Raw genomic sequence first — 115,343 nt, forward strand, 5'->3', positions numbered from 1 at the left:
CATTTGAAAGTGTTATTACTTTTATTGCTCGCCCACTTGCAAGAATAATTTCTTTTTCTTGTATTTCGTTAGCCATTTTATATTTGACTTTCGAACGCTACATTTTTTGCAGCATAGCAAAATAAATCTATTCTTTTTTGATTTACTTTACTATACTGCAAAATGCAGTATTTTTAGTCTTATTCCTCCTCATTTGAATTAATCAAGCGATGGCTGATATCTGCTGTCGCACCATAGATATCTTTCCAAATTCCATAAATTGTATTATATTTTTTTACATGATCAGGTTTTGGTAAAAAAGTTGCTTCTTTGTAATGAACAAAAACTTTTGTCACTTCTTCTAACGTAGTGTAAAGCCCACAACCATATGCTGCAATCATGCACGCTCCAAGTCCTGGTCCTTGCTCTACTGTCAAGCGGACCATTTCACAATTAAAAATATCCGCTTGCATCTGCATAATATCAGGATTTTGAGCACCACCACCCACAGAAATAAGTTTTTGAAATTTCTTTCCTTTTGTCTTTTCCATCATATCTTTAGAATCTCTAAGAGAAAATGTAATGCCCTCTAATACACTTCTTGAAAAATGTTTCAGTTGATGATGTGCAGAAATCCCTAAAAAACTTCCCCGAATATTGGAATCAAAATGTGGCGTACGTTCTCCAACAATATAAGGTGTAAATAACAAGCCGTTACTTCCAGGTTCTACCGTATAGACATCTGCTAATAACTCATTAAATGTCAATCCTTTCCCAAAAGTTTCTTTAAACCAATTTAATGAATTTCCAGCAGCTAGAGTGACACCCATAGAGTAGTATTTTCCTGGAATGGTATGATTGAAGAAGTGGAGTTTCCCCTTATAATCCGCAATTTTTGGCTCATAACTGGAAACAACACCAGAGGTTCCCATAGATATTAATCCCATATCTTCATTGATAAGACCGACACCCAGAGCTGCAGCAGCGTTGTCTGCTCCTCCTGCAAATATCTTGACATCAGTGTTGATCTTAAATCTTGCTTTTAATTCTTCTTTTAGAACACCAATTTGATCTGTAGATTCCACCAAATCTGGAAGGATACTTCTGTCAACACCAAAAGCATCTGCAATTTCCTTTGACCACCTATGATTTTCAATATCTAATAAAAGTGTCCCTGCAGCATCTGAGTATTCGGTGTGACTCTTTCCTGTTAACCAGAGTCCAAGATAATCTTTAGGGAGCATAATTTGTGCTACTTTTTTCCATATCTCTGGCTCATTTTCTTGTAGCCAAAGAATTTTAGGTAGCGTAAATCCTTCTAACGCGATGTTTTTTGTGATTTCTAACAGGCGATCTCCCAAACGTTCTGTGATTTCTTGACATTGTTTTGTTGTCCGAACATCATTCCATAAAATAGCTGGATAAATAGGGGTATTGTTTTTATCCAAAACAACGAGCGAATGCATTTGTCCCGAAAAACTAATTCCAATCAGCTCATCTCCAAAGTCTGCAACATCAACACTTAAGCCGGTCAAAACATTCTCTAAAGCAACCACCCAATATTCTGGTCTTTGCTCTGAAAATCCCTGCTTGGGTGTATCGATAGGGTACGTTGCAGATTTAGTTTTAATGACCTCTCCTTTTTCATTCATCAAAATCCCTTTAAGACTTGATGTTCCGAGATCTATTCCTAGTACATAGGGCATGTTTTACTCCTTTTTTCAGTTTGTTAACAAAATAAACTTCTGGATTTACTTTGTTAACAAACTGAATTTTTTCATTCAGTTTGTTAACACTCCGTTTTAAACGAGATAATCGTTCAATACTGATTTAACGTATTCAAGATGGTTAGATTTAAGTTCTACTTTTCCACCTTCTTCAAGTGCATGATCTGCAAGACTTGTAAGCGTGGCAGATCCATCAAGGATTGATTTTCCAAGATCAGTATTGTGGAAGCTTTCATAACGTTTTTCCACAATTCCTTCAAGATAATGATCTTCAATCATTGCTGCTGCTCCTTTGAGGGCCCGTGCATAAGTATCCATTCCTGCGATATGGGCAAGAATAAGATCTTCCATTTCAAATGACGTCCGACGAACTTTAGCATCAAAGTTAATTCCTCCAGGATTCAAACCTCCATTTTTGAGGATTTGATACATGGCAAGTGTAATATCCACAACAAGTGTTGGAAATTCATCTGTATCCCATCCAAGAAGATAATCTCCTTGGTTAGCATCAATTGATCCAAGTGCATTGTATGTCCGTGCGACATTCAATTCATGTTCGAAGGTATGTCCTGCAAGCCAAGCGTGGTTTGTTTCAAGATTAAGTTTAAAGTAGTCTGTCAAGTCATATTTTTGCAAGAAAGCCATTGCAGTTGCAGCGTCAAAATCATACTGATGTTTCATTGGTTCTTTTGGTTTTGGTTCGATCAAGAATACTGGAAGGTGGTTAATCGACTTAGCATAGTCAACCGCCAAATGGAAGAACCGCCCCATATTATCCAACTCAAATCCCATGTCTGTGTTTAAGAGTGATTCGTAACCCTCACGTCCTCCCCAGAAAACATAGTTTTTCCCGTTTAATTTTTTACTGATATCTAATCCCTTGCGGATTTGTGCAGCAGCACAAGCATAAACTTCTGCCGAATTCGTTGTTGATGCACCATTCATATAACGTGGATTTGAGAACATATTTGCAGTGTTCCAAAGAAGTTTAATCCCTGTTTCATCCATTTTTTCTTTGATGTGGTCTGTGATTTCATCAAGATTGGCATAAAATTCTTTTAGTGAATTTCCTTCAGGAGCAATATCCACATCATGGAAGCAGAAGTATTCCATTCCCAATTTTTGCATGATTTCAAAGAAAGCATCAACACGGTGATGTGCGATTTCCATTGGATCCGATGCATCAGTTGAAAAATCACGAATCATCGTTGGTGTTCCAAAAGGATCTGAACCATCCATTGTAATCGTGTGCCAGAAAGCAAGGGCAAAATGAAGTTGTTCTTTCATTGTTTTTCCTAATACTACTTCTTCTGGGTTGTAATGACGGAAAGCAAACATGTTTTTCGTAGTTGTTCCCTCAAATTTTACTGTAGGGATGTTGTCAAAATAAGCCATTGTTAAGCTCCTTCTTTTGTTATATTTTTAATTTATTTCCATTATTCCGATCATTATATTAATATTGTAACTTCTATATATATATATATATATATATTGATTTTATTTACAAACGTGATATAATGATTACGGAGGATAGACATGAACAACGAATTAGAAACTATTCAGCATTATAAAATGAATAATTTAAATTTTTTATTGGTAGATATTTTATACAGAAAACCTCATTTACATTTTGAAATTGAGCTAGCTTTTGTATTGGAAGGTACAGGAATTGTTAGAACTGAAGATAAAGCGTATGATATTCGAGCTGGTCAAGCTATTGTTTTTAATAGCTGCCAAGTTCATGAGTTTTCCTCTGATTCATCATTAAAGCTTCTCATCTTACAATTTAATACTTCTATTTTTGAGCTTATCTTTCCTCAACTAAATGAAATTTATTTTGAAAGTAACCCCTTCAATCTTATTGATAATCAAACAATGTTTTCTTTTATCATGCAAGCTGCATTGACTTATTTTGATGAAACAACACTTTCTCCACTTTTAATTCATGGTTATGTTTCATTATCATTAGATCAGTTGATACATCTCTGTGATTTTAAAACATTGAATACTGCTCAGCAAAACAAACAAATCGACTTACAAGAACGCATTGAAAGAATCACTAAATACATTCATGAAAATTATACAGAAAAAATCTATTTAGATGATTTAGCTAGTCGTGAAGGTTTCTCACGGACCTATTTCAGTCATTTTTTCAAAAATAATTTTGGTGTGACTTTCAAAGAATATCTTGATTATCTCAGATGTGAAAAAGCTCGCGTCCTCTTAATTTCAACCAATGAAAATTTATTGAATATTTCCTATGCTTGTGGTTTTTCTGATATTCGAACATTGAATAACTCATTTAAAAAAATTTATGGTTCTTCACCCCGTGAATATCGGAAAAACACGATGAGTTCGACAAATGATTTAAATATATCTTTCAATCCTGATCTTACAGATAATCAAACTTTTTATGATGCAAATCAAAGTTATCATTATCTCAAAAAATATCAGGATGAACACGCTAGCGATTAACTATCATTTATCTCACATCATTATGATAACGTTTTCTCATTTTTCTTTCATTCTGTTTATTTACATTTTTTAGTGTAATGATTGCGATAGAAAGTCATGAGGGATTCTCAATTCTTCAAAAATATACTTTACACATTCTTCTTTTCAAAGCGAAGCACATTCCATGATGCTTTTTCTAAAATTGACTCTAAACGTCCACCATCCTGCTTAAATTTTTTGCTCTTTTTTGGGAAAACACTCTGAGTTACCGAAGAGTTCGTTGCTTTTAAATCTGGACCTGTCACGATAATATGCTCTTTGATAAAATATCCTTCCATACCACGGAGATCTACTTCAAAGCACACATTATCTTCAAGATTTCTATTTACAGCAAAAATAGTAAGTTCCTCGTTCTCTTCATTCCAAACAGCTACCGACTCAACGTCTGTCACTGCATCGTGGTTTTCTGTTTTATGTTTTGTAGAAGTTAAAACTGGCTGTAATACTACTCCTCTACCAAAGCGAGAAGTATGCATAAAAGGATAAAAGGTAGTTTATTTCCACACCTTACCTCCATTTGCATCACTCATAATAGGAGCAATGACATTAACAAGTTGAGCCATACAAGCCATTTTAATACGATTCGCATTTTTCAGTATTGTGATCAACATCAATCCCACTAGCAAAGCGTCTTCAAGAGTATATACATCTTCCAACAGTTGTGGAGCAACTTGCCATGGATTATTTTTTTGGGTACTTTCATCCGCTTCTTTTGAATGAAACCAAAATACCAAGAAATATCTGATGATATTAGAAGTCAAATTGTTTCACACCACTATCAGATTGGAAAGATGATTCCGACAGAGTTACAATTACAAAAAACCTATCAAGTCAGTCGTCATACTGTGCGCGAAGCTATTTCCATTCTTGTTAATGAAGGTTATTTGAAGCGCGAAAAAGGCTCTGGAACTTATGTTTTAAAAAAAGAAGAACATCAAAATGATGCTTCCTCTTTTCGTGAACAAAAAACAATTGGAGTGATTACGACTTATATTTCAGATTATATTTTCCCTTCAATCATTCGTGGGATTGAAAAAGTCCTGAGCACAGAAGGTTATTCACTCTTATTGGCTAGTACTAATAATGATTATTTACAAGAAAAAGAATGTTTGGAGAAAATGATTGAATTTGGTGTTGATGGGTTAATTGTTGAACCAACTAAAAGTAACCAATACAATCCTAATTTGGCCACTTATGTTAATTTAAGGGAACATAATATTCCCGTATTAATGATCAATGCGACTTACGAAGAAATCAATACTCCTTTTATTTGTGTTGATGATGTAGAAACAGGTTTTGTAGCAACGCAAGAATTAATTGAGAACCACCATCAAAATTTACTATTAATTACAAAAATTGATGATTTACAGGGAAAATATCGGATGAAGGGATTTATAAAGGCGTGCGAAAATAACAAAATAAAAATCACTTCAGATTCTATCATTACTTTTACGACTGAAAACATGTCGAGCATTTATGAAGATGTTCTTGAAAAACTAAACGATCATCCTGAAATCACTGGGATCGTTTGTTACAATGATAAATTAGCAAGTTCCTTAATCAAAAAGTTATTGGAAAATGGGAAGCAGATTCCAGAACAGTATTCCATTGTGGGAAATGATGACTCTACTTTAAGTATTATTGGCGGTGTTAGTCTCACAACCACAGTACATCCAAAAGAAAACTTAGGAATTGATGCAGCGAAGTGGATTGTTTCAACTATTGAGACAGGAGTCAATCAAGATAATATTTTGTATCACCCTACACTTGTCAAACGTGAATCTGTAAAAAAATTGTAGAAAAATGGCATCAAGTGATTTAGGATTTGGGACAGTTTCACAAATTTTTAGCTGATTTCCTAGTATTAATGAGCGATTTAAAAGTATGGATTGAGATTTTGAAAAAACATGAATCTGGTAATACCAAGAATTTTCAAAATTATGATAAACCTTTCGACGCTGTTCACTTATGCTATGCCCCTAAAATATCCTATCCAGTGCAAAGAGCAATTTCACCTCGAATTTTTTGCAAACGATCAAAACAAAAAGGACTTGTCATAAATCAAAACAAGTCCTTTTTGTATTCACTCTGAATCTCCGAAGCGTAGAGATTTTCTTTAATTTATAGGTCTTTTTGGCCGTGTTTATAGTCTTGGTTTATAGAAATTTCGGTTTCCTAGGGGCCAGATTCTTGGGCTGAATTCGCCTGGTTCGAGTGTGTTGATTGCTGTTGACATCATCATCATGGTGGCATCCATCATGTCGATTTGGTGAATGATTTCTGCTTCCATAATTTGTGGGCGGATGGGGCTTCCGTATTCGAGCTCGCCATGATGGCTTAGAAGGCAGTGACGCAATAAAATAAGGTCTTCATTGTCATCGTCAAATCCTAGTTCAACGGCGATTTTACTGACTTCTTCGTCAATCAAGACGATATGTCCAAGTAAATTTCCTCTGAGGGTGTAGGTTGTGTTTTCTGTTCCTGAAAATTCAAGACATTTCGCCATGTCGTGGAGAAGACATCCCGAAAGCATCAAACTTAAATTGAGTTGAGGATAAACGTCGCAGATTTGTTCTGCTAATTTTAGCATGGTTGTCGTGTGGTAAGCTAGTCCGCCTTCAAATGCGTGATGGTTTGTTTTTGCTGCTGGAAAGGTGTAAAACTCATGGTCAAATTTTTTTAAGATGGCGCGTACGATTCGATTCCATGTGGGATTTTCAATTTTGAATACGATCGATTGTACGTATTCTCGAAGTTCTTTTTCATTCATCGGTGATTTTTCTTTAAAATCTTTGGGATGATGAGGTTCGTTATCGTTTGCTAGGCGCATTTGAATTTTATTGACTTGTGGCATTCCATTATAGAGTTCTTTTTGAGCTTTCATAAAAACGACACGACCAGCTCTGAATTGTTCAACTGCTTTGGGATTTGCATCCCAAACATTTCCATTGATGGTTCCTGAACGGTCTTGAAAACTAAGGGCTAAATATTCTTTGCCTGCTCGTGTTTGTCTTAATTCAACCGATTTGATGAGATAATATCCTTCAAACGTTTGATTGATTTGTAGATTTTGGATCAGTGTCATTTTGTACCTCCAGAGCATTGCTCAATTAGTCATTTTCGTCTTCTTCATTGAACCCTAGAAGGCTTTTACTTGCTTGATCATCGATACTGTCAATGTTTCGTAATTGGCGATTCATGACGTTCGTTCGTGTGGTAATCAAGGTATTGATTTCTTTTTCAGATTGTTGCAGACGTTCGTGAACTTTCTTGAGTGATTTTTCAAATTTGCCAAATTCTGTCTTGACAGCGCCTAAAAGCTCGTAAACTTCTGATGATTTTTGCTCGATTTGTAGTGTTTTAAATCCCATTTGTAAACTGTTTAGCACTGCGGTCATTGTGGTTGGACCTGTGACATTGACTTTATAATCTCTTGAAATTTGCTCGTAAAGTTCGGGATTATTGACCACTTCCATGAATAATCCTTCTGTCGGGAGAAACATGATCGCAAAATCAGTTGTTTTTGGAGGGGTAATGTATTTTTCCGAAATGGATTTGGCTTGCGCTTTGACGGCAGTGAACAGTGCTTTTCTTGTGGTTTCAATTGTTTTGGTGTCGCTGCCTTCGAGTGCGGTTTGAAGGCGTTGATAATCTTCCATTGGAAATTTCGAGTCGATCGGAAGAAGAACTTCTCCGTCTGCTGTTTTTCCTGGCATCACGACGGCATAATCGACTGCATTATTGCCTGCAATATTGACTTGCTCGCGATATTGGCTGCTGGTGAAAATTTGTTCTAAAATTCTTCCCAGTTGAATTTCGCCAACGATTCCACGTGTTTTGACACCTGTCATGACTTTTTGGAGACTATCCACATCGCTTGCGAGCGTGCGCATCTCACCGAGTCCTTCTTCTACATTTTTCAAATGTAGCGTCACCTGCTCAAAGCTCTGTGAAATTCTTCTGTTAAGTGTTTCTTGTAGCTTTTCATCCACTGTTTCTTGGATTTGCGTGAGTTTTTTATCATTATTTTCTTGTAATTCTCTAAATTTATGATCAAACTTATTCGTGATGGCTTCTGTCAGTACTGACAGATTTTCTGTGAGTTTCTCAGTAGTCTGGGTCAATCCTGATGAGATTTGGGTAAGTTTGTGTTCATTTGATTCTTGCAAATCCTTGAATTGATGATCAAATTTTGCATTGATATTTTCTGTCAGTACTGACAGCGTTTGATTCATGTCATTACTGACAGAACGAAGGTTGCTAGACGATTCTTGGCGATTCTGTCCGAGTTGTTGATTCATGTCTTGACGTAATTCAGAGAGCATTTGATTTAGATGATTGAGTTGGTTGGTCGTACTTTGCTGGCCTGTTTTTTTGAAAAAATTGGCTAACCCTAATCCGATAATGAGAATTAGGAGGATAATAATGATAATTTCCACATTTTACCTCTGTTGTGTATTAAAACTTTCTAATTTTTAATGAGTTTTGGTACTGTTTTTCTAATGACATCGCAAGGCGCTACTGGATTACTGTTCGATGAATGGTGGATTTTTTCCAATACCAAACGCTAAGGAATCAGATCATCTTGTGATCTCACGTTTTTTATTTTAATTTATTTTTTAATTTTTTGATATTTTCTTCGATATTCCCGTTAAAGACAAAACTTCCAGCTACAAAAATATTGGCCCCTGCTCTTTTGGCAGATGTGATGGTTTCATCTGTGATTCCACCGTCCACTTCAATTTCAAAATGAAGTGATTTTTCTGTGCGAAGAGCATCTAACATGCTGACTTTTTCAATGGTTTCTGGAAGAAACTTTTGACCACCAAATCCTGGATTAACGGTCATGACCAAAACCATATCAACAAGCGATAATACTGGTTTTATGAGTTCAACTGACGTTCCTGGATTGATGACGGCCGCAGCTTTCATTCCTGCATTCTTAATTTGTTGGAGTGTGCCATGGAGATGTGGTGTGGATTCGACGTGAATCGACATGCTGTTTGCCCCTGCTTTTTTTAGTGGTAAAATGTATTTTTCAGGATGCTCAACCATCATGTGACAATCAAAAAAAAGAGTCGTATGTGGTCGAAGTGCAGCAACAACACCAGCACCAAAAGTTAAGTTATCTACAAAGTGACCATCCATAATGTCAATGTGGAGGACATCCGCACCTGCAGCTTCTAATTTTTGGACATCACGTTCAAAATTTCCAAAATCTGCTGATAGGATTGACGGTGCAATTTTATTTTTCATAACTTCTCCATTCGTATCGTTTATGATATTGATTTTATTTTTTTACTCTAAAAAAGGCTTTATTTACTGATATGACTGAAAATATGGTCAGAATAATCAATGCTATAAATAAAATCACTTGTAAGAGTGGAGGAATTTGAGGTTTAAAGAAGATCAAAATCCCCCATAAGAGTACGGTCATTAAAAAGCTGAATTCTTTAAACACAAGACTTTCTTTACCCTTGTTTTTTTCTTTTTTTGGCATAAATTTCCCTCGTTTTATTGATTTCGCTGAGGAGTTGTAGGTAGTTGTCGTATCTACTTTGTAAGATCTGATGCGTCTCAACAGCTTTTTTTACAGCACATTCTGGTTCGTGTGTGTGTGTACATTCTCGAAATTTGCAGCCGTGGCTGATTTGCGCAAGCTCTAAAAATGCCTGATTGAGTGCTTGTGGGGTGTCAATTTCATAGTCTAAACTTGAAAATCCAGGAGTATCTGCAATGAGTCCGTGTGCGACAGGATAAAGCTCGACGTGACGTGTGGTGTGTCTGCCACGACCGAGTTTTTCTGATATTTCACCTGTTTCAAGTTTCATTTCTGGAGCAATTTTATTTAATAACGTGGTTTTTCCAACTCCCGTTTGGCCCATGAATACGGTTACTGTTTCATTGAATTGGCTTAACAGTTCGTTTTTTTCAAAACATACGACGTAACCTATTTTCTCATAATTTTCTTTTACTTCTCTAATTTCATCTAAATTTTCTAATAAATCAAGTTTTGAGATGTAAATAATGGGACTGATTTTTTTATGTTCTAAGAATGCAAGAAAACGATCAAGTAAATTCAAACTAAAATTGGGATTCACCGTGCTCATCACGATCACGGCTTGGTCAATATTTGAAATGGATGGGCGAATCAGCTGATTCTTACGTTCTTTAATTTCTAGGATGTAACCTTCTGAATTTTCTTGTGTCGAAAAGTCAACAAAATCGCCAACAACTGGTTTCATGCCTTTTTTTCTAAAATTCCCACGTGCTCTTGTCTGATAGATCACTCCATCAGAAGCGACATTATAAAAACCTGCTAGAGATTTCACGATGCGTCCATTTTTTATCATGATTCAATTATACCAAAAAAAGGCTTCACTGTAAGCCTTTTTCTGTTTTTCACGTGATTTTTTATTAATTAAGAACTTTTATTTGAAGCGTTTTTACACCCCAAGCAGAAGCTTGCGCTGTTGTAGGGAGGTGAACATCAATGTGATTTCCTTTGATGGCGCCACCTGTGTCTCCAGCAATCGCAATGCCATAGCCTGGAACTTCAAGGAGTGAGCCTAGTGGAATGACACTTGGATCAACTGCGATACACATCGGATTCGTTCTTAAATCGATTCCCATTGCAGTGGTTGTTCCGACTTCTTGCCATGAATAGGCGGTGGCAAGTACAGTCAATACACGCGATCCCGTAACGGGTGTTTGTGTTTGTGGTTGTGGCTGTGGTTGATTAGATGAAGTGGGTTGATTTTGTGAAGAAGGTGCAGCGTTTGAAGTGTTTGCTGCTTGATCAGCGTGATCCGTCGTTGCGGCTGCTGCTTGGGAGGCTTTTGCTGCTTGGGCTATTTTTTCTTCACGTTGCGCTTGCTCAGCGGCAGCTTGAGCTTGCATTTTTTCTAACAATTGTTTATTATTACTAATCTTACTTTGTAAACCAGAGATATCTCCTTGAAGACTTTGTACCTGTGTTTGATAATTTTTTTCCTTGCTGAGCAGCTCTTGATGCGTGGCAACCAACTTGATTCTCATGTTTTCTAGTGAACGTTTGGTGTCTTGAAGCGTGATGACTTGGTCGCTTTCTGCCGTCATCACGATATTAAGATTTGTCAGTTTTTGGATCATGCTGGTCAAACTTTTTGAGGAGGTAATAATGTCCACAATGGAGAGTGCTGTCCCACCACTTGATTGAATGGAACGCATTTGTTCAGAAATCGAGCGATTGAGATTTATCTCGTCTTTTTGGGCTTGTGTGATTTTTGCTTCCAAAGTCTTGATGTCTTCTTGACTTTTTTTCACAGCAGTTTGTGAGGCATTCGCTTTGCCATAGAGTGCATTGACTTGCGAAAGCTCTGTGTTTAATTGCGATTGAAAGGATGCGATTTGTGCGTTGACATCTCCTTGAGCTTGCGCTGATGTATCAGCACTGATGGGATTTCCAATAAAAATGAATCCTGCCACTCCTGAAATCAAAGCGAGCAGAATCATTTTTTTACGCATTAAATTTCTATTCTTCATATTACGTTATTTTAACATAAATCTGCTCTTTTTGCGTTACATTACAATTAAAATTATATCAATGAAATATTAAATATTTCATTTTCATGAATATTTACTGTACGATTTCGATTAAAAATTTCTGTCAGTACTGACAGAAATTTTTTGTTTCATTAACGGATTTCTGCATTTAATTTTTCAATCAAATGAGTGGTAATTTTTGCCATGGCATTTGTGATTTCGTCATCAGTCATGCTTTGTTCTGCGGTTTGGAATGTCAAAGTATAAGCCATTGATTTTTTGTGTGCAGGGAGATTGATGCCTTGATAGACGTCAAATAACTCAACTTTAGTCAATGTTTTGACACGGCTGTCAGTAATGACAGAAATAACATCCGCATTTGTAAGTTTTGCGTCGAGTAACATGGCAATATCACGCGTGACAGCTTGTACTTTTGGAATTTCCTTGAAAATTGTTTGTGCTGGTTTTAATTCAAGCATCGCTTGTAAATCAAGTGCTGCCACGTAAGTTTCAGAAATGTCATATTTTTTAGCGGTTGCTGGGTGGATTTGTCCAACAAATCCAATATGGTGGCCATTAGCAGCAATGACTGCAGTGCGTCCAGGATGCATGCTTGGCATCTCAGAAGTCGCTGTGAACGTGAGGTCTTCATATCCTGAAAGTATATTTTCAACAATTCCTTTCACATGAAAGAAATCGACTGGAGTTGCTTTGTGACTGTATGAAGCATCAACAACATTACCAGAAATTGCCAAAGCAAGGTTTGGCACTTCTATGGGACGTCCATCTTGCGCTGTACTTGGAAGAAAGATATTTCCGACTTCGTAAATCGCAACGTTTGAGATTTTACGGTTTTGATTGTAATTGATAATGTCAAGAAGTCCAGGAATCATGTTCACGCGCAAGGTTTGACGTTCTTCTGTCATTGGCATCAAAAGTGAGGTCGTAGGGAAATTTTTCTCAGCAATCATTTCCGTTGCTTTTTCTTTTGTCACTAATGAATATCCGATCACTTCTGAAAGACCATTCGCTTCAGCACTCGTACGCACCTTGCGGCGCAGTTTTTGGAGTGGTGTCAACTCACCAGCTTCATCTCCTAAAGGAAGCGTGCTTGGTAAATTATCATAGCCATAAATTCGAGCCACTTCTTCTACAAGATCTGCTTCAATGCTAATGTCCCAACGCCGTGATGGAATTTCAACAACGAATTTTTCACCCGCTTCAATCGTAACACCAAATCCAAGCTGAACAAAGATTTTTTCAACCGTATCAAGATTCAAGTTTGTCCCTAAAGCAGCATTCACACGACTTAATGTAATGCTTGTGACGACTTTTTTAGGCTGATAGTCACTACTTTCAACAACACCTTGCAACACCGCTCCACCTGCAAGTTCTGCAATCATCGCAGCAGCGAAATCAAGCGCTTCGGTAACTAATCCTTCATTAACGCCCTTTTCAAATCGGCTGGATGCTTCGCTACGTAAGGCAAATTTTTGAGATGTTTTACGGATGGAAGTTCCATTAAATAAAGCGGCTTCGAGTGCGACCGTTGTCGTTTCGTTTGTAATTTCACTATCAGCACCGCCCATCACACCTGCAAGCGCAACAGGGACACCATTTGAGGTAATGACAAGATCATCCGCCGTCAAATCGCGTTCAATATGATCAAGCGTCGTTAATTTTTCACCGTCCTGTGCTGTACGAACAAGGATTTCATCACTTCCAAAACGATCAAAATCAAAGCTGTGAAGTGGTTGTCCATAATACATCAAGATAAAATTCGTGACATCCACAACATTATTAATCGGACGTACTCCCGCATTCATCAAGCGCGTTTGCAACCACAATGGACTTGGTGCAATTTTTACGCCCTCAATCACACGAATCTTGTACGTTGGAACTTTGTCAGTACTGACAGAAACACTGATTTTCTCACTGGTTCTTTTTTGAATTTCTGTCAGTTCTTTTGTTGGAAAATGGACAGGAAGTCCATAAATTGCGCCGACTTCATACGCAACACCACGCATCGAAAGAGCATCCGCACGGTTTGGTGTGATTGATAATTCAATGATTTCGTCATCCATATCAAGATAAGAGAAAATCGAATCACCAACGGTTGCGTCCGCTGGCATTTCAAAAATCCCCTCCTCATGTTTCATTGGATTAATTTTTTCATCAACTCCAAGCTCATCAAGCGCACAAAGCATTCCGAGAGATTCAACACCACGAATTTTACCTTTTTTGATTTTATAATTGTCCGCAATGCGAGCACCCACAAGTGCCACAATTACTTTCATCCCCACACGAACATTTGGCGCCCCGCAAACAATTTGTAATGCTTCATCAGCCCCAACATTAACTTGTGTGATATGCAAATGTGTTTCAGGAATAGCTTCACTTGATAAAATTTCTCCCACAACAAGTTTTGACAACCCTTCCTGTGGACTTGTCACTCCTTCAACTTCAATGCCTGTTGTTGACATCTTGTATTCCAAATCAGCTGGTGTCGCTGTAAGCTCTGGAACAAGTTCTTTTAACCATTTATAACTTACTAACATATTATTTTTCCTTTTTAAGCTTTCACTTCTATCTTGTTTTTTAACCGATCACATTCATGTCATTTTCCAAATTGTTCCAAGAACCGTACATCGCCTTGATAGAATCCACGAATATCATTGATTCCATAACGGAGCATCGCAATACGTTCTTGACCAAGCCCGAAAGCAAAACCAGAATAAACAGAAGCATCTAAACCAGACATTTCAAGGACATTGGGATGGACCATACCTGCACCAAGAATTTCAATCCAGCCTGTATGTTTGCAGACGTTACATCCTTTTCCGCCACATTTGAAACACGAAATATCAACTTCAACAGAAGGTTCAGTAAATGGGAAATAGCTTGGACGCCAGCGGAGTTCACGGTCTTGACCAAACATTTTTTTCATGACCAAATCAAGCGTTCCTTTAAGATCTGCCATTGTGATATTTTTATCGACAACCAACCCTTCAATTTGATGGAATTGGTGGCTGTGTGTCGCATCATCTGTATCACGACGATAGACACGACCAGGAGCAATCATACGAAGACCACCTTTTGAGAAATCATGCGCATCCATGGTACGTGCTTGCATTGGACTTGTGTGGGTCCGAAGTAATGTCTCATTAGTGATATAAAAAGTATCTTGCATGTCACGCGCGGGATGATCTTTAGGGAGGTTCATGCGTTCAAAATTGTAATGATCTGTCTCAACTTCGTAACCATCCACAACTTCATAGCCCATGCCAAGAAATATTTCTTCAATCTCATCTTGCGTTTGAGTCAAGATATGACGGCTTCCTTTTTTCACAGCATTTCCTGGTAATGTCACATCGAGTGACTCTTTTTTGAGTGCGGCATTCATGGCAAGCGTTTCAAGTTCTTGTTTTTTAGCGTCAAAAGCCACTCCAAATTTATCACGAAATGCGTTAGCGAGCCCACCAATTGCAGGACGTTCTTCTTGACTTAACGACTTCATTCCTTTAAGGATTTCCGTGAGTTCTCCTTTTTTCCCAAGGACGACTGTACGCAACTCATTTAGTGCTTTTTCGTCCGTTGCTTCTTTTAAGGCCTTGAGCGCACGTTGACGTAAGGTTTCAATGTTTTCTTCTAAAGACATAATTTCTCCTCTTTTATTTGGATTAGAAATGAAAAAAGCACCGACTTTTTTCACTCCTTAAAGGAGCGGAAAAACCGCGGTACCATCCTATTTTATCACTTAATTTTTTCTATTTAATTTTACATAAGGTGAACTTCAGTCCTCTTTTGCCCGTGCAACTTTCAGTCGGTGATTGCACTCCCTTTTGACAAGCTAAAAACTTACTCTTCTTATGTTTCATCTTTCATTTTATCACTTTTTTGAGGTTTGTCAATGATGAGCGTTTTCTTTTGGAAATAAAGTCGAGGATTTTAAAACGCTTGCGATTGCTCGTGTGGTTCGAGTGACATTTTCTTTACCGGAACGCAGTGCTTCATTGAGCGATTGTGCCTTTTCTAGGATACCAAAAATCGCAGTGATGCCCTCATCATAAAGTACATCACTTCCCTCACCGATAAATCCTGCAAGCGCAAAACATGGTTTCTTGTACTGTTGAGCAATTTTTGAGACGCCATAAGGCACTTTGCCAAATTTTGTTTGAGCATCAATCCCGCCTTCTCCTGTAAAAACAAAATCTGTCGTTTTGATTTTTTCGTCTAATGCCAAAAGTCCTGTGACGAGATCAACGCCCCGCACCATTTTTGCTGGGGTAAATGCGAGAAGTCCTGCGCCTAAACCACCTGCTGCGCCTGCTCCCGCCTGATTTTTCACTGAAATTTTGCAATCTTTTTGAATCCTGTTTGCATAATGCGCAAGTGCTTCATCAAGCACTGTAACCATTTGAGGCGTCGCACCTTTTTGCGGGCCAAAGACAAAAGATGCGCCGTTTGGTCCACAAAGTGGATTAGACACATCGCTTGCAATCAAAAACTCGACTGTTTTGATCCGAGGATCAAGCGTCGCAAGCGCTATTTTTTCAAGTGATTTCAATGCGCCACCACCAAGCTTAAGGGGCAGATGATTCGCATCCAATAATTGAACCCCAAGCGCCTGTGCCATACCAGCACCTCCGTCATTTGTCGCACTTCCACCGAGTGCCATCACGATTTTTTTGACCCCTAAATCAAGCGCCGCTTTTATCAGCTGGCCCGTCCCGTAAGTCGTCGTCACTAAGGGATTTCTTTGATCAGGCGGAAGTTTTTCAAGTCCACTTGCTTGCGCCATCTCGATCACGGCTGTTTTTTGATCGCCTAAAAGTCCAAAACTCGCACTGACTTCTTGATCGGGTAAGGGACCTGTGACGTTGAGGGTGATTTTTCTGCCCTGTGTGGCCTCAATCAGCGTCTCCATCGTTCCTTCGCCACCGTCAGCCATGGGGACTTTGATGATTTGAGCTGTTGGAAAAACCGCTCGTATGCCTTTTTCCATCGCACCGCACACTTCTTTTGCGCTCATGCTTTCTTTGAAAGAATCTGGAGCGAGTACAAATTTTGGTGTCATTTTATGCTTCCTTCCTATTTTTTTAGTATTTTTATGGTCTCTCTTTATTTTAAAATAAATGAACCCTAAAAGCGAGAATATGAGTGTGATCATTAGCTATTTTTTGTCACTGAGAGTCAAAAAAATTTCTGTCAGTACTGACAGAAATTTTTTAGCGGGCCTCTTATCCCCAAACGGATTCTAAGACATTCGTTTGTTCACGTCCTGGGCCGACAGAGAACGTTGAAATTCGAACACCGACAAGTTCCCCAACACGACGGACATAATTTCGTGCTGCTTCTGGAAGTTCTTCAAGTGTCCGCATCCCTGTGATGTCCTGCGTCCATCCTGGTAATTCTTCATAGACAGGACGACACTCAGCTAATTCTTTAAGACTTGCTGGATAGTGACTAATGCGCTCTCCATTCGCTTTTTCATAAGCCACACAAATCTTAACGGTATCAAGCCCTGTCAGCACATCAATGGAGTTCAAACTGAGATTTGTCAGTCCTGACACACGTTTAGAGTGGCGCATTACAACGCTGTCAAACCATCCCACACGTCGAGGACGTCCTGTCGTTGTTCCATATTCGTGCCCAACTTCACGAATTTGATGCCCCACTTCATCAAAAAGCTCCGTTGGAAAAGGACCATCTCCAACACGTGAAGTATAAGCTTTACAAACACCAACAACCGTACTAATTTTTGATGGGCCAACACCAGAACCAATTGTCACTCCTCCTGCAACAGGATTAGAAGACGTCACAAAAGGATACGTGCCTTGATCAATATCCAACATGACCCCTTGTGCGCCTTCAAAAAGGACACGTTGTCCATTATCGAGTGCTTCATTTAAAATCACTGAAGTATCACAGACATATTTTTTAAGCGCTTGACCATATTCATAGTAAGGTTCAAAAATCTCATCAAATTCGATGGGCTCAGAATCATACATTTTTACGAATTCACGATTTTTACTCTCGAGATTCGCACGCAGGCGCTCCTCAAAGATTTCTTTATCCAGTAAATCTGCGATGCGGATGCCAACACGTGCTGCTTTGTCCATGTATGCAGGACCAATTCCTTTAATTGTTGTCCCGATTTTATTTTCCCCTTTTGCTTCTTCTTGGAGAAAATCTAATTTTTTATGATAAGGCAAAATCACATGCGCCCGATCTGAAATTCTTAGATTTTCGGTTGTGACTCCATTTTTGTGCAGATAGTCTAATTCTTCAATCAAGGATTTAGGATTAACGACCACTCCATTTCCGATAACAGATGTTTTTTCTGGAAAGAAAATTCCTGATGGAATCAAATGCAATTTATATTTTTTTCCTTCAATAACAACGGTGTGACCTGCATTATCTCCGCCTTGATAACGCGCGATGACTTCTGCATTATTACTGAGAAAATCGGTGATTTTCCCCTTTCCTTCATCTCCCCACTGTGTTCCGACAACGACTACTGATGGCATCATATTCTCCTTTTTGGACAGTTTGTCCATTCTAAAATATTTTGCACACTCTGTCAGTACTGACACATCTTTAGCGCTGACAGCTGGCATTTTTGTCAGTACTGACAAAAGCTCCTCTTGCACGTTATTTCTATTTTATCAAATTTTATTCCACTTGATAAGCTGATTTTCAATGGATGTCATAAAAATCTTTTTATCGTTCGGAAATAGCACTCATTTTGATCTATATTAGTGAAAAATCGTTAAAAAAAATCTTATTTTTACTAAAATAAGAATCTGGTGCGTGGTTTTTTTATCATAAAACTTTTTCTTTCATAAAAAGCTTCCTGCAATCATCAGTGCAGTTAATCCTGCAACGAGATAGATTCCTTGGCGTGACGTTTTTTCTTTTAATGTCACACTGGAAACTAAAATTCCATAAAGTGATGTCATGTTTAAAAAAATCCATCCTAAAGCAGCCATTTTATCTGCAGTCACTAATACAAAGGTGAAGTGCGTAACAATGGTTAAAAATGCCCGTAACAAGTAAAGCAAGGTATTCTTTTTTGTAAAGGTCCATTTCTTATTTTTCCACGAGCGTTGATAAACAAAAAACATAATCAATGAAATGATAAATCGTAAACTTAATGTTGCCAGTGTAAAAGCAATAATCGTCCGAAAATTTTGATGAAAATGACGTGTAAGTAGTGGATTTCCAAATGCTTGAGCCACTAATAAAGGAACGATAAGAAAAATTCCAAATAAATATTTTTTGAAATCCGTTCTTTTTCTCAACCAAACCATCACAATCAACGTAGAAATCACTGCTAGAATATACGTTCTGATTGAAAAAGTTCCTGTTGCTAAAAAAACAGCAATAGGAATGAAAAAGTCCGCAATTTTTGCTGATATGACGGATTCAAAAACAGTCATATTTCGATATAATGCTGAAAAGCCAATCGCTACAAACTGTGCTAAAGCTGCATAGATAAGGACTCTCCAATCAAAAATCATCTTCCAAAAGGGAAAATAAATCGCAAGCGCAATAATTAAAAACATACTAAATAAATTGTTAAAAAGATTGACTTGAAGCACTGAGTTTTTCTGAATCCCAATCTGATAACGATCAATGACGATTGTTACTCCTCGTGAAAGAGCAGAAAGTATCGCTAAAAAAACGACCCAAAATAAAGTTAATGCCATCCGAATTCCCCTTTTTAAATGAACTGTCTCTTTTTAAATAAAGCCAATATTTTTGAATGCGTCAACAAAATGATTTGAGACAGCCTTTACACTTGATATTTTCCATTTATATTTGTATTATATATATTATCAGAATTCTCGTCAACACACTTTTAAAAATAAAATCGCAGATTTGAGAAAAAGGAGAAATTTATGGATACTTCTTATGGAGAAACAGAAAAAAGACTTAGGATTTCTAGAAATGTTGAAGCTAAAGAGATGGCAAGTGACGTCATTTCTTATCAACAAATTATGAAATTTGAAAAAGGTCAAACGATGATTAGTGCGGATAAATTGATCTATCTTCTTGAATTTCTTAATGTTTCGATGGATGAATTTGAATACGCAAGGCACTTAATCTTAGGGGATTCCGACATCTTTTTTAATCAAAAAATTGAAACAGCCTTTCGCCATAAAGATCAAGCAAAACTAAGAACGCTCCTCAAAATAACCAAAGAGCAAATCAAGAAAACACCAAATAACCGCCATTTTCTTATTCATATGATTGAAATCAAATCTGCACTTTTAAAACTCAATGCTCATCTAAAAATTCCAAAAAATGAAATTCAGAAACTTTATCATTACCTTTCAAAAATAAAGGAATGGGCACAATCTGATGTTATACTTTTTTTAAACTGCATTAATCTTTTTGATGACATTCAACTCATCACACTTGTTCATCGGATGATTTATCCTGATACTCACGACATTCTTTCTACTCATACACAAACTCAAATCAATCTCGCCCTCTTAAAAGTCATTAGTATTTTTACGAAAAGAAATGATTTTTCTCATATCCGAGAATTATTTTTATATTTAGATGAGCACATTCACTCTGATATTAATACCTCTGAACGTGCGTTACTCGCTTATCACAAAGCACTTTTTAATTATTGTCAAGAACCAAATGCCAATCATTTGGAAAAATTAAAACAATTTATTTCTGCTTTCGAATTGATCGGATGTTTCGATATTGCAAATGATTTGGATCGAGAAATTACATATTATCATGCTTATTTTTCGATCTAAAAATAATTTTAAAAAAGTTGAGCACACCAGTACTTTTTGATAAAATAAGAGCATGGATAAAATCATTAAATCAATGTCTAAAAATGGACACTTTCGGGCCTTTGTATTGGATGCAACTCAAACGGTTCGTGAAGCACAAAAGCGGCATCATACCTGGCCAACTTCAACAGTAGCACTTGGACGGACACTCATTGCAGCACAAATTTTAGGTGCAAATGAAAAAGGCGATGAAAAAATTACCGTCAAGGTCCTCGGCGACGGTGCGCTTGGTGCGATTGTGGCGGTTTCCGACAGCAAAGGAAATGTCAAAGGTTATGTCAAAAATAAAGAACTGGATTATAAAAAAGGATCAACTGGTGAGGTTTTAGTGGCTCCATTTGTTGGAAATGGCTTTTTTGTCGTCATCAAGGATTTGGGATTAAAGCAGCCATACTCTGGAAAAGTAGATTTGATTACTGGTGAAATCGGAGAAGATTTGGCTTGGTATTTTCTAAGCTCTGAACAAACGCCTTCTTCTGTTGGACTCAATGTTTTGCTTGATGAATCAGAAGACACAGTCAAAGTTGCTGGAGGGTTCATGCTTCAAGCAATGCCAGATGCACTTGAGGATGAGATTACACAGATTGAAAAAAATATCAAAGCAATGCCATCCATTGCGACGTTGTTAACATCAACGGATGCACTGTCTCAAATGTTACACGCGATTTATGGTGATCTGCCGTTCACCCTTCTTTCACAAAGTCCACTTTCCTTTTCATGTGATTGTTCAAAAGAACGTTTTCGTGACGGGATTCGTACACTTGGTGCACAAGCCATTACTGAAATGATTGAAGAAGACCATGGCGCTGAGGTGATTTGCCAATTTTGCAATCGCAAATATGAGTTTTCACAAGAGGAACTCCATGCACTGATTTTGAAGTGATAAGCGTATTTTTGTGTTCTGTCAGTACTGACAGAATACTTTTTTTATTTTTAAAAGCTCAAAAATCAAAAAATGACGTGAAACATGCTAAAATAGAAACTATGACTATGGAAAATCGCTACAATGCACCTTTTAAAATTGGTGACATTAACATACAAAATAAAATCGTCCTTGCCCCGATGGCAGGCATTAACAATAAAGCGTTTTTGAAAACCGCAAAAGAATTCGGAGCTGGGCTGGTTGTGACTGAGATGATTTCCGATAAAGGAATCGAACATCGCAACGAAAAAACGCTCGGAATGATGGACTTTGAAGGTGTGCCACATCCACTTTCCATGCAGATTTTTGGCGGTGAAATTGACACTTTAGTTGAAGCAGCTAAATTTGTAGAAAAAAATACAGTCGCAGACATTATTGACATTAATATGGGATGTCCTGTCCCAAAAGTAACGAAAAATGAAGCAGGTTCTCGACTTTTACTCGATCCAGATAAAGTCTATGATGTTGTAAATGCGGTCAGTAACGCCATTTCAAAGCCATTGACAGTCAAGATTCGTCTGGGCTGGGACAATGATCATCTTTTTTGTGTTGAAAATGCTAAAGCAATTCAAGCAGCCGGTGGAGCTGCTGTTGCCATGCACACCCGCACAAAAGCACAGCAATATACAGGAAACGCACAGGACAATTGGCACTGGCTGTCCAGATTGACAGAGGCCGTACACATTCCTGTTATCGGCAATGGCGATGTCAAAACACCAGAGGATGCCAAAAAAATGATTGATGAAACAGGAGTCTCTGCTGTAATGATGGGGCGTGCAGCACTTGGAAATCCATGGATTTTACATCGTACTGAACATTTTTTACGCACGGGTGAGTTGCTAAGTGAGCCACCGGTCGCAGAAAAAATGGAAATCGCAAAACTCCATTTGGCACGATTGGTCGAACTCAAAGGGGATGAGATTGCTTCGCGTGAATTTCGTCAGCACGCAGCTTATTATCTCAAAGGTGCAAAACGTGCCAGTAAGATTAAACTTGCAATCAACTCCTCTCAATCACAAGCTGAAATCGTAGCGATCATTGACGAATTCGTCGCAACCTATCCTGTTTAACTCCTTTTATTTCTGTCAGTACTGACAGAAATGAAAAATTAAAAAACTGAGCACAATGCTCAGTTTTTTCTAATGAAATGAAGCTAATCACTCTTTTTTTAATGAAGATTTTTCAGTTTTACACCACTTTATTTTTTCTCTTATTTATCTTGTCAGTGCTGACAGATCTGTTTTGGCACGTGAAAGACGTTCGCTTTCAAGCTGTCCGACGGATTTGACTCCTTCGACCTGATTTCCATTTGCATTGACTGCTGTTCTGATATTTTCAAGCTGTCGGATGGTGCGATCGAGCTGAATTAAATTTTGCATATCATAATCAAAAGTATAGTTACTGATTTCTCGCTTCGCTTTTTTTAGATGAATGATTGCTTTTTCAATTTCTTCTGTAGCTTTTGTTGTACGCATGAGTTCTCCTTTTCTTTTGTCAATGGCTTTGTTTTCATTATAACGCAATTCTACACTTTATGCACGCTTTTTTCTCAAAAAAAAACAGTCTCAAAGACTATTTTTTTAGTTCTCTAAATCGACTTTTCGGATAAGAAAAATCACCAATCACTTCATGCACATTGATAATAGAGGCAAAGGCATTGGGATCCACATGTGCTAACCCTTGTCTTAATTCCTGAATTTCGCTTGGATTAAGCACCACATAAATGACTTCTTTTTGATTTCCTGAATAAGCACCTTCTCCATGAAGATACGTCGCACTTCTTCCAAACTCATGAATGATCATGTTTGAAACTTCTTTATGTTTATCCGTAATGATCAACATTCCTTTTACAGTATATCCACCCGATTGAACAATGCCAACCACTTGAGCAGCGACAAAGCTTGCAATCAACGTGTACATCATCTGTTCAAGATTAATATAAGACAGTGATAACGTCAAAACAATCGCATCAAAAACAAAGAATGTTTTCCCAACAGCAATTCCTCTTTTGACTTGAAAAAGTTTGGCAATAATATCAGCGCCACCTGTCGTCCCACCATATCTAAAGACAAGTCCAATCCCCGTTCCTGCAAATAATCCCGCAAGTAAAGCTGCAACTAATAAATCATGATGAATGTTCAGTGTGAACGGAATTCTTTGAAAAATAAACATCCAAATGGATAAAGAACTAATCCCCCAAATCGTATAAAAGAACGTTCTTCTTCCCAAAAAACGATAACCAATAAATAAAAGTGGAATATTCAAAATCATGTTTGAATAAGAGGGATCAATCTGGAGCAAAAAATGGAGCATTAATGATACCCCAGAAACACCGCCCTCAGCCAGATGATTTGCCATATTAAATTCCACAAAACCAAACGCATAGAGTGCTGTACCCAGTGCAATGACTAGAAAGTTTTTAACATGTAAACTCAGTTTTTTCATCGTATTCCTTTTCTAAATTTCAATGATGATTTTTGATCATCATCCCCTCATTAATCATCCACTTCCTCGAATTTTCCAAGCACGCGCACATTTTCTGAAATCGAAACAAACGCATGAGGATCGTATTTTGCAATGACGTGTTTAAAATCTTGATATTCATACATCGTGATGACCGAAAATAAAACCGTTCTTTTTTGATGCGTGAATCCACCTTCAGAATTATTTAAAATGGTCACCCCATGATTAAATTTCTCAAACAATTTTTGTACCAGCAAATCTGGATTTTGAGTGACAATCATTACTTGAAGCCGTTTTTGACGCGTAAAAATCGCATCTTGAACCCGCGAATTGACAAAAATCGCAATGATAGAATAGAGCATGTATTCCCAACCAAATAAAGCACCAGCGATGAATACGATGACCCCATTAACAATAAAACTCAATGTTCCAACCGTACGTCCATTTTTTTTTCGCATGTAAAGACTAACAATGTCCGTCCCACCAGAAGAAATCCCTGATTTCATCGCATTTCCAACACCAAATCCCATGATTGCCCCACCAAAAACAGCATTGATTACAGGTTCATTGGTCAGTGTTGTCACAGGAATAAAGTGAATGAAAACAGAGCTCATCACAATCGTGATTAGTGTATAAATCGTGAATTGCTTTCCAATTCCGCGCCAGGCCAGTGCGATCAATGGCACATTGACCAAAATCAACGTCACTGAAATCGGCAAAATATTATGTCCTGTTACACGTACAATTAATTCTGAAACAACCTGTGCCAACCCTGTCGCACCAGAAGCGTACACATGACCAGGTTGATAGAAAAAGTTCAATGCAAATGAGGAGAACACTGCATAAACTACTGCCGCTGAAAATTTGTTCGCCAGTTTTTCAGCACCGATAGACTTTAAAAGATGATAAATTCCTAATTGATTTAAGAATTTTCCAAGATATTTATTTATTTTCGTCTGCAAGTTTAATACTCAATTCTTCTAGCTGTTTTTCAGCGACGCTAGATGGCGCTTGTGTCATCGGATCCGTTGCTTTATTATTTTTTGGAAAAGCAATGACTTCACGAATATTATCCTTTTTCGCAAGTAACATCACAAAACGATCGAGTCCAATTGCTAATCCTCCGTGTGGGGGGAATCCATAATCCAATGCTTCAAGTAAAAATCCAAATTGTTCTTGAGCTGATTCAAGACTAAAACCAAGTGCTTCAAGCATTGTTTCTTGCAACTCGCGTGTGTTAATTCTCAAAGAACCTCCACCCAATTCATAACCATTAAGGACAATATCATATGCGTGTGCGCGAACTTTTTGTAAGTCAGAAGCTTCAAAACTTCCATCAGCACTTAAAAATTCTCGCGTTTCAATAGTCGGTAAAGTAAACGGATGATGAGCGGACATATAACGCCCTTCTTCATCAGACCACTCAAACATTGGCCAATCAATCACCCAAAGAAAATTAAATTTCCGATAATCAATCAATCCCAACTCACGTGCTAAAGTTTGACGCAACGCCCCTAAAGCAGCATTCGCAACCGTTAATCGATCGGCAACAAATAAAACTAAATCATTTTCTTCAAGCGCTAATTTTTCTGTCAGTGCTGACGAGATTTCTGTCAAGAATTTAGAAACGCCACCTGTCAGCACCCCATTTTCAAATTTCGTCCATGCAAGTCCCTTAGCTCCATTTTGCTTGGCTTGTTCTGTCAGTTTATCGATGCCTTTACGTGAATATTTTTTTGCAGCATTTTTGACCACTAAAGCTTTAACGACAGGTGCTTCTTCAAAGACTTTAAACCCTGATTTTTTTGTCAGTACTGACAGATCTTGTAAACACATCTCGTAGCGTGTGTCTGGCTTATCAGACCCATAAAAATTCATCGCATCATCATATTTCATTCGTGGAAAAGGTAACGTGACATCGATTCCTTTCACCTCTTTCATGACTTTTGCAATCAATCCTTCAGTTAATGTTTGAATTTCTTCTTCATCCAAAAACGACGTTTCTAAATCGACTTGTGTAAATTCTGGTTGACGATCCCCACGCAAATCCTCATCTCGAAAACACTTTACAATTTGATAATACCGATCAAGCCCAGCCGTCATCAAAAGTTGTTTCATCAATTGTGGCGATTGAGGAAGTGCATAAAATTCCCCTTTATTCACCCGTGAAGGGACCAAATAATCGCGTGCTCCTTCCGGTGTTGATTTGTTCAAAAATGGTGTTTCAACATCAATAAACCCTGCCCCATCCAAGTATTCACGAATTGCATGTGTCGTCGCATGACGCATTCGAATATTTTTAAGCATTTCAGGACGACGTAAATCAAGATACCGATACTTCATCCGTGTATCATCAGAAACTTCCACATCATCTTTGATTTCAAAAGGAGTTGTTTTTGATGTCGATAAAATCGTGATGTCCTGCGCATCAATTTCAATGCTTCCTGTTTTCATTTTCTCATTTTTACTGGCACGTTCAATGACTTTTCCAGTCACTTCAACCACAAATTCGTTCCTAATTTTGTCTGCTGCCTGTGCCACGCGCTCACTTGCCTCATCTGGATTAATCACAACTTGGACAATTCCTTCACGATCGCGTAAATCAATAAAAACTAATCCTCCAAGATTACGTCGCTTTGCGACCCATCCTTTGAGTGTAACGATTTGTCCAATATATTCTTGCGTGATATTTCCTGCATAATTTGTTCGTTTCATTTTTTATCTCTTTTTATTCTTTTCTTCATTTTTAAGCGGCTCGTTTTTTTCTCACTGCTTTTAAAATTCTTCCTCTACATAAAGGGCTTCAAAAACAGGAGCAAATCCATCGTAAATTGCACTCAACGTTGTCTTCACTTCTTTTCTGGTCTTATTGTGTTTTACTGTTACATTCCCAGTTGAGACCTCTTCTTCTCCAAGCACAATAATAAGATCCGCGTTCATCTTCTCAGCAGTTTTAAATTGTGCTGGTAATTTACGATTTGAAAAATCACGTTCCACTTTAAAAGCTTGTTCGCGTAAACGCTCAACCAATCGACTTGCTTCAAGATTAGCTTCTTCTCCCATTACGGCAACATAAACGTCTAATCCATCCTCTTGCATAAAGTCAATTTCTTGCGCTTGTGCAACCATCAGGAGTCGCTCAATTCCAAGTCCAAAACCAAAAGCGGGCGTTTCAGGACCATCAAAATACTCCACTAAGCGATCATACCGTCCCCCACCACAGACTGTCAATTCCTTTTGATCAATCGTTACGACAAATTCAAAAATCGTATCGTTATAATAATCAAGTCCACGGACCATATTTTTATCCACGACATAATCTATCTCAAGTTTTTCAAGTAACCGTTTGACTTGAGCAAAATAGTGCTCTGAAGCTTGCGTGAGATGATCCAAAATTGAGGGTGCATTTTTGACAATCTCAATATCCTCAGGTTCTTTAGAATCCAAGACCCGTAACGGATTTTCGTGCAATCGACGCTGACTGTCCTGTGAGAGTTTTGACTCAAACGGTGTTAAATAATCAATCAAAGCCTCACGATATGCTTTTCTACTTTCCAAATCCCCTAAAGTATTCAGATGTAAGGAAATCCCAGAAACCCCCAATTGGCGGAAATAACTGTCTGCCATCGCAATTACTTCAACATCCACTGCTGGATTTTTAACGCCTAAACACTCCACACCAAATTGATGAAATTCTCGTAAGCGCCCTGACTGAGGTTGTTCATAGCGAAACATCGCTGCATCATACCAGAGTTTTACAGGCTTTAACACTTCTGGAGCGTAAAGTTTATTTTCAATATAAGCACGTACCGCAGAAGCCGTTCCTTCTGGACGTAGTGCAATGTGACGTCCCCCTTTATCCATAAAATCGTACATTTCTTTTGTCACAATATCACTCGTCTCACCCGTTGCTCGACTAAATAATTCATAGGATTCAAACAGTGGTGTACGAATTTCTTTAAAATTGTAATCACTAAAAACAGCACGTGCCATTTCTTCAAGATATTGCCATTTTGCTGAATCAATAGGCAAAACATCAGCTGTCCCTTTGGGTTTTTGTAATTTCATTAGATTTCCTTTCTGATCAATAAAACGTAATACTTTCTATAATTAAGGATGGTTTAAAAAAGCACCCTAAAGCTAAAAGCCTTAGGGCGCCAATGAACGCTGTACCACCTAAATTCGCTCTGTCAACAGAGCCTTTGATTAGCGATAACGGAGCCACCGATTCATGTCACGTTTCATTTTGCGAATTTGCACCATCATCGCTCTCTATACTTTTATTTTAACGTAAATCTCTGATTAAATCAAGAAAAAATGGATCAAAAAAGTCGTTTTTTCGACTTTTTATTTTTTCTTTTTAAGATTTAAAATTCCCATTTCACTTTCGCATTTTTGAAATAATCATACCCAGAATAGATCGTGAAAATTAGACAAATATACAGTAAAATCGTTCCCAAATAAATCGGATCTCCGATTAAGAGAAAAATAATTGAAAGCATTTGTGTAAACGTCTTGATTTTTCCTGGCATGGCTGCTGCGAGCACCGTTCCTCCTTGCTCCACTAAGAGCAAACGCAAGCCTGTCACTGCAAGTTCACGACAAACAATAATGGCAACAACCCAAGCTGGTGCAAGGTTTAAGGTGACAAGCATCACAAAAGCTACCATCGTCAACATCTTATCTGCTAAAGGATCTGCAAATTTCCCAAAATTTGAAACTACTTTCCACTTTCTTGCCAAGTGACCATCCAACCAATCGGTAAAGGAAGCGACAGCAAAAATAAGCGCTGCAATTATCCAACTCAGGAATGTTGCACCAATTTTTTCGCCGTGAGGCAAATAAAGAACGATTAAAAAAAGTGGAATCATGAAAATCCGTGCCATCGTTAATTGATTTGGTAATTTTTTTTTCATTTTGAATTTCCTTTTGTTTATTTATTTTATTGATGCGTATCCGCTGGCGTACTTTGCCCTGTTGTCGCTTGAATGGTCAGATTAATCGTGTAGGGTCCCATTTGATTTGTAAACTTTGATAGATCCACTGATTTATCGTTGATGGTCATCGCTAGATTAGAGCGTCGGCCAAGCGTAATCATTGATGTGGTCGCATCGCTTGCAAGTGTCGCTGTCACTTGCTCATGATCAGGAGTAATCGTAACCCCCGAAGTATCCATATCGGAATTCCGAACTAAGGTCCAGACATTGGATTGATCGTTTCCTGTAAAAACCACTTTGACTGGTGTTTTAGCATTCGTCAATGTCACATTCATGGTATTATTTGAGCTGCTGGTAATGGCTAAATCCTCGCTCGGCGCACTACTACTTGGCGCTGTACTCTGACTGGGTACAGCTTGAGTGGAACGATTTGTTTTTTTATGCGTTGATGAGGTTGAATAAGCATAATTAGATTGTAAAAAGGAAGGCGTCTGTGGTTTATTAAGGAGTACTGCAAGAAAGACAGCGACCATGATTAAAATAGCGCCTCCTGTAAGGGCAATGATTGGAAGATAATAATGCCAGTCTTTGATGGTCTCTTCTTCTTCAGGCTCCACACGCTCACTTGGTTTTACAAAACGATAGGTTTCTTGAAAATCAGCCTTATCTTCTACAGTGATTCCTTTTCCTTCTTCGTATGCTTCAATGATTTTATCCGCATTTAAACCTAATTTTTCAGCATATTGTTTGAGATAAGCCTTCACATAAAATTCACCTGGAAGTGCTTTGTAATCATCTGTTTCTAAGGCTACGATGTATAATTTTTGTATTTTAGTAAATGTTTCTGCTTCTGTGAGTCCAAGTCCGAGTTCTGTTCGTCTTTCTTTTAGGACGCGTCCGATTGTTTTTATTGACACCATGTCCCCCTTTCACTTTTGTGCTGCACATGGATTTTTTATTATTACTGTTCAGATTTTTTTAACGTATCGTTTTTTATTTTTAATTCATTTCAGAGGATTGAGAAAGGATGGTATATTCTACGACTTTCATCTCTGCAATGAATGAATCAACATGTTTTGAGATGATTTCAAGCGTCAACTCAGAAAGAATTTCTGGAAGATCAAAGAAATTGATCTCATCATACCGTTCTGTCGAAAATTGATTTGCGATGTATTCTAATGAGTTGAGTGCGCTAAAATATTCTCCTAACATGTCACGTTTCAATAATTCGAGATGCGCAGCATTAAAATCACTATCTATTTTATAACTTTTTATCGCTTCTTGCAAAGTTTCACTCAATTTTTTTGGATTTTTTGTATCTCCAGTGATTGAAAAGAAATGAAAGCGTTTATCCAGATCAAAACTAAAACCAAACGTATCATCAATCTCGTGTGCATTATATAATGTCTCATAGCGCTTGCTTGTTCTTCCAATAATCAAATCTAAAAAGAGCGAAAGTGAGAGTTTATAACGCATCAAAGTCCGTGAATCTGTAGCAAGACGATCATCTCCTCTCAATCCTAAAGCGAGTTTTGGCATCGCGACATCAAGTGTTTTTGTTGCTCCTGATTTAACTTTCGTTTGCTCAAGCGCCATCCGCTCAATCGGTTCTTTTTTTGTATAATGCTTTTGAGCTTGATTGTTTCTCACAAAATCATCCATTTTTGAAACATCAAATGGTCCTGTCAAAAATAAGGTCATGTTTGAGGGATGATAAAAAATTTCATAGTTTTGATACAGATCTTCTGCTGTGATTGCATTGATGGATTCTGGGGTGCCCGCAATGTCTTGTGCAAGGGGGGTATCTGGGTACATGTGACTCAATAATCCTGCAAAAAGTTGCCAATCGCTATCATCTTGATACATTTGGATTTCTTGTTGGATGATGCCTTGTTCTTTTTCGACATTTTCTTTTGTAAAATAAGGGTCTTGAACAAAATCAAGTAATAATTCCGTACACTCAAAACTATTTTCACGCGTCGAAAATAAATAGGATGTTCGTGAAAAACTGGTGAAAGCATTCGTTTGAGCACCTAATGCACCAAATTTGTACATGACATCTCCCTCTTTTTTTTCAAAAAGTTTGTGTTCTAAAAAGTGGGCAATGCCTTCTTGAAAATGACTCATTTTTTTTGATCCTGGTGCAATAAAGCGTGTATCTAAAGAGCCAAAATTGGTAGTAAATAAGCCATAGGTCCGATTGTAGTCTGCTTTGGGGAGGTAATAAACGGTTAATCCGTTTTCAAGTGTGGAGTGAAATAATCGCTCTCCTGCTTGGGGATAGTTTTGTTCTTTCATTTTTTGCTTCTCTTTTTTTAGTCTTGGTTGAGCACTAAGGACTGCCCTTGCATGAAATATAACGTTTGATAGGTCAAACTTTGAGCAACTTCTTGAATACTTTTTTTGCTGACGTGCTGAAGTGCAGTGATAAAATCCTCAAGTTCCATCTGTCGGCTAGGGATGAGTGCTTTTACAAATTCAAGTTCGATCGTGTTTGATGGAGAATCTTGTCCGATATAGTAACTGTTGCGAAGCATGGTTTTGGTTTGCTCTAATTCTTGATCTGAAAAATCACCGTTTTTGATGGCGTTAAGTTGCTCAAAAATGAGTGCTTTTGTTCTTTCAAGATTTTGTGCATCAATGCCTGCAGAGATTTTAAAAAAGTTGGAAAATGAATCAAAGGTCGATGAAATGGAGTATGCTAAACTTTCTTTTTCTCGGACATTAGCAAAAAGTTTGGAGTGTGAAAAACCACCTAAAAGGCCATTCATCACTTGTAAGCTGAGGTAGTTTTTATCGCCATAAGTGACAGGAAGATGAAATCCGAGTTGCAAGAGCGATTGGGCAACTTCTTTTTTTTCAATCACTTCAATGGGCTTTTCTCTAATTTCTTGTTGATAAAAGACATCTGGATTGCTTTTTCGATCGGCTAAAGGATAAGTGTCAAACGCGGCTTTGATTTGCGCTTCATCGATATCTCCTAAAACAAAGCAATCAATGGCGTTGTTTGTGAGCATTTCTTGATAGTAGTGATAGACGGATGCTGCGGTTTCTTTTTTTAATAAATCCACTGTAGCAATGCTTGGAAGTGCTTGATTTTTGTCTGTGAAAAATAGTTTTGAAAGTTGTTTACTTGCAAAATAAGAACGATCATCATTCATCGCTTCGAGGTAGTGGATGAGATTGATTTGTTCTCTTTTAAAAACATCAGGATTAAACGCTTCTGAAGTAATATCTGGTTGAAATAGCGCTGTTTTGATGAATTGAAGTGCATCTAACACCGTATTTTCGTTGACGTAGTGTGGATTTACGACGCTCATACTGAGGGTTAAGAGGTGTTGATTGCCTTTTTTGGAAACTCCTGTTGTAAATGACGCACCATACATTTTAGAAAGTTGAAGTGAAAATGCACGTCCTGTAGGATAAACTTGATTCGTTGATTCGAGCATATTCGAGATTAAAACGCGCTTTGCGAGGTGATCTTGTTGAATTTTTTCTCGAAAACGAATCATGATTTTTACGGTTTTAAATTTTGTTGCTTTGATGATGTGAAGGGACACCCCTTTGGCGCATAAATAGCTGGTCACTTTTTTTCACTTTCATAATTTTTTTGAGTTCATTTTTGACAAAATCGTTTGAATATCCTTTAACGACTGCCATTTTTTTTACTCTTTTGATGGTAAGTACTATTATATCAAATTATCGGAAAAATACATGCACGATTCTATCAAAATTGTGTTAAAATTGGATTATGCAAAACTATATTTTATTTGAAGAATACATTACTTTGGGAAAATTGCTCAAAGAATTAGGACTGATTGCTACTGGCGGTCAAGCAAAAGCTTTTTTAGCAGCGCACGAGGGAGATGTTTTTTATAACCATACTCCTGAAACTCGGCGGGGTAAAAAATGCTGGGAGGGAGATCTCCTTGAAATTCCATCTCTTGATGTGGCAGTCACATTTTGCCTTGCCTCCAAGGAAGAGATGGCTGAGCACGTGGCACAAAAGGAAGAAAAAATGCGGGTGGCTGCTTTAGTAAAAAAAATGAACGAAGAAAATAAAGCTTCAAAACCAGCAAAAAAAGTGGCCCCACGATTTCCTGGTCGGCGTTGAGTTTTAGAATTTTGAGGAACGATTATGAAATTGAATCAGATTCAACTGACAAATTTTAGAAATTATGAGCAGTTGTCCCTTGATTTTCATCCGCAACTCAATCTTTTTTTGGGGGAAAATGCGCAAGGGAAGACGAATATTCTTGAGGCGATTTATTTTTTAGCGTTGACACGCTCTCATCGAACGAGTCACGATAAGGAATTAATTCGATGGTCTGAGTCGGAACTGCGTGTTTCTGGAGTGGTTGAAAAAAATGAGGGACGTGTGCCACTTGAAGTCACTTTAAATTCAAAAGGGCGGATCGCAAAAGCGAATCATTTGAAAGAAAATCGTTTGGCAGATTATATTGGTCAGTTAAATTTGATTATGTTTGCGCCTGAAAATTTGGATTTAGTTAAGGGTGCGCCAAGTGTGAGACGACGTTTTATGGACATGGAATTGGGGCAAATTCGTCCGGTTTATTTGTATGATAGTGTGCGTTATAATCGTGCTTTAAAGGAGCGTAATGCGTATTTAAAATTTGATGCAAGTAAGATTGATCCACAACTTTTGGCGGTATTAGATGAGCAGTTAGTGATACATGGGGAAAAATTGATTGCTGAGCGCGCGACCTTTATCGAAAAATTAGGGACTTACGCGCAAGCGGTTCATGCGCAATTGACTCATGGTAAAGAAAGATTAACGCTGATTTATGAGAAAAATGTGAAAAATGACTTTCTGTCAGCGCTGACAGAGCGGCATGAATTGGATCGTTTTCGACATCAGACCAGTGTCGGCCCGCACAGAGATGATTTAACGTTTGTCATTAATGACAGAAATGTGGCGGACTTTGGATCGCAAGGACAGCAACGGACGGTTGCATTGTCAGTGAAGTTAGCAGAGATTGATTTGATTTTTGAGGAGACGGGAGAATACCCGATCTTACTTTTAGATGATGTCATGAGTGAGCTTGATCATACGCGTCAGCTGGATTTGATTCAGACGAGTCTTGGAAAAACGCAGACTTTTATTACGACGACATCGCTTGAACATCTCAAAAATATGCCGCATGATCTTGCACGCTTTACCGTTGAGAGAGGAAAAATTTCTAAAAATGATTGAAAATGAAATGCACGCGCAACTTTTGAGCACACTTGGCAGTGATGCGACGGAATTTTTAGCGTTAACATCTCAAGGACGCGCAGGGATTATTCCTCAGATCTCGATACTTGTAGCGCATGAACGTAGCATTCGTGCGCAACTTCAGACACTTCAACATCAGCTTGATTTTCTACTTTCGAAAAAACAATCCTGCTATGACGAACTACAAAAGCACTCAAAAAATGATGAATTTTGAGTGCTTTTGTTTTGAAAAAATGGGGGAGTTACTCATTTTTGAGCCGCAAAAGTTGCAGGTGTGTTTTTTCATTGATCGCATCGATGGCTTCATAAAACGCATCCATCAAAGATTGAGCCTGCAATTGAAGTACAAAATCAGCAGAGGACTGTTTTGGATGTTCATCAGCGCTGACAAAAGTTAATCCAGAATTTGGACATATTTTTTCTAGCCGCTGACAAAGTGTTGTTGCTTGCTCAGCACTGACAAGCACCGTTTGAGCGAAAAAGGGGTGAAAAGCAGGGATGATCTGATCCCAATACTGATGCGGTGCCTGACGGATTTTTGTTGCAGAAATCGGGATAGCCGTGCGATCTGAGATTTTTACGTGATACTTGTTTTCATTTTTGGGAAATCGTTTTTCAAGTTCCACAACATATTCAGGCTCTCCAACGTAAAAAGTCGCAAGAAACGGGCCATTATCCAGCGCATCAATCAACTGAAACAACCGTGCACTCCATTCATTCCACCCATTTGGCATGGGCGGAAGATCATTTTCGTCTAATTTTCTCACATGAATATGAGGTTCATCTGAGAAAAAATCTGTCAGTACTGACAGACGCTGATCGAGTGGCAAATGAATTTTATCTCCGCGATCATTGTCATAGCCTGATACGACAAGGAGTACTTCGTCATTTTCAAACGCTGACTTATAAACTTGATGCAGGTGTCCAATGTGCATCGGAGCAAATGTTCCAAAATAAATTCCAATTTTTTTCATTTTTTCTTCTTTTCTTATTTTTATCTCACTACTATTTAACCATAAATATCAAAAAAAATCTGTCAGTACTGACAGAAATTAGTTTAAGCACGTGCGCGAACAGTTTTTGTTTCGCCCGTTTTTTGATCGTATAAATTTATTAATCCTGCACCAGATTTTCGGATCATATCACCTACGCTCACTGCAAATGGCACGTCAATATGAAGCAGCTCCATTGGATTTTTCGCACGATCAATGCGCTCATCGGTTTGTGCAAGTCGAAGATTGTGGATCACTGTGTCCACATGCCGAAATCCTGGACCGTAAAATTCAATCGTGTCCCCTTCCATGATGACATTGCGTTGGCGAATGGTTGCGACCATCGTTGCAGCATCGAAATCAACAACTTCTCCTACAAATTTATATTCTGGAATTTTGCGTCGTGCACCAAAAAGTTGCTTATGCTCGTCAGGAATGCCATAATAAAATCCTGTGTCCAGCTCACGTTGTGCGACTTTCCACAGCTCGTCAACTAAGGCAGGTTTAATGGCTTCAAACGTTTCTTTACTTTCCAGATAGGCATCAACCGCTTTTTTATACGTCATCGCAACCGTAGAAACATAATGAATGGATTTCATGCGACCTTCAATTTTTAGTGAATTGACCCCATTTTCAATCAAATCAGGAATATGATCAATCATGCTCATATCAACAGCCGACATCGAAAAAGCTTCAGGAATTTCTCCTGTGATGGAGTGACGTTCGCTTCCATAAGGCAAATCATAAAGATCGTATTTCCAACGACAAGATTGTGAACACCCGCCACGATTCGCATCTCGTAAACTCATATAGTTGGACAATACACAACGACCAGAATACGAAATGCACATTGCGCCATGGACAAAAGCTTCGATTTCTACAGCAGTGTGTTTGCGGATTTCAGAAAGCTCCTCCATTGACACTTCACGCGCCAAAACGACTCGCTCAAGCCCGAGGCGTCGCCAAAATTCAAGCGTTTCAAAATTCGTCGCACTCGCTTGGGTTGACAGATGAATCGCCAAGCCCGGTGCCTCACTGGCTGCAATCGCAATCAAGGCTGGATCAGAGACGATCACTGCTGAAATTCCGATGTCTCGCAGCTTTCTAAACCACGCACCAGCACCATTTTCATTTCCCTCGTGCGTTACCATATTTGCAGCCACATAGATTTTGGCGTGGTGGGCGTTGGCAAAAGCCACACCTTCAGCCATTTCTTCAAATGAGAAGTTTCCAGCACGCGAGCGCAAGCCATAAGCTTGTCCTCCAATATAAACCGCATCCGCACCATATTGAATCGCAACTTTTAGCTTCTCTAAAGTACCAGCAGGTGCAAGCACCTCTGGACGTGTCAATTTTTTTTGCATTTGATATTCCTTCTATTTTCAAGATAGTAAGTATTTTGAAAGGGTTAGAATGTTGTTGATGAAACATTCTCTAGTTAAATCCCCATGCACTGAATTTAACAACCAAAACTTGTTCTCTATTTATTTTACAGGATTTTTCCTTCTTTTCCCATTGTCCTCTTAGTCAAACACATTTGACATTTCAAGACCTTCTTTAATGTTTCTCTTTTTCAGACGCATAAAAAAAGTGAACTCTTCCAAAAGTTTGGAGCGTCCCATCGGCATGAAGCATCACACAAGCATCATTTTCAAGGCCAATAATGTCGTGCGTTTGTGCCATCACTTTCGTATTTTCGATCCGTTTTTCATCCGCCTCAAAATGAGGATCACAACTCAGATCACAAATCCCCAATGCAGGATAGAAAAATGAGTGTGGAATTTCCTCATCTGCAGAGTAAAAGGCGTGCTTAGCAAGTGCCATTGCCCCTGCTGACAATCCAATGAACACACCTGTAAAATCCTGCAACAGCGCATCATAGCCTTCATTTTTCAAAAATTCAAGCAAAAACAATGGATCTCCGCCCATTAAATAAATCACGTCCGCATGGCGTATTTTTTCCTGCGCTTTTTGAGGTGAAACGCGACTGTCCAACAAGAAAAAGTCCTCAATTCCCGTTGAGGCAAATTGATCTTTCACACTCAAGCTCTCTTTTGTCCCATAAAATGCCGCATCAGTTTTGACAGCATTACGACTTGCGCTGATTGCGACTAAATTTTTCTTTCCTTCGAGAATTTTTTGAAAATCCGTGATGAGTGCAGGAAACAAAAATCCCCGCGCACGACTTCCACCACTCAAAAGCATCACTGCTTGTGCGTGCATCTTATTTTTCATCTGTACTTTTTCCCTCTAAAAACTTTTCAAACGCTGCGATACGCTCTTTTCTTTGACGAAGCAGTTCTGTTTCATAACGGACTTGAAAAGGCTCTACCAAAAGTTCAAATCCCTCCCACATTACTTTTTCGTATGCTTTATTTTCCGAATTTCTGCTCTCATCTGCAACAATATCAATCACACCAGCACCCAGACAGAGCCGTCCAAAATAACGTGCAATCCATGTGCCATGATTATCTACAAATGGCTCAACCACCTCGTTTTTAAAGCATTCTTTTACCTTGAAAAAATCGCGCGTATGCACGGCAATATCCAAATCATGCGGCTCAATTTCCACCCCATAAACTGCATCTGAAACAGAACCTGTAACATACCACTCAATGTGATATTCAAGCGCTTTTTTTGCAAATTTTTTCAGATCTTCTCGCCAATTTTCAGGCGTTGAAAACATGGACGTACAAAGTCGTGAAAAATTTTCTGCCACCTGTTTTTTATCCTTTTCAAAAACAAACGCGTGCGTCATATCTGCATCATAACGTTTTAAAAAATGACCCTTTTTTTCTTCAACAAATAGCGCTGTAATCAGATTTTCCTGCTCATAAGCATTAGGATGCTCTACATGAAAAATAAAATGCTCATCGGATGTTTCACAATATCCTCTCATCAAAAACACCTCCACAAAAATCTGCTCACATCGTAAACAGTCCTTATTTTTTTACTCATCATACCATGTTTTAGCGATTTTTACTTCTGTCAGTACTGACAAAACTTTTTTACTTGATTTGAGTGGGGTCATAGTCATAAAATCCGTGTGACACCGTGCGTCCAAAAGGATGCATTTTTCTTACCGCTTCATCAAGTCGTGTTGCAGCTTGGAAGTCAAATTTTCCTTCTAAAATTAAATTTTTAGCCTCAACAAATAAGGCTACGATTTCGACAAATCGATGATCGCGCGTAAAAATACCGTCTAATTTCCACGTCTCAAACCCCATCGCAAAAAGACTGCCAAGCTCTGTCATCATGTTTACATCATCATTTGCAAAAATATGAGTCCCGTGTCTGTCCTCAAAAATACTATAATGCGTCTGTTCATCTTTTGGTTCAGAAATAAAATGACTCGCTTCGCGATTTTTTCCTTCTTTTTGACTGTCTGTTTTAATAAAATTGAAATAATTTTGTAATAATGGGCGTTTACTATGATGAATGACCGTCGCACCATAAACCAAAAGTTCAACAGGAATTTTCACCTCTTTAATCAATTCTTCCAGCTCAGCTTTAGGTAATTCACGAGCCAACACAGCACCAACAGCCCCCTGTTCCGCCCAAAAATTGACCTGACGAGCAGAAGTGACCAATGTGGAAGCGTCATAAACAAACGGTAACGTGTATCCATCACGCTGCAACACAAAAATCACACCAGCATCTCCCACTGAAATTTGATCCACGCCAATTTTTTGAAGAAAATCAAGAAAGGATTTTATTTTTTCCATCATTTCCACGTGCATGAGTGCGTTCACTGCCACCATCACTGTTTTCTGTCGTTGATGTGCTAAGACTGTGATCTTGGCAATTTCATCATAAGAAAGTGCCGCTGGTGTGCGTAGTCCAAACTCCGCTTCACCAATGTTCAATTGATCGACCCCTGCATCTAATAATTCTTCTGCTTGTCTTAAATTCTCCACTGTTGCAATAATTTTAATCATTCTGATTTATTTCTTTCTTTTTAATAAAATTGAGACTCACATGAGACAGAATATTCGATTTCTATTATATCATCTTTAGTAAAAGATCACATGCTTCAACTTCAACTAAAGTTCATCAAAAAGAAACTTTTTTGTAACACAAGAAACCATTTTGAAATTTATTGGTATTCTTTTTATACTATAATATAAGGAACAATAATTACGAAAGTTAAGAAAACGCGATGGAATTAAGAAATTTAAAAGACTTCTATGAAAAACAAACCTACTATGATTATTCAGAAACTCAATTTAAAGGAAAAACAAATTTAGAAAAGCGTGTGTCTGAGCTCACATTCTTTGTGAATGTCGCCCTTTTTTCGATTTTATTAGCAATCATCATTTATGCTCTTTTGTCAGTACTGACAGCCCCTATTGCTGTTCCTGTCGCATTTCTTGTTTCCCTAAGCTTATTTTTACTCTGCAAAAGAGGCCTCTCCAAAATGATTAAACATGTTTTAAGATAATTAAAAAACGACATTACTGTCGTTTTTATTTTCGTGCGATTAAAAGTACCACATGAATCGTTGCAAAACAAGGCGGTGCTTGATGCGCTTTTTCTTTTACTTCCTTTGATACTGCCCACTCCAGTGGACTCATTTCCAAAAAATCGTCGCGTAAAGCTTCATGAATCTCAAAAATGGTCTTTATTTCTTTTCGCTCACAGTTTGGAAATTCCTGTACAAATCGATCAATGACCGCCTGATTATCATAATCCAAAGGAATCCCATACACTTCACGCAATTCCCTCAAATAAAAACGATCCGGAACTACTTTTAAAATAACCCCATCATCAGCTAACACACGCTTAAATTCACGATAATTGGACGGTGTAAAAATATTAAGAATTGTCGAAAACACGCCATCCAAAAAAGGTAAGTTCGTCAGATCTGACAGACTTAAAAATCCGGAGATTCCAAGTTCTGTTGCCATTTCAATCCCATCTTTTGCTAAATCAAAACCATACTTATCTCCCTGATGACAAAGCAGATGCAAAAAAGTCCCTTCACCTGTTCCCACATCTAGCAAATTTCCACTGACCACCTCTTTTTCGATTTCTGTCAGTACTGACAAATACATTCCAGACTCAATCAAGCGTCGTCTAGGCTCAAACATCTTTCTTGTATAGTGTAAGGTATCTGGTTTTTGTTGTAAAAAGTTGACGTAACCCTTTTTATTGAGATTGAAAGTATGTCGATTTTCGCACCTTAACGCACTTCCATCAAGTACCACTTCCAAGTGGCAAATCGGACAACGCAGCACATGAGGACGCTTTGATAAAAAGCGCTCAGATTTTTCAATTTTCTTAAGCATAACCCTATGTTATAATAAAATAAGAAAAAAGAAAAGAAGGAAGTCATCATGATCATTCGCGAACTTTGTGTCGAAAATTTTACCTCCATTCCAAAAGCAATCAAAAAAGGCGTTGAACGCATTGAACTTTGTGATAATCTCGCTGTTGGAGGAACCACACCCTCTTATGGTGTCATTCAAGAAGCTCATCATTTTCTCGCCCAAAACAACGCAAAAACAACCCTTGCTGTGATGATTCGACCTCGTTCTGGCGATTTTGTTTATGATCCTTATGAGCTCAAAATCATGGAAACGGACATTTTAAAAGCCATTGAAGCAGGCGCAGATGCGCTCGTTTTTGGCTGTCTCACCAAGACAAATGAAATTGATAGTGAAGCAATGGAGACGCTTTTGATTGCCTCACAAGGACTTCCCGTCACTTTCCACATGGCTTTTGATGAAATCCCTAAAGCAAAGCAAATCAATGCGATCACTCAGCTTGCAACACTCGGTGTTGAAAAAATTCTGTTACACGGTGATTCTCTTGATCACGCGCTTAATATTAGTGCTATCAAATCACTCACGCGCGCATCACGTGGAAAAATTTCCCTCATGATTGGAGGAGGGGTAACTAAAGACAACTTTGAAAAACTCGCTAAAGCGTGCGATACCACCTACGTTCACGGCAGCAAAATCATTTGATCTCCTTATAAAACATCAAAAAAAGAGCGCAGTGCTCTTTTTTTATCCTCCGAGAATTCTGTAAAATCACAAGCAAAATCCATTTTCGTTAAAACTTATTTTTTAATCTACTACTCAAATAGAATTTCGCAAGGACGCCATTCACAAGTAAGATAATTATGAGATCCAAACGATTTGTAAGAAAAACAAGTCCAAAAATCACTTGAAGTCCTGTCATGCCGACAAGCACGCGAAACAAAATTCGTTTCACAGCGCTCGCTTGTGATCCTTTTTTTATGGGATAAAGTCGTGCCAAAAGCTGATAATCCAACGCATCACGAAGTGCAACCAACTGAAACATCAATAACGCATTGAAAACACAAACCAGAATCACCGCAAGAATGGCATTGTCCACAAAGATCAATGCCAAAATAGAAAGCACTGTCAAACGCACCGTCAAAGCAAGGTAATCACCACTTCTTAAAAAACTTCTTGAGAGCGCATATTCATACGTCCGACGCGTTTTAGGAAGTAAGAAATCCAAGTATTTCCGACGATGACTGTGTGATTTTAATCCCTTCACCGTAGTAAACAGAGCAAAAAAACGTAAAATCACAACTTTTCGATTTTCCTCATATGCAATCATCGCACGCCAATTTAAAAGTCCTCGATTTTGCCATTTTTTAAGTCGATACGCAAAAATACTACTTTTTAATCCCAATAATAAGAGAAACCAAAGCATCAAAACCCAAATTGGAAATAAAAGTAACGGACTCGAAACAAATACCAAAATCACACTCACTAGTGCAGGTAAAATCATCGAACGTAAGAAACTTTGTTTTAAATTTTGCTTAATTTCTTGCTCACGAACAAGCAAAAACACCTGATCTGCTGCTTCAAAAAAGGTCGCCAAACGCCCAGGAATCAACGCAATCAGACTCACAACGCACATCACAAGTCCCTTTTCAAAGCCATTTAGTGTGTGCGATTGTAAAAACTGCGCATACTGAATGGCTAAAGCGCCTAGTAAAATAACCAAAAATAACGTAAAATGATCATTAAAAACATAGCGCAAATATTTCAAATTCTGCGCATAAAATTGGGCTCTTCGCTTTTTAAAAATCTCATTCATGCTCAGCACCTGCTTTTGCTTGCTGGGTCAATGCCAAATAGATTTCATCCAACGAAGCAGATTCATTTCCAAAGTGTTGGCGTAACTCATCCATCGTACCAAAAGCAATCACTCGTCCTTCATGCAACACAACGAATTTATCACAAAATTTTTCTGCTGTTGACAAAATATGCGTACTCATTAAAATCGAACTTCCATTTTTTTTCATTTCTAACATCAGATCAATTAAATCCTGAATCGCAAGCGGATCAAGTCCCATAAAAGGTTCATCAATGATATAAAGTGAAGGCTCAATCAAAAAAGCACAGATAATCATCACTTTTTGCTTCATTCCTTTTGAAAAATTAATCGGAAACCACTCTAATTTATCACTCAATCGAAATGTCTCAAGTAATTTTTGAGCACGCGCCATTGCGACATCCTCAGGAATGCCATAAGCCAAAGCAGTCACTTCAAGATGTTCACGTAAAGTTAATTCTTCATACAGACTTGGCGTTTCTGGAATAAATCCAATTTTTTTACGATACGCATAAAGATCTTGCAAAAGTGTCATTCCATCAAGCTCAATCAGTCCAGAATAGGGTGTCAACAGTCCAATAATCTCCTGAATTGTCGTCGATTTTCCAGCACCATTAAGTCCAATTAATCCAACTAATTCACCATCGTTGATTTCAAAATTCACATCTTTTAAGACAGGATTTCCAAAATATCCACCGGTAAGATTTTTAACTTTTAACATTTTTTCCTCTTTTCACTTTTATTCTGATGTAATGATATAGACCATTTTCAAGATCCGTTGGGCATAACTTGGATGATTTTCATCCTGTGCAATCACCTCTTTTAACCCTGTCAAATCATCTGTGATAATCCCATCAACGCCATTAAACATCTGTTCTCTCATATCATCTTCTTCATTCACCGTCCATGCAAAGACTTTTTGATGATTCGCATGTGCTTGATCCACAAAATGACTATCAAGCGTCGTGGCTTCCATTGTGTAAGCCGACATTTTGGTTTGTGGAAAAAGAAGATTGAACGGTAAAATAAAACTCACCGGAATTTTAGGATTAATTTTTTGCTCCTCAACTAGCGCAGGATAACTGAGTGAATGAATCATGTCTTGATCTTTTAATAATCTGTTCCCGTATTTTCTACTGAAATTTTGAACCATATTTTTTGAATCTAAAGGAGAAGTTTTAATCTCAACCAATAATTTTTGATGTATTTTTTCAGCTGCAGATAAATAATCATCTAAACTCGGAATCAACGCTCTTTTTCCATTTTCAGATACTACAGTCTCTTTTAATTGCGCTAACGTTAGCTCTTGAGGGCGCTTGTTTATTCCAGCGAGATCCTTAAGTGTCGGATCATGAAAAACAACAAACTGATGATCTTTCGTTTCTTGAATATCAATTTCGACAGCATCAGGTTTCAACTTTGCTGTTGCTTCTAGCGCTGGAATGGTATTTTGTACGCCATTTTCATCATTAACCCCACGATGAGAAATCGTTTTTGGGATGGTATCCAAAAAACCTTCTACATACGTCCAACTCACTAAAGCAAAAAGGATCAGAGCTGAACTCAAAAAAATCACTTTGTATTTTCTTCGACTCCGTGGTGATTTCCCAGTCATGTCAAACGATTTTAGATCATCCACCTGCGCCTCACGAATTAAGAAACTAAAAAGAATGACCATACTTAAGGTAGAAACAATCGAACTTCCAATCCAAATCACATCCAATAAGAGTGTTGCACTGGCTAATGCAAAGGACGTCTGATCCATAAACCGCTGAATCAGATACCCAAAAAGAAAGAACATGCCCTGAAAAATAACGCTGAATAACCCAATCGTTCCAAAATATAGCGAAATTTTGATAAAATTTTTGACTCCTTTTGTGCGTGTCACACTTTCTTTGATGGCTTTTTTTAATGGAAGTCCTTTTAAAATCAAAAGTGGAAGCGTCAAAATCAAGCGCGAACTCATCCAAAATGTGATGGCGTAAAATAAGAGCAGCATCACGATATTTTGCCAGCTTTTTAAGAAAAATTCAAGAGTGAAAACAGGAAGTTTGATTTTGGAGAGCAAAGGTGTGCTAAAAACATAACGACCAAAAGGGAGAATCAAAAGAAAGTAAAAGAAGAAAAAGACTAACTGCTGTAAATTCAGACGCTGAATGGAAGCAAAAACCGCGCTGCATAATTTTTTAAATGTTAGCGTTCTTAATTGAATCAATCGAATGCCTTGGAACTGAATAATAAACTGAACCGCAACCAAAAAGATGAGCAGCATCAAAACCAAAAACAGTCCAATCACACCAAAAAAATGATGTTGAATCAAATCTCCTAAATTATTATACGACAGATAAGGAATACCGCTTAAGCGCATGATGATTCCTGATATCGCTTCTAAAAGTGGAATGATGACTAAAACAATCCCCATCGTCGTACCAACAAATAGAAAAAGATATTCAAACCAAAACTTTGAACATTCCTTAACAGATTTAAAAATGAACTCAAAGAGACGATAAAAATTTTTTCTTAACATGACCCACTCCCTTCTTTTGAGTTTTTCATTTTGTTTTTACTTATTATCTCAAGAGGCAAGCGCAAATCGCTCAAAAAGAGGCAAGAAAGAAGGAATTTTGGTTTCTTGCAAGCAGGTTCAAAAATTTCGCTTTCTTGACACTTTTTATTTGCGCGCACTCTATTATATCAAATTAAAGCACTAAACTGTCATTCAATTACTATTTTAGGGCAAAACAAGAAAATTTGAAAGCGTTTCTAACATTCTGACTATGAATTTTTAGTGATTTATACTATAATCAAAGTATCATACATTGCTTAAATTTTCTAAAGCAGAACTTTGAGCTTATTGGAGGGGATAAAATGGAAGATTGTATTTTTTGCAAAATTATTGCTGGAGAAATTCCGAGTACAAAGGTTTATGAAGATGAGGATGTGGTCGCTTTTCTTGATATCACGCAAACAACAAAAGGACATACACTTCTTGTCCCTAAAAAACATGTTAGAAATCTTTTGGCTTCAAGTCCTGAGGAGGCTGCATTGCTTTTTTCAAAAGTCCCAGCACTTGCAAATATCATTGTAGAAAAAATGCACGCAAAAGGGATGAATATCTTGCAAAATAATGAATCCATTGCAGGGCAAACTGTTTTTCACACACATATTCATCTGATTCCACGTTATGGAGAAGCGGATGGATTTGTGGGAGAGTTCACTGCACATGATTACGATTTAGCTGAGATTGCAAAACAAATCACAGAATCAAACTAAAGGAGAAACCATGACTGATTTTTTTAAAGAGATGAAAGTGCTTGTAACAGAGCTTTCAGAAAATATTGATGCCGTCAAAACGAATGTGAATCGTGTTCAAATAGAGGGTCGTGCAGCAGAAAAAACAGGCGTTGCTCTTCAAAAAAAAATTGAGGAATTTAAAATTTCAGCTCAACCTCGGATTGATAAAATAAACGAACTTCTCTCGGACATAAAAGAAAAAACGAATTGATTGCTTCATCAATCCGTTTTTTTATTGTGTTTGTAAAATTGTCTTCCCCAAAATATCCCAACACACTGTGCGATGATTATACTTAAGATGATCAAAATTAATTTTTCAACATCATTTGGATTGATGTAAGTAAAGGTGTGATGTGAGTGATATAAAATCAGGACTACAAAAAACATGATGACGTCCATCGCAAAAATACGCCAATAGTGATTGTTTTTACTCTCTCGAAAACTAACATATAAAATCAAAAGGGCGATGAGCTGTAATCCTAATAAATTTAAATGGAGGATCTGAAAGAGATAGACCACTCCAAAAACGACCGTTGTAAATAACCAGATAAAAATAACCATGTCTTATTTTAACACTTTAAGACATGGTAATCAATAGATACCTCATTTTATTTTTTTTCTGCGGTTTTCTTTTTACTGTGATTTGTTCCGTAAAGTGTATAAATGATGATGCCCAAAATGAACCAAAGTGAGGCATATAGTTTTGCTAAATCATCTAATTTTTCAAAGACAAAGACAGAACCAATTGCACCTAAAGCTGGTAAAATTGGATAAAAAGGCATCCGATAAGTTGCAACGGGAAGATCTTTTCCTTCACGTGGACGTAGTGCGAACATTCCTAAGGAGACGAAAATAAAGGCAATCAGTGTTCCTGCTGAAATCAACTGAGCAAGAAAAGCAAAAGGAAAGAATGCGCCAACGACAACGGCAACAAGTGTAACGACAAGTAATCCGTTCGTTGGGAGACCGCGATGATCTAATTTTCCAAGAGCAGAAGGAAGCATTCCGTCACGTCCGAAGGCGTAAAGCAAACGTGATCCTGCAAGAATCATCCCAAGAAGAGCAACAAACATTCCCGCATCTGCGACGACTGATACGACAACGGAAAGTTGACGAAATCCTGCTTGTGCTAATGCCCAAGAAACTGGTGCAGCATTCCCTGCGTACTCTGCGTAAGGGTGCATTCCGACTAAGACCAATGTGACTGCTGAAAACAAGACAACCGCAATCACAAGAGAACCAAGTATCCCTACTGGCATGGTCCGTTTGGGATTTTTTGCTTCGGCCGCATTGGCTGCAATCGAGTCAAATCCAATGTAGGCAAGAAAAATCATGGATACTCCTGAGAGAATTCCTGAAAATCCGCCAAATCCTGTTTTAGGATTATGTGCTGGGATGAATGGGACATAGTTTTGTCCTTTCACAACGGTCAATCCTACAATAATAAACGTTAAAATGGCAACTACTTTTAAGACAACAAGGACTTGTCCAACTTTTCCTGCGTCAGATGCTCCGCGCCAAACAACGAGCGATGAAACAACAATGACTAATAATGAAATCAAATCAACGACGCCACCTTTTGTTCCCATTGGATTTGCAAGTGCGGATGGAAGTGTGATGTGAAGTTGGGCCAAAAGTGATTGGAAAGTGGCAGAAAATCCGGAGCCGACAAATGCAACGGCAATAAAATACTCTGCAAGTAATGCCCAGCCTGCAATCCACCCAAAACCTTCTCCAAATAAAACTGAAATCCAAGAATAGGCCGATCCAGCAAATGGCATGACTGTTGACATTTCAGCATATGCAAAAGCGACTAATCCCGCGACAACAGCAGCGATGAGAAATGAAAAGACAACAGCAGGGCCAGCATAATCTGCAGCCACAACTCCAGGTAAGGTGAAGATGGATGTCGAGATGATTGTTCCAACACCAAGTGCCAAGAAGTCTCTCACTCCAAGGGTTTGTTTTAATTTTTTATCTTTTTGACTATATGTCTCAAAACTTGCTTTTTTTGTAAAGCTCATTTCATTTCCTCCGTTTTCTTTTCTTACCAGCCGATTTTTTGGTGATCTTTTGGTAACGTGATTTCATTGTTCTGATAGGCTTCAAAAGCTTGTTCTACTTTTGATAAACCTGTGTTGAGCTGCTCGTCAGTAATGACAAGCGGGGGTTGAAAGCGCAAAATATTTCCGCGCAAACTGATCATAATGACGCCCAATTTGAATAGCTCAGCGATAATTTTTGTTGTGGCTGCAACATCTGGTGTTTTGTCAGCACTGACAATATCAATGCCACCATCAAGGCCATACATTCTGACGTCACCCACAAAATCATACGTTTTTTGCATGCGCTCAAAAAAGCGTGCGGCGATTTTTCCGAGTCGTTCAGAGCGCTCAACGAGCTTTTCTTCTTCAATAACATCAAGTGTTGCATGTGCTGCTGCTGCACAAACGGGATTGCCTGCTGTCGTAAACACGTGTGCTGGCGCATCCAAACTCTCCATAATCTCTGTGCGTCCAATCAGTGCTGAAAAGGGCATTCCTGAGGCTACTGATTTTCCAATACTCATCAAATCTGGTGCGATGTCAAAATGGTCAATGGCCCACATTTTTCCAGAACGTCCAAAGCCTTGATTGATTTCATCTACAGCAAAAACGATGCCATGAGTACGGGTAAAAGCGTAGAGTTTTTCCATGTAAGCTTTGGGGCAGGCTATAATTCCACCATCCCCTTGGATGCCTTCAATAATAACGCCTGCGACTTCTTCTACTGGCAACCATGTTTCAAAAGGTTCCATGAACGCTTGCCACATGCGCGCAACAAAATCTTCTTGACTTTCATTAGGAAGCATTTTATGTGAATCTGGAAAGGGCATTTTGACGACATTGGGTAAGAGAGGACCGATTTTTCTTGACATGTTTAGGCTGACATTGGATAAAGTAATCGAGCCGTAAGTTGAGCCGTGATAAGCCCCTGTAAAACAAATGATATAAGAACGTCCCGTATAACCACGAGAAAATTTGATCATGGCATCATTGGCATCTGATCCTGAAATCCCGACAGCCACTTTTTTTGGAAAATCTCCTGGTGCTAGGGCGGCTAATCTTGTCAGCAATGAGGAATTGACGGGATTAGCGTAATATGCTGGTGTATAATGAATTAATTGCGTTGCTTGTTTTTGAATGGCTGCAACAACTTTTGGATGACAATGGCCCGTGTTCGCTGATGATGCACTCGCCAAAAAATCAATATATTCGCGCCCGTCAACATCATACAGCAATGCTCCTTTGCCGTGATCAATGACCATATCAAAATATTTAATCCGTGAACTTGACGGGAGACTTTCTGATTCTACTGCTAAAATTTCTTGACTTTTGTTCATGGCGGTACTCCTTTCATAAAATCTCATTTCTCTAGTTTAGTATTTTTTTTTGAAATTGTCAAAACATTACTGCATATTATAGAGAATTTTTGAGATTTCATTCAACGTATCGCTTTTAGTTCATTTTCTGTCAGTACTGACAGAAATAAATCGGTACATTTTTTCGATAAAAAAAGAGCCTAAGCTCTTTTCATTTTCAATTAGAAGCTTGCTGAATCCACTTTAACACCAGGACCCATTGTTGTCGTTACTGACAAGTTTGTGATGTAAGTTCCTTTTGTTGCTGATGGTTTAGCAGAAACAATCACTGCATTCAACGCTTTGAAGTTTTCAACCAATTTTTCTGTTTCAAATGAAACTTTTCCGATTGGAACGAGAACATTTCCTGCTTTGTCGGCACGATAGTTCACTTTACCAGCTTTTGATTCTTCAACAGCTTTCGTCACGTCCATCGTCACTGTACCTGTCTTAGGATTTGGCATCAAGTTACGTGGTCCAAGGACACGTCCAAGACGACCTACGATTGCCATCATATCTGGTGTTGCGATTACAACATCAAAGTCAAGCCATCCGCCGTTGATTTTTGCAACGAATTCGTCAGCACCAACATAATCAGCACCAGCAGCAGTTGCTTCTTCAGCTTTTGCACCACGTGCAAAAACGAGAACGCGCGCTGTTTTACCTGTTCCGTTTGGCAAGACCATTGCACCACGGATTTGTTGATCAGATTTTTTAACGTCGATGTTAAGGTTGTAAGCAACTTCAACTGTTGCATCAAATTTTGCGAATGAAGTTTCTTTAGCAAGTGCTACTGCTTCTTCAACGCTGTAAAGTTTCGTTGCGTCAACTTTTTCGTAAGCTGCACGCAAATTTTTGCTTTTTTTAGCCATTTCTATTTTTCTCCTTGTGGTAATATCGGTTTTCAGTCAGTAACTCACTCTTGTCAGTACTGACAGCCTTCCACGCATTAATGGATTGCATGTGTGATTTTTTCTGAGCTGACATTTTGTCACCCTCGAAATTTTGCGAATACTAATAAGAAAATCTTAGAAAAATGTTCCTCAATCTTCTCATTTTGCGCCAAAATTTTAATCAGTAACAGTGAATCCCATAGATCTTGCAGTTCCTTCAATCATAGCCATTGCTGTTTCAACTGATGATGCGTTTAAGTCTGGCATCTTAAGTTCAGCGATTTCTTTGACTTGTGCTTTTGTAACAGAAGCGACTTTCACAGTGTTCGGTGTTCCTGAACCCTTTTGAACGCCTGCTGCTTTTTTCAAAAGAATAGCTGCTGGAGGAGTTTTTGTGATGAATGTGAATGATTTGTCTTCATAAACTGAGATCACAACTGGAATAATCATGCCTGCTTGATCAGCAGTACGTGCGTTGAATTCCTTTGTGAATCCCATAATGTTGACACCTGCTTGACCCAAAGCTGGACCAACTGGAGGAGCTGGTGTAGCTTTCCCTGCAGGAATTTGCAATTTAACGAGTTTTTCTACTTTTTTAGCCACGTTAATGTTCTCCTTATATAGATTTTACGTGATGTGGTATGTTGACTTCTTTGAAGTCTCCCACGCCCAATACGCTTAAAAACGTACTTATCCATTTTACAGTATTCGCACGTTTTTGTCAATCTTTTTTTCTTTTATCCCATCAAAACGATGCACGCACACTTTTAGGATTATTTTTAGCTTGATTTTAACAATGAAAAGCGCGCATCGCTTAAGTGAACCCTTTTTTCATCCAGATGCAAAAGCTCAATCGTAAAATCTTTTCTGACAATAATTGCAGGATTTTGTGTGTGATTTCCATTTCCATCAGCAAAAAATAGTCGCGTGGACTCAACTTCTCCATCCACAGACCGCGGTGTCAAAACAGTCACACTAGCAATGTCATTTTCATGTGGATAACCCGTCCGACTATCTAAAATGTGGTGATACCGTTTCCCCTCTACGTCTAAAAATCGCTCAGAAATTCCAGATGTCACAAAAGATTGTGCTGGAGTGAGGACTTGAAGAATCGATTGTGTGGTTTTTTGAAGTGGATTACGAATCCCCACGCGCCACAATCCATCGGCATGAATCGGAGCATTTCCCATGAGTAAAAGATTTCCTCCTAAATTAATGATACCAGACTCCAGTCCTTTTGCTTGCCAAAAAAGTTGAATTTTATCTGCGATAAATCCTTTTGCAATCGCACCTAAATCCAATTCCATTCCTTTTTTCTTCAAAAAGACGCTTAAATTTCTGTCATTAATGACAACATCCTGTGGATCAATCAAGGCTCTTTTTTTTGCGATGTCAGTACTGACAGGACGTTTAGCATCCGAAAATCCAATGTGCCATAATTTTACCACAGGTCCAATCAGTGCATTAAATCCATCTGCTTTCATACTTTCTGCAAGCGCACGCTGACATAACCGATACACCACCAAAGGAACTTGAACGGGTTTGATTCCTGCCATCTGATTAATTTTCATCAGCTCTGAGTCTGCTCGATTGACTGTAAAAAGTGCTTCATAATCTAAAATTAACTGATAAGCTTCATCCAAAAAGCGCGTCTCTTTGACGCCAAACAAAGTCAAATCAATCCGCGTTCCCATCGCACGATACGTTTTTGAAACCTGATATCCAATCCCATTTTCAATTTCTTGCATCCCTACTCTTTTCTAAGCAAATAAACTCGTCCCATCGTCTAAATCCTCTGTACTTCCCGTTTGGGCATCGTCTTGAATCCCTGCATTGGTCGCTGTATTTTCAATCCACCACTTCGTTTTATCATCCAGCTGTAATGGTGACGTGTTGTCAGTACTGACAGCATCATGCAAATGCACAAACGCTAAAAATGCTTCAAAACATTGGGTCAACCATGCGATGGTGTGCTCATCCTTTAGTGCTCCAGAAGTTGTAAAACACTGGTCTGCACGCCCTAATAAAAACTGATGTCCCGATAAAACATGAGCTTCAAGTCCTGGCGCATTCAAAATTTGACGCAGATTTTCTTGCGCAAACACTGTCCCAAGATTCCCCAAAGACGCGCCAACAATCATGCACGGCTTTTGCAGCAGAGGGTGAGAAGGATCAAAAGAAAGCCACTCCAATAAAGATTTCAATGCTGCTGTGATGGCATGGTCATACTCTGGAGTACTGATGATGAGTGCATCCGCTGCAGTGATTTTTTCTGTCAGCGCTGAGATTTCCACAGGAATTTCCTCATCTTCACAAAAAAGAGAGAGATTCAAAAGTTCAACAATTTCGATTTGAGCAGAGGTTTGAAACATTTTTTTCATCGCCCACAGCAATTTTCGATTATAAGAAAAACCTGCATTTGTTCCGACAATGGCTACAATATTCATTTTTCACCTTCCTTTTTTTAACGTTCCATTTTATTTTAACAAAAAAAAGAGCGTTCGCTCTTCATTTGATTTCATTTTTCACGCCTTAAATCAATGGCCTCAAGCGGAATAATTTTTGTATTATGAGTCCATTTATAGCCAAAATAGAGCAAAATGAAAACTGGAAGCGCCGCATACGTTGCTAAAGCTTGTCCCCACTGTGCAGAAAAAAGTTGAGCAGGATCCAGATTAATCATGATGGCTGCTGTCATTAAAAGCGCAAGTAGTGGACCAAATGGGAACCATTTTGCTTTGTAAGGTAAGGCGTCAATTTTTCCTCCTTGCACAACATAAGCCCGTCGAAAACGAATATGACTGATGGAGATTCCCAACCAAGCCAAAAAACCTGTCAGTGATGACAAATCCACTAAAAAGAGATAAATCTGTGTTCCAAAAATCCCTGTCAAAAACGTAATAAAGCAAACCACAGAAGTCGCAAGTAAAGCAAGGACTGGAATGCCGTTTTTTGCAGTTCGTCCAAACATCTTTGGTGCACCATGATCTTGTCCTAACGCATACAAAATCCGTGTAGAAGCATACATGACCGAATTCGCAGAGGATACAACTGAAGTCAAAATCACTGCATTCATCACCGATGCCGCAAATGCAAAACCGATTTTTTTAAAAACAATCGTAAATGGACTCATCACCGCAGTAGAATTTGGATTCAAAAGTCTTGGATCTTTATAATTAATTACCGCTGCAATCACAATAATCGTGAAGATATAAAACAATAAAATGCGCCAAAAAATAGAATTCATCGCTTTAGGAATCGTTTGTTCAGGATTTTCAGATTCTCCAGCAGTCACCCCAAGGAGTTCTGTTCCTTGAAAAGAAAAACCTGCAATCAATAAAACACCAATAAAGCCAGTCAGTCCACCGACAAAGCCATGATTTCCTACCGTTAAATTTTTCACTACCAGATTTGCATCATATTTTCCTGTCAATGACGCCCAAATGATTGCAATCCCAACCACTAAAAATAAGAAAATCGTAATCACCTTAATGGTTGATAACCAGTATTCTGTCTCCCCAAACGCACGCACCGATAAAATATTAATCACAAAAATCAAAAGTGTCGCCACGCCAGAAAAAATCCACGCATGCACGTGCGGGAACCAAAATTGTGTGATCAATCCAGCTGTTGTCAAATCTACCGCAATCGTAATGGCGCCATTGAGCCAATAATTCCATCCCAGCGCAAAACCAAATGCAGGATCGACATACCGACTTCCATAATCTGAAAACGAACCTGATGTCGGAAAATAAGTCGCCATCTCTCCCAAACTTGTCATGACAAAATAAACCATGATGCCAATGAACACATAAGCAAGAACAGATCCAAAAGGCCCTGCTTGACTAATCGTTGCACCAGAAGTCAAAAATAACCCTGTCCCAATCGTCCCACCAAGTGCAATCATCGTGATGTGGCGTTGTTTCAACTTTCTTTTCACTTGATTTTTTTCGTCCAAAAATCCATCCTCAATCCACTAAAATATCAAAAATGAGCGAACTCATTGATTCGCTCACTATTTTATCATAAATGACGCTCAAACCCACATTTCAATCGTAAAAAAATAATTTTAGTACTTAAATGAACTCAATTGCGTCACTAATCCACTGATTTGAGCTCCGTTTTGATCCACTTGTGCAGTAATCCACTGCCCTGAGGGTTGTTTTAATCTCAACTGAACGGGTGTTTTCTTTTTAAAATACTCCACCAATGCCACCGCAACAGAACCTGAACCACACGCCGTTTCATAGTACAATGTATTAATCGCCTTGACTTTGATAACTGGTGCAATCTGATTTTCCTTGATAAAAATAATCCCCTGACACTCCTCATGTGCATGATCCAATTTTTCTAACCAAAGTTTTGCGCTTTCCATAATAGCGGCAGGATCATCCATCCACCCATCAATCACAAAAAGTTCAATCCCAAGTAAATCCACCTGATAAACCCCAGATGCGAGTTTTTTCACCGTTTTTTCAAGCGTATCTCGTAGTGGAATTTCAGCAAATGCTTCACCATGACTGACTCCAGCTCGAATCACGCGCGTCCCATCACACACCCGTAAATCGATCACTCCATCTTTCCCCTTCAGATAATGATAAGCTGCACTCCGACTTGCATTTCCGCAAAACTCTCCCCCTGCCATCATCAATTGAGGCAGTCCTGTTGTCGAAATAAATCCGACTTGCTCTACATTAGGATATGTTTTAAGAAGATCAGCATTGATTTTCTGACGCTTTTCAGTAGAAAAATCACTTCCTTCTACAAGCGCAGTATCATTTCCGGCTGGTCGATAAATATAAATGTTTTGATCGTTCACTTTCATTCCAAAACTCCATTTTTTTATTTTGTTGGATAGACGTCTTTATCAAACCATTGTTTTGAAATCTTAGCAAATTCACCATTTGCGACTAATTTTTTAATCCCAGCATTGACTTTTTCAATCAAAACTTTATCTGACTTGCGCGCACCAACAGCTGTTGGTGTATCCTCAAGTTTGGCTGGAATTGAATTGAAGTCATCGGTCTGATTGGCTTGTTTTAAATAATAGTTTGTATAGACAGAATCCACCAAAAGTGCATCAATCCGTCCATTTTGAACATCTAATAATCCTTGTTGGAAGGTTGAGTATTGCGTGATGGTCTGACCAAAAACAAAGTCTTTCAATTTCTTTGGATCATCATTAAATTCTTGATATTGAGAAGAGCCTGACTGAACACCGACTTTTTTATTCTTTAATTGGTCGATTGTTGTAATCCCACTTGATTTTTTGGTAAGAAGAACGTCGCCTCCTTCCATGTAAACATCTGAAAAGCGGACCAATTTTTCACGCGCAGCCGTTTTAGAATAGCCATTCCAAATCAGATCAATATTCCCCTCTTTGAGTTCTTGTTCTTTCAATGACCACGTGATTGGCTTCCATTTGACTTTGATGCCATATTCTTTAAACACTGCATTTGCAAGATCCACATCAAATCCTTTGGTTTTTCCATCCTTATCTTTAAATCCCATCGGAACAAAAGTATCATCAAAACCAATCGTGATGGTTTTTGTTTTTTGTGCTTGTGTCCATGTGTCTTTTGGCGCTGATGTCTTTGAACACGCTGCAAGTGTGACAAGCAAGACGAGTGCCATGAGGCTTAGGAGTGTTTGAGTTAATTTTTTCATGTTATCTTCTTTCTTTTTAAAGGGTTTTTGGATTAACTTTTAAAATTTGATCTGCAATTTTTTCTGCAAAAACAGGATCGTGCGTGACCACGATTTGCGTGGTTCCAAATTTTTTATTTTCCATAATGAGTGCTGCAACTTGATCTCTAAGTTCTGAATCTAACGCACTGGTCGGTTCGTCATACCCAATAATTTCAGGATCAATCATCATCGCTCGTGCCAAAGCCACACGTTGTTTTTGACCACCAGACAACGCATAGGGATACGTTTTTTCAAATCCCACCAAATCCAATTGTTGCAAAATTTTCGTAGCTTTTTGAATGGCTTTTTCTTTTGCAATGTTTTGACTGTAAATCGGACTTAAAATTAAGTTTTCAAGCACAGTTTTATGCGGAAAGAGTTGGAAATCTTGAAAGACGAACCCTAAAAGATCTTCTTTAAAAAAGTCATTTTCAATTTCAAACGTCTGATCGTTAAAGGAAATACTCGCATGATCTATTTTTTCTAATCCAGCAAGCATTCTCAAAAGTGTTGTTTTTCCCCCACCAGACGGACCCAAAATCGCCAAAACTTGATTGTTTTCAATGGTGAGATTGAATTGATCAAAAATCACTTTCTCTCCAAATTTTTTCGTTAAATTTTTTATTTCTAACATCATTATCTCCTTATTTATAAACACTAAAGTGTTTTTCAGTGAGTTTTGCAAGAATGGTTAAAATACCGTTGAATACGAGATAAAAAAGTCCTGCAATATAAAGTGGAACTAAAGTAACATCCCTTGTCATCGCGGTTTGTGCGGCGAGTGTCACATCCATGATTCCAACCACATAAACCAACGAACTGTCTTTAACCAGATTAATGACTTCATTCATCACACTTGGGAGTACAATTTTAACCACTTGAGGTAAAATAATCAATCGTGTCGTTTGCCATTTGCTGAATTTTAAAACTTGTGCTGCTTCATACTGCCCATTTGGAATCGCAGCTAATCCTCCGCGAAAAATTTCAGCAAAATAAGCCGCATAATTTAAAACGAATGCGATAAGAACAGAAAATAAACCACTTTTAATCGTTATCCCAATCATGGGCAATCCAAAATAAATTGTAATGATTTGCAGCAAAAGTGGTGTGCCGCGCATCACCCAAACATAAAATGCAAAAATCCATTTTAAAACAGATAAGCGCATCAAATACGCAATAATAATGCCCAGTGGAATTGAGATTAAGAGTGTGATGATAAAAACGTTTAATGTCACTAAGAAACCTTGCGCTAATTGTGGCAAAATACTCATAATGTAGGTCATATCTTCTTCCTTTTCTATAATACAGAATTTTCTGATATTTATTTTTATATAAAAAACCTTTGCCAGATGCCTTTTTTGACGCGCAAAGGGGAGTCGCACGAGTAAGAAAAAGACCGATTGTCTTTACAACCGGTCCTCTTGAGAATCACCGGCATAGATACTTGAGCGTACTCTAAAGCTGTATCTATACCTCACGTATGACACAACTTTTACCTATGCACATGATGATGGGCTGTAGTGAAATTTGTATTATACATTTATGACTCTCCTTTCTTTATTTTTATTCATTATATCTTAAAGTAAAATAAAATGCAAGAGTTAAACAAATATAAATTCATAAAATAGTGATTTTATGATAAAATCGTTATATGGAAACGAAAAAAACACATTCAATGCTACTTATTGTTTTAGGCGCCGTACTTGTCATTGCGGTTGGGGCTTTGGTTTATTTTGCAAATCAACCCACGTCATCCCCAAAAAATGCATCCGCTCCTCAAACAAACGCATCAATGCCCAGCAACTATAAGCTCAATCCTGCGGTCAAGAATTCAACTGAAGCGCTCAATAGCTTACCTCTTCCACAATTAAATTCCCATGTGGCCAGTGATGAAGCAGAGGTTCAGCTCAATACCACAGCTGGAGCGATCAAGATTAAACTTTTTCCAAAACTTGCTCCAAATGCAGTCCAAAATTTTCTTGTTTTAGCAAAACATGGCTATTATAAGAACAATGAATTTTTCCGCGTCATGAAAAATTTCATGATTCAAACAGGAGATCCTTCAAATACCGGAACAGGGAGTCAGTCGATTTTTAATAATCAACCGTTTGCTACCGAGATTTCAAATCAGCTTTATCATATTCGTGGGGCACTTTCTCTTGCAAATACAGGAGCAGAAAATTCGAGTAGTTCACAGTTTTTCATCGTCCAAAGCACGCAAGATTTGAGCAGTCAAATTTCAAAGTCTGTACCTGATCGGATTAAAGAAGCTTACAAAAAAGGAGGCTATCCAAGTCTTGATGGCTCTTATACTGTCTTTGGTCAAGTCATTTCAGGCCTGTCAGTTGTCGATAAAATAGCGCTGGCCGAGGTTACAACAAATAGCAGTGGTGAAAATTCAAAACCAGTCCACCCTGTAACAATCACAAGCGTTAAAATCATTAAAGATTGGAAATTCTAAAGAAAAAAATTCTGTCAGTACTGACAGAATTTTTTTATGAGAGTATTTTTTTCATATCAGAAGGCAGCGGTAATTCAATATCAATGCATTGATCCGTAAAAGGATGCAAAAATTGTAAGTGGTGACAGTGAAGTGCCTGCCGTGTCAATAATTCATGATTCCCACCGTATAAATCATCCCCAATCAGCGGAAATCCCAAATGCGAAAAATGCACACGAATCTGATGCGTGCGTCCTGTATGAAGTTGAATATCCAACAGTTGCAGTCCGTTTTTTTCTTTTACGATTTCATAACTCGTGTGTGCCTGCTTACTTCCCGCATCAAATCTGACTTGACGTTGAATGATTGAGCCATCTAATCGGCCAATCGGAAGTTGAATGCTTCCAGTTTGCGGAAGTTTTTGACCACAATCGCGTAACTGTTCACTGACAGCAGCCTTTTCCATTTCTGTCAGTACTGACAGCTTTGAATTTGCATCCACAATGGCGAAATAACGTTTTTGTAAGGACTTGCGATAGTTTGAATTCATATTCATCAGCGCATGGGCATAGCGATGTTTGGCAAAAAACATCACGCCACTCGTTGAGCGATCCAGTCGTGTAATAATGTGCACGGCTTGATTTTTATAGCCTTGACGTGCGATGTACCCTTTGACAGCATTTGACATCGCTCCTTTTGGATGATTTACTCCCGTAATCGACGGCACTCCCGCAGGTTTATTCACCACCAAATAATGCTCATCTTCAAACAAAACTTCAAGCGCAAGATCTTCTGGGACTAAACATTCATTGTCTGGTTCATCTGGGACTAAAATCGTCACGACATCTCCCACACGCAATCGAAAAATTGCATTTTCTTCATGTGCATTGACTAAAATTTTTCCGCCATCAAATTTGATATTGGACAAAAGACGCTTTGACACGCCATGACGTTTGAGCAAGTTTTTGACCATGCTCTGATTAATTTCATTGGTAAAAGAAAATTGCACCTCACTCAACCTCGCCAATAAATGAAGTTTTCACCCGTTCCCAAAACGGAGTATGCGCACAGTTTGCAAAAGCAATCGTTGCCCCATCCATACTATATTCAATGGTTTTGATATTTTTGTATTCAAAACTCAACTGATCAAAAGTGAGACTATAATCATCTTCTGCAGCGGGAATCACAGTAATCGTGTCTTTTTTTGCAACAATCATCGGTGAGCCAAGCGTGCGATACACGCGATTATTCAAACTCGCAATCTCTGCAATCTGCATCGCTTCAACACGCGGATGCATCACCGCACCACCAATGGATTTATTATAAGCTGTTGATCCAGTCGGTGTTGAAATGGATAACCCGTCTCCACGAAATCGCTCAAACAACTCTCCTGAAATCTGAACATCCCCAAGCATCGTTTTACTGGCCCGTCGAATCGTTGATTCATTGAGCACATGACGCACAATCTGATACCCATCATCAAAGCTCACTTTAACTTTTACCAAAGGATAATGAACAGCCTCACGAAAATTTTCATTTTTTAGCGCTTGAACGACCTCAAACAACTCATGATCTGTAAAATCCGTATAAAATCCTAAATGTCCTGTATGCACGCCCAAAAAACGCACGCGATCCAGCTGGGACTCATACATGTGCATCGCACGTAACAATGTCCCATCTCCTCCCACAGAAACAACAATCTCAGGATTAATATCATCAAAAATAAAATGCTCTACTTTGAGTAATTTTTTAAGTGCAGTCACTGTTTTTTGGGACTTTTCACTTGAATTTCCAATCACCCAAATTTTTTTACCAAAGTTCATTATCTTCTCCGTGTTCCTTTTTTAAATCTGCACGTGCTTGCAATCCATCAAACAAAAGCTGTGCTTCTTGAATCTCTCCACGGATCAAAGACATTTCAGCATCCAAAGAAGCTGCCTCACGCGCCGCGTTGGTCAGTCTTTCTTTAACTGCTGAGGGAATCACTCCCCCATATTTGTAATTCAAACTGTGTTCAATCGTCGCCCAAAAATTCATCGCTAACGTCCTGATTTGGATCTCCGCATTGATCACTCTAAACCCATCAATCGTATCAATTGGATATTGAATGACCACATGATAAGAACGATAACCTGAAACTTTTTGATTATTGATATAATCGCGTTCTTCGATGATTTTAAAATCACTTCGTTTGCGCAATAATTCAAGCACTTCCCAAATATCTTCCACAAATTGAACCATCACACGAACACCTGCAATGTCTTCCATTTCAGAAATCGTATCGCGCGTATATCCACGTTTTCGTGCTTTTTTCAAAATCGAATCTCGACGTTTGACCCGTCCTGTCACAAACTCAATCGGAGAATACGCTCCTTTTTTTAAATATTGTTTTCTGACACCACGAAATTTTATTTTTAACTCCCCCACCGTTTGGACATAAGGGTCTAAAAATTCTTCCCAATTAAAACTCATAAGCATTCCTAAAATAGCAAGTTGCCATTTCTTCCTTTTTTTTGATACAATAGACTTAATTTATAATGTATTTTGAATCATCCAAAATACCTTCTAGTATAATTTTACCATATCTGAAAGGAAAGATGTTTTCTTTTTACTAAAATTTAGAAAATAAAAGAAATCATTTCGTAACATTCATGAGTACTAATTTGGAGATTGAGTATAAATCGCTTTTAAGTTTAGCCGAATATGACCAACTAAAGCGCTTATTCTCACACATTACCCCCATCAGACAAACCAATCATTATTTAGACACCCCAGATTTTAAGTTGCGACGAAAAAAGTTGGCACTTCGGATTCGCACATTTGATCGAGATGCCGAAATGACCCTCAAAGTCCCTCAGGAAGTAGGAAATATTGAGCATAATATCGCATTGACGTTAAATGAAGCACAATATTTACTTGGCGAGCGCAAAATGACGTGTGGTCAAACGGATTTAGAAGAAATTTTTTGTTTGTTAGTTGAGCGCGAGATTGATCTTGAAGAAATCACTGTGATTGGAAGTTTGACGACCATTCGCTACGAGCAACAACTTCCAATTGGACTGTGTGCTTTGGATAAAAACGATTATTTAGGACATACTGACTTTGAATTGGAACTTGAAGTGGATGATAATGATCAAGGAAAAAAAGATTTTTTTGAATTTTTAGAAAAAAATCAGGTCGAATATCGTTTTTCAAAATCAAAAGTCGTTCGTTTTTTAGATTGCCTGCGTCATTTAAAAAAATAAAGCGTGCGCACGTTTTAAAGCACTGATCATGAGAATTTTTTAAGATTTTTTCATTCCAGTGTGTATATGGTTAGCGAAACGTCTTGCAATTTGATACGATAGTTCTTGTGATAATTATTAGAAAGTCGAGTGAATGATTTATGTTAGAGATTCACCTCTATTTTACCCCCTTGCTCACGCCATTAGAAGCGTTTGATCAAAACGATTGGTATCTTCATCCTGTTGTAAATATCAATGCGGCTAAAGCGTTGCGCGATCAGGAAAATTTCCCTAAAACCGTTCATCATTTGAATGCTTGTTTTGATCGTCTCGAAAAAATTGCACTGGATTTTCTCATCATCAATTTACACGGAAGAAAATACGGCCGCAAGTTTATCTTAAAACTTCAAGACAACCTCCAAGCAAAAGATATCCTCACCTACAATCATCAAATGAGAAATCAAATCCTTCACGACATTGGACTTTCTGCGACAGATTTTAAAGTGTTTAGAAATTTTGGAAAGCAAGAATTGTCAAAATCACTGCATGACTTTTATAACCAAAAATTTCTCACCACTCCTGCAAGCATTATTTTGACCGATCAAGAAGAATTCCATCTTGAAAGTTGTGATTTCCATCACTTCAAACAATTTTTAAACGAAAATAAAAAAACCGCCTAACGGTTTTTTTATTTTTGTGCGTCCATTTCTGCTTTGATTTCAAGATTTGTTTTTAAAAAAGCTTCTGAAAAGTTTTGATTCAGCTCTTTAAGATGTCCTCGCTCAACTTTTTTTACAAATTTCAATGCTTGAATTTGTTCGATTTTTTCATCCGCTTCAGATTCATTCACATAAATCAGGGTAAAATGTAACTTAGTACTGACATATCCTGTATCACCGTAGCGACTCAATTGTCGTGTTCCTTTGTATGAGGAACAATAAACATAAAGTGGCACACGTCCTGAAATTTCTAATGAACGAATCTCTTGTTTTTGAAGTGGAACACTGGATTCAATGATGTCTGGCGTGATGACCTCCTCCTTTCAGTGGTAAATTTTCATCAATAGAGATTGTCGTTGAAATACTTTGTGCAATTTTTTTTGTCAGTGCTGACAGAATTTCTTGCACATCATTTTCAGCGAGTTTCAACGCATAAACTTTGCTATTGGTCATGATTTCTTTTTGAAGCTGTTTGAGTTCTGGACGATAGGCAAGATATGCTTTATTGTCAGTACTGACAGCAATTTTTTTTTGCAGTGTATCATCTGACAAAAATGTTTTTTTTGCTTTTAAGTACGTCGCTACTTCGTCTTTTTTCATGAATTCATTCACAACTTCATCAATTAAATCATCTATTTCCAATAATTTTTCATCAATGATTAACATAAATTCATTATATCAAAAAGTAAATCGTTTAACAATTGAGTTTATCCTTGCATACTTATGAAAAAAATTATAAAATAGACCACATATTTCTAATTATACAGAAAATTTACTATTGTTATTTTTTATAAGGGTTAAGGAGACCAAAAATGGAAAAAGAAAACGTGGCGCACCCCCAAAAATTAGGGCTTAAAAACCGACACATTCAACTCATCGCAATCGCAGGAACCATTGGGACAGGTTTATTTTTAGGTGCAGGAAAAACGATTGAAATGACTGGTCCATCCATTGTGTTTTCCTACATCGTTATCGGCATCGCCATGTTTATCTTCTTACGTACTATTGGCGAGCTCCTTTATAACGACTCCTCTCAACACAGTTTTTTAAATTTCACAACAAAATACGTCGGACAACGTGCAGGATATTTTGTGCAATGGACGTATTGGCTTGTTCTTGTGTTTGTATGTATTTCAGAATTAACTGCAATTGGAACTTATGTGCAATTTTGGCTTCCTCATGTGCCGCTTTGGCTCATTGAAGTGGTCGCACTCGTCCTCCTTTTTGGACTTAATACACTCAATGCGCGCTTTTTTGGTGAAACGGAATTTTGGTTTGCCATTATTAAAGTGGCTGCGATTCTTGGAATGATTGGTACCGCAATTTTCTTATTATTTGGCCATTTTAGCTATGCTTCTGTGATTCAAGGACAATCTTTCAAAGGTGCGGTCAGTATTTCAAACATCACTCACAATTTTTCTTTCTTTCCTAAAGGCGTGATGAATTGGGTCAGCGCACTTCAAATGGTCATGTTTGCTTTTACGTCAATGGAATTTATCGGAATGACTGCAGCTGAAACAGAAGATCCTAAAACTACGATTCCAAAAGCCATCAATCAAATTCCAGTACGAATTTTAATTTTTTATGTTGGTGCGTTACTTGCCATCATGACCATCTTTACCTGGACACACATTCCAGCAGATAAATCGCCTTTCGTCATGGTTTTTGAGTTGATTGGAATCAAGTGGGCCGCTGCTTTAATCAATTTTGTCGTTCTGACTTCTGCAGCATCCGCATTGAATAGTTCTCTTTTTTCAGCCACTAGAAATATGTACTCTCTTGCCCGTCAGCATGATCGTGGAAAATTAACAGGACTCACAAAACTTTCAAGAAACGGCATTCCATTAAATGCACTTTATCTCGTTGCAGGACTTTCTATTTTTGCTCCGATTTTGACTTTAATTCCTCAAATCCAAAATGCGTTTGATTTTGCTGCTTCATGTACGACAAATCTCTTTTTGATTGTTTATTTCGTCCATCTTTACACTTTTTACAAATACCGAAAATCAAATGATTTTAATCCCGAAGGATTTTTAACGCCACGTGCAAAAATCACAGTTCCGTTTGTTCTTTTCATTTTCTGTGCGGTCTTTCTCAGCTTGTTTTTCCACACTGACACACTATTTCCTGCACTGGGAGCACTGGTTTGGACGATTGTTTTTGGGATTTACTCACGGACAAGAAAAATTTAATGATGCTCTTTCTCATTACTGCTAAAAAGAGCGAAAGGAACGTTCATGGAAAACAATGAAAATAAAGTCCAAAGAGGACTTAAAAATCGCCATATCCAACTGATTGCTATCTCAGGAACCATTGGAACAGGTCTATTCTTGGGTGCGGGTAAATCAATCAGCTTGACTGGACCTTCGATTATTTTGGTTTATTTGATTATTGGTGCTTTAATGTTTATTTTATTGCGCACCATTGGAGAAATGCTTTATACAGATCCTTCACAAACCTCATTTCTCAATTTTGTGGCCAAGTATATCAGCGAAAAAGCGGGGTATTTTATCACGTGGTCCTATTGGCTTGTGGTCGTCTTTTTTGCAATGGCAGAGCTGACAGCTGTGGGATCTTATGTGAGTTTTTGGCTTCCTCAATTCCCCGTTTGGTTATCTGAAATCATCTTTTTGGTCTTACTTGTCGGACTTAATTCACTCAATGCAAAATTTTTTGGAGAAACCGAGTTTTGGTTTGGCATGATCAAAATCGTTGCTTTAGTTGGTATGATCATGACCGCCATCATTTTAGGATTTTCAGGGTTTAAATCTGAGCATGTCAGTGTAGGACTTTCAAATATCACGCAAGGATTTCATTTCTTCCCACACGGGTTACCAAAATTCTTTGAAAGTTTTCAAATGGTAATGTTTGCTTTTGTTGCAATGGAATTCATTGGAATGACAGCAGCTGAGACGGAAAATCCTCGTCCCACATTGAAAAAAGCCATCAATCAAATTCCGATTCGGATCATTTTGTTTTATGTGGGCGCATTAATTGCAATCATGTCTATCTATCGGTGGCAAGATATCCCAGCAAATCACTCTCCATTTGTGATGATTTTTGAGTTGATTGGGATCAAATGGGCTGCTGCACTTGTGAATTTTGTCGTGTTGACTTCTGCAGCCAGTGCCTTAAACTCTGCTTTGTTTTCAACGACAAGGAATTTATATGCCCTCTCAAAACTTAATGGCGATCATATCTTAAAACCATTTACAAAACTTTCAAAAAATGGAATTCCACTAACTGCCTTGTTATTTACCTCCTTTCTCGTGCTTTTTACTCCTTTGATCTCTGTGCTTCCTGGTGTCTCAAATGCATTTGTATTCATCACCTCAGTGGCGACTAATTTATTCATCATCGTGTATATCCTGAGTTTAGTGGCTTATCTTAATTTTAGAAAAACGAGTGATTTTGATCCCAAAGGATTTGTAACTCCTTTTGCAAAAGGATTGGTTCCCTTAACGATCGTCGCTTTTGGTTTGATCTTCTTTTCCTTATTTTTCTTTAAAGAAACACTGATTCCTGCGATCGGTTCTGTTATTTGGATTATTGGATTTGGTTTAGTTTCAAAATTTAGAACGCAAAAACCTTGAAAAAGGTTTTTAATTTTATATAAAATTAGTATTTTTTCAAACTTTTTCACTTTCTTTCTTTTCTTTTTGTAAAAATGTTGTATAATGGTATTTAATATGAAAAATAATGAAACTACCACCCGACGTGGACTTAAAAATCGACACATTCAACTTATCGCTATTGCGGGAACTATCGGAACGGGACTCTTTTTAGGTGCAGGAAAATCGATCAGTTTAACTGGGCCATCCATTTTATTGGTCTATATCATCATTGGTGCATTGATGTTTATTCTGTTGCGCACGATTGGAGAAATGCTTTTTACAGATCCTGAGCAACATTCTTTTTTGAATTTTGTCACGCGATACATTGGAGAAAAAACAGGTTATTTTATTTCTTGGACTTATTGGCTCGTAGTGGTCTTTATGGCGATGGCAGAATTAACAGCGATTGGTGCTTATATTCATTTTTGGCTTCCTCAATTTCCAATCTGGCTCTCTGAAATTATTGTTTTAGGATTATTAACAGGATTGAATACTTTAAATGCTCGTTTTTTTGGAGAGACCGAGTTTTGGTTTGGGATGATTAAAATTGTCGCGATCGTTGGAATGATTTTAACTGCAATTATTTTGATGCTCACACACTTCAAATCAGGATCCGATGCTGTTGGATTTCAAAACATCACGCAGAATTTCCATTTTTTCCCAAATGGCATTTCCAAATTCTTTGAAAGTTTTCAAATGGTGATGTTTGCATTTGTTGCAATGGAGTTCATTGGAATGACTGCGGCTGAGACAGAAAATCCTCGTCCCACTTTGAAAAAAGCCATCAATCAAATTCCGATTCGGATCATTTTGTTTTATGTGGGGGCTTTAGTTGCCATCATGTGCATTTATCGTTGGCAAGACATCCCAGCAAATCAATCTCCGTTTGTAATGATTTTTGAGTTGATTGGGGTCAAATGGGCTGCTGCTTTAATCAATTTTGTCGTGTTGACTTCTGCTGCTAGTGCCTTAAACTCCGCTTTGTTTTCAACCACAAGAAATTTATTTGCCCTCTCAAAACTTAATGGCGACCGCATCTTAAAACCGTTCACAAAACTCTCAAAAAATGGGATTCCTGCACGTGCTTTGATTTTTACTTCTTGTTTGGTCTTTGTTACACCATTCATTTCGATGATTCCAAGCGTGTCTAACGGCTTTGTTTTCATTACCAGCGTGGCAACCAATCTCTTTTTAATTGTTTATATTTTATCCCTTATTGCTTATCTTAAATTTAGAAAATCAAATGATTTTGATCCCAAAGGATTTGTTACTCCCTTTGCAAAATTCCTCGTACCAATCACAATTCTTGGTTTTGGTTTGATTTTTGTCTCTTTGTTCTTCTTCAATGAAACACTCGTTCCTGCAATTGGTTCGTTCATTTGGATTGTTGTATTTGGTCTCATTTCAAAACTAAGACCAAGTAAAAAAGCGAATCAGTAAATAAAAAAATTGAAAGAAATGCTTTCAATTTTTTTATTTTTATTCTAAGTCGAGTTCAATTTCTTCAGTGTCGCTATTTTCAATCGCTACTGTTTCATCTTGTTTCTTTGTTGTTTTACTGATTTTTTTACTTTGTTCAGCAGTGTTCTTTGGTGCATCTGAAGTTTCTTTTGTTTCACTCAAGAGGCCATGTGCGTGACGTATTTTTTTGTCGATTTCATCAAAAACTTCAGGATGTTCTGAAAGATACGCTTTTGCTTTTTCTGCACCTTGACCGATTTTTTCATCGTTGTAGGCAAACCATGATCCAGATTTTTTGACAATCCCTTCATCTACCGCAATCGTCAATAATTCTCCTGTTTTTGAGATCCCTTCGCCAAACATGATGTCAACAAGAGCAACTTTAAATGGTGGTGCTACTTTATTTTTAACCACTTTAATCTTGGTTACTTTTCCGAGTGCTGTTTTATTATCGCCAGTTCCTTCTTCAATCTTTGTTGAACCACGTACATCAAGTCGGACTGACGCATAAAATTTAAGTGCACGTCCTCCAGGGGTTGTCTCTGGCGAGCCAAACATCACACCCACTTTTTCACGCAATTGATTAATAAAAATAGCTGTTGTTTTGGTTTTATTGATGTGACCTGCAAGTTTACGCATGGCTTGAGACATCATTCTTGCTTGAAGTCCAACGGAGCTATCTCCAATTTCTCCATCAATCTCAGCTTTTGGTACGAGTGCAGCAACAGAGTCAATAACGACTAAATCGACAGCACCAGATTGGATTAATTTTTCTGCAATTTGAAGGCCTTGTTCGCCGTAATCGGGTTGGCTAAGAAGCAGCTCATCAATGTTGACGCCAAGGGCTTTTGCGTATTCTGGATCCAGTGCATTTTCGGCATCAATATAAGCGGCGATGCCACCTTCTTTTTGGACAGCTGCGACAGCATGAAGCGCAACGGTCGTCTTACCTGAGGATTCTGGTCCATAGATTTCTACGATACGTCCTTTAGGATATCCGCCTGCCCCAAGGGCAATGTCAAGTGCCAAAGAGCCTGAACTCATCACTTGAACTTTTTGATTGGCCGCTTCTCCAAGGCGCATGAGAGAGCCTTTCCCGAAGTCTTTTTCAATCAGTGCAAGCGCATCTGCGAGTGCTTTGTCACGCTCTGCACCATATTTTTTGGTGATGTCGTCAAAGTTTGTTTTTTTCTTTGTGGCCAAATTTTTTCTCCGTTAAATTTATTTATAATTAATTATAGCATTTTTCTATAATTTTTGTAAGTCTTTTTTACTTTTTCCTCCTGTTTTTTTATTCGTATTTAATGACGTTTTGTAACAGAAGAAGGATTTTTTTATTTCGTTTTTACGGATTGACAGTGAGGGCAAAAGTGCGCACCACGTCCTGATAGCTTGATTTTTTTAATCTTTGTACCGCAATTAGGACATGCGGTATTTTGTTTTGCATAAACCTTTAATTCGTTTTGCATTTCTCCTTCTTTTCCAAATGAATTTTTATAGGTTCGAATCGTGGATCCTCCCAAATTTATCGCTTTTTGCAAAATTTCAATGATGCTGTCATGTAAGAGGTGAACGTCTTTTTTACTCAGTAGATGGGCAGGCGTTTCTGGGTGAATTTTTGCTCTAAAGAGTACTTCGTCAGCATAAATATTGCCAAGACCAGCAACAAGCGTTTGTTCAAGGAGATAGGGTTTTATTTTTTTGGATGAGGTGCTTAATTTTTCGTAAAATAGAGATTCAGCAAAGGTTTTGTACGTTGGTTCTGGTCCAATTTTTTTTGCTTCAAAAAAGGCTTCTACTTTGTCAGCACTGACAAGTTCCCAAGTTCCAAATTTTCGGACATCAGAGTAAACCAAAAATTTATGATCTTTTGCTGTTGGATTTGTGAGTGTGGGAGAAATTAGAGTGAGAGAGATGTGGTCATGTTTAAGGTGCTGAGTGGTCAGATCAAGTCGGTATTTTCCCTCCATTCGTAAATGCGAAATCAAGCATAACGGTGTGTCAAATTGGAAAATGAGATATTTTCCTCGGCGCAAAACCCCTGTGATCACATGATTGGTCAGCTTTTTTTGGAGGGAGTCAAATCCTGTCAAAATCATTCTGGGATAGGTTGTTTCTATTTTTATAATTTTTTGTCCAACCACTTGTTGTGACAGTCCGCGTCTCATGGTTTCAACTTCTGGTAATTCAGGCATTTTATTCTCGTTTCTTTTTAGCTGCTGACAGACACGTTTTTTAAATCTGTTGCGTAAAAAAATTCTGTCAGTACTGACAGAATTCATTTTAACATATTTTTGGTTTGATTATTTGCCAGATTCACCGTAATTTGACAAGACGCGTGCGGATGGATCATTGATTTCTTCTCCGACCCAAGCTTTATTTGGCATCCAGAAATCTTTAATCCAGCCGTCATATCCAGGATAAAATGATTCAAAAATATCGCGATATAGGAGTGATTCTTTGGTAAATGGCGTGTGCGTTGGATACTTTTTAGCGGCATGAGCTAATGCTTCGTCGGTATAAAGTGATTCTGCGTACGCTTTTAAATAATCTACCATGGAATGTCCTACTGCGTCTGAAAATGCTGCTTTTTCGCGGAATAAAATCTCATCGGGTAAGAGTTCTGTCCCTTCAAAAGCATGACGAAGGAGGTATTTTCCTTTATGGTAAGTATTGAGTTTTCTTTGTGGATTGATTGCCATGACGTATTTTGCAAAATCCAAATCGGCAAATGGAACACGTGCTTCAAGTGAATGTGCTGCAAGACAACGATCGGCCCGAAGCACATCATACATGTAAAGTTCACGCACACGTTTTGCTGCTTCAGCTTGAAATTCTGCGGCATTTGGTGCAAAATCTGTGTACTTATAGCCGAACATTTCGTCGGAAACTTCTCCCGTCATTAGGACTTTCAGTGATGTATTTTCATGAATGTACTTGCAAATCATGTACATTCCGATTGATGCACGAATCGTCGTAATATCCCATGTTTCAAGGTGGTAGATCACCTCGCGCAGATTGTCAAGCACATCGCTTTTGGTCATGATGACTTCTGTGTGGTCTGTTTTGAGGAAATCTGCTACTTCTTTGGCATACTTGAGATCAATCGGATCAGTCTCCATACCAATGGCAAATGTTTTGATGGGTTGTTCTAATTCACGTGCCGCAATCGCACAGACCAAAGAACTGTCAAGTCCTCCGGAAAGGAGATATCCCATTGGTGCATCAGCGTGAAGTCGTTTTTTTACAGCACGTTCTAATTTTCTGCGGATGTGTCCTGAAATTTCTGCGAGTGGTTCTTCAATCATCAGATCTACTTTTGAAATGTCATGATAAACGTGGAATTCGCCATGTGCATAGTAATTTCCTGGTGGGAATGGTGTCACTTGATCACACGTTTTGATCAATGCTTTTGCTTCAGATGCAAAACAGATTTTTCCTGTCTTTTTGGCAAAGCCATAAAAAAGTGGACGAATGCCAAACGGGTCTCTAGCCGCATACACGTCACCAGTTGTTTCATCAACTAAAATCAATGCGAACTCTGCATCAAGCATTTTGACCATATTTTCTATGCCTTGAGTTTCAAAAAGTGGAAGCAAAACTTCACAATCTGAATTTCCAGTAAAATGATAGCCTTGCGTTTCAAGGAATTTTCGGAGTTGTGCAAAATTATAAACTTCGCCATTACACATCAAACGACGGCCAGAAAGCTCAAACGGCTGACGGCCTAAAACAGATAAATCCATGATTGATAAGCGTTGGAAACAAAAATCATTTCCGAGTGCATCACGAACAATCTGGCGATCGTCTGGTCCACGATGTTGAATCTGATCTAAGCTTTCAATAATTTCTTGGTCAGCACCATCGGCTGATCCCATAAATAAAAATCCACACATTAATCTTAACCTTCTTCAAAATTGTTTTAATTTTCATATTATAGCACAAAAGATTATGAATTACATCTATTTAACAAAAAAATTCTGTCAATTTTGGAAAAAGTTTTTTTGTCAGTACTGACAGCCGCCATTTCGTGATAAAATCAAAATAAAAATCAAGCGAATAACGTTGCTTTGGTTTTCACCTGTGCTCAGTCCTATCTTCAAATTAAAAAAATCGACACGCGTGTCGATTTTTTTTACATGTAATCTTCCTTTTTATATCCAAAATCAGCGAGATCCATCTTTCGGTTGCGCCAATCGGCTTTCACTTTGACCCATGTTTCAAGATACACTTTATCCCCAAGCATCAGCTCAATGTCACGTCGCGCTAATTTTCCGATCTTTCGAATCATGTCGCCACCTTTTCCAAGAATAATCCCTTTTTGGCTCTTACGCTCTACGATAATCGTCGCCATGATATGGATTTTTCCTGTTTCTTTCTCACGTTCCATTTTGTCAGTAATGACAGTAATTGAATGAGGCACTTCTTCTCGGGTCAAAAGTAAAATTTTCTCACGAATCATTTCAGACACTAAAAAGCGCTCTGGATGATCTGTAATTTGATCTTCTGGAAAGTACTGCGGCCCAGGAGATAGCTTTTCAGATAAGGTCTCAAGTAGCGTTGACGTGTTATTTCCAGCGAGTGCAGAAATCGGCACCACTTCTGAAAATTCCATTTGACTCGTATAATCTGTGATGATTTCAAAAAGTCGGTCAGGATGAATTTTATCAATTTTATTGACAACTAAAATCACTGGAACTTCTGCTGTTTTTAAGCGCTCAATGATCATGTTTTCACCCGTTGAGCGTGGTTCATCACACGCCACCATAAACAGCACTGCGTCTGCTTCGCGCAAAGTTGAATAAGCCGATTGTACCATAAAATCACCCAACGCATTATGGGGTTTGTGAATGCCTGGGGTGTCAATGAAAATAATCTGCTCGTTTTCAGTCGTGTAAATGCCTTGGATTTTATTTCGTGTTGTTTGAGGTTTATCAGACATGATGGCAATTTTTTGCCCCATAACATGATTCATAAACGTTGATTTCCCAACATTTGGACGACCCAAAATCGCCACAAAACCGGATTTAAAATTTGCTTTTGTCATAGGTTCATTATACCACAAAATCACAAATTTAAACGCTTCTTTTCTATTATATACGGCACTTCTTTTTCATTGCGATTAAAAAAATGTTGTCAGTACTGACAACATTTAAAACCGTCGTGATTTTTGGAGGACTGGAACAATCGCTGTAGTCAAAATCACAGCGATCACTACCTCAGCAATAGAATTCCCTGTGATGATGGCACTTAACAAGGCACCAAATGTCATTTTTGTGACACTCCTAAAGAAAATGAAAATGAGACTCAAAACAAGTACCGTGTTCGTCGCCGTCCCCACAAACGCGGCAAGTCCAGCTCCAAAACGATTACTTAGTGCTTTATAGACAAAATATGGGAAAATTCCAATCAAAATCCGTGGTAAAAACGCGACAATCAGCGCGGCCAACGATCCGTGATGTGTGACTGGATTTGGCTGAAGTGGGCTGAACATAAAACTGGATGGAAGCGTCACGATCGTAGCATTTATCATACTAATCGCACCCATTACAAAGCCTAAAAACGCCCCTTTTCGTGCCCCTAAAGTGATAGAACCGATGATGACCGGAATATGTAATAACGTCGGAACAATCGGCAACGGCCAAACACTATAAATGATTTGACTTAGGATTTGAACCACAATCATAACTGCGATAAAAATCCCTAAAATTGCAATATCGGAAGCTTTTGATTTTTTCATTTTTTAAATACTCATCTCTTTTGATTTTTGATGGATAATTTGGGCAATGTCTTGCGGATCACGCAACGCGCCCTCACCATAATCACCACACGCCAGCAGCGCTTTTTTGGGAGCAATAATCTCAAAACCAATATTTTCTAGCGTTTTAAGATTGAGTGTTGTGAGTGGATGTGCGTACATCTGTGTGTTCATTGCAGGGGCAACAAATTTTGCGACGTGAGGCGGTAGCGCAAGTGCAATCGCGCAAACAAGATCTCCTGCTTCACCGTGTGCCAAATGAGCAATTGTGTTTGCCGTAGCAGGAGCGACAACGAAAATCTCCGTCTTTTTCGCTAAATCAATATGATTGACGACCTCAGGACGCGCTTCATCCATAATATCCACGTGAACCTTGTGTTTTGACAACACTTGTAAGGTCAAAGGAGTGATAAACTGCGTGGCGGCTTTTGTCATCACAACAGTAACTTGATGGTTTTGTTTTGTCAGTACTGACAGCAAATCCGCTGCTTTATAAGCAGCAATACTTCCTGTCACTGCGAGTGTAATGTTACTCATGGCTTTTCTCGTGCGTCTTTCTTACAATTTCTTTTGCAATCGCGTCTTTTGTCTCCAATTGCGCGACGATGTTTTGTTTGTGATCAAGGATCAGTGCGCGATGCTTTTCTTTAGTGACCTGAGTCAAATCATTGGCCACAATAAAATCAGCACGACTCTCACGTCCTTTTTGCTGTGCAATGTCAATGAGATGCGCTTGACTCACACCTGACAACAATTTGAACCCAACTAAAATCACTTTGGGATGCCATTTTTTCACTTGTGAAATGATCTTTGGCGTTTTTTCAAGCAACATCACCTGATATGGAGCTTTTGAAGAGATTTTATTTTCTTTCTTTTCAGGACGATACTCAAGTAAAGTTTTTAAATCAAGCGACTGTGGAAAGTGATCAATTCCTGTCATATAAACGGGGCGATAATCAGAAACCGCCATACTGTGAATGACTGCATCAACTTTGGGAACCCACGTTTCCATCATTTGATAAAGCATTTGAGTGTCTGAGATCCGAAAAATCGTCAATCTCTTATGAGGTTTTGGAATCAGCGCGGTTTGACCCGCAAAAAAAATCACGTCATCGCCAGCCTCTAAAAAATGCTCAGCAGTTATTTTTCCAAGCTTTCCTGTCGCAAAATTGGTAATCCCACGCACCGTATCAATCGGCTCTGTCGTTCCCCCTGCAGTGATTAAAATCTTCATGTCCCTATTTTAACCTAAATCAGAAATTTTAGCAAGATTTCGCCCATGGAATACAAAAAAATTCTGTCAGTACTGACAGAATTTTCCCAATTCATTTTACACTGAATTATTTATCCCCACGATTACGCATCACAAAACCAGCAGATTTTTCAGTTCCTGTTGATTTACGTGGCTTTTTATTATCTGATTTTTGATCAAATTTACGCTCATCACGTTTTCCTTTGTAACCAGTGCGATTTTTATCACGATCGCGTTCCCATGGCTTACGATCGCCATTTTCTTTGCGCTCACGATTACCACGATAACCGCCACGATTATCCCCTTCGCGATCACGCCATTTCCGATCTTTCTTATCTCGATTGCGATGTCCAGCACGCGGTTTTTTACTGCGGCCATCCTCACCATTAAATGGCAATGGACGTTCTACTGAGATTTTGACTTCTTCTTGATTATCTGGATCTTTCACGCGACTTTGTAACAACAAATCCACTAAAGCTTTCGCATCAAATTGTTCAAGCAATTTCTCAGCTTGCTTATCAAATTTATGTAATTTTGCTTCTTTATCTGGATCTTTTGCAATATCCAAATCTCGAATGACTTCATCCATTGCCACACCAAGCGAAGCTTTATATGCTTCTTCTTTTGTTGGTGGTTTAATGCCTTTCATCGGTTTTTTCGTCAATTTTTCAATCGCACGCAAATAACCCATTTCATTATATGAAACAAATGTCGTTGAACGTCCTGATTTTCCAGCACGTCCTGTCCGGCCAATCCGGTGAACATAACTTTCTTGATCTTGTGTAATATCATAATTATATACGTGTGTGACACCTGACACATCAAGTCCACGCGCAGCAACGTCTGTCGCTACCAAGACATCAATATGACCTGCTTTAAAATCACGCAAAACAGCCAAACGTTTATTTTGATCCAAATCTCCGTGCATTCCTTCAGCACGATACCCACGCAATTTCAGACCACGAATGAGTTCATCCACACGACGTTTTGTCCGACCAAAAACAATCGCAAGTTCAGGACGTTCCACATCCAAAAGACGCGTCAAAAGATCAAATTTTTCAAATTCTTTTGCTTTGATGTAATATTGATCAATATTATCTGCGGTCATCTCTTTTGAAGCAATCTTGATGTGCGTTGGATCATGCATAAACTTGACCCCAATTTTTTTGATGGGTTCAGGCATTGTCGCAGAAAAAAGCAATGTTTGACGATCTGTTGGCGTATTAGATAAGATAAATTCAATATCTTCCAAAAATCCCATGTTTAACATTTCATCTGCTTCATCCAAAATCAATGTTTGGATATGATCAATTTTCAGTGCTTTTCTTTTGATCAAATCACATAATCTTCCAGGTGTTCCTACTACAATGTGGGCTCCTGATTTGAGTGCTTTGATTTGTTTTTCGATGCTTGCACCACCAAAAACTGTCCGAACTTTCAATGCTTTTGATTTTGCAAAACGAAAAAGTTCTTCTTGTCCTTGAACCGCAAGTTCACGTGTTGGCGCGATTACCAATGCTTGCACATTAGGATTTTGCGCATCAATTTTTTCAATCGTAGGCAGACCAAAAGCAGCTGTTTTACCAGTCCCTGTCTGCGCTTGTCCAATCACATCTTTTCCCGCCAAAGTCAATTTAATCGTTTGTTCTTGGATGGGAGTTGGTTCTTCATAACCAATATCAGTGAGTGTTTTGACGATGCCTTCTGAGAGGCCGAGGTCGCTAAATTTCAAATTTTTACCTATAAGTTTTCTATTTTGTCTTCCGACAATTCATTTATTACAGAAGTACGAAACTTCCTTACAGGCGAGATTTTTTAGCGCCTGACGTAACTTTTCTATTATACCACAATTTTTTAACTTATAGTGTTTATTTCCTTGAAAATTTTTCATTTTTTATTTTAAAGCACATTAAAAGTTCTGTCAGTACTGACAGAACTTGTTTTCATCTTTTAAACTGAAAATTCTTCTTTTAAAACGACCTCTGGATACTTATCTTTGAACCACCGTAAGGCAAAATCATTTTCAAACAAGAATAAGGGATGATCAAAACGATCGCGAGCTAAAATATTTCGTGAACTGGACATTTTTTCATCGAGCTGTTCTGGATTAATCCAACGGACGGATTTTTTTCCCATTGGCGTCATCACAATATCTGAATGATATTCTCGCTCCATGCGGTCTTTGAACACCTCAAATTGCAACTGCCCTACCGCACCAAGCATGATATCGCCTGTTGTATAGTTAGTATAGAGCTGGATGGCACCTTCTTGAACCAGCTGCTCAATGCCTTTGTGGAATGATTTTTGCTTCATGACATTTTTTGCCTGCACGCGCATGAACAACTCTGGCGTAAATGTAGGCAAGGGTTCAAACGCTTTTTTCAACTTTCCTGTGGTCATTGTATCTCCCACCTGGTAAGTTCCTGTATCATAAACACCGATAATATCTCCAGCCACTGCATTTTGAACATTTTCACGCGTATCTGCCATAAATTGTGTCACATTAGCAAGTTTGACCTGTTTTCCAGTCCGCACAAGTTGAACCCCCATGCCGCGCTCAAATTCACCCGACACAATGCGCACAAAAGCAATGCGATCGCGGTGTCGTGGATCCATATTTGCCTGAATTTTAAAAACAAATCCAGAAAAATCTGTTTCAAGCGGCTCAATTGCTTCGCCGTCCACCGTCTGATGCGAATGTGGTTCTGGAGCATAATCAAGAAATGATTCCAAAAATGTTTGGACGCCAAAACTTGTCAGCGCTGACCCAAAAAAGACGGGGGTCAATTTTCCTGCAATCACGCGCGCTTCATCAAATGGATTTCCCGCATCCGCCAATAACTCCGCATCTTCGACAGCCTGTTCATAAAATGGGTTACTTGCAAGTGGGTGCTCTCCTTTTGTCAGTACTGACAATGCTACAAATCGCTCGCCATCAGCGGGTTGATACACTTCAACACGATCATTTGTAAAATCATACAAACCTTGGAAATTTTTTCCCATCCCAATCGGCCAATTCATCGGAACACTCTCAATTCCCAACACTTCCTCAAGTTCTGAGAGTAAATCAAGTGGCTCACGGCCATCTCGATCCAATTTATTGATGAATGTAAAAACAGGAATCCCGCGATGCTTCACAACTTGAAAGAGTTTTTTCGTCTGTGCTTCAATCCCTTTTGCACTGTCAATAACCATCACCGCAGCATCAACCGCCATCAAAGTTCGATACGTATCCTCAGAAAAATCCTCATGTCCTGGTGTATCTAAAATATTGACCCGTTTTCCAGCATAATCAAACTGCATCACAGACGATGTCACAGAAATTCCACGTTCTTTTTCAATATCCATCCAATCTGATTTCGCAAAATTCCCCGTTTTACGCGCTTTAACCGTCCCCGCTTCGCGAATCGCTCCACCAAATTTTAATAATTGTTCTGTAATCGTCGTTTTACCAGCATCTGGGTGACTAATGATTGCAAAGGTCCGCCGTTTTTTTATTTCTTCTTCTCTATTCATTCTCATCTCTTCTCATTAAAATTAATCAATTTTCTAAAAACAAGCTCAGAATCCCGAGCCCAAATCACTTTTCATTCTACTTTTATCACATGGGTTTAACGCTCATCATCAGTTTTTTGACACTTTTTATTTGTGCGCATTCTATTATACCAAAAAATGGACCAAAATTCAGCCCATTTATGCTTAAATCCCTGTCCTATCGTATTTTAATCGTAAAGTGCAATAGAAACTAATTGTTCATAATCCGATTGATGCAATTCTTGTGCAAAGTCACGTAAAACGCGTCCACGTGCTTCTCCATCTTCAGCTTCATGCAACGCTTGAATCGCCTCTTTTAATAATATATTTTTAATCATCGAAGGTTTCCTTTCTTACAAACGGATTTTTAAATTATAAGTCAGAAAACTTAACTGAAACCTAAAATGTCGCATTTTATCTTTTTTCTCCCCAAAAAAAGCTGTCAGTACTGACAACTTTTTAACTTCTATTATTTCTTACTTTAAGTGCTGACGATAAACATTCGCTTCTGCTTCTGTTGAGAAAACAAAATGACCAGGAGTAATTTCACGCATCTCACGTTCTTGACCATCCGTTTCATCCGTTGGATCATACACGATAGGCGTACGTTCGCGCTCTGAAATCGGATCTGGAGAAGGAATTGAGCTTAGCAAAGATTTCGTATAAGGGTGAATCGGATGATTGTACACATCATCCGATGTTCCAATTTCCAAAATTTTTCCCCAATGCATCACACCAATGCGATCAGAAATATACTTAACCATAGACAAATCATGTGCAATAAACAAATAAGTCAACCCATTTTGCGCCTGAATATCCTTTAATAAATTGACCACTTGTGCTTGAATCGAAACATCGAGTGCTGAGATAGGTTCATCAGCAACAATAAATTTAGGTTTCACAGCTAAAGCACGAGCGATACCAATTCTTTGACGTTGTCCACCTGAGAATTCATGAGGATAGCGCGTCAAATGATCATGATTCAATCCAACCAATTGAAGGAGATTCTCGACTTGAGCAGTCCGATCTTGCGCATCTTTTGCCAAATGATTAACATCAATTCCTTCAGCAACAACATCTTTAACCCGCATCCGACCATTAAGTGAAGCTTGAGGATCTTGAAATATCATTTGTGCTTCTGAGCGGAAATGTTTCAGATTCTCACCTTTTAACTTCCGAACATCTGATCCATTGAATAAAATTTCCCCAGATTCAATATCTTTATCATATAATTTTAAAATGGCACGACCAATCGTCGTTTTACCAGAACCAGATTCTCCAACAAGTCCAAAAGTTTCCCCCTCATAAATATCAAAAGAAACATTATTGATGGCCTTATTGGCATTGCGCTTGCCTTTGTTGAAAACCAAATTCAGGTTTTTCAATTCAACCAGTTTTTTCCCATTTTCAACCATTATTTTGCATCTCCTTTCGCGTTTGTAACACCAGACATTTCAGCCCAGCGTGCCCAACGTGCTTTAATTTTTTCAGAAGGTTCGACTTTTGGCGCACGAGGATCTAACAACCACGTTTTTGCAAAATGTGTAGGAGAAACTTCAAAGAAAGGAGGTTCTTCTTCAAAATCAATATCAAGCGCATACTTATTCCGAGCTGCAAAAGCATCTCCTTTAGGCGGATTCAATAAATCAGGAGGTGTTCCTGGAATAGAAACCAAACGATCCACTGTAGAGTCAACCGTTGGCATTGAATCCAACAAGCCCCAAGTATATGGATGTTGTGGATTATAAAAGATCTCCTCAACCGTCCCATATTCTACAATTTCCCCAGCATACATGACCGCTACTTTATGGGCAAAACCAGCAACAACACCCAAATCATGCGTGATAAAAATAATTGATGATGAAATCCGTTCTTGAAGTTCCGCCATCATGTGCATGATTTGTGCTTGAATCGTAACATCAAGCGCTGTCGTCGGCTCATCTGCAATCAAAATCTCAGGATCTCCAGCAAGCGCAATCGCAATGACCGCTCTTTGGCGCATTCCACCTGACCATTGATGAGGATAATCATTGATATGTTCTTGTGCTGCAGGAATTCCGACTTGTTTCATCAAATCCAAAGCACGTGCCAGTGCCTCTTTTTTACTCATTCCTTTATGTTTAATCAAAGGTTCTGCAATTTGTTTCCCGATTTTCATGGTTGGATCAAGAGAGGTCATTGGATCTTGGAAAATCATTGAAATTTCATTGCCACGTAGTTTTTGCCACTCTACTTCAGACAATTTCAAAAGATCTTTTCCCTTATAGAGCAGCTCTCCTTCAGGAATTTCTGCATTCTGTGCATTTAATCCCATCAACGTTTTAGTTGTCACAGATTTACCAGAACCCGATTCTCCAACAATCGCTAACGTTTGACCCTTCTCAAGATCAAAATTGACATTACGAATGGCTTTTACTTTACCTGCGTAAGTTTTAAAATTGACGTGTAAATTTTTTACTTCTAATATTTTTTCAGACATGATTAATCCTCGCTAGATTTAGGGTCAAATGCGTCACGCAAGCCATAACCAAACAAGAAGAATGAAAGTGACAAGAGACACAATACTGCAGCAGGTACTGCTAATTGGAAGGGATAAAATTGTAAACTCCCAATCCCATCAGAAATCAAAGAACCAAGTGAAGACGTAGGAGGTTTCACCCCAAGATTAATCGCTGACAACGTTGCTTCAGCAAAAATAACAGAAGGAATATCAAACATGATCTGAACAATAATGACGCCCAGCATATTTGGAAGCAAATGACGAATCATGATCCGGAAAGTAGATTCTCCCAAAGTCCGAGAAGCCAAAATGAACTCGCGTTCTTTCCAACTCAAAGTCAAATTACGAACTTGACGCGCAATTCCCGTCCAAATGAACATTCCGATCGCCAAAATAATTGACGTCACGCCTTGACCAAATAGCATTCCAAGCATCGTTACAATAACAAGATAAGGAATTGATGAGATGATTTCGATAATCCGTTGCATGACATTATCGACTTTTCCACCAACCCATCCTGAAATCAATCCATAAGTAATTCCAATAAAAATATCAAATAGAATTGCAGCAAACGCAATCAAAAGAGAAATCCGAAGCCCAACAATAGTACGTTTCGCAAGTGAACGCCCAAGATTATCTGTTCCAAGCACATAAGATTTTCCAGCTGGAACTTTTTGATCCTCATAAACATTTGATGCCACGCTATTTCCTGGCGTTGTGAATTCTCCGTTCCATCCAGGAATGTTTAAATTCCCCAATTTTGGAGGTAAGTTTTTATAAACTTGTACTTTATTTGGATTAAAATTATTGGCAGCACTTTGTGGTACAGCTACAATTGAAATCAAAGAAAAAATCAAAGTGGCAAAAACTACAACCATTGCTACAACAGCAATTTTATTCTTTTTAAATCGACGCCAAGCATCTTGCCAGAAAGTAAGAGCTGGTTTTGAAATCAATTCCATCTCATGAGAATCTTTCGTTCCAACGAGAATGAATTTATTATTTACATTTTCCATAGTTTCGCTCCCTCTAGTCTAATCTTACACGTGGATCAACAAACGCAGTAATGATATCTGTAATCAAGATCATGATCATCAGCATTAAAGCATACACGATTGTAGTTCCCATGATGACAGGGAAATCTTTTGAAGGAATTGAATTTACAAATTGTTGTCCAATTCCAGGAATACTAAAGATTGTTTCAATCAAGACAGAACCTGTCAAAAGCCCTGCAGTCATTGGACCAATCAGAGTCAACATCGGAATAAGTGAATTACGAAGGGCGTGTCTCCAAAGCACCTCACGATCTGAAAGTCCTTTTGCACGGGCCAAAAGAATATAGTCTGAACTCAAAGATTCAATCATTTCAGAACGAACAAATGCTGTGACTTGTGCCATTGATGCTAGTGAAAGAGCGATTGATGGCATGACTGATGTGCCAGCAAACATCCCATTCCATCCTGTGACAGGCAACACTTGTAGTGTATAACCTAAAACCAATAGAAGTAGTGTTCCCACAACAAACGATGGCACTGAAAAAGCAAACGTTGAGATTACACTCAAAACACCATCAATCCAAGTGTTTCTATAACGGGCAGAAAGGACGCCGAAGATGGTTCCGAAAAATACTGCAATGATCATCGCTTGAATCCCCAACTGTGCTGAAACAGGGAGCCGTTGTGCAATCATCATACTTACGGGTTGATTGGTGTAAGTAAATGATGTACCAAAATTACCTGTGAACGCATGACCCAGATAAATCAGATATTGATACCACAAAGGTTTATCTAAACCATAAGCAGCCATCAAGGTTTGAAGTTGTTGGGGGGATAACTTTGGATTATGGAATGGCGTTCCAGGCATTACCTGCATCAAAAAGAATGTTGCAGTAATGACAAGGAATAAGGTAAGCACCATCAACAAGATGCGCTTAAAAATGTATTTAGCTAGCATAATTTATTCTTTCTTATATAAACACGAAAAAGTAGGTGCCAAACGGCCCTTACTTTTTCATTTACTCTAATTCAACGCATTACTTGATATAGACATCCTTAAGATCATATGAGAGACCTGTTCCATGGAATGCTAAACCGACCATATTTGGATTGCGAAGTGCTGGTGTAGTGCGGAAGAAGACAGGGTTGATGCTTGATTCATCGTAAAGTGCTTTTTCAGCTGCTTTGTAATCTGCATCGCGCGCTTCATCATTCGTTACGTCTGGAAGTGTCGTTGCTTTTTTCATTGCTGCTTCATAGGTTGCGTTTGAAACTCCACCATCATTGTTACCAGAGTCTGCAGTGAAGAGTTGCAAGAAGGTTGATGGTTCAGCGTAATCTCCACCCCAAAGTGAGTTCACAATATCAAATTGATGATTGTGTGAATCTTTGATTCGTTGTTGGAATGGAACGATTTTTTCTGTGATGGTCAAACCTGGAAGTGCTTTTTGAAGAGATGTTTGAAGGAAATCTGCCATTTGTTTTGCTGTTGTAGAATCCGCATCTGTTTCGTAAGAAAGATTAAGTTTTGTTTCACCAATCTCACTCAACCCTTTAGTCCAATATTCTTTTGCTTTTTTCACATCATAAGTGTAAGGTTGAGCGGCGTAAGTGGCAAAATCTTTACCGTCTGAAGTTTGTGCCATTCCTGCTGGAGTCAATCCTGTTGCTGGTTTAGAGCCTGCAGTTGTTTGAGCAACGATTGTTGCGCGGTCTATTGCAAGATTAAGCGCAGTCCGGATATTTTTATTCTTCAATGCTTTAGCAGCAGCTGGATTAGATGTTCCTGATCCTGTTTGGTTATATTGAATATAATCTGTCGTTGCTTCTTTGAGATTGACAAGTTTTGCATTCTTTGTGTAGCCCTTATTGGCATTGTACAAATCTGGTGTTCCAAGAGCGGCTTGGTCAAGTTTTCCTTGTTTAAATAATTGAACCGCAGTTTCAGGTTTCTTGATTACTTGATAATCAATTTCGCTTGATTTCACATTCTTTTTGTCGTAATAGTGATCATTTTTGACAAGTTTGAAGGATTCATTTGTTCCTGTCCACCCTTTATCTTTGAAAACAAATGGTCCAGAGTAGAGTGTTTTAGAAGATGATGTTCCATAATCTTTACCATATTTTTCAACAAAGCTTTGATTCAATGGGAAATACACGGATTGAGCAAGTAAGAATTTAAAGTAAGGCGTTGGTTGTGTTAATGTTACTTTAAATACGGTATCAGAAACCTTTTCAATACCTAATGTGCTCTTATCTGCTTTGCCATTCATGATATCATTGGCACCTTTGATATTTGCTAACAAATAAGCATATTGTGACGCTTGTTTAGGATCTACCGCACGCTGCCATGAATACACAAAATCTTTTGCTGTCAAAGGATCTCCGTTTGACCATTTAAGGCCTGAGCGAAGTGTAATTGTGTAAGTCAATCCGTCGCTTGATTCCTCTACACTTTTAGCCAAAGCAGGCTCTGCTTTACCATCTGATGCGACACGTGTAGCACCTTCTTCGGTATTCCCGATAAAGATGTTTGAATAGGTATCTGTCGCCATCGTTGAGTCAAGTGTTGAGATATCTGTTGGAATGGCCAACTGAGGAGCACGTCCAGCGTCGGATTTAGATGACGCTCCGCCACAAGCTGCAAGGATAGCAACAGAAGCCAAAGTCATCGTTCCTAGACCTACTTTTTTCCAAGTTTTCATGAAATTTCCCTCTTTCATATTTTTTCTGTAAAATTATGTCATTGTAATTGTCAGAAAATTAATTATATTGGTATTATACTTAAAATAACCTGAAATGTAAAGCGAAAGATTTTCTCTCTCTCTTTTACAGAAAAATTATTATTTTATTTCAATCAAGTGAGTATTTGTACTAATCTTCATATATTTTTTATATTTTCTGAAAATTTACTATGCTTGAAATTTTATCAGATTTGCATGGTTTTGTCAAGAATAATGAATTTATTATTTATATTAAAAAACAGCGCATTTTTGTAATATTCATGTGCTGTTTCTTTTTTATTTTAGATATGCTTCTTTTAAATCATAGGTTAATCCAGTAGAATGGAATTGAAATCCTTTCACATCTGGGTTAAGAAGTGCTGGACTTGCTTGGAAATCAATCGGATTGATATAGGAGTGTTCAAATAAAACAGTTTCTGCTTTTTTATAATCTTGATCTGTTTTAGATTGATCCAAAACATCAGGGACAGTGGAAGCTGCTTTATAGGCAGCATCATAATCTGCACTAGAAAACTTCCCCGAATTATAGGATTGTCCTGTTACAAAAAGTTGTAAAAATGTTGAAGGCTCCGCATAATCTCCGCCCCAGCCTGATAAAATCATGTCAAATGCTTGATTTTGCTGATCTTGTAAGCGTTGTTGGAATGGAACAAGCTTCAGGTTGATTTTAAGTCCTGGGAGATTTTTTTCATACGATGTTTGGAGATAATTTGCGGTCGCTGCTGATGGTGCGAGATCTGATGCGGCTTCAAAGCTTAAGGTGAGCTGAGTCAATCCTACTTCTTTAAGTCCTTCTTGCCAGAGTTTTTTAGCTGCTGTGACATCATATTTATAGCCTTGTTGAGCATATTTTGAAAAATCTTCGCCTGTTTTTGTTTTGCTTAATTTTACTGGTGTAAAGCTTGTGGCAACGGTTGAATACGGTAGTGCATTTTCAATGATTGCAGCGCGATTTGTTGCTAAATTAAGTGCTTCACGGATTTTTTCGTTGGCTAGTGCTTTTTGAGCTTCTGCACTTGTCGCCCCTTTATTGGATTGATTATATTCAACATAATCTGTCCGTGCTTGCTTAAATACTGTAAATCCTTTAGCCTCTTTGTTTGCGGTGATGAGATCTGTAGTGGGAAGTAAAGTAAAATCTAATTTCTTTTGTTTGTAAAGTTGTGCTCCTGTATTTGCATTAGCAATCACTTGAAAATCAATGGCTTTGGATTTCACTTTTGATTTATCCCAATAATTTTTATTCGCATAGATGGTAAAACTTTTGTTTGTTCCTGTCCATCCTTTTGATGCTTTGAACATATATGGACCGTTATAAACCATCTTATCAGAGGTTGTTCCAAAAGATTTTCCGTATTTCTCTACGACTTTTTCATCGAGTGGATAATAGACAGGCTCTGAGAGGAGGAACTTGAAGTATGGTGTGGGAGAGGAGAGTTTTACAGTCAATTGTGTATCGCTTTTCACTTCGACCCCAAGCTTTGATTGGTCTAATTTTCCTGCTGAAATATCGTTTGCATTTTCAATTGCTCCCATTAAATAAGCATATTCTGATCCAACTTTTGGATCTACTGCCCGTCGCCAAGCATATGCGAAGTCCTGTGCCGTCAATGGATCTCCATTTGACCATTTGAGATTAGGTTTTAATGTGATGGTATAAGTCAATCCATCACTTGAGGAGGTAATGGATTTGGCTAAGGCTAGTGCAGCATCACCATTTTTATCCACACGTGTAGCCCCTTCTTCAACATTTCCAATGACGTTATAGGAATATTGGTCTGTGACGATCGTTGGATCAAGCGTTGCAACATCTGTTGGGATGGAGAACGTGATATTTTTTTCTGATGCTTTGTTATTTCCACATGCAGCTAAAGTTGCGATTGCAAGAAGAGAGAGTGCTGAGAGACTTACTATTTTTAATTTTTCCAAATGATTGTGCTCCTTTTTATAAAAAAATAAAATTTACTGAATAATTTCAAAACATTTTATATGTTCTGTATTTTACATCTAATCATTATTATTGTCAAGTAAAGCGAAACAAAAAAGATTCAGTTTCAATGAAACTGAATCTTTTTTAGGAGACATGAGATGAAGGGGAATTTTTTTCGATGGTTTCAACCACTTTGAAGAGTTTCATGCCGTTTGAGCCTTTAAATAAAATCTGATCATTAGGTTGAAGGTCTGATTTTATGGCTTGTGTGAGGTCATCTCGCGTTTCAAAATAGACAACTGCGGGATTTCCATGAGCAGCGGTATAGAGGTTTTTCATCAAAGGGCCATAAAGATACACTTTTTCTAAACACTCAAAATCTAAGTGGTCAAGCAGGTGGGCGTGAAGTTCAGCAGAGGATTGTCCAAGTTCAAGCATATCTGCAAGAACAACACGTTTTTTCCCATTTTTATTGGGAGAAATGGTTTGAAAGGTCTCTAAAATGAGACGTGTTGCGGTAGGATTGGCATTATAGACATCTGATAAGATATCTGCGCCATTTGCTGCTTTTTTCCACTCTGTACGATTTTTCGTTAATTGAACGGTTGCTAATCCTTTTTTAATTTCTTTTTCACTTAATCCCATTTTGAGTCCGACGTAGGCTGCAAGCATCGCATTTGTTGCATTATACTTTCCTGGGATCGGGATTGTGATTGTTTCTTCTAAAAAATTTGTGTTAAAACTTAGCTTTTCTTTATGTTCGACCAGTTTTGTGAGTGAAAGTTTTTCGCCACTGCCAAATCGAGTGATGTTTTGATTGTCATAAATAAATGCGTTGATGATTGGATCTGCTGGAGCAATCAGTTCATTTTCAATGCCTAAGCCTGCTTGAATCCCCATTTTTCCTTTGGCAATGTTTTTTCGGCTCCCCATAAATTCCAGATGAGCTTCACCAATCAGTGTAATCACTGCTAAATCGGGGCTCGCAAGACGTGAGAGAAAATCAATGTCACCTGGATGATCCATTCCCATCTCTAAGACGAGCTTTTGTGTGGCATCTGGCATGTGGAGAATCGTATAGGGTAGACCAATCTCGTTATTGTGATTGCCCTGCGTTTTGTAGGTAGAAAACTTTTCACTCAAAACGCTAGCTATCATGTCTTTCGTTGTTGTTTTTCCATTTGATCCAGTAACTGCGATGACTGTGGGTGCTAGTTTTGCGAGATAATATTTTGCGAGCGTTTGAAATGCTAAAAGATTATCTTCTACCAATAAATGAGGGTAGGGAACTTTTTTTTCCGAAAACGTAATAATTGCGCCATTTTGAAAAGCTGTTTCAATAAAATCATGTCCGTCTCTTGCTCCTTTGAGTGGGAGAAAAAGATCTCCTGAGCTGATCAAGCGACTATCAAATTCAATGTGTTGGATGGTTTGATCTGTCAGTGCTGACAAATCATTTTTTGCATGGATGACGTGTGCAATTTCTTTTATTGTGAGTTTCATGATGATTTTATTATAACACTTTTTAGCGAATAAAAAATCTGTCAGTACTGACAGATTGGAAAATTTAGTTTTTGAGTGCTGATTTGATGGCATAAGCTGCACCGAGCATTCCAGCGTCGTTTTTAAGGGCACAGCGCTCAATCTTAGTAAGTAAGCCTTGATTTTTAATTCGATGGAGTGCAAAATGGCGGTCAATCAATTCAAACCACTTTTTTTCTAAGCGCTCCATAAAGTAATCATTGGCAGAAATACCGCCACCAATCAGAATTACTTCAGGATCAAAACTTGCGGTCAAATTCATAAGATTCACACAAAGGTCTGTCAAAAATTGATCAAAGACCAGCGCTGCAATAGGGTCATTGGACTGCACCAAGTCAACAACTTCACGCGCTTCTGTCAATTTTTCAAAATCACCATGATGAATAGAATTCATCGCTTGATTATAGCTGTTGAGTAACCCTAAAACAGCAGCTGATTTCATATTTTGTGATACTTCTTCGAGTTCTCCAACAGGTGTGATGCCGCTCGTTAAGTTCCATCCAAATTCGCCAGCAATGCCGTGTCCCCCTCGATAAAGGGCATCATTAATGACAATACCCCCACCAACACCTGTCCCAAGTGCCATGACAATATAGTTGGAATAGTTCTGACCAGCACCAAGCCACTTTTCAGCAATTGCTGCTGCGTTGACGTCGTTTTCAACTTTGACAGGAAGAGCTGTCAGCGCTGACAGTTTTTCTTGAAGCGCCAAACCATACATTTCTTTTAAACCGCCAAAATTAACCATAACACCAGACTGATCTGGTGTTCCTGGCGCTGAAATTCCGATCCCACAAACGTCATAGTGCGTTTTGAGGGCTTCAACTTTTTCTGTCAGTGCTGACAGAAACGGTGTTTGTGTCTGGGGCGTTCTCATTTTACCTTTTTCAAAGACTGTTCCAGTGTCATCCACCACACCAAATTTGATGAATGTGCCACCAATATCAAATGCTAAATACATTTTTCTCCTTTTATGATAAGCGTTCGACTTTTGAGAGAGCGAACTCAATGTTTGTAATCTTTTTTGACTTTCTAATCAGCGTGAAACTTAACATTCAAATGCTCACACGATTTCTCAAACAGACTGGTCAAATTGCAATAACGTCGACTTTTGTTGACGGGAAAAGCACATCATTCTTCCTAGAATTTACATTGACATTGAACAGTATCCCACTGTATCAATGCTCCATTCCTTCTTCTTTTGTCCACCCATTTTCTGCGATGAGATTTTTATACCACTCAAAAGAATCTTTCTTGCTGCGTGCAAGGCTACCATGGCCTTGATTATCTTTGTCCACATAAATCATGCCATATCGTTTTTCCATTTCTCCAGAACCAAAGCTGACCAAATCTATAATCCCCCAAGGTGTATATCCCATCAAATCAACCCCATCCTCATCAATTGCTTTTTGCATTTGCTCAATGTGCTGTTTGAGATAATCAATGCGATAGCGATCATGAACTGCACCATCTGCCATTTTTTGATCATAAGCACCAAATCCATTTTCAACAATAAATAAGGGTTTTTCATACCGCTCATAAATCAAATTCAACACCACACGAAGTCCAACAGGATCAATCGCCCATCCCCAATCACTGGATTTGATATATGGATTTTGACTCATTTTAGCATGTGGAAAATCAGTAATGTCGTGTCCATCAAGCTCATCAACGGTCGTTACCGCGCCAGACATATAATATGAAAAACCAATAAAGTCCACACAACCTTCACGCAAAGCTTGAAGTTCCTCAGCATTATACTCAATATGATACTGCTTTTTTTCCCAATATTTTAAGATATAATGCGGAATTCGCCCACGTGCATGCACATCACTATAAAAATAACGACGGTGCATCACTTTGATTGACGCCATTTGATCTGTCGGCTGGCAGGTGTAAGCATAAACTGGTACATAAGCCATCATACATCCGATTTGAAAATCAGGATTAATCTCATGACCCAATTTTACCACTTTACTTGAAGCAATTAATTCATTTAATCCCGCCTGAAAAATGACGGCTTCACGATTTTCACCTTCTTCAAATTGGATTGCTGAATTTGTCCACGCATGTAGATCTGACTGTCCATCTGCTTGATTATTGATTTCGTTAAATGTCATCCAGTATTTAACTTTATCTTTATAGCGATGCATCACAACTTGCGCATATCGGACAAAAAAATCAATCAACTTCTTATTTCTGAACCCACCATATACTTCATAAAGATGATAAGGTATCTCAAAATGGGATAGTGTAATCACAGGTTCAATCCCATTTTTTAATAATTCATCAAATAAATCATCGTAAAACTGAAGTCCACCTTCATTTGGCTCATGATCATCTCCATTTGGAAAAATACGACTCCAAGAAATGGATGTTCTAAAAGCTTTTAATCCGAGCTCTTTAAACAGTCTGATATCAGATTTGTAACGATGATAAAAATCAATCGCTTCATGATTAGGATAATACTTCCCCTCAACAATTCCATGTGTTATTTCACGTTCCACACCATTACTTCCTGCAGTCATCACATCTGCGCAAGATAATCCACGTCCTTGTTGGTCATATCCTCCCTCAATTTGGTGCGCAGCAACTGCCCCACCCCACAAAAAATGCTCTGGAAATTTTTTTTTCATTTTTGTATGTGCTCCTCTTCATTTTTCACTTCAATACTTGCCACCAAATGAGAAAGATCATTGATGTAAAAGTTAATTTTCCCATTTTCAAGTGTTTTTTCTCCTTGATTATTGTAATAAGAAAGGCTGTCAGTACTGACAGAAAATGAAAGTGTCTTTTTCTCCCCTTTTTTCAACACCACTTTCTTGAAATCAATCAATTCTCGCACAGGACGTACAAGTTTTGCTACTGGATCTTCCATAAATAGCAAAACAGATTCTTGCGTGTCATAATCACTATCATTCTCTATATCGCACTGGATATCCACCACTTTTTGATCAGTAATGACCGTATCAGAACACTGAACATTTGTCAATTGAACTGTACCATAGCGCAACCCGTACCCAAATGGATATAGTGCGCCAATTTTTACATCCTGATAACGACTACTATAAGTACTCTCATTTGCAGGACGACCTGAGCGTAATTCATTATAGGAAAGCGGGGTTTGACCTGTGACACGAGGAAAACTCATCGGCAAACGTCCCGTTGGACTTTCTAACCCAAGCATCAACGTCGCAATCGCATTTCCTGCTTCATTGCCCAAATACCAACTCCAAAGTAGTCCATCCAACGCATCAATCACAGATTCTAAAGCCATCGGACGTCCTGAAAACCCTATTCCGATTACTTTTTTCCCCAAAGCTTTGATATCATAAATCAAAGCTTGCTGTGCACTTGGAATCTCTAAATTTGCTGATGAATGTCCTTCTCCAGAGCGATCCCAGACTTCTCCAATCGTTACAATGACTTTTGTAACTTCTGCTAAAATCGCTTCTGGGACCTCATCCAAGTATTCATAAGCGAACACCCGATCTGCCAAGTGAGAAAATCCCTCTTCAACTGAAATTGTCTCATCCAGCCGTCCCTTGCAATTCCAATTCCCAAGGAGTGCTTTTGTTTTTGCAAATGGGCCCACAATCAAAATTGGCTCTATAGCAGACATTGGTAGAATTTCGTTATCATTTTTCAATAATACGCAAGAAGCTTTTGACGCATTTCTAGCACTTTCAATCATTCTGTCAGCTCTGACAACTGATTTTTCTTTCATTTCATCCGCAAAAGGATGCTCAAAAAGTCCTAATTCATTTTTCAGATACAAAATCTTTAAAGTTGCGTGATCAATCTTTTTTAACATCAGCTTTGATTGCTTTGTAAAATGTTCTCCATATTTCAAAAACGCATTTGAAACCATCTCGATTTCAATTCCAGCGTTTAAAGCAAGTCGTCCTGCCGCTTCATCATCCAATGCAACTCCATGATTTTTCAGCTCAGAAACAGCCCCCCAATCTGAAATAATCAAATCATTGAATCCAAAACGTTTTCTTAAAACATCGTCCAATAAATAAGTACTCGCTGTTGCAGGTTCGCCATTGAGTGAATTAAAAGAGGCCATAACCATTTTAGGAGCAGCCCCTAAAGCAAGTTCATAAGGCTTAGCATACGCTCCAAAAAATTCTTTTGTACTCATATCTACACTCGCATAATCTCGTCCTCCATCTGGCGCTCCGTAAGCAGCAAAGTGTTTTAAACACGCCACAACACCATTAGAATCAATCCATCCATCCTGACTTCCTTGATACCCCTCAATCATCGCACCTCCAAGCACCCCAGAAAGATAAGCATCTTCTCCAAAACTTTCCATCACACGTCCCCAACGTGCATCACGAACCAGATCCACCATTGGAGAAAAATCAACTTGAATCCCAGAACTTCTAAGTTCTTGAGCAGTTAATTTTCCCACTTCTTCCACGATTTCTTTGTCAAAAGTACTTGCTAACGCAAGTGGAATCGGGAAAATCGTCCGATACCCATGAATCGCATCGTGCATAAACATCAACGGAATTTTTAAGCGACTTTTCTCCAAATAATCCCTTTGAACCGCATTGATGGCTTGAGTGCTTGACACTCCAAGAACTGAACCCACCGTATATAATTGCTCAGCATCCAATCCTAATTCTTCTAAAGAAGGTCCTGTCACTACCAACTCATCAGGAAATTTTTCCCCGACAAAATACTCACCTGTTGTTTGAGACATCTGTCCCAATTTTTCTTCGAGTGTCATTGACTTAAATAAATTTATTAAGGCTACTTCATCCATTTAATTTGCCATACTCCTTCACTATTTCTAAAAAATAAGCGCTAGAAAAATTAAAAGGAGGAAACCATTTTATTCTAGCGCATTTTATTAAATTCTCTCTTTCGCCAATGCTTCAGGGAGTCCTTTTCCTTTCTTCAATTCCTCATAAAGCAAACAACCAACGACATGCTGCTTTCGATCTCCCAAAAGACCCGTTTCTTTCAAAGAAACCTCATAGCTATGACAGGCTTCATGGACATACGCACAGCGATCAGCAAATGGACAACCATCTCCCAATGTCGCCATATCTGGCGGAGTTCCCGGAATTCCACCAAGTTCGCGTCGTGGTCCATGCAATGGAGGAAATGAATTGATCAAACCTCTTGTATAAGGATGTCGTGCATGATTATATAAATCCATCGCTGGACCGTCTTCAATGATTTGTCCCGCATACATAATTGCAATCCGATCTGCAATTTCAATCAAGAGTGACATATCGTGTGTGATGAAAATAACAGCAAAACCTAATTTTTTACGTAAATCCGTGATTTGTTGCACAATTTGACGTTGCATGACAACATCAAGTGCTGTCGTAGGTTCATCCATAATCAAGACTTTCGGCTCCAAAGCCAACGCCATCGCAATCATGACCCTTTGACGCATTCCACCAGAGAGTTGATGAGGAAACGATTCTAAACGATCCGGTGAAATTCCAACCATGTCCATCAATTCGACTGCACGATTTTGAAGTTTTTGCTTATCCCAATCAGGACGATGGGCTTGGATTGCATCTTTAATTTGATGGCCCACACGATATACTGGATTTAGTGAATTCATCGCACCTTGAAAAACGACAGCTTCATCCACCCACCGTTGTTCACGCAGTGCTTTATCCGTTAATTTTAATAAATCACGACGTTCACCGTTTGTTCCTTTAATCCAAACTTCTCCTCCAGTAATCAAACCAGGAGGGGGTAAAAGTCGAGTCGCACCATAAACCAAAGTTGATTTTCCACAACCAGATTCACCCGCTAACCCAAGGACCTCTCCTTCGTGCAACGTCAGATTGACTCCACGTAAAACATGAGCAGCGCTTTCTGTAAAGCCATAATCCACACTTAAATTTTTAATTTCAAGAACTGGTTCTGCATTTGAAAAATCTGTCATGATTGTCCTTTCTTCTCGTTCATTTTTTTCCCACTACTATCCACTGTTATGTTTGCAATTGGAGTAAATCCTACTCTTGGACGAATGCCTCGTTTTTTAAGTAATTTAGCGTTCATCCCCGTATTACGCAAGCGCGGATTTACAAATTCATCAATTCCAAAATTAATCAAAGCTAAACTCATCCCTAAAAAGGCCACACATAATCCTGCTGGTGCATACCACCACCATTGTCCTGAAGTGAATGCTCCGTTATTTTGTGCATAATAAAGTACCGTACCCCACGACCAATCCGAAGGAGGAATAATCCCAATGTAAGATAATGTTACCAAAGACATGATTGCTGCTGTAACCGTTCCAATAAACGTTGAGGCCAAAATAGCCGTTAAATTGGGCAAAATTTCAAAAACGATAATTCTCCATCTTGATTCCCCACTTGCTCTTGCCGCTTCAACAAAATCTCGTGTTCGTAAAGACATGGTTTGAGAGCGGAGCACACGTGCGCCCCAAGCCCAACCTGTAAACGAAATGACCAGAATGATTGCAGCAAGCCCTGCGTTTGTTAATGTTCCCATAATGATGATAATCAGTGGAAGACCAGGAATCACTAAGAAAATATTGGTCATCATGGATAGCAACTCGTCTCCCCAGCCCGATAAAAACCCTGCAGAGACACCAACGATTGCTGCCAAGACAGTTGCAATAACACCAGTAGATAAGCTAACGACCATCACACCTCTAGTCCCAATGACAAGTTGTGAAAAAATATCCTGTCCTACATTCGTTGTCCCCAATAAATGGGTTAAAGAAGGTGTAGCATTTGCTAGAGGAGACGTTTTATTTGGATCAAACGGTGCAATAAGGGGTCCAAAAATCGCAACTAAGATAAAGAACGAAAAGATACTCAATCCAATAATAGATTTTGTATTTCTCAAAAAAACCATGTGCTGTTTCTTTTGAACTTTTGAATCATTTGTTTTTTCACTCATTTTTATCCCTCCTTTCTTGTCCGTGGATCAAGGAATGCATAAACAATATCAGCTACAATATTTGCAATTAAAACTGACATCGTAATGACAAGAAATATTCCTTGCATCAATGGATAATCATGGTTATTTGTCGCTTGTAATAAACGATAACCGATCCCTTGATAATTAAACACTTGTTCCATAACCAATGTCCCAGAAACAACAAATCCAAGCGAAAGTGCAAAACCTGAAATTTGAGGTAAAATAGCATTTCTTGAAGCATAACGAAACATGACGCTAGATTCTCTCAATCCTTTAGCATGAGCTACAGTAACATAATCCTCAGAAGATACCGTGACCATCATATTTCTCATTCCCAAAATCCATCCTGCCATTGAACTTAACACAATTGTTAATGCTGGTAAGAATCCATAATAACAAACGGATGAAATAAATGTCCAATTTAATCCAGGAGTAGCATCGATAGAATAAGATCCTCCTTGTGGAAACCATTGAAGAGAAGTTGCAAAAATCGAAATCGCCATCAGTCCAATCCAAAAATAAGGAACAGATGAAAAGAATGTCGTAATTGGAATTAAAGCATCCCATTTTGTGCCACGGCGCCATCCCAAAACAATCCCGATGACTGTCCCAATTAAAAAGGCGATAATTGTAGCAAGTCCAACTAATCCAAGCGTCCAAGGTAACGATTGAGAAATGATAGTAGAAACTGGTGTTGGAAATGATTGAAGCGATACTCCTAAATTTCCATGAAAGAGTTTAACCCAGTAATCAATATATTGTTGCCATAACGTTTCATGAACATCCATCCCAAACAAGCGACGTAATGAGGCTACTGCATTGACAGAAATTTGTCCTTGATACCTTGCAATCAGTGCTTGAACAGGATCTCCTGGCATCATTCTTGGGATAAAAAAGTTCAATGTTACTGCAGCCCATGCGGTAACAATATAGAATATTGCCCGACGAATAAAGAATTTCATGAGTGGACCTCCTTATTTTGAGCGATTTTTTCTTTCACATCTGTGGGTAATTCCATATCGTGAATGGTTTTCAAATCTCCCTTATTTCCGATATTTACCATTGCTCCTGGATGATCTGTATAAAGCCAGCATGCCACTTCTTGCCCTGTCGCTGCTTTCACTGTTGGTGGAACTTCTTGTGCACACAAATCTGTCGCAAATGGACATCTTGTTCTAAAGCGGCATCCTGATGGGGGATCAATCAAACTTGGTGCCTCACCATGCGCTTCACCACGTAAGGCATTAAGCGAATCTGGATCTGGCGCAGAATTAACTAATAAATCAGTATAAGGATGTGAAGGGTGTTGTGTCACCATTTCTGACTTGCCACGTTCAATGACTCTTCCTGCATACATCACAAGTGTTTCATCGGCAAAATAACGAGCAGACGCAACATCGTGCGTGATATACAAAATAGCAATTCCCTCATTATCTCTCAAATCTTTTAATAAATTTAGAATTCCCAAACGAATTGAGACATCAAGCATAGAGATTGGCTCATCTGCGAGAAGCACTTTTGGATCTGCTGCTAAAGCACGTGCAATCGAAACCCGTTGCCGCTGTCCTCCTGAGAGTTCATGCGGAAACTTATCAATGTAGCGCTCTGCAGGGGTTAATTTAACGCGTTGCAATAGTTCAATGACTGCTCCTTCAAGTTTTGCACCGTGTAATCCTCTCTTGTGGATCTGAAGGGCACGTCCAAGAATGTATCGAATGGTGTGAATAGAATTTAAAGATCCAAATGGATCTTGAAAAATCATTTGAACTTGATTCGTATATTCTTTAAACTTACGACCAGAAGCCGCATGTGCTTCAACGCCATTCAATTCAATTGTTCCACTTGTAATCGGAACAAGCTGACTTAATAATTTTGCAATAGTAGATTTCCCTGATCCAGATTCGCCAACGAGCGCAACAACCTTTCCAGCATACAAATCAAGACTCACATCCTCAGTTGCATGAACGACTTTCCCTCTCTTCAAACCACCTACAGGAAAATGCTTCACAATATTTTTAGCACTTAAAACGGGACTCTCATCAGATGATTGTTCGTTTATTTTTTCATTATTGGTCTCTGACAATGCTATACTCCTTATCTATAAAATCTAGTAAAGAAAGGTTCCAAAGGAACCTTTCTTTACTATTTGTTACCTTATGTCATTTTACTGCATGAAGTTTCGTTAAAACTTTTGTGAAACCTGCAGCAGTCATATTTGGATCCATATATTGATTTGATTCTGTTGGCCAACCTGTATAGTATTTGTCCGTATAATTGAACCAAAGTGGAACTTCAAGGACAGGAATAACAGGAGTTTGTTCAACATAAACTTTTTGGATGGTTGCTAAATCTTTTGTCCGCTGTGCATCGGAAGTCGCACTTGCATAATCTTTAAGCGCAGCTGTTGCTTCAGGAGATTGGAAACGACCAAAGTTGTAGTTAGCAGATTGACCAAGAGGTTTGTAGAACGATTGGTCCATACTATCAAGATAGATATTATATGGTGTAAATCCTGAATCCGTCCAGTGAAGTGCTCCATCAAAATTACCTTTAGCAATTTGATCATTCCACGTATCATAAGACGGATTTTGTACAGTTACTTTTGCTCCTAAAGATTGGAGTTCTGACCCAATCAATTGAAGTTCTGTATCATAATCAGACCACCCTGCTGGGTCAGTCAACATCACAGAAACTACTTTTCCTTTAGTATCTTTCAAACCATCTTTTGTTCCAACACCTGTATAACCTGCTTTCGTCAAGATTGATTTAGCATCTGAGAGACTTGTTTTGAATGTTTTTCCTTTATAATCATCTGCAATAAATGATTTTCCTGATTCAGGGAGCCCTGTCACTGAAGAAATAGGAGTTGAAGCACCAGCGGATCCTTGTTTTGCAAGTTGCTCACGATCAATCACAGTAGAAGCTGCTTGACGGAAGGCAAGGTCTGAGAAAGCTCCTTTTTCGTTATTGAGAAAGAGTGTTGTATTTCCTAAAGTGGAAGGATACCAAGCTTTATTGGCCTTATCTTTACCAAGCCAAGCTGTTTTATAATTTGCGATATAAACAAAACCATCATCTACTTTTCCTGAAGTCATCGCATTTGTCAGAGCAGTATTGTCATTATATTCGATATAGCGAATCGTTGGTACCTTGACTTTTCCTCCCCAATAGTTTGGATTTGCTGTCAGTGTTACCCCTTGAGTGGACCATGATTTTAAAACATAAGGTCCTGTACCAACTGGATTTTGATTTGTAAATTTTGAAGGATTTTGTTTTTTCCAAATGTGTTCTGGAACAATAAATTGTTGATAAATTGCTTGTGTATGTACAAATTGGTTAGATGTAAAGTTAATCGTTACTACATTTCCAGATGTTGAAATATCTCCAAAAGGGATAGAACCTGTATTTAAAGCGGCATTATCTTTGATGAGATTGAATGTATAAGCCACATCTTTTGCAGTGAGCTTCTGACCATCAGACCATTTTACTCCGTCGCGAATTGTGAATTTCACTTGCGTATAATCAGTGTTCCATTCCCACTTTGTTGCAAGCCAACCTTCTGGTTTTTGTGTAGGAACCATGTCATTAACTTGAACCAAAGGTTCATAAATGGCAAAGCGATATCCTTGCACAGCTGCTGCAGAAGTCCCTAAAAATGGATTCGAGTTATTGGTCTGGGGACCATCTGGTTTACCAAACGTCAACACGTGTCCATTTGCAGCTGTACCAGATTTACTGCCACTAGCACCTGAACCACATGCAGCCAAGCTTGTGATTGCGAGAACAGTTGCACTTCCGAGTGCAATCTTTTTCCATAATTTCATTTTTGCTTCCTCCTAATGAAAACAATAGATTTACTAATTTGTAACCGCTTTTATCATTGTGAAAAAATATAAAGGAAGTTCTTGCTTTTATTGTGAAAGCAGGGTGTTCCTTTAGTAACAGTCACGATGATTACAAAACTAATTATATTCTTTTTTATTCAGGAGTCAATCCTTTTCTACGCTTTTGGTAACGTTTTCACAACTCTGGTACCATGTCAAAATCATTTGTCATTTTCAGGAGATTAAAAAATAAAAATCGATTTTGAAATCGCTTAACAATCGCAATTTCAAAATCGATTCTCTCATTATTTTTTTAAATCTACAACATCTTGTTCCAATTTTTTATTTTTTGTTCCATTTAAGGTGTCATCATTTTTTCATAGATCATTTCTGACAAGGTTTCTATGATAAAAAGAGATGGAATTTGACTTGTTAAATCGCCATGAAGATTTACCCTGCGCTCTTCTATCTCATAATTGATAGAGATATGACTAATTTTACCAATATCACTGGTTTGGCTCGGAGTAATAGAAGCGATACAATCTTCAGCATTAGGTTTTAAGCGTTGGAGGATTTCAAAGATTTCGCTTGTCCCACCAGAAATCGATATGGCAATGATCAAATTTCTTTTGGTTTCTGATAATCTGGATTCTACTGGATAAGTTGGATCCGTAATCGAGAGTGCATTTAATCCAAGTGTGGCAAACCGACGTGCTGCATAATCACAAATACTTCCGCTTGATCCTAGCCCTAAAAAGACAATAATTTTAGAGCGTAAGATTTCAAAAACTAAATCTTGACATTTTTCAACCAGTTCTTTCGGATAGCCTTTTGTGGATAAAAGATCAAAATAATCCATATTAAGAAAGGTTTCTCGTTGTTTTTCTTGGATAAATGCTTGAAAAACTGGATAGGAAGTATAGCCTAATTTTTTTATCAACCGCATCACACTAGAAGTTCCAGCGTGAGATTCCTGTGCGATATCTCGAATATGCAAAATCGGAATTTTTTCGTAATTATCAGATAAATATCTATAAATGACACGTTCGGTTTCTGAAAGTGTCATAAAATCAACTTTTCCTAAAAATGCCATTTTTTCTCCTCATCAGACGTTAATAAAGCGGATGTATCATTCTTTATATTATCATATCGTCATTGAATTATCCAATAAAACAGCAAAAAGCAAAAATTCTTAACTTTTAAAACGGTAGCGAAATTTAGATATTTAGTCCAATGCTCATGATTCTCGGATTTGTCCATTGCCATAAATAATATATTTTGTTGTTGTCAGTGCTGACAGCCCCATTGGGCCTCTAGCGTGGAGTTTTTGAGTACTGATGCCGATTTCTGCTCCAAAACCGAATTCAAAACCGTCAGTGAATCGTGTGGAAGCATTGACATAAACTGCAGCAGAATTGATGCGTTGTAGGAATTTTTGGCTGTTGTTATAATCCTTTGTGACAATCGTTTCAGAGTGTTTGGTACTGTGTTCATTGATGTGCGAAATGGCTTCATCCAAGCTATCAACAATTTTGATGGATAAAATCATGTCGTTATATTCAGTGTAAAAATCCTTTTCTGTGGCTGGCAAGCAGGAAATCAATTTTCGAGTCCGCTCATCTCCGCGAAGTTCGAGATGTCCGCTCTTTTTTTCAAGCATTGGTAAAAAATCGGCTGCGACTTTGGCATGTACAACAAGACTCTCACAAGCATTGCAAACAGATGGACGTTGCGTTTTCGCATTGAGCAAGATATTTAATCCCATCTCCAAATCGGCAAATTCGTCAATATACGTGTGGCAATTTCCTGATCCTGTTTCAATAACAGGAACGGTTGAATTTTCAACGACAGATTTAATTAATCCTGACCCTCCTCGTGGAATCAAAACATCCAAATATTGGTTGAGTTTCATCATTTTCATCGCACTTTCACGAGAAGGATCTGCAATGATTTCGACTGCTTGGTCAGGCAACCCCACTTTTTGAAGGGCCAATTTCATTAATCGAACCAGTTCAAGATTTGAATGAAGTGCGTCTGAGCCGCCACGCAACAAACACGCATTCCCAGATTTGATGCAAAGCACTGCAGCATCAATTGTAACATTTGGACGTGCTTCATAAATGATTCCCACAAGTCCAAGTGGGACACGCTGTTGTCCAATTTTAAGTCCATTAGGACGTTGCCACATCCGATCAACCGTACCAAGAATGTCGGGCAAGGTCGTGATTTTTCGCGCTGCATCTGCGATGGCTAAAATGCGCGCTTCATCAAGCATTAATCGATCTAACATCGGACTATTTTGAGCACGATCAAGATCTTTTTTGTTTTCTTCTAAAATAGAATCCATATTATTTTCAAGCATTTCTGCAATAGCAAAAAGTGCGCTGTTGCGCTGTTCGATACTTGAATTTGCAAGAATGTCACTTGCGGTTTTCGCATTTTTTGCTTGCTCAGCAATCGAAATAAGTTCCAATGTGTTCTCCTTCTAAAAGGCCATAAATTTTTGTTGGATCATCGCCACTCATGATGACCGTTTTTGTGTGTGATTTTTGGGCAATACAAGCAGCCTCTAATTTGGTTTGCATCCCACCTGTTCCACGATTAGATGAACTTCCTCCTGCCATCTTTTTAATGCTGTCAGTAATGACAGAAATTTCTGATAACAATTTTGCTTGCGGATTATCGTTGGGATTCTCCTCATAAAGTCCATCAATATCTGTCAGCATAATCAGCAAATCTGCATGAACCATATTTGCGATATGAGCGGATAGTGTGTCATTGTCCCCGAAAAGAATCTCATCTGTCACGACTGTATCATTCTCATTGACAATCGGAATCGCACCATACTCAAGTAACGTTTGAAACGTATTCACCGCATTATTGTGCATTTTTCGATCCGTCAAAACCAAATGCGTCAGCAGAACTTGTCCAATCAAATGATTATATCGTCGAAAAAATTCATCATAAATCTCCATGAGTTGCGTTTGTCCAATCGCTGCCGCGGCTTGTTTTTCCATGACAGTTTTTGGACGATGGTTCAGTCCCAACTTTTGTGCGCCAACACCAATCGCACCAGAACTGACCAAAACAATCTGTTTTCCTGAATTTTTTAAATCAGAAATCACGCGCGTCAATGCTTCAATGCGTTTCAAATTTAAACTTCCATTTTCATAAGTTAATGTGCTAGTGCCGACTTTAATCACCAACCGATTAATTTTTTCTAAATTTCTCATCTTTTCACATTCTACTTGTCAGTACTCACCACTTTTTACATGATGGCTTTAGTTTAATCAATTATAACAAAAAAAGTTCTGTCAGTACTGACAGAACATCTCTTTTTATAATTTTAAACTTAATTCAATGATTTTTTCGCACAATGCCGTATAATTCATGCCAACAACTGCTGCTTCTTGGGGTAAAAGACTCGTTGGAGTCATCCCAGGAATTGAATTTGATTCAATGAACCAAATTTTTTCCTCTTGATCCACAATGAACTCCGCACGCGAATAAACCTCAAAACCGATTTGTTCATGACAATATTGCGCTGCCGCGCGTAATTTCAAATCTAACGCATTTGAAATATCAGAAGGGCAAATTTCTTGAACAAAACCCGTATTATATTTTGACTGATAGTCATAAAAACCTTTTGTCACAACAATTTCAATCGGTGGGAGCGCCACACCATCAATCACACCAACAGAAAATTCTCTCCCAAAAAGTTGTTGCTCAATCAAAGCATCTGTCAAATCCAACTGATTAAATTCGTCCATATTTTTTGGAAAATAAACCCCAATACTGGATCCTGACGCATTAGGCTTGACCACCAAAGGAAATGCAGCTTCTGAAACTTCTTGTGCGTGATATTCTTTTGCGAGTCCAACTTTATTCTCACGCATCAAACGTTTTGATAACGTTTTGTCCATCGCAACAGCAGTGCTCAAAAAACGATTCCCTGTAAATTTAATTTTATTTAATTCTAATAAAACTTGCAGCTGTCCATTCTCACCAATGCCACCATGCGTCGCCAAAAAGCAAATATCTGCCAATTTAGCAAGTTCAAGTGTTGCAGGAGTAATTTCTACATTCTTGTCAGTACTGACAGCTTTTAAGTCTTCTTTCATCTCATATAACGTCTCAAAATCAGCCACCTGTTTATAATTTCCATTTAAATTTAAAGCGACCGTTTGATGACCCGCTGCTTCAAGATGTTCAGAAATTTGTTTTGCTGAAGAAGCTGAAACTTCAGCTTCTGGACTCAAACCACCAAATAATACAATTATTTTCATTTATTTCTCCAATTTAAAACTGTCAGTCCCAACGTTTAAAAAACAAAACACAGGATCAAGCAAAAAATTTAATCGCACTGACAAAAATACACTTTTATTTTAACATTTTTCATTCATTTTATCAGCTTTTTTATAATTCCAATCGATTTTCAACCGCTTTTGACAATGTCACCTCATCAGCATATTCAATATCAGATCCGACAGCAAGTCCACGTGCTAATCGCGTGACCTTAATTCCTGCAGGTTTTATCATCCGTGCAAGATACATCGCCGTAGCCTCACCATCTGATGTCGCATTTGTCGCAATAATGATCTCCTCAACCGAACTATCCATCAGTCTTGTAATCAATGACTTCACATTGATTTCATCAGGAGAAATCCCATTCATTGGACTAATGGTCCCATGTAACACATGATAAAGCCCGCGATACTCCCGAATTTTTTCCATTGCAAGCACATCTTTAGGCTCTTCAACTACCAAAATAATGGACTGATCGCGCGTTTGATCAGAGCAAATTTCACAAGGATCTGTCTGCGTCAAATTGCCACAAATCGAACAAAAGTGCAAATCCCGTTTAGCAGAAAGCAGATTTTTAGCAAACTCATTGACATCTTGATCTTCCATTCCAATGGTATAAAAAGCCAAGCGTGTCGCCGTTTTTTGCCCAATTCCCGGCAATTTTGAAAACGACTCAATCAACTTCGCGATCGGTTCTGGATAATACACAATACATTCCTCACTCTTCATTTTTTCTTTTTGACGAACAAAAGAAAACTTATACTAAATTATAGCATAACTCGAAAACTCTGACCTCGTTTTTTAACGCATTTTCTCCTCATCCAAAGGATTGTGCTTTAAAATACTTCAGTTTCTTTCTTTTTGTCATAAAAGACTTTAATTTACAACTTTTGTAAAATTAATTTATTATTTTAATAATTTCTGACTATTGCTAAAATAAGAGCTTTATGGTTTAATATAAATGTCAAAAGTTTTTTACATTTATATCAAGAATATCATTCTTAAATCTTCTGACATTGAAAGGAGGGATTTTTGACTAAAAAAATAGGATGCGTCATTTTCTTTTTTATCCTCATCATCTCCTCAATTTTCATTGGCATCGCCCATCTCCCGCTTTTTGATTTAGAAACGTGGACACATCAAGATCACCTCATTTTTCTTGCCTCACGTCTCCCAAGAACTTTAAGCTTAATTATTGCAGGTGCAAGTATTAGTATCGCAGGATTGACCATCCAAAATCTCATGCAAAACAAATTTGTCTCACCAAATACGACAGGTACCATTGACAGTGCGAAGTTAGGCATTGTTTTTGTGATGATTTTTCTTCCAAATGCCTCGCTTTTCACTCGGACAGCTGTTGCTTTTGCCTTTGCTTTCATTGGCACAGGATTATTTTTACTTTTATCGCGCTATTTGCCACAAAAAAACATCATTTTAATTCCATTAGTTGGAATCATGTTTGGAAATATCATTGGAAGTGTGGCCACTTTTTTTGCCTATCGCTATCAATTATTACAAAACATGGGATCGTGGCTCCAAGGAAATTTTTCTACGGTCACACGAGGATCTTACGAGTTACTCTACTTGTCTATTCCGTTATTTTTCATCATTTACACCTTTGCCCATCACTTTACCATCATGGGAGCAGGTCAAGATATGGCATTAGGATTAGGAATTCCCTATCAAAGAATGTTGATTTTAGGCATTGGAATCCTCTCGCTTTCCTCTAGTATTGTCCTTGTAAGCGTAGGAAATATTCCGTTTTTAGGCATCATCATCCCTAATCTTGTGAGCTTAAAATTTGGAGATCAAATGAAAAAAAATCTTCCTCTGACGGCATATTTTGGGGCTTGTTTTCTCTTAACTTGCGACATGATTGGACGGGTTATTATCGCACCTTATGAAATTTCAGCAAGTTTGATTGCAGGAATTTTGGGAAGTATTTGCTTTATTGGCATGCTCATCAAAGAAAATCGGAGGTATGCTTCATGAGACAAAAAATAATCCTCTTCTTTTTATCCTTGCTCTTGATTTCATCTTGTTTATTTTTTTTAACCTATCAAACCTATGGTAATCTTGATTTTGCACTGATTTTACGAGGAAAAAAAATACTTGCTTTTATATTAGTAGGAATCGCCTGCGGTTTTTCAACCATCAGCTTTCAAACATTAACGCAAAATAAATTACTTACCCCAAGTATTCTTGGCATTGATGCACTTTACGTATTCATTCAAACCAGCACACTTTTTTTATTCGCAAGTCAGCAACTCACCCAAACCAACAGTCTTTTAAGCTTTTTTCTCAGCATGATTTCAATGGTTTTCCTCAGCACAAGTCTTGCCTTTCTTTTAATCAAAAAATTTAATCAAAATCTCTTTTTGTTTCTCATGATTGGAATGATTTTAGGTACATTTTTCAATAATACCAGCAGTTTTATGCAAGTCCTTCTTGACCCCAATGAATACGATCACTTGCAAAATAAACTTTTTGCAAATTTTAGCAATGTCAAAGCAGACCATCTACTCGTAGCATCCATTCTCATTTTAATTTTTTGCCTCCTCCTCTTTATTATAGCGCCAAAATTGGATGTCCTAAACTTAGGCAATGATAGAGCCGTGAATCTCGGAATAAAATTACGCTCCCTTCAGCTCCTCACATTATTTGCCATCAGTAGTTTAGTAGGACTATCGACTGCGCTTGTCGGCCCCACAAGTTTTTTAGGTTTTATCAGCGTAAACATTACCTATCAAATGATGAAAACCCACCGGCATCGGCTATTATTTCTTTGTGCCAGTCTCGTTTCAACGCTACTTTTGATTTTTGGCGAATTTCTAGTAGAACATCTTTTTAGTTTTAATGCCACACTCAACGTCATCATCGAATTTACTGGCGGCTGTTATTTTATTGGTCAAATTCTCTACGAAAGAAGGAACAACACCATTTGAAAATCGAAAATTTATCAAAATCATTCGGAAAAAAGAAAATCTTAAAAAATATTTCACTCACCATCCCAAAAGGAAAATTGACCGCATTTATTGGACCAAATGGTGCAGGAAAATCAACATTATTATCTTGCATGAGTAGATTAACTTCCTATGATCAAGGAAAAATCTCTCTTGATGGAAAAACGCTCGATCAATTTAAAACAGACATTCTTGCTCAAAAACTAGCCATTTTAAAACAGATGAATCAGCTAAACATGCAAATTTCCGTCCAAGAACTTGTTGCATTTGGACGGTTCCCTTATTCAAAAGGACATCTTACTCCAACTGATCTTGAACTTATTCAAAACGCGATGAATCATTTGGGCTTAGCTGAAATTGCTAACGAAAACATTCAAAACTTATCTGGTGGTCAAATTCAACGCGCCTACATTGCCATGATTCTGGCACAAGATACTGATTATATCTTGCTTGATGAGCCACTTAATAACCTTGATATGAATTTTGCTCTCCAGATGATGCAGCTCTTACAGGACTTGGTTCGTAAACATGGAAAAACAGTTGTTATTGTACTACACGATCTCAATTTTGCTTCCAGTTTTGCAGATGAAATCGTCGCTATGAAATCTGGTGAAATCTTTATGCAAAGCAAAACTGACGACCTCATCAGAACAGACGTCTTAGCGTCGCTCTATGGCATGACCATTCGTATCCAAGAAATTGATGGAAAAAAATTCTGTCTTTACTTTTAAATCATGAATAAAGGAAAAATATGATGAAAAAACTTAAAATAATCGCCACACTCACTGCAATGCTTTTCTTCTCTAGTTTACTTGTCGCCTGTGCACCAACAAAAAAAGCACAACCATCCACTCAAGAACCCAGCACTAAGACCATTAAAGTAACCGACGCCAGCAAAAATCAATTGACCGTACCGCTTCATCCAAAAAAAGTTGTTGTTTTTGATAATGGTTCATTAGATACCATCAAAGCACTAAAAGAAAGCAGCTCTGTTGTTGGAGTAGCACAAAAAAATCTGCCAAAATATCTTGACAGTTTCAAAGCTGTTGCAAGTGTTGGTGGACTTAAAGAACCTGATTTAGAAAAAATTAATGCTTTAAAACCTGACCTTATCATTATTTCAGCTCGACAAGAAAGTTTCAAAGCTGAATTAGAAAAAATCGCACCAGTTTTAGATTTATCTATTGATCCAAGTAAAATCTGGAGTTCCACTCAAACAAATATCATGACGTTAGCCCAGATTTATGGAAAAGAAACGCAAGCGAAAAAACAACTCAATACTTTAAATACTGAAATCGATGCTTTCAAATCGAAAGCCTCAAAATCCAATTTAAATACCTTAACGCTTTTATTTAATGAAGGTCAGATTTCTGCCTTTGCAAAAGGAACAAGATTTGCCATCATTAATGATACCTTTGGTTTTAAAGCGATTGATGATCAAATCAAACCATCCACTCACGGTCAAAGTGTATCTTATGAATATGTCCTAGAAAAAAATCCAGATGTTATTTTCGTCATTGATCGAACAAAAGCCATTGGTGGGGATGATACCGGGTCTAATCTTTCTAAAAATGAATTAATCAAACAAACCACTGCGAGTCAAAAAGGGAAAATCATTGCACTTGATCCTGGTGTATGGTATTTAAGTGGTGGTGGTCTTGAATCCACACAATTAATGCTTAATGATGTTGAAAAAGCCTTAAAATAAATTTCATTAAAAAAATCCCAAACTGGGGATTTTTTAATTTGTTGCGTTATTCTCATTTTGGAACGTTGGATTTCCAAAATAAAGTTTATAAATTTCATTTGCAATCAGTTGACCAACACCTGCAGTCGCACCATTTACTGTTGAAGTATGTGGAACCATTACTGCAACAGCAATATCAGGATTTGCTGAAGGAGCAAAAGATATCGTATTTGAAACGGTTGTTTTAATCGTTGTTTTCCCATCTCCAGCATAGAGTGTCCGTCCTTGTGCATCAACAGCGTAGGTTTCAGCAGTCCCTGTTTTACCGGAAATATCTTGAGTTACACCATTTTGGATTCTGCGTCCCGTTGTTAAATCATCTGTCCCGTGAGTAACAGCATACATCCCATCATGAATGACTTGCATATTAGAAGCAGAAATATCCACTTTGTCCATGGTTTTGGTCTCAATTTTTTTAATTAATTTTCCCATTTCTCCATCACCAGTACTATCATACACTCCTTGCACAATATGCGGAGTGATTCGTGTCCCACCATTTGCAATTGTTGAAGCATAAACTGCAAGTTGTAGCGGTGAAAATTGATCATATTGACCGAAAGCTTCAAATAAAGCGTTCGTTGCTGTTGTGTCTACTCCTAAAAATCCTGTTGTTGATCCAGGAATATCAAAGCCAACATTTGTTCCCAAACCATATTGTCCATAGATTTTACGATACGCTGCCCAAGTCGATGAAGCTTTACTTGAAGAAAGTGACATTCCTGGGGTATAGCTTTGTCCTAACATGGCCAATGCCACTTGAGTCATATAGGTATTTGAAGAGTATTGCAAGGCTTGTGCGGCAGTAAGCGCAAATGGATTCGTATCTCCCCAAACGTCTTTAATTGCATTTGAGCCTTTAATATTGATTGCTTGTGCTGTAAAGGTTTGATTCCCATTGATTGCGCCAATACTCCATCCACTTGATAACGTAGCCGGCTTCACAACAGAACCTGGTAAAAAGGTTTGTCCAAACGTATTGTATGTTGAAGGGGTGACAACCCCAGACTCTGGATCACGTTTAAATCCTGACATCGCAAGAACTGCACCCGTTTTTGGATTCATTACTACAGCATAAGCACCATCAGAGTATCTCGCAAATCCCTGAGCAACAGCTGTTTGAAGCTGAGTTTTTACGATATTATCCACTTGTGTTTGAAAATTCAAATCAACTGTTAATTTAATATCGTCTCCTTTTTTGCCCTCTTGAACGACTTTGGTCCCTGTAACATTACCACTTTTATCAATGACAACTTTACTAATTTGGTGCGTTCCTTGAAGATATTCTTCATAACCTTTTTCAAGATAAGACGTCCCAACACGATCGTTAGGTTGATATCCTTTTTTTAGATACGCTGCTGCATCTTCTGCAGGCAGTCCTGCTTGTTGACTACTTACGGTCCCAACAAGGGTGGTTAGAGAATTATTGGCATAGGAACGATCCCAACTTGTGCTGATTGATATCCCTGGTAAGCTGCCTTCTCGTTCAGCAATCGCCGCTTGTTGTTCTGCTGTAATATCTCCAATCGCAATAATCGTTGTGTGGAACGTTGATGTTCCATTCATTTTTTTAAACAATTGGGCAGCAAAGGTTTGTTCTGGCGTAAAGTTAAGTTCTTTTTCAGATACTTTTGAGAGCTGTACAGCATAAATTTTTGAACCAGAAAGATTATTTCCTTGTTTATCTTTTTTTTCTTTTGGTGTTAGTTTTTCATTTATTTTTTTAAGATGCGCTGCATCTGCTAAATAGTAATCTTTTTTATCTCTTGTCGTTAGTGAGGTTGTACTCGAACTCGCTGAGATCAAGGTGGAAAGTTGATCGGCCACAGTACGCATCTCAACAGCAGATGCGTTTTGTCCTCTTGTAAATTTAACAGCTTCAACTGCAGTAGTTGTTGCTAAGGGTTGTCCAGCAGCATCATAAATATTTCCACGCGGTGCACCTTGAATAATTTTCACATTTGCACCTACTCCGCTGAGTTTATCGGCATAAAATTTTTGATTTTGAACTTGCATATTGTAAAGTTTCACAATCAAAATCATAAATAAAATAAAAATGACAAAAAAGAGAATATTGACCCGTTTAGGAATCGAGCCCACACGATTACTTTTTCTTGATAATTTTTTCTTGAATTCTATATTTTCACTTGATTCCGTTATTTTGGTATTTTTCTTGCTTCTTTTTATCGTTGGCATTTTATCTCCAGTTAATGATCATCACTTTGAATTTTTATCTTCTATCATTTTACCATAAACGTTGGTTTTTTTCTTCCCTCTATTTCTAAAGCATCACAAAAGGAATCACTTTTATTTTAGCAAGCACCTGCTTGATTTTCAATTAAAATACAAAAAATCCATCCCTGCTTTCTAAAAATGAACTGCAGAGACAGATTTTTTTGGACTTAATTATTTTCCGAGGTAATATTCTTTCGTCACATTAAGATGATCATCAAATTCAAATACAAGTGGTGGGAAGTTAGGGATTTCTACATCCATAATTTCGTCATCTGACAAGTGTTTAATTTGTTTAACAAGGGCACGAATTGAATTTCCATGAGCACCAACGAAAACATTCTTTCCATCTTTCAAAGCTGGAGCAATTTGATCTTCCCAGAATGGAAGCGCACGTTCCAAAGTTACTTTAAGATTTTCAGCATCAGGAATGAGGCTATCTTCAAGGTGTGCGTAACGGCGATCACCATGTGCACTGTATTGATCATCGTGTGCCATTGCAGGTGGCAATACATCGTAGCTCCGGCGCCAGATGTGAACTTGTTCATCTCCATGTTTTGCTGCAGCGTCAGCTTTGTTCAAGCCTGTCAATCCACCATAGTGGCGTTCGTTCAAGCGCCAAGATTTTACAACTGGAACCCAGAGTTGATCAGAATATTCTAAAGCAAGATCCGTTGTTTTGATCGCACGTTTCAAGACTGAAGTATATGCAATATCAAATTCAATTCCAGCAGCTTTGATTAATTTACCAGCTTCGATTGCTTGTTGAGTACCTTCTTCAGAAAGGTCAACGTCAGCCCACCCCGTAAAGAGGTTTGCAAGATTCCACTCAGATTGTCCATGACGGGCGAATACTAATTTTGGCATGTGTTTTTTCTCCAATTGTTATATTTTTTACATGTTCTATTTTACACTAATTCTGATCATTTTTCTAGTCATGAAAAATTTTGAAAACGTGTTAAACTTATATTTTTTGACTTATGTTGTGAATTTCTCCATCAAATGAAAGATTCTATTATTTTTTCACAGTAAAATTCTTTTTTTAAGAACGTTTTGGATCAGAAATGATTATGTTCAAAGTAAACTTCCAAACTTCGTTTATATGAAGCTGCAGCGTTACTTAAAAGATGTCCTCGATGTTTGACAAGAATCAAACTATTGCCATTATCTCCTGCCATCGGAACAACTGTAATATGGTTCACACTCTCATCATCAATGAACCCCAATCCTGTTGCATAAGCGTCCGTTCGCTCTAAAATTCCATTTAATGTTGCGCGATCTGTTGCATTATAAATAAATGTATTTTCAAAAGTTTCAACTAAATCTTCTGAATAATAAAGAAATTGTTCATTTTCTTGAGTAAAACGGACTCGATCGAGTGGTTTTAGATCTTTTTCATGGATTGTTTCTTTATTTGCTAATGGATGTCCTTTTCTGATATAAATGTGCGTTTGAGATAAAAATAATTCTTCATATTCTAATTCTAATTTATCAAGCATTCGGATAATACCTGAGCGATTGTGCTTGTTGAGATAAACGATACCAAGTTCACTATGTCCTTGCGCTACTTCTTGTAAAATACTGTATGTCGTTGATTCAAAAATCCGAAAATTTTTGATTTCAGGATTTTTCTTTGCAAAATCTACTGCCACAGGAGCTAAAAAATCATAGTGCTGACTTGCGATAGAAAACGTACGATCAGATTCTTTTGGTTTGGAGTAACGGGATTCAAAACTTTCAAAATTTCTTAGGACAGATTGGGCGTGTTCATAAAAACGTTCGCCTTCAATCGTCAGACTTGTGCCTGTATTCGTCCGTTCAAAAATTTGAAAATCAAGTTCACGTTCCAAATCTTTGATGGCAATCGACATTGCAGGTTGACTCACAAAAAGTTGTTCGCTCGCCTCACGGAACGTTCCACTATTCGCAATCGCTACCACATAACGTAGTTGTTTAATATTCATGAATTCCTCCAATTTGTCGATTTTTCCTGATGAATCTTTTAAAATAAAAAGCGTATAGACGCATTATACACTTTTTTTCTTCATTTTTGAATTTTAATCTTGTTTTTTACTTTTCCACGACATTTTTACTTAGTTCTGCACGCTTTAAAAGCACACATTGGTATTTTTCGCACCAATACACTGCACTTTCTTTACGTTGTGCGACTGATTTTTGGTAATTAAATAAATCATCCACTCTTGTTTTTAAAATTTCTGCCAATTTAAAAGCCAAGGTTAATTCAGGATCATATTTATCATTTTCAATCGCATTAATGGTTTGACGACTCACGTGCGCGATGTGAGCAACATCTTCTTGTGAGAGATGGTTTAAGCGGCGCAGTTCACGAATTTGATTTTGCATAGTGTTCTCCTCACGTTTCATCCTTTAACTCGTGTAAAAATTATTTAACACTATCTCTATTAAAGCACGTTTCATATGATTTTGCAAGGTGATTGAAAGAAAAACAGATTGGATACTAAACGCTTCTCTTAATTTGTTTTATTTTAATTCCCTTTTACTCTGAACACCGAAATCTTTAATGTCTTTGCTTGATGACTATTTATGAGACACTTTTTTGGCGAGAAAATCTCCGATAAATTGGACAATTAGAACAAAAATCAAGATTAAAATGGTTGCACACCATGTGACATCATTGAAGAATCGATTATATCCATAAGCAATCGCTGTATTTCCAAGTCCGCCTCCACCAACAGCTCCTGCCATTGCTGTCAATCCGATGAGTGAGATGACCGTAACGGTAGATACGCGAATTAAATTAGATAATTCTTCACGAAGATAGACAGTAAAGATGATGTCAATAAAATCCGCTCCTACTGTTTGAGCTGCTTCTATTTTCCCGTGATCTACTGATTCTAGTGATGCTTGAACTTGGCGTGCATAAAACGGTGCAACCCCAAGTGATAATGGTACAAGTGCTGCGGTTGAGCCGATTTGAGTATGCACTAATAATTGAGTGAATGGTGCAATGGCTGCTAATAAAATAATAAACGGAAACGCACGGCCAATAGAGACAACCTTATCTAATATCCAAAACAATGGACGATTCGGCGTAATTCCATCCTTTGCTGTTACAACGACTCCAATCCCAAAAATTAGACCCAAAATTCCGCCAATTAATGCGGAGAAGAAAGTCATGTAAAGCGTTTGTGCAATCGCCGTTCCCCAACCAGTTTGTCCGCCCCAGCCTAAATAAACAACATTTGGAAATGTGTGACTAAACCATGCAATCATTTGAGTCCTCCTTCATTAATTGGTCCGAGTACATTAAATTTTAATTGTTTTTCTTCAAAATATCTTTTTGCTGCCAAGCGTTGCTCAGTAGAGCCTTTTAATGTGAACACAAGGGAGCCAAATGGTTGTTGTTGAAGTAATTCCACATTCCCATAGAAAATATTAGTGGTCACGTCAAATTTCTTTGTGATGTCAGAGATGACAGGATCCTCCAGTGCTGAGGTAGCGTAATCCAGATGAATAAGTTCTTCATCAGAAGCGAGATTTTGCAAAATTTTTGTTTTTGATAATCCAGCGATGAAGCGATTTACAGAAGAGGTGGTTTCAATAAATTGTTTTGTAAGTGGAGCTTTTGGATCTGCAAAAATATCAATCAATGAGTTTTTCTCGATAATTTCTCCGTTTTGCATTACAGCAACTTTATTAGCAATTTCTTTCACCACTTGCATCTCGTGAGTGATTAAGACGATGGTCAAGCCCAGACGATCGTGTAAATCTTTGAGCAAATCCAAAATTTGATTGGTGGTTTTAGGGTCCAGTGCAGATGTTCCTTCATCTGAAATCAAGATTTCTGGATCATTGGCTAGAGCGCGAGCAATCGCAACACGTTGTTTTTGTCCACCAGACAACTGAGCAGGATATTTTTGTGCGAGTTCAGTAAGTTCAACCAACTCTAACAAATGTTCCACTTTTTCTTTTTTTTCAGCACTGGTCAAATAACGGATTTTTCCCGTTTTTTCGTCTTTTTGCTGCGTGTGTTGAAGCGCAAAAACAACATTATTAAAAACTGTTTTTTCTGATAATAAATTAAAATGCTGAAAAATCATTCCAATTTTTTGGCGGAAATTTCGCAATTGAACGCCCGACAATTTCACAGGATTTTCACTGTCAAAAACAGGTGTGCCATTAATGACAATTTGCCCTGTTGTAGGTTTTTGTAAGAGATTAATCGTACGGACTAAAGTTGATTTTCCTGCACCAGAATAACCAATCACACCAAAAATATCCCCTTTTTCAACGTGTAGTGTCGCACTCGAGACCGCTGCAAGTCCTGTTGTTTTTTGATCATCGCTTGCATTGGTTGGTGTATGTTGCACATTTCCTTTTATTTTTTCAGCTTTTCGTGGAAATACCACGCTGATGTTATTTAATTCAATGATATTTGTCATCCCTACCCCTTTATTTCTCTTTTTATTTTCTGTCAGTACTGACAAAAAATTTTTTGTCAGTACTGACAGAAAATCTCGCTATTGCGAGCTTTTCTTCACATCATTTTAAAATTTTAAGTCCCAAGCTGCTTTTTCACCACCGTCAGGATATTCTTTTTCTATCGTTGCTTTTACATTTTCAGAGTTATAAGCACTCACAATATCTTTGTAAATTTGCTTATTTCGATCTTTTTTATTTGCAACAATAATATTTACCCATTGATGTGAATCTGCATTAAAGGGTTCAACGAAAATTGAGTCTGAAGCTGGAATTTTTGCAGATTGAGCAAAGTTATAATTAATGACAGCAGCTGCAACAGATGGTAAGGTCCGCGGTCCTTGTGAAGCATCAACTTCTTTGATGACCAAGTGCTTTGGATTGCTTTTGACATCTTTAACGGTTGCTTGCAGTCCTTGAGATGAATTCAATGTAATCAAACCTGCATTTTTTAAAACATGCAGCGCGCGACTTTCATTTGTCAAATCATTAGGAATCGCAATCGTTGCTCCATCTGGAAGAGCATCTACACTTTTATATTGTGTGGAATAGAGGTGAATCGGAGTAATGATCGTATCCCCAATAGCAACTAAATCCCCATGATTGGATTGATTCCATGACTTAAGATAAGCGTAATGTTGAAAGGCGTTTAAATCAATATCATGACTGGCAAGTGCTTTATTTGGCTGATCTCCATCTGTGAAATTCACGAACTGTAAATCGATACCATAACTTTTCTTTGCGTTCGCCTTAACAACTTTCCATATCGCGTCTTCTTGTTTGCCTCCTGGCATGATTCCAAGCGTCACTGTTTTTGCATTCGTTTTAGTCTTGTGCAGTGCCCCAAAAGCAAAACCTGCTCCTATAATGACAATCAGTGCAATGATGACTCCAATAATTAATCGACGTGTTCTCATCTTGACTCCTCCTTTTTACTCCTATGCATTTTTAAAGCAGCTTTTTAGTGAAATCGCATGCCACCATCAACTAATATCGACTGTCCCGTGATATAAGCAGCTGCACTAGAGGCAAACCAAGCGACAACCTCAGCAACATCAGAAGGACGACCTTCCCGCCCTAGATAAATCTCATTGAGACAATTTTCTTGTTGCTGCGCTACTGTAAGTCCTTTAATTTGAGCCGTTTTTTGATCAATCGCATCCCGCATTGCGGTTCTTACGATTCCTGGATTATAGGCATTGACGGTAATTTTATCCGCTGAAAGTTCTTTTGCTGCAGATTGAGTCAATCCTCGAATTGCAAATTTCGATGCTGAATACGCACTTTGTAATGCTGAACCCTCAACGCTTGCAAGAGAGGCTGCATTTACAATTCGTCCCCCATTTCCTTGCTTTTTAAACTGCTTTGCTGCTGCCTGAATGCCCCAATATGTCCCCTTGATATTGACATCAAAAAGTCGTTCTACATCAGAAGGATCTGAATCCACGATTGCATCAATAAATGCAACGCCAGCATTATTAACATAAAGGGCTAGCGCACCTAAATCAGCGACAGCTTGGTCAACAAGCTCAAAAACCGCCAAACGATCAGAAACATCTAACACATAAGCTTTTGCGGATGCTCCTTTTTTGACCAAATTTTCAACGACTTTTTTTGCCGTCTCAGGATGGATGTCAACGACAGCAATCGCAAATCCATCTTCTGCCAAACGATAAGCAATTCCT

110 protein-coding genes and 1 pseudogene (2 of these 111 cut by a window edge) are annotated in these 115,343 nt (G+C 38.2%); 22 read left to right on the top strand and 89 right to left on the bottom strand.

Going from position 1 to position 115,343, the window contains the following annotated elements; all coding sequences use genetic code 11:
* The 3 genes from GHI93_RS01345 to xylA all read right to left on the bottom strand — a co-directional run.
* Positions 1 to 76: the start of an aldose epimerase family protein gene (locus GHI93_RS01345; protein ID WP_153494892.1), read on the bottom strand. It extends 938 nt beyond the left edge of the window; 76 of the gene's 1,014 nt are visible here — the first part of the coding sequence; it begins with the start codon at positions 74 to 76; its stop codon lies beyond the left edge, outside the window.
* A 103-nt stretch (positions 77 to 179) separates the two neighbouring features.
* The gene (gene xylB / locus GHI93_RS01350; RefSeq protein WP_153494894.1) at positions 180 to 1,685 is read right to left on the bottom strand and encodes a xylulokinase; all 1,506 of its coding nucleotides are present in this window, start codon (positions 1,683 to 1,685) and stop codon (positions 180 to 182) included.
* A gap of 96 nt (positions 1,686 to 1,781) precedes the next feature.
* Positions 1,782 to 3,101 carry a xylose isomerase gene (gene xylA / locus GHI93_RS01355; RefSeq protein WP_153494896.1) on the bottom strand — a complete coding sequence of 440 codons (1,320 nt, stop codon included), beginning with the start codon at positions 3,099 to 3,101 and terminating at the stop codon, positions 1,782 to 1,784.
* A 141-nt stretch (positions 3,102 to 3,242) separates the two neighbouring features.
* On the opposite strand from xylA, the gene GHI93_RS01360 reads away from it, so the two are divergent.
* The gene (locus GHI93_RS01360; RefSeq protein ID WP_153494898.1) at positions 3,243 to 4,181 is read left to right on the top strand and encodes a helix-turn-helix transcriptional regulator; all 939 of its coding nucleotides are present in this window, start codon (positions 3,243 to 3,245) and stop codon (positions 4,179 to 4,181) included.
* Between the two features lie 128 nt (positions 4,182 to 4,309).
* Here GHI93_RS01360 and GHI93_RS12960 read toward each other — a convergent pair.
* Positions 4,310 to 4,981 (bottom strand): annotated as a pseudogene (locus GHI93_RS12960) (alpha-L-arabinofuranosidase C-terminal domain-containing protein).
* Between GHI93_RS12960 and GHI93_RS01370 the strand changes: the two are divergent.
* Positions 4,937 to 6,019: a GntR family transcriptional regulator gene (locus tag GHI93_RS01370; protein ID WP_153494900.1), complete on the top strand. Its 1,083-nt coding sequence runs from the start codon at positions 4,937 to 4,939 to the stop codon at positions 6,017 to 6,019. The pseudogene GHI93_RS12960 and the gene GHI93_RS01370 sit on opposite strands and share 45 nt — an antisense overlap.
* Before the next feature lie 344 nt (positions 6,020 to 6,363).
* On the opposite strand, the gene GHI93_RS01375 is transcribed toward GHI93_RS01370, so the two are convergent.
* The 11 genes from GHI93_RS01375 to GHI93_RS01425 all read right to left on the bottom strand — a co-directional run bounded on the left by GHI93_RS01375 (position 6,364) and on the right by GHI93_RS01425 (position 19,456).
* Positions 6,364 to 7,305 (bottom strand): 3'-5' exoribonuclease YhaM family protein, encoded by a 942-nt coding sequence (locus GHI93_RS01375; RefSeq protein WP_153494902.1) that lies wholly within the window; start codon positions 7,303 to 7,305, stop codon positions 6,364 to 6,366.
* Positions 7,306 to 7,330: 25 nt separating this feature from the next.
* The gene (locus GHI93_RS01380; RefSeq protein ID WP_343030292.1) at positions 7,331 to 8,659 is read right to left on the bottom strand and encodes a DNA recombination protein RmuC; all 1,329 of its coding nucleotides are present in this window, start codon (positions 8,657 to 8,659) and stop codon (positions 7,331 to 7,333) included.
* A gap of 163 nt (positions 8,660 to 8,822) precedes the next feature.
* On the bottom strand, positions 8,823 to 9,476 hold the full coding sequence (gene rpe / locus GHI93_RS01385; protein ID WP_153494904.1) for a ribulose-phosphate 3-epimerase: 654 nt from the start codon (positions 9,474 to 9,476) through the stop codon (positions 8,823 to 8,825).
* 34 nt (positions 9,477 to 9,510) lie between these two features.
* Positions 9,511 to 9,720, bottom strand: coding sequence for a hypothetical protein (locus GHI93_RS01390; protein ID WP_153494906.1), 210 nt, complete (start codon positions 9,718 to 9,720; stop codon positions 9,511 to 9,513).
* Positions 9,692 to 10,573 carry a ribosome small subunit-dependent GTPase A gene (rsgA, locus tag GHI93_RS01395; protein ID WP_153494908.1) on the bottom strand — a complete coding sequence of 294 codons (882 nt, stop codon included), beginning with the start codon at positions 10,571 to 10,573 and terminating at the stop codon, positions 9,692 to 9,694. Before rsgA ends, GHI93_RS01390 begins: the two co-directional genes overlap by 29 nt.
* 64 nt (positions 10,574 to 10,637) lie before the next feature.
* Complete coding sequence (locus tag GHI93_RS13135; protein ID WP_170272358.1) at positions 10,638 to 11,726, bottom strand: 3D domain-containing protein; 1,089 nt, start codon at positions 11,724 to 11,726, stop codon at positions 10,638 to 10,640.
* A gap of 170 nt (positions 11,727 to 11,896) precedes the next feature.
* Positions 11,897 to 14,302, bottom strand: a complete 2,406-nt coding sequence (pheT, locus tag GHI93_RS01405) for a phenylalanine--tRNA ligase subunit beta (RefSeq protein ID WP_153494912.1) — start codon at positions 14,300 to 14,302, stop codon at positions 11,897 to 11,899.
* Between the two features lie 59 nt (positions 14,303 to 14,361).
* Positions 14,362 to 15,402, bottom strand: coding sequence for a phenylalanine--tRNA ligase subunit alpha (pheS, locus tag GHI93_RS01410; protein ID WP_153494914.1), 1,041 nt, complete (start codon positions 15,400 to 15,402; stop codon positions 14,362 to 14,364).
* Positions 15,403 to 15,651: 249 nt separating this feature from the next.
* Positions 15,652 to 16,821: a glycerate kinase family protein gene (locus tag GHI93_RS01415; protein WP_153494916.1), complete on the bottom strand. Its 1,170-nt coding sequence runs from the start codon at positions 16,819 to 16,821 to the stop codon at positions 15,652 to 15,654.
* A 163-nt stretch (positions 16,822 to 16,984) separates the two neighbouring features.
* Complete coding sequence (locus tag GHI93_RS01420; protein ID WP_153495147.1) at positions 16,985 to 18,274, bottom strand: adenylosuccinate synthase; 1,290 nt, start codon at positions 18,272 to 18,274, stop codon at positions 16,985 to 16,987.
* 312 nt (positions 18,275 to 18,586) lie between these two features.
* Positions 18,587 to 19,456, bottom strand: coding sequence for a hypothetical protein (locus tag GHI93_RS01425; protein ID WP_153494918.1), 870 nt, complete (start codon positions 19,454 to 19,456; stop codon positions 18,587 to 18,589).
* Positions 19,457 to 19,648: 192 nt separating this feature from the next.
* On the opposite strand from GHI93_RS01425, the gene GHI93_RS01430 reads away from it, so the two are divergent.
* The 3 genes from GHI93_RS01430 (at position 19,649) to dusB (ending at position 22,555) form a co-directional block, all read left to right on the top strand.
* A complete protein-coding gene (locus GHI93_RS01430) occupies positions 19,649 to 20,524 on the top strand; it encodes an Rgg/GadR/MutR family transcriptional regulator (protein ID WP_153494920.1) in 876 nt (291 codons plus the stop codon).
* Positions 20,525 to 20,576: 52 nt separating this feature from the next.
* A complete protein-coding gene (gene hslO, locus GHI93_RS01435; RefSeq protein ID WP_153494922.1) occupies positions 20,577 to 21,446 on the top strand; it encodes an Hsp33 family molecular chaperone HslO in 870 nt (289 codons plus the stop codon).
* 101 nt (positions 21,447 to 21,547) lie between these two features.
* Positions 21,548 to 22,555 (top strand): tRNA dihydrouridine synthase DusB, encoded by a 1,008-nt coding sequence (dusB, locus tag GHI93_RS01440; RefSeq protein WP_153494924.1) that lies wholly within the window; start codon positions 21,548 to 21,550, stop codon positions 22,553 to 22,555.
* 144 nt (positions 22,556 to 22,699) lie between these two features.
* On the opposite strand, the gene GHI93_RS01445 is transcribed toward dusB, so the two are convergent.
* From GHI93_RS01445 to yfmF, 9 genes are all read right to left on the bottom strand, one after another.
* Entirely contained in the window at positions 22,700 to 22,960 is a 261-nt protein-coding gene (locus tag GHI93_RS01445; protein ID WP_153494926.1) for a hypothetical protein, read from the bottom strand.
* Between the two features lie 97 nt (positions 22,961 to 23,057).
* The gene (locus GHI93_RS01450) at positions 23,058 to 23,930 is read right to left on the bottom strand and encodes a YitT family protein (protein ID WP_153494928.1); all 873 of its coding nucleotides are present in this window, start codon (positions 23,928 to 23,930) and stop codon (positions 23,058 to 23,060) included.
* Positions 23,931 to 23,980: 50 nt separating this feature from the next.
* On the bottom strand, positions 23,981 to 24,910 hold the full coding sequence (locus GHI93_RS01455) for a YitT family protein (protein WP_170272359.1): 930 nt from the start codon (positions 24,908 to 24,910) through the stop codon (positions 23,981 to 23,983).
* Positions 24,891 to 26,663 carry an aspartate--tRNA ligase gene (gene aspS, locus GHI93_RS01460; protein ID WP_153494930.1) on the bottom strand — a complete coding sequence of 591 codons (1,773 nt, stop codon included), beginning with the start codon at positions 26,661 to 26,663 and terminating at the stop codon, positions 24,891 to 24,893. The genes GHI93_RS01455 and aspS overlap by 20 nt, the downstream gene beginning before the upstream one ends.
* A gap of 60 nt (positions 26,664 to 26,723) precedes the next feature.
* Positions 26,724 to 28,016: a histidine--tRNA ligase gene (gene hisS, locus GHI93_RS01465; RefSeq protein ID WP_153494931.1), complete on the bottom strand. Its 1,293-nt coding sequence runs from the start codon at positions 28,014 to 28,016 to the stop codon at positions 26,724 to 26,726.
* A gap of 299 nt (positions 28,017 to 28,315) precedes the next feature.
* The gene (gene pgsA, locus GHI93_RS01470; RefSeq protein WP_153494933.1) at positions 28,316 to 28,864 is read right to left on the bottom strand and encodes a CDP-diacylglycerol--glycerol-3-phosphate 3-phosphatidyltransferase; all 549 of its coding nucleotides are present in this window, start codon (positions 28,862 to 28,864) and stop codon (positions 28,316 to 28,318) included.
* Positions 28,865 to 28,890: 26 nt separating this feature from the next.
* Positions 28,891 to 29,805 (bottom strand): helix-turn-helix domain-containing protein, encoded by a 915-nt coding sequence (locus tag GHI93_RS01475; protein ID WP_153494935.1) that lies wholly within the window; start codon positions 29,803 to 29,805, stop codon positions 28,891 to 28,893.
* Positions 29,806 to 29,884: 79 nt separating this feature from the next.
* Positions 29,885 to 31,183, bottom strand: a complete 1,299-nt coding sequence (gene yfmH / locus GHI93_RS01480) for an EF-P 5-aminopentanol modification-associated protein YfmH (protein WP_153494937.1) — start codon at positions 31,181 to 31,183, stop codon at positions 29,885 to 29,887.
* 17 nt (positions 31,184 to 31,200) lie between these two features.
* Positions 31,201 to 32,472, bottom strand: a complete 1,272-nt coding sequence (gene yfmF, locus GHI93_RS01485; protein WP_343030293.1) for an EF-P 5-aminopentanol modification-associated protein YfmF — start codon at positions 32,470 to 32,472, stop codon at positions 31,201 to 31,203.
* Positions 32,473 to 32,636: 164 nt separating this feature from the next.
* Here yfmF and GHI93_RS01490 point away from each other — a divergent pair, with 164 nt between their 5' ends.
* From GHI93_RS01490 to GHI93_RS01500, 3 genes are read left to right on the top strand one after another with little or no spacing between them, the layout of a single operon-like run.
* Positions 32,637 to 32,999 carry an RNA-binding S4 domain-containing protein gene (locus GHI93_RS01490; RefSeq protein WP_153494938.1) on the top strand — a complete coding sequence of 121 codons (363 nt, stop codon included), beginning with the start codon at positions 32,637 to 32,639 and terminating at the stop codon, positions 32,997 to 32,999.
* A gap of 24 nt (positions 33,000 to 33,023) precedes the next feature.
* A complete protein-coding gene (gene recF / locus GHI93_RS01495) occupies positions 33,024 to 34,100 on the top strand; it encodes a DNA replication/repair protein RecF (protein WP_153494939.1) in 1,077 nt (358 codons plus the stop codon).
* Positions 34,093 to 34,335: a hypothetical protein gene (locus GHI93_RS01500; protein WP_153494941.1), complete on the top strand. Its 243-nt coding sequence runs from the start codon at positions 34,093 to 34,095 to the stop codon at positions 34,333 to 34,335. Before recF ends, GHI93_RS01500 begins: the two co-directional genes overlap by 8 nt.
* A 28-nt stretch (positions 34,336 to 34,363) precedes the next feature.
* Here GHI93_RS01500 and GHI93_RS01505 read toward each other — a convergent pair whose 3' ends face one another.
* The 5 genes from GHI93_RS01505 to GHI93_RS01525 form a co-directional block, all read right to left on the bottom strand.
* Positions 34,364 to 35,095, bottom strand: a complete 732-nt coding sequence (locus GHI93_RS01505; protein WP_153494943.1) for a transcriptional regulator — start codon at positions 35,093 to 35,095, stop codon at positions 34,364 to 34,366.
* Positions 35,096 to 35,178: 83 nt separating this feature from the next.
* Positions 35,179 to 36,477 (bottom strand): peptidase U32 family protein, encoded by a 1,299-nt coding sequence (locus tag GHI93_RS01510; RefSeq protein ID WP_153494944.1) that lies wholly within the window; start codon positions 36,475 to 36,477, stop codon positions 35,179 to 35,181.
* Positions 36,478 to 36,670: 193 nt separating this feature from the next.
* Positions 36,671 to 37,348, bottom strand: coding sequence for a Type 1 glutamine amidotransferase-like domain-containing protein (locus GHI93_RS01515; RefSeq protein ID WP_153494946.1), 678 nt, complete (start codon positions 37,346 to 37,348; stop codon positions 36,671 to 36,673).
* On the bottom strand, positions 37,338 to 38,012 hold the full coding sequence (locus GHI93_RS01520; protein ID WP_153494948.1) for a nucleotidyltransferase family protein: 675 nt from the start codon (positions 38,010 to 38,012) through the stop codon (positions 37,338 to 37,340). Before GHI93_RS01520 ends, GHI93_RS01515 begins: the two co-directional genes overlap by 11 nt.
* Before the next feature lie 109 nt (positions 38,013 to 38,121).
* On the bottom strand, positions 38,122 to 39,051 hold the full coding sequence (locus tag GHI93_RS01525) for a peptidase U32 family protein (RefSeq protein ID WP_153494949.1): 930 nt from the start codon (positions 39,049 to 39,051) through the stop codon (positions 38,122 to 38,124).
* A gap of 221 nt (positions 39,052 to 39,272) precedes the next feature.
* Between GHI93_RS01525 and GHI93_RS01530 the strand changes: the two genes are divergently transcribed.
* A complete protein-coding gene (locus GHI93_RS01530) occupies positions 39,273 to 39,554 on the top strand; it encodes a DUF3270 family protein (RefSeq protein WP_153494951.1) in 282 nt (93 codons plus the stop codon).
* 25 nt (positions 39,555 to 39,579) lie between these two features.
* On the opposite strand, the gene GHI93_RS01535 is transcribed toward GHI93_RS01530, so the two are convergent.
* Positions 39,580 to 40,401: a putative RNA methyltransferase gene (locus GHI93_RS01535; RefSeq protein ID WP_153494953.1), complete on the bottom strand. Its 822-nt coding sequence runs from the start codon at positions 40,399 to 40,401 to the stop codon at positions 39,580 to 39,582.
* 48 nt (positions 40,402 to 40,449) lie between these two features.
* Here GHI93_RS01535 and GHI93_RS01540 point away from each other — a divergent pair, with 48 nt between their 5' ends.
* Entirely contained in the window at positions 40,450 to 41,082 is a 633-nt protein-coding gene (locus GHI93_RS01540; RefSeq protein ID WP_153494955.1) for a copper homeostasis protein CutC, read from the top strand.
* A gap of 88 nt (positions 41,083 to 41,170) precedes the next feature.
* Here the strand turns inward: GHI93_RS01540 and GHI93_RS01545 are convergent, their stop codons facing one another.
* From GHI93_RS01545 to GHI93_RS01555, 3 genes are read right to left on the bottom strand one after another with little or no spacing between them, the layout of a single operon-like run.
* Positions 41,171 to 42,193 carry an ABC transporter permease gene (locus tag GHI93_RS01545; protein ID WP_153494957.1) on the bottom strand — a complete coding sequence of 341 codons (1,023 nt, stop codon included), beginning with the start codon at positions 42,191 to 42,193 and terminating at the stop codon, positions 41,171 to 41,173.
* Entirely contained in the window at positions 42,186 to 42,932 is a 747-nt protein-coding gene (locus tag GHI93_RS01550) for an ABC transporter ATP-binding protein (RefSeq protein WP_153494959.1), read from the bottom strand. Before GHI93_RS01550 ends, GHI93_RS01545 begins: the two co-directional genes overlap by 8 nt.
* An 18-nt stretch (positions 42,933 to 42,950) precedes the next feature.
* Complete coding sequence (locus GHI93_RS01555) at positions 42,951 to 44,738, bottom strand: glycerophosphoryl diester phosphodiesterase membrane domain-containing protein (RefSeq protein ID WP_153494960.1); 1,788 nt, start codon at positions 44,736 to 44,738, stop codon at positions 42,951 to 42,953.
* Between the two features lie 341 nt (positions 44,739 to 45,079).
* Between GHI93_RS01555 and GHI93_RS01560 the strand changes: the two genes are divergently transcribed.
* Positions 45,080 to 45,484 (top strand): HIT family protein, encoded by a 405-nt coding sequence (locus GHI93_RS01560; RefSeq protein WP_153494962.1) that lies wholly within the window; start codon positions 45,080 to 45,082, stop codon positions 45,482 to 45,484.
* Positions 45,485 to 45,494: 10 nt separating this feature from the next.
* Positions 45,495 to 45,716 carry a hypothetical protein gene (locus GHI93_RS01565; protein ID WP_153494964.1) on the top strand — a complete coding sequence of 74 codons (222 nt, stop codon included), beginning with the start codon at positions 45,495 to 45,497 and terminating at the stop codon, positions 45,714 to 45,716.
* Between the two features lie 8 nt (positions 45,717 to 45,724).
* Here GHI93_RS01565 and GHI93_RS01570 read toward each other — a convergent pair whose 3' ends face one another.
* The 13 genes from GHI93_RS01570 to GHI93_RS01625 form a co-directional block, all read right to left on the bottom strand.
* A complete protein-coding gene (locus GHI93_RS01570; RefSeq protein ID WP_153494966.1) occupies positions 45,725 to 46,066 on the bottom strand; it encodes a hypothetical protein in 342 nt (113 codons plus the stop codon).
* A 47-nt stretch (positions 46,067 to 46,113) separates the two neighbouring features.
* The gene (locus GHI93_RS01575; RefSeq protein WP_153494968.1) at positions 46,114 to 47,529 is read right to left on the bottom strand and encodes an APC family permease; all 1,416 of its coding nucleotides are present in this window, start codon (positions 47,527 to 47,529) and stop codon (positions 46,114 to 46,116) included.
* 23 nt (positions 47,530 to 47,552) lie between these two features.
* Positions 47,553 to 48,887: an aspartate aminotransferase family protein gene (locus GHI93_RS01580; RefSeq protein ID WP_153494970.1), complete on the bottom strand. Its 1,335-nt coding sequence runs from the start codon at positions 48,885 to 48,887 to the stop codon at positions 47,553 to 47,555.
* Positions 48,888 to 49,087: 200 nt separating this feature from the next.
* Positions 49,088 to 49,777, bottom strand: a complete 690-nt coding sequence (rplA, locus tag GHI93_RS01585) for a 50S ribosomal protein L1 (RefSeq protein ID WP_153494971.1) — start codon at positions 49,775 to 49,777, stop codon at positions 49,088 to 49,090.
* Positions 49,770 to 49,892, bottom strand: a complete 123-nt coding sequence (locus GHI93_RS13140) for a hypothetical protein (protein ID WP_281347470.1) — start codon at positions 49,890 to 49,892, stop codon at positions 49,770 to 49,772. The genes rplA and GHI93_RS13140 overlap by 8 nt, the downstream gene beginning before the upstream one ends.
* An 83-nt stretch (positions 49,893 to 49,975) precedes the next feature.
* The gene (gene rplK / locus GHI93_RS01590; protein WP_343030294.1) at positions 49,976 to 50,401 is read right to left on the bottom strand and encodes a 50S ribosomal protein L11; all 426 of its coding nucleotides are present in this window, start codon (positions 50,399 to 50,401) and stop codon (positions 49,976 to 49,978) included.
* A 176-nt stretch (positions 50,402 to 50,577) separates the two neighbouring features.
* A complete protein-coding gene (locus GHI93_RS01595; protein ID WP_153494973.1) occupies positions 50,578 to 51,546 on the bottom strand; it encodes an FAD:protein FMN transferase in 969 nt (322 codons plus the stop codon).
* 12 nt (positions 51,547 to 51,558) lie between these two features.
* Positions 51,559 to 52,245, bottom strand: a complete 687-nt coding sequence (locus tag GHI93_RS01600) for an NADPH-dependent FMN reductase (RefSeq protein ID WP_153494974.1) — start codon at positions 52,243 to 52,245, stop codon at positions 51,559 to 51,561.
* A gap of 71 nt (positions 52,246 to 52,316) precedes the next feature.
* A complete protein-coding gene (locus tag GHI93_RS01605; RefSeq protein ID WP_153494976.1) occupies positions 52,317 to 53,756 on the bottom strand; it encodes an amino acid permease in 1,440 nt (479 codons plus the stop codon).
* 111 nt (positions 53,757 to 53,867) lie between these two features.
* Entirely contained in the window at positions 53,868 to 54,623 is a 756-nt protein-coding gene (locus GHI93_RS01610) for a histidine racemase CntK family protein (protein ID WP_153494978.1), read from the bottom strand.
* A gap of 17 nt (positions 54,624 to 54,640) precedes the next feature.
* Complete coding sequence (locus GHI93_RS01615; protein ID WP_153494980.1) at positions 54,641 to 55,465, bottom strand: amino acid ABC transporter substrate-binding protein; 825 nt, start codon at positions 55,463 to 55,465, stop codon at positions 54,641 to 54,643.
* A gap of 16 nt (positions 55,466 to 55,481) precedes the next feature.
* Positions 55,482 to 56,120, bottom strand: a complete 639-nt coding sequence (locus tag GHI93_RS01620) for an amino acid ABC transporter ATP-binding protein (RefSeq protein ID WP_153494982.1) — start codon at positions 56,118 to 56,120, stop codon at positions 55,482 to 55,484.
* A gap of 10 nt (positions 56,121 to 56,130) precedes the next feature.
* Positions 56,131 to 56,769, bottom strand: coding sequence for an amino acid ABC transporter permease (locus GHI93_RS01625; RefSeq protein ID WP_153494984.1), 639 nt, complete (start codon positions 56,767 to 56,769; stop codon positions 56,131 to 56,133).
* A gap of 368 nt (positions 56,770 to 57,137) precedes the next feature.
* On the opposite strand from GHI93_RS01625, the gene GHI93_RS01630 reads away from it, so the two are divergent.
* Positions 57,138 to 57,947, top strand: a complete 810-nt coding sequence (locus tag GHI93_RS01630; protein WP_153494986.1) for a peptidylprolyl isomerase — start codon at positions 57,138 to 57,140, stop codon at positions 57,945 to 57,947.
* A 34-nt stretch (positions 57,948 to 57,981) separates the two neighbouring features.
* On the opposite strand, the gene GHI93_RS01635 is transcribed toward GHI93_RS01630, so the two are convergent.
* Genes GHI93_RS01635 through GHI93_RS01645 form a run of 3 tightly spaced genes read right to left on the bottom strand, consistent with a single transcriptional unit; the run spans position 57,982 to position 60,398 of the window.
* A complete protein-coding gene (locus tag GHI93_RS01635; protein ID WP_343030295.1) occupies positions 57,982 to 58,935 on the bottom strand; it encodes an RluA family pseudouridine synthase in 954 nt (317 codons plus the stop codon).
* A 1-nt stretch (position 58,936) separates the two neighbouring features.
* Positions 58,937 to 59,749, bottom strand: a complete 813-nt coding sequence (locus GHI93_RS01640; RefSeq protein WP_153494990.1) for an NAD kinase — start codon at positions 59,747 to 59,749, stop codon at positions 58,937 to 58,939.
* On the bottom strand, positions 59,736 to 60,398 hold the full coding sequence (locus tag GHI93_RS01645) for a GTP pyrophosphokinase (protein WP_170272361.1): 663 nt from the start codon (positions 60,396 to 60,398) through the stop codon (positions 59,736 to 59,738). Before GHI93_RS01645 ends, GHI93_RS01640 begins: the two co-directional genes overlap by 14 nt.
* Positions 60,399 to 60,577: 179 nt before the next feature.
* Between GHI93_RS01645 and GHI93_RS01650 the strand changes: the two genes are divergently transcribed.
* Both GHI93_RS01650 and GHI93_RS01655 read left to right on the top strand, forming a co-directional pair.
* A complete protein-coding gene (locus GHI93_RS01650; RefSeq protein ID WP_153494993.1) occupies positions 60,578 to 61,171 on the top strand; it encodes a CYTH domain-containing protein in 594 nt (197 codons plus the stop codon).
* Between the two features lie 140 nt (positions 61,172 to 61,311).
* The gene (locus tag GHI93_RS01655; protein ID WP_153494995.1) at positions 61,312 to 61,830 is read left to right on the top strand and encodes a dithiol-disulfide isomerase; all 519 of its coding nucleotides are present in this window, start codon (positions 61,312 to 61,314) and stop codon (positions 61,828 to 61,830) included.
* 8 nt (positions 61,831 to 61,838) lie between these two features.
* On the opposite strand, the gene GHI93_RS01660 is transcribed toward GHI93_RS01655, so the two are convergent.
* Both GHI93_RS01660 and GHI93_RS01665 read right to left on the bottom strand, forming a co-directional pair.
* Positions 61,839 to 62,168, bottom strand: a complete 330-nt coding sequence (locus tag GHI93_RS01660) for a YlbG family protein (RefSeq protein WP_415579443.1) — start codon at positions 62,166 to 62,168, stop codon at positions 61,839 to 61,841.
* Positions 62,161 to 62,535, bottom strand: coding sequence for a YlbF/YmcA family competence regulator (locus GHI93_RS01665; RefSeq protein ID WP_153494997.1), 375 nt, complete (start codon positions 62,533 to 62,535; stop codon positions 62,161 to 62,163). Before GHI93_RS01665 ends, GHI93_RS01660 begins: the two co-directional genes overlap by 8 nt.
* A gap of 146 nt (positions 62,536 to 62,681) precedes the next feature.
* Between GHI93_RS01665 and GHI93_RS01670 the strand changes: the two genes are divergently transcribed.
* The 3 genes from GHI93_RS01670 (at position 62,682) to GHI93_RS01680 (ending at position 66,923) form a co-directional block, all read left to right on the top strand.
* Positions 62,682 to 64,061: an amino acid permease gene (locus GHI93_RS01670; protein ID WP_153494999.1), complete on the top strand. Its 1,380-nt coding sequence runs from the start codon at positions 62,682 to 62,684 to the stop codon at positions 64,059 to 64,061.
* Positions 64,062 to 64,106: 45 nt separating this feature from the next.
* The gene (locus GHI93_RS01675; RefSeq protein WP_153495001.1) at positions 64,107 to 65,462 is read left to right on the top strand and encodes an amino acid permease; all 1,356 of its coding nucleotides are present in this window, start codon (positions 64,107 to 64,109) and stop codon (positions 65,460 to 65,462) included.
* Positions 65,463 to 65,558: 96 nt separating this feature from the next.
* Positions 65,559 to 66,923 (top strand): amino acid permease, encoded by a 1,365-nt coding sequence (locus tag GHI93_RS01680; RefSeq protein WP_170272362.1) that lies wholly within the window; start codon positions 65,559 to 65,561, stop codon positions 66,921 to 66,923.
* A 39-nt stretch (positions 66,924 to 66,962) separates the two neighbouring features.
* Here GHI93_RS01680 and recA read toward each other — a convergent pair whose 3' ends face one another.
* From recA to recR, 30 genes are all read right to left on the bottom strand, one after another.
* A complete protein-coding gene (gene recA / locus GHI93_RS01685) occupies positions 66,963 to 68,147 on the bottom strand; it encodes a recombinase RecA (protein WP_153495005.1) in 1,185 nt (394 codons plus the stop codon).
* A gap of 131 nt (positions 68,148 to 68,278) precedes the next feature.
* The gene (mutM, locus tag GHI93_RS01690) at positions 68,279 to 69,139 is read right to left on the bottom strand and encodes a DNA-formamidopyrimidine glycosylase (RefSeq protein ID WP_153495007.1); all 861 of its coding nucleotides are present in this window, start codon (positions 69,137 to 69,139) and stop codon (positions 68,279 to 68,281) included.
* Positions 69,140 to 69,247: 108 nt separating this feature from the next.
* The gene (gene asnB / locus GHI93_RS01695; protein WP_153495009.1) at positions 69,248 to 70,840 is read right to left on the bottom strand and encodes an asparagine synthase B; all 1,593 of its coding nucleotides are present in this window, start codon (positions 70,838 to 70,840) and stop codon (positions 69,248 to 69,250) included.
* 239 nt (positions 70,841 to 71,079) lie between these two features.
* A complete protein-coding gene (gene era, locus GHI93_RS01700) occupies positions 71,080 to 71,991 on the bottom strand; it encodes a GTPase Era (protein ID WP_153495011.1) in 912 nt (303 codons plus the stop codon).
* A 105-nt stretch (positions 71,992 to 72,096) separates the two neighbouring features.
* Positions 72,097 to 72,684 (bottom strand): ECF transporter S component, encoded by a 588-nt coding sequence (locus GHI93_RS01705; RefSeq protein WP_153495013.1) that lies wholly within the window; start codon positions 72,682 to 72,684, stop codon positions 72,097 to 72,099.
* Positions 72,685 to 72,687: 3 nt separating this feature from the next.
* The gene (coaC, locus tag GHI93_RS01710; RefSeq protein WP_153495015.1) at positions 72,688 to 73,239 is read right to left on the bottom strand and encodes a phosphopantothenoylcysteine decarboxylase; all 552 of its coding nucleotides are present in this window, start codon (positions 73,237 to 73,239) and stop codon (positions 72,688 to 72,690) included.
* Positions 73,232 to 73,936, bottom strand: coding sequence for a phosphopantothenate--cysteine ligase (locus GHI93_RS01715; RefSeq protein WP_153495017.1), 705 nt, complete (start codon positions 73,934 to 73,936; stop codon positions 73,232 to 73,234). Before GHI93_RS01715 ends, coaC begins: the two co-directional genes overlap by 8 nt.
* Before the next feature lie 106 nt (positions 73,937 to 74,042).
* Positions 74,043 to 75,686, bottom strand: coding sequence for a degradosome RNA helicase CshA (gene cshA / locus GHI93_RS01720; protein ID WP_153495019.1), 1,644 nt, complete (start codon positions 75,684 to 75,686; stop codon positions 74,043 to 74,045).
* A gap of 218 nt (positions 75,687 to 75,904) precedes the next feature.
* Positions 75,905 to 77,470 (bottom strand): peptide chain release factor 3, encoded by a 1,566-nt coding sequence (locus GHI93_RS01725; protein WP_153495020.1) that lies wholly within the window; start codon positions 77,468 to 77,470, stop codon positions 75,905 to 75,907.
* 206 nt (positions 77,471 to 77,676) lie between these two features.
* The gene (locus tag GHI93_RS01730) at positions 77,677 to 77,826 is read right to left on the bottom strand and encodes a hypothetical protein (RefSeq protein WP_153495021.1); all 150 of its coding nucleotides are present in this window, start codon (positions 77,824 to 77,826) and stop codon (positions 77,677 to 77,679) included.
* 138 nt (positions 77,827 to 77,964) lie between these two features.
* On the bottom strand, positions 77,965 to 78,903 hold the full coding sequence (locus GHI93_RS01735; protein ID WP_153495023.1) for an ABC transporter ATP-binding protein: 939 nt from the start codon (positions 78,901 to 78,903) through the stop codon (positions 77,965 to 77,967).
* Complete coding sequence (locus GHI93_RS01740) at positions 78,903 to 79,967, bottom strand: ABC transporter ATP-binding protein (RefSeq protein ID WP_153495025.1); 1,065 nt, start codon at positions 79,965 to 79,967, stop codon at positions 78,903 to 78,905. Before GHI93_RS01740 ends, GHI93_RS01735 begins: the two co-directional genes overlap by 1 nt.
* 2 nt (positions 79,968 to 79,969) lie before the next feature.
* On the bottom strand, positions 79,970 to 81,004 hold the full coding sequence (locus GHI93_RS01745; RefSeq protein ID WP_153495027.1) for an ABC transporter permease: 1,035 nt from the start codon (positions 81,002 to 81,004) through the stop codon (positions 79,970 to 79,972).
* 13 nt (positions 81,005 to 81,017) lie between these two features.
* Positions 81,018 to 81,941 carry an ABC transporter permease gene (locus GHI93_RS01750; RefSeq protein ID WP_153495029.1) on the bottom strand — a complete coding sequence of 308 codons (924 nt, stop codon included), beginning with the start codon at positions 81,939 to 81,941 and terminating at the stop codon, positions 81,018 to 81,020.
* 79 nt (positions 81,942 to 82,020) lie between these two features.
* A complete protein-coding gene (locus GHI93_RS01755; protein WP_153495030.1) occupies positions 82,021 to 83,688 on the bottom strand; it encodes a peptide ABC transporter substrate-binding protein in 1,668 nt (555 codons plus the stop codon).
* Positions 83,689 to 84,003: 315 nt separating this feature from the next.
* Complete coding sequence (locus GHI93_RS01760) at positions 84,004 to 85,656, bottom strand: peptide ABC transporter substrate-binding protein (protein WP_153495032.1); 1,653 nt, start codon at positions 85,654 to 85,656, stop codon at positions 84,004 to 84,006.
* Between the two features lie 145 nt (positions 85,657 to 85,801).
* On the bottom strand, positions 85,802 to 87,160 hold the full coding sequence (locus GHI93_RS01765) for a UDP-N-acetylmuramoyl-tripeptide--D-alanyl-D-alanine ligase (RefSeq protein WP_153495153.1): 1,359 nt from the start codon (positions 87,158 to 87,160) through the stop codon (positions 85,802 to 85,804).
* A gap of 64 nt (positions 87,161 to 87,224) precedes the next feature.
* Positions 87,225 to 88,160: an ROK family protein gene (locus GHI93_RS01770; RefSeq protein ID WP_153495034.1), complete on the bottom strand. Its 936-nt coding sequence runs from the start codon at positions 88,158 to 88,160 to the stop codon at positions 87,225 to 87,227.
* Between the two features lie 217 nt (positions 88,161 to 88,377).
* Positions 88,378 to 89,835, bottom strand: coding sequence for a 6-phospho-beta-glucosidase (locus GHI93_RS01775; RefSeq protein ID WP_153495036.1), 1,458 nt, complete (start codon positions 89,833 to 89,835; stop codon positions 88,378 to 88,380).
* On the bottom strand, positions 89,832 to 91,976 hold the full coding sequence (locus GHI93_RS01780) for a glycoside hydrolase family 3 N-terminal domain-containing protein (protein WP_153495037.1): 2,145 nt from the start codon (positions 91,974 to 91,976) through the stop codon (positions 89,832 to 89,834). Before GHI93_RS01780 ends, GHI93_RS01775 begins: the two co-directional genes overlap by 4 nt.
* Positions 91,977 to 92,063: 87 nt before the next feature.
* Positions 92,064 to 93,122, bottom strand: a complete 1,059-nt coding sequence (locus GHI93_RS01785; RefSeq protein ID WP_153495039.1) for an ABC transporter ATP-binding protein — start codon at positions 93,120 to 93,122, stop codon at positions 92,064 to 92,066.
* Entirely contained in the window at positions 93,119 to 94,108 is a 990-nt protein-coding gene (locus GHI93_RS01790; RefSeq protein ID WP_153495041.1) for an ABC transporter permease, read from the bottom strand. Before GHI93_RS01790 ends, GHI93_RS01785 begins: the two co-directional genes overlap by 4 nt.
* 2 nt (positions 94,109 to 94,110) lie before the next feature.
* Positions 94,111 to 95,091 carry an ABC transporter permease gene (locus GHI93_RS01795; protein WP_153495043.1) on the bottom strand — a complete coding sequence of 327 codons (981 nt, stop codon included), beginning with the start codon at positions 95,089 to 95,091 and terminating at the stop codon, positions 94,111 to 94,113.
* Entirely contained in the window at positions 95,088 to 96,212 is a 1,125-nt protein-coding gene (locus GHI93_RS01800; protein ID WP_153495045.1) for an ABC transporter ATP-binding protein, read from the bottom strand. Before GHI93_RS01800 ends, GHI93_RS01795 begins: the two co-directional genes overlap by 4 nt.
* Positions 96,213 to 96,288: 76 nt before the next feature.
* Positions 96,289 to 97,953: an ABC transporter substrate-binding protein gene (locus tag GHI93_RS01805; protein WP_246176992.1), complete on the bottom strand. Its 1,665-nt coding sequence runs from the start codon at positions 97,951 to 97,953 to the stop codon at positions 96,289 to 96,291.
* A gap of 358 nt (positions 97,954 to 98,311) precedes the next feature.
* Positions 98,312 to 99,046: a MurR/RpiR family transcriptional regulator gene (locus GHI93_RS01810; RefSeq protein ID WP_153495047.1), complete on the bottom strand. Its 735-nt coding sequence runs from the start codon at positions 99,044 to 99,046 to the stop codon at positions 98,312 to 98,314.
* 144 nt (positions 99,047 to 99,190) lie between these two features.
* On the bottom strand, positions 99,191 to 100,426 hold the full coding sequence (locus GHI93_RS01815; protein ID WP_153495049.1) for a glutamate-5-semialdehyde dehydrogenase: 1,236 nt from the start codon (positions 100,424 to 100,426) through the stop codon (positions 99,191 to 99,193).
* Entirely contained in the window at positions 100,404 to 101,186 is a 783-nt protein-coding gene (gene proB, locus GHI93_RS01820) for a glutamate 5-kinase (protein ID WP_153495051.1), read from the bottom strand. The genes GHI93_RS01815 and proB overlap by 23 nt, the downstream gene beginning before the upstream one ends.
* A 105-nt stretch (positions 101,187 to 101,291) precedes the next feature.
* Entirely contained in the window at positions 101,292 to 102,239 is a 948-nt protein-coding gene (locus GHI93_RS01825; RefSeq protein WP_153495052.1) for a D-alanine--D-alanine ligase family protein, read from the bottom strand.
* Between the two features lie 130 nt (positions 102,240 to 102,369).
* A complete protein-coding gene (gene recR, locus GHI93_RS01830; protein WP_343030296.1) occupies positions 102,370 to 102,966 on the bottom strand; it encodes a recombination mediator RecR in 597 nt (198 codons plus the stop codon).
* A gap of 324 nt (positions 102,967 to 103,290) precedes the next feature.
* On the opposite strand from recR, the gene GHI93_RS01835 reads away from it, so the two are divergent.
* The 4 genes from GHI93_RS01835 to GHI93_RS01850 are packed head-to-tail and all read left to right on the top strand — an operon-like array spanning position 103,291 to position 106,929.
* Positions 103,291 to 104,250, top strand: a complete 960-nt coding sequence (locus GHI93_RS01835) for an ABC transporter permease (RefSeq protein ID WP_153495056.1) — start codon at positions 103,291 to 103,293, stop codon at positions 104,248 to 104,250.
* Complete coding sequence (locus GHI93_RS01840; RefSeq protein ID WP_153495058.1) at positions 104,247 to 105,203, top strand: iron chelate uptake ABC transporter family permease subunit; 957 nt, start codon at positions 104,247 to 104,249, stop codon at positions 105,201 to 105,203. The genes GHI93_RS01835 and GHI93_RS01840 overlap by 4 nt, the downstream gene beginning before the upstream one ends.
* On the top strand, positions 105,200 to 105,952 hold the full coding sequence (locus GHI93_RS01845; protein ID WP_153495060.1) for an iron ABC transporter ATP-binding protein: 753 nt from the start codon (positions 105,200 to 105,202) through the stop codon (positions 105,950 to 105,952). The genes GHI93_RS01840 and GHI93_RS01845 overlap by 4 nt, the downstream gene beginning before the upstream one ends.
* A gap of 23 nt (positions 105,953 to 105,975) precedes the next feature.
* Positions 105,976 to 106,929, top strand: a complete 954-nt coding sequence (locus GHI93_RS01850; protein ID WP_153495062.1) for a siderophore ABC transporter substrate-binding protein — start codon at positions 105,976 to 105,978, stop codon at positions 106,927 to 106,929.
* Positions 106,930 to 106,962: 33 nt separating this feature from the next.
* On the opposite strand, the gene GHI93_RS01855 is transcribed toward GHI93_RS01850, so the two are convergent.
* The 8 genes from GHI93_RS01855 to GHI93_RS01890 all read right to left on the bottom strand — a co-directional run.
* Positions 106,963 to 109,161 carry a peptidoglycan D,D-transpeptidase FtsI family protein gene (locus GHI93_RS01855; RefSeq protein ID WP_153495064.1) on the bottom strand — a complete coding sequence of 733 codons (2,199 nt, stop codon included), beginning with the start codon at positions 109,159 to 109,161 and terminating at the stop codon, positions 106,963 to 106,965.
* Positions 109,162 to 109,371: 210 nt separating this feature from the next.
* Positions 109,372 to 110,064, bottom strand: coding sequence for a phosphoglycerate mutase (locus GHI93_RS01860; RefSeq protein ID WP_153495066.1), 693 nt, complete (start codon positions 110,062 to 110,064; stop codon positions 109,372 to 109,374).
* A 191-nt stretch (positions 110,065 to 110,255) separates the two neighbouring features.
* The gene (locus tag GHI93_RS01865) at positions 110,256 to 111,161 is read right to left on the bottom strand and encodes a LysR family transcriptional regulator (RefSeq protein WP_153495068.1); all 906 of its coding nucleotides are present in this window, start codon (positions 111,159 to 111,161) and stop codon (positions 110,256 to 110,258) included.
* A gap of 106 nt (positions 111,162 to 111,267) precedes the next feature.
* On the bottom strand, positions 111,268 to 111,561 hold the full coding sequence (locus GHI93_RS01870; protein WP_153495070.1) for a helix-turn-helix transcriptional regulator: 294 nt from the start codon (positions 111,559 to 111,561) through the stop codon (positions 111,268 to 111,270).
* Positions 111,562 to 111,756: 195 nt separating this feature from the next.
* On the bottom strand, positions 111,757 to 112,452 hold the full coding sequence (locus tag GHI93_RS01875) for a methionine ABC transporter permease (protein WP_153495072.1): 696 nt from the start codon (positions 112,450 to 112,452) through the stop codon (positions 111,757 to 111,759).
* Entirely contained in the window at positions 112,449 to 113,621 is a 1,173-nt protein-coding gene (locus GHI93_RS01880) for a methionine ABC transporter ATP-binding protein (RefSeq protein ID WP_153495074.1), read from the bottom strand. The genes GHI93_RS01875 and GHI93_RS01880 overlap by 4 nt, the downstream gene beginning before the upstream one ends.
* A 105-nt stretch (positions 113,622 to 113,726) precedes the next feature.
* Complete coding sequence (locus tag GHI93_RS01885; RefSeq protein WP_153495076.1) at positions 113,727 to 114,575, bottom strand: MetQ/NlpA family ABC transporter substrate-binding protein; 849 nt, start codon at positions 114,573 to 114,575, stop codon at positions 113,727 to 113,729.
* A gap of 44 nt (positions 114,576 to 114,619) precedes the next feature.
* Positions 114,620 to 115,343: the 3' portion of an acetoin reductase gene (locus GHI93_RS01890; RefSeq protein ID WP_153495082.1), read on the bottom strand. Its footprint extends 47 nt past the window's final position; 724 of the gene's 771 nt are visible here — the last part of the coding sequence; its start codon lies off the right edge, out of view; the stop codon is at positions 114,620 to 114,622.

The sequence above is a fragment of the Lactococcus hircilactis genome (assembly GCF_009601015.1).
Taxonomy (GTDB): domain Bacteria; phylum Bacillota; class Bacilli; order Lactobacillales; family Streptococcaceae; genus Lactococcus; species Lactococcus hircilactis.

Excerpts from the sequence above, each read along its gene's own strand:
- GHI93_RS01825 (WP_153495052.1), bottom strand. The coding sequence starts at position 102,239 with ATGAAAATAATTGTATTATTTGGTGGTTTGAGTCCAGAAGCTGAAGTT.
- GHI93_RS01780 (WP_153495037.1), bottom strand. The coding sequence starts at position 91,976 with ATGGATGAAGTAGCCTTAATAAATTTATTTAAGTCAATGACACTCGAA.
- GHI93_RS01550 (WP_153494959.1), bottom strand. The coding sequence starts at position 42,932 with ATGTTAAAAGTTAAAAATCTTACCGGTGGATATTTTGGAAATCCTGTC.
- rpe (WP_153494904.1), bottom strand. The coding sequence starts at position 9,476 with ATGAAAAATAAAATTGCACCGTCAATCCTATCAGCAGATTTTGGAAAT.
- GHI93_RS01510 (WP_153494944.1), bottom strand. The coding sequence starts at position 36,477 with ATGCAAAAAAAATTGACACGTCCAGAGGTGCTTGCACCTGCTGGTACT.
- GHI93_RS01865 (WP_153495068.1), bottom strand. The coding sequence starts at position 111,161 with ATGAATATTAAACAACTACGTTATGTGGTAGCGATTGCGAATAGTGGA.
- GHI93_RS01705 (WP_153495013.1), bottom strand. The coding sequence starts at position 72,684 with ATGAAAAAATCAAAAGCTTCCGATATTGCAATTTTAGGGATTTTTATC.
- GHI93_RS01490 (WP_153494938.1), top strand. The coding sequence starts at position 32,637 with ATGCAAAACTATATTTTATTTGAAGAATACATTACTTTGGGAAAATTG.
- GHI93_RS01840 (WP_153495058.1), top strand. The coding sequence starts at position 104,247 with ATGAGACAAAAAATAATCCTCTTCTTTTTATCCTTGCTCTTGATTTCA.
- recF (WP_153494939.1), top strand. The coding sequence starts at position 33,024 with ATGAAATTGAATCAGATTCAACTGACAAATTTTAGAAATTATGAGCAG.
- GHI93_RS01580 (WP_153494970.1), bottom strand. The coding sequence starts at position 48,887 with ATGAACAAAAGTCAAGAAATTTTAGCAGTAGAATCAGAAAGTCTCCCG.
- GHI93_RS13135 (WP_170272358.1), bottom strand. The coding sequence starts at position 11,726 with ATGCGTAAAAAAATGATTCTGCTCGCTTTGATTTCAGGAGTGGCAGGA.
- GHI93_RS01390 (WP_153494906.1), bottom strand. The coding sequence starts at position 9,720 with ATGCCAAAAAAAGAAAAAAACAAGGGTAAAGAAAGTCTTGTGTTTAAA.
- aspS (WP_153494930.1), bottom strand. The coding sequence starts at position 26,663 with ATGAAACGAACAAATTATGCAGGAAATATCACGCAAGAATATATTGGA.
- GHI93_RS01575 (WP_153494968.1), bottom strand. The coding sequence starts at position 47,529 with ATGAGCTTTACAAAAAAAGCAAGTTTTGAGACATATAGTCAAAAAGAT.
- GHI93_RS01805 (WP_246176992.1), bottom strand. The coding sequence starts at position 97,953 with ATGAAATTATGGAAAAAGATTGCACTCGGAAGTGCAACTGTTCTCGCA.
- pheT (WP_153494912.1), bottom strand. The coding sequence starts at position 14,302 with ATGTTAGTAAGTTATAAATGGTTAAAAGAACTTGTTCCAGAGCTTACA.
- GHI93_RS01795 (WP_153495043.1), bottom strand. The coding sequence starts at position 95,091 with ATGAAATTCTTTATTCGTCGGGCAATATTCTATATTGTTACCGCATGG.
- coaC (WP_153495015.1), bottom strand. The coding sequence starts at position 73,239 with ATGAGTAACATTACACTCGCAGTGACAGGAAGTATTGCTGCTTATAAA.
- GHI93_RS01880 (WP_153495074.1), bottom strand. The coding sequence starts at position 113,621 with ATGACAAATATCATTGAATTAAATAACATCAGCGTGGTATTTCCACGA.
- GHI93_RS01715 (WP_153495017.1), bottom strand. The coding sequence starts at position 73,936 with ATGAAGATTTTAATCACTGCAGGGGGAACGACAGAGCCGATTGATACG.
- GHI93_RS01620 (WP_153494982.1), bottom strand. The coding sequence starts at position 56,120 with ATGTTAGAAATAAAAAATTTAACGAAAAAATTTGGAGAGAAAGTGATT.
- GHI93_RS01870 (WP_153495070.1), bottom strand. The coding sequence starts at position 111,561 with ATGCAAAATCAAATTCGTGAACTGCGCCGCTTAAACCATCTCTCACAA.
- GHI93_RS01625 (WP_153494984.1), bottom strand. The coding sequence starts at position 56,769 with ATGACCTACATTATGAGTATTTTGCCACAATTAGCGCAAGGTTTCTTA.
- GHI93_RS01735 (WP_153495023.1), bottom strand. The coding sequence starts at position 78,903 with ATGGTTGAAAATGGGAAAAAACTGGTTGAATTGAAAAACCTGAATTTG.
- GHI93_RS01600 (WP_153494974.1), bottom strand. The coding sequence starts at position 52,245 with ATGAATATTGTAGCCATTGTCGGAACAAATGCAGGTTTTTCTTATAAT.
- GHI93_RS01515 (WP_153494946.1), bottom strand. The coding sequence starts at position 37,348 with ATGAAAAATAAGATGCACGCACAAGCAGTGATGCTTTTGAGTGGTGGA.
- yfmH (WP_153494937.1), bottom strand. The coding sequence starts at position 31,183 with ATGAAAGAACAAAACTATCCCCAAGCAGGAGAGCGATTATTTCACTCC.
- GHI93_RS01775 (WP_153495036.1), bottom strand. The coding sequence starts at position 89,835 with ATGAAAAAAAAATTTCCAGAGCATTTTTTGTGGGGTGGGGCAGTTGCT.
- mutM (WP_153495007.1), bottom strand. The coding sequence starts at position 69,139 with ATGCCTGAATTACCAGAAGTTGAAACCATGAGACGCGGACTGTCACAA.
- GHI93_RS01375 (WP_153494902.1), bottom strand. The coding sequence starts at position 7,305 with ATGACACTGATCCAAAATCTACAAATCAATCAAACGTTTGAAGGATAT.
- GHI93_RS01655 (WP_153494995.1), top strand. The coding sequence starts at position 61,312 with ATGTTAGAGATTCACCTCTATTTTACCCCCTTGCTCACGCCATTAGAA.
- pheS (WP_153494914.1), bottom strand. The coding sequence starts at position 15,402 with ATGTCTTTAGAAGAAAACATTGAAACCTTACGTCAACGTGCGCTCAAG.
- GHI93_RS01570 (WP_153494966.1), bottom strand. The coding sequence starts at position 46,066 with ATGGTTATTTTTATCTGGTTATTTACAACGGTCGTTTTTGGAGTGGTC.
- GHI93_RS01540 (WP_153494955.1), top strand. The coding sequence starts at position 40,450 with ATGATCATTCGCGAACTTTGTGTCGAAAATTTTACCTCCATTCCAAAA.
- GHI93_RS01595 (WP_153494973.1), bottom strand. The coding sequence starts at position 51,546 with ATGCAAGAAATTGAAAATGGGATTGGATATCAGGTTTCAAAAACGTAT.
- GHI93_RS01640 (WP_153494990.1), bottom strand. The coding sequence starts at position 59,749 with ATGAACTTTGGTAAAAAAATTTGGGTGATTGGAAATTCAAGTGAAAAG.
- hslO (WP_153494922.1), top strand. The coding sequence starts at position 20,577 with ATGGATAAAATCATTAAATCAATGTCTAAAAATGGACACTTTCGGGCC.
- GHI93_RS01545 (WP_153494957.1), bottom strand. The coding sequence starts at position 42,193 with ATGAATGAGATTTTTAAAAAGCGAAGAGCCCAATTTTATGCGCAGAAT.
- GHI93_RS01665 (WP_153494997.1), bottom strand. The coding sequence starts at position 62,535 with ATGTTAATCATTGATGAAAAATTATTGGAAATAGATGATTTAATTGAT.
- GHI93_RS01810 (WP_153495047.1), bottom strand. The coding sequence starts at position 99,046 with ATGGCATTTTTAGGAAAAGTTGATTTTATGACACTTTCAGAAACCGAA.
- rsgA (WP_153494908.1), bottom strand. The coding sequence starts at position 10,573 with ATGATAAAAAATGGACGCATCGTGAAATCTCTAGCAGGTTTTTATAAT.
- GHI93_RS01425 (WP_153494918.1), bottom strand. The coding sequence starts at position 19,456 with ATGGCATTAACTTTATTTTGGGTCGTTTTTTTAGCGATACTTTCTGCT.
- GHI93_RS01415 (WP_153494916.1), bottom strand. The coding sequence starts at position 16,821 with ATGACACCAAAATTTGTACTCGCTCCAGATTCTTTCAAAGAAAGCATG.
- rplA (WP_153494971.1), bottom strand. The coding sequence starts at position 49,777 with ATGGCTAAAAAAAGCAAAAATTTGCGTGCAGCTTACGAAAAAGTTGAC.
- GHI93_RS01675 (WP_153495001.1), top strand. The coding sequence starts at position 64,107 with ATGGAAAACAATGAAAATAAAGTCCAAAGAGGACTTAAAAATCGCCAT.
- dusB (WP_153494924.1), top strand. The coding sequence starts at position 21,548 with ATGACTATGGAAAATCGCTACAATGCACCTTTTAAAATTGGTGACATT.
- pgsA (WP_153494933.1), bottom strand. The coding sequence starts at position 28,864 with ATGAAAAAAAAATTACCAAATCAATTAACGATGGCACGGATTTTCATG.
- GHI93_RS01450 (WP_153494928.1), bottom strand. The coding sequence starts at position 23,930 with ATGAAAAAACTGAGTTTACATGTTAAAAACTTTCTAGTCATTGCACTG.
- GHI93_RS01430 (WP_153494920.1), top strand. The coding sequence starts at position 19,649 with ATGGATACTTCTTATGGAGAAACAGAAAAAAGACTTAGGATTTCTAGA.
- GHI93_RS01785 (WP_153495039.1), bottom strand. The coding sequence starts at position 93,122 with ATGACAGATTTTTCAAATGCAGAACCAGTTCTTGAAATTAAAAATTTA.
- GHI93_RS01745 (WP_153495027.1), bottom strand. The coding sequence starts at position 81,004 with ATGGAAAATGTAAATAATAAATTCATTCTCGTTGGAACGAAAGATTCT.
- GHI93_RS01615 (WP_153494980.1), bottom strand. The coding sequence starts at position 55,465 with ATGAAAAAATTAACTCAAACACTCCTAAGCCTCATGGCACTCGTCTTG.
- hisS (WP_153494931.1), bottom strand. The coding sequence starts at position 28,016 with ATGAAATTACAAAAACCCAAAGGGACAGCTGATGTTTTGCCTATTGAT.
- GHI93_RS01565 (WP_153494964.1), top strand. The coding sequence starts at position 45,495 with ATGACTGATTTTTTTAAAGAGATGAAAGTGCTTGTAACAGAGCTTTCA.
- GHI93_RS13140 (WP_281347470.1), bottom strand. The coding sequence starts at position 49,892 with ATGTCAGCTCAGAAAAAATCACACATGCAATCCATTAATGCGTGGAAG.
- GHI93_RS01765 (WP_153495153.1), bottom strand. The coding sequence starts at position 87,160 with ATGAAACTCACAATAAAAGAAATTGCACACGTCATCCATGCAAAAAAT.
- GHI93_RS01555 (WP_153494960.1), bottom strand. The coding sequence starts at position 44,738 with ATGTTAAGAAAAAATTTTTATCGTCTCTTTGAGTTCATTTTTAAATCT.
- GHI93_RS01445 (WP_153494926.1), bottom strand. The coding sequence starts at position 22,960 with ATGCGTACAACAAAAGCTACAGAAGAAATTGAAAAAGCAATCATTCAT.
- GHI93_RS01645 (WP_170272361.1), bottom strand. The coding sequence starts at position 60,398 with ATGAGTTTTAATTGGGAAGAATTTTTAGACCCTTATGTCCAAACGGTG.
- GHI93_RS01790 (WP_153495041.1), bottom strand. The coding sequence starts at position 94,108 with ATGAGTGAAAAAACAAATGATTCAAAAGTTCAAAAGAAACAGCACATG.
- asnB (WP_153495009.1), bottom strand. The coding sequence starts at position 70,840 with ATGTGTGGATTTTTATTTATGGGATCAGCCGATGGTGCTGACCAAGAA.
- GHI93_RS01535 (WP_153494953.1), bottom strand. The coding sequence starts at position 40,401 with ATGCTTAAGAAAATTGAAAAATCTGAGCGCTTTTTATCAAAGCGTCCT.
- GHI93_RS01740 (WP_153495025.1), bottom strand. The coding sequence starts at position 79,967 with ATGTCTGAAAAAATATTAGAAGTAAAAAATTTACACGTCAATTTTAAA.
- GHI93_RS01850 (WP_153495062.1), top strand. The coding sequence starts at position 105,976 with ATGAAAAAACTTAAAATAATCGCCACACTCACTGCAATGCTTTTCTTC.
- GHI93_RS01650 (WP_153494993.1), top strand. The coding sequence starts at position 60,578 with ATGAGTACTAATTTGGAGATTGAGTATAAATCGCTTTTAAGTTTAGCC.
- GHI93_RS01750 (WP_153495029.1), bottom strand. The coding sequence starts at position 81,941 with ATGCTAGCTAAATACATTTTTAAGCGCATCTTGTTGATGGTGCTTACC.
- xylA (WP_153494896.1), bottom strand. The coding sequence starts at position 3,101 with ATGGCTTATTTTGACAACATCCCTACAGTAAAATTTGAGGGAACAACT.
- GHI93_RS01610 (WP_153494978.1), bottom strand. The coding sequence starts at position 54,623 with ATGAAAGTGAACGATCAAAACATTTATATTTATCGACCAGCCGGAAAT.
- GHI93_RS01860 (WP_153495066.1), bottom strand. The coding sequence starts at position 110,064 with ATGCCAAAATTAGTATTCGCCCGTCATGGACAATCTGAGTGGAATCTT.
- GHI93_RS01670 (WP_153494999.1), top strand. The coding sequence starts at position 62,682 with ATGGAAAAAGAAAACGTGGCGCACCCCCAAAAATTAGGGCTTAAAAAC.
- GHI93_RS01560 (WP_153494962.1), top strand. The coding sequence starts at position 45,080 with ATGGAAGATTGTATTTTTTGCAAAATTATTGCTGGAGAAATTCCGAGT.
- GHI93_RS01755 (WP_153495030.1), bottom strand. The coding sequence starts at position 83,688 with ATGAAAACTTGGAAAAAAGTAGGTCTAGGAACGATGACTTTGGCTTCT.
- era (WP_153495011.1), bottom strand. The coding sequence starts at position 71,991 with ATGACAAAAGCAAATTTTAAATCCGGTTTTGTGGCGATTTTGGGTCGT.
- GHI93_RS01875 (WP_153495072.1), bottom strand. The coding sequence starts at position 112,452 with ATGATTGCATGGTTTAGTCACACATTTCCAAATGTTGTTTATTTAGGC.
- GHI93_RS01505 (WP_153494943.1), bottom strand. The coding sequence starts at position 35,095 with ATGAAAAAAATTGGAATTTATTTTGGAACATTTGCTCCGATGCACATT.
- GHI93_RS01725 (WP_153495020.1), bottom strand. The coding sequence starts at position 77,470 with ATGAATAGAGAAGAAGAAATAAAAAAACGGCGGACCTTTGCAATCATT.
- GHI93_RS01500 (WP_153494941.1), top strand. The coding sequence starts at position 34,093 with ATGATTGAAAATGAAATGCACGCGCAACTTTTGAGCACACTTGGCAGT.
- GHI93_RS01520 (WP_153494948.1), bottom strand. The coding sequence starts at position 38,012 with ATGAGAGGATATTGTGAAACATCCGATGAGCATTTTATTTTTCATGTA.
- proB (WP_153495051.1), bottom strand. The coding sequence starts at position 101,186 with ATGAGAAATTTAGAAAAAATTAATCGGTTGGTGATTAAAGTCGGCACT.
- GHI93_RS01475 (WP_153494935.1), bottom strand. The coding sequence starts at position 29,805 with ATGGTGTCAATAAAAACAATCGGACGCGTCCTAAAAGAAAGACGAACA.
- GHI93_RS01730 (WP_153495021.1), bottom strand. The coding sequence starts at position 77,826 with ATGATTAAAAATATATTATTAAAAGAGGCGATTCAAGCGTTGCATGAA.
- GHI93_RS01770 (WP_153495034.1), bottom strand. The coding sequence starts at position 88,160 with ATGTATTTAGCATTTGATATTGGTGGCACATTCATCAAATTTGGTGTG.
- xylB (WP_153494894.1), bottom strand. The coding sequence starts at position 1,685 with ATGCCCTATGTACTAGGAATAGATCTCGGAACATCAAGTCTTAAAGGG.
- GHI93_RS01420 (WP_153495147.1), bottom strand. The coding sequence starts at position 18,274 with ATGCCATCAGTAGTCGTTGTCGGAACACAGTGGGGAGATGAAGGAAAG.
- GHI93_RS01530 (WP_153494951.1), top strand. The coding sequence starts at position 39,273 with ATGGAATTAAGAAATTTAAAAGACTTCTATGAAAAACAAACCTACTAT.
- GHI93_RS01525 (WP_153494949.1), bottom strand. The coding sequence starts at position 39,051 with ATGATTAAAATTATTGCAACAGTGGAGAATTTAAGACAAGCAGAAGAA.
- GHI93_RS01885 (WP_153495076.1), bottom strand. The coding sequence starts at position 114,575 with ATGAGAACACGTCGATTAATTATTGGAGTCATCATTGCACTGATTGTC.
- GHI93_RS01360 (WP_153494898.1), top strand. The coding sequence starts at position 3,243 with ATGAACAACGAATTAGAAACTATTCAGCATTATAAAATGAATAATTTA.
- GHI93_RS01855 (WP_153495064.1), bottom strand. The coding sequence starts at position 109,161 with ATGCCAACGATAAAAAGAAGCAAGAAAAATACCAAAATAACGGAATCA.
- GHI93_RS01370 (WP_153494900.1), top strand. The coding sequence starts at position 4,937 with ATGAAACCAAAATACCAAGAAATATCTGATGATATTAGAAGTCAAATT.
- GHI93_RS01630 (WP_153494986.1), top strand. The coding sequence starts at position 57,138 with ATGGAAACGAAAAAAACACATTCAATGCTACTTATTGTTTTAGGCGCC.
- GHI93_RS01680 (WP_170272362.1), top strand. The coding sequence starts at position 65,559 with ATGAAAAATAATGAAACTACCACCCGACGTGGACTTAAAAATCGACAC.